Source organism: Lentzea sp. NBRC 102530 (assembly GCF_030269365.1).
Classification (GTDB): domain Bacteria; phylum Actinomycetota; class Actinomycetes; order Mycobacteriales; family Pseudonocardiaceae; genus Lentzea.
The window spans coordinates 170413-282624 of record NZ_BSTF01000010.1 but is presented as its reverse complement, the minus strand read 5'-3'; the positions used below and the strand labels follow the sequence as shown (position 1 = coordinate 282624).

The window sequence follows — 112212 nt, the reverse complement described above, 5'->3', positions numbered from 1 at the left end:
CGGCGGTGCTGGGTGCGGGCGTGTCGACCATCACGGAGGCTGTGAGGTTGACCGTGGAAGACGTCACCATGAGCGGACCGGACTTGCGGATCAGCGCGGTTCCGCAACCTTAGGAGGAGCGGTGTTCACCGGGATCGTCGAGGAACTCGGCCACGTCGAGGCGATTGAGGACCTGCCCGACGCGGCACGGATCCGCATCACCGGGCCGATCGTGACCAGCGACGCGAAGCACGGCGACTCCATCGCGGTGAGCGGCGTGTGCCTCACCGTCGTGGAGGTCGAGGACGGCGCCTTCACCGCGGACGTGATGCGCGAGACCCTCACCCGCAGCAGCCTCGCCAAGGTCGCCGCGGGCGACCGGGTCAACCTGGAGCGCGCAGCCGCGGTCGGCCAGCGCCTCGGCGGGCACATCGTGCAGGGGCACGTGGACGGGACGGGCACGATTCTCGCGCGCGAGAAGGCGGAGCACTGGGAGATCGTCCACATCGGACTCCCGCCGGGCCTCGCCCGCTACGTCGTCGAAAAGGGCTCGATCACGGTCGACGGGGTCTCGCTGACGGTCGTGACCGTCTCCGAGGACCAGTTCACCGTGAGCCTCATCCCGACGACGCTCGAACTCACCACGCTCGGGCACCGGCTGCCCGGCGACCTGGTGAACCTGGAAGTCGACGTGCTGGCGAAGTACGTCGAACGACTGGCCGTCCCGCACCTGCGGGCCATCGCGGGCGAGGAGGCCCAGTGAGCAACGACTTCACTGAGATCGAGCGGGCGATCAGGGACATCGCCGCCGGCAGGCCCGTCGTCGTCGTCGACGACGAGGACCGTGAGAACGAGGGCGACCTGATCTTCGCTGCGGAGAAGGCGACGCCGGAGCTGCTCGCGTTCATGGTCAGGTACACGTCCGGGTACATCTGCGTGCCGCTGACCGAGGACGACTGCGACCGCCTCGACCTGCCGCCGATGTTCCACACGAACCAGGACGCGCGCGGCACCGCGTACACCGTCACGGTCGACGCGCGCGAGGGCGTCAGCACGGGCATCTCGGCCGCCGACCGCGCCCGCACCATCCGGTTGCTCGCCGATCCGACGTCGAAGGCGACCGACTTCAACCGGCCCGGCCACGTCGTGCCGTTGCGTGCCAAGGCGGGGGGTGTGCTGCGCCGTCCCGGTCACACCGAGGCGGCCGTCGACCTGTCGCGCCTCGCCGGTCTCTCACCCGCCGGTGTCCTCTGCGAGATCGTGTCGCAGAAGGACGAGGGCGACATGGCCCGCCGCGAGGAGCTGGAGGTCTTCGCCGCGGACCACGACCTCGCGCTGATCACGATCGCGGACCTCATCGCGTACCGCCGCCGGGTCGAGACCCAGGTCGTGCGCGCCGCCGAGGCCCGCATCCCGACCGCGCACGGCGTGTTCACCGCGTTCGGCTACGACAGCCTGCTCGACGGCATCGAGCACGTCGCGATGGTCTACGGCGAGATCGGTGACGGCGAGGACGTGCTGGTGCGCGTGCACTCCGAGTGCCTCACCGGCGACGTGCTCGGCTCGTTGCGCTGCGACTGCGGCCCGCAGCTCGACGCGGCGCTGGAAGCCGTTGCGGCACAAGGCCGTGGCGTCGTGCTGTACATGCGCGGCCACGAGGGTCGTGGCATCGGCCTGATGCACAAGCTGCAGGCGTACCAGTTGCAGGACCAGGGCGCCGACACCGTGGACGCGAACCTCCAGCAGGGTCTGCCCGCCGACGCGCGCGACTACGGCACGGGCGCGCAGATCCTCGTGGAGCTCGGCATCAAGTCCATGCGGCTGCTGACGAACAACCCGGCCAAGCGCGTCGGACTGGAGGCCGGATACGGTCTTCGCGTGCTCGACAGGGTGCCGCTGCCGATCTCCCCGAACCCGGAGAACCTGCGGTACCTGCGCACCAAGCGCGACCGGATGGGTCACGAACTGAGCCAGCTGGAACAGTACGAGACCGTTGTTTCCGCTACGGAGGACCAGGAATGAGCGGCGAGGGCCGTCCAGAGCAGACGAAGCTCGACGGCAAGGGCCTGAGCGTCGCCATCGCGGCGACGCGCTGGCACACCAAGATCACCGACCAGCTCGTCTCGCGTGCCCTGCAGGCCGCTGAAGACGCCGGCTGCGTCGACACCACGGTCGTGCGCGTCGCGGGCGCGATCGAACTCCCCGTGGTGGTGCAGGAACTCGCGCGCCACCACGACGCGGTGGTCGCGCTGGGCGTGGTCATCCGCGGTGGCACCCCGCACTTCGAGTACGTGTGCGACTCGGTGACCGACGGGCTCACCCGCGTCGCGCTCGACGAGTCGACGCCGGTCGGCAACGGCGTGCTGACGACGAACACCGAGGAGCAGGCGCTGGCCCGCGCCGGGCTGCCGGACTCGGTGGAGGACAAGGGATACGAGGCGACCGTCGCCGCGATCGACACCGCACTGGTGTTGCGCGGCCTGCGTCAGCCGTGGACCGAGCAGGGATTCGAATGATGACGGCGATCGTGTTGCGCCCCAAGAAGATCCGCCGCGTCGCGTGGGCGTGCGCGATCGGCCTCGTCGCCGTGTTCACGGTGGTGGGCATCCTGCTCGGCGACACCCCGACCGGCGTGATCTTCCGTACCTCCGACCAGGTCGCGATGATCGTGCTCGGTTTCCTGCTGGCGGGCGGTGTGCTGCTGCTGACGCGTCCGCGCGTCACGGCCGATGAGTCGGGTGTGGACGTGCGCAACGTCGTGACGTCCCACCACTACGACTGGAACGACGTGCTGTCGGTCAGTTTCCCGGACGGCGCCGCGTGGGCCCGGTTGGAACTGCCCGACGACGAATACGTCTCCATCATGGCCGTGCAGGCGACGGACCGCGAGTACGCGGTGTCGTCCGTGCGCGCGTTGCGGGAACTGCACAAGGCTGCGCGGATCTAGACCCACTGACCGAGGATCGCGCCCGCGAGCGTGAGTCCGACGATGTGGTAGCCCGCTCCGATGGCCGCGAACGTCATCGGGGCGGGCTTCGTCATGTCGTAGCTGCCCGTCACCATCCTGACGGGCACCGCGACGCCGATGCCGACGACGAGGCCGAGCAGGATGCCTTCCATGATGGTGTCGGTGCTGGAGGCGTGCCCGATCATCGCGGTGGCGAGGGTGATGACGAAGCACGTGAACAGCGGGACGGCGACGGCGGCCGCGCTCCGCTTCTCCGGAGGGCTCAGGTCCTGGCCGGACGCGCGCTGGTAGGCCCTGCCGAAGGCGTACTCCGCGTACCAGACCACGCCCAGCCCGAAGTAGGCGATCGTGGCCACGACCACGGCTGACCAGTTCAGGTCGCCGAGCACGCTCAAGTTCATGGAATCTCCCGCGATGATCAGGGTGTCTTGGCATCGCGGGGCGAACGTGGACCGTTACGAACGCATAGACGGCGAAAGGGCCGCCCACCTATCGGTGAGCGGCCCTTTCACACTGACATCTAGCTGCGGACCATCTTGCGCAGCACGTACTGCATGATGCCGCCGTTGCGGTAGTAGTCGGCCTCACCGGGGGTGTCGATGCGGACGACCGCGTCGAACTCCACCTTCGAGCCGTCCGCCTTCGTGGCGACGACGTGCACGGTCGACGGCGTGGTGCCGTTGTTGAGCTCCGTGACGCCGCTGAAGTCGAACGTCTCGGTGCCGTCGAGGCCCAGCGACGACGCGTTGTCGCCCGCCGGGAACTGCAGCGGGAGAACGCCCATGCCGATCAGGTTCGAGCGGTGGATGCGCTCGTAGGACTCGGCGATGACGGCGCGGACGCCGAGCAGCGAGGTGCCCTTGGCCGCCCAGTCGCGCGACGAACCGGAGCCGTACTCCTTGCCCGCCAGCACGACCAGGGGAACGCCGGCCTCCGCGTACGACACCGAGGCGTCGTAGATGGTGGTCTGCGGGGCGCCCTCGGCCAGGAAGTCGCGGGTGAAGCCGCCCTGGACGTCGTCGAGCAGCAGGTTGCGCAGGCGGATGTTCGCGAACGTGCCGCGGATCATCACCTCGTGGTTGCCGCGACGGGAGCCGTAGGAGTTGAAGTCCTTGCGCTCCACGCCGTGCTCGGTCAGGTACTTGCCCGCGGGCGAGTCGGCCTTGATCGAACCGGCGGGGGAGATGTGGTCCGTGGTGACCGAGTCGCCCAGCAGCGCGAGCACGCGAGCGCCCGAGATGTCGGTGACCGGCTTCGGCTCCATCTCCATGCCCTCGAAGTACGGGGGCTTGCGCACGTAGGTGGACTCGGTGTCCCACTCGAACGTGTTGCCGGTCGGCGTGGGCAGCGACTGCCAGCGCTCGTCACCGGAGAACACGTTCGTGTAGCCCTTGGTGAAGCCCTCCGCGGAGATCGAGGTCGAGATGACCTCGGCGATCTCGGCCGGCGACGGCCAGATCTCGGAGAGGTACACCGGCTTGCCGTCGGTGTCGGTGCCGAGCGGCTCGGTGGTGATGTCCTTGTCCATCGAACCGGCCAGCGCGTACGCCACGACGAGCGGCGGCGACGCGAGGTAGTTCATCTTGATGTCCGGGTTGATCCGGCCCTCGAAGTTGCGGTTGCCGGACAGCACCGAGACGACCGCGAGGTCGCCTTCCTGCACGCCCGCCGAGATCTCCTCCTGCAACGGGCCCGAGTTGCCGATGCAGGTGGTGCAGCCGTAGCCGACCAGGTGGAAGCCGAGCTTCTCCAGGTACGGCATGAGGCCGGCGCGCTCGTAGTAGTCCATGACGACCTTCGAGCCCGGCGCCAGGGTCGTCTTGACCCACGGCTTGCGCTCGAGGCCGCGCTCGACGGCCTTCTTCGCGAGCAGGGCCGCGCCGAGCATCACGGACGGGTTCGAGGTGTTGGTGCACGACGTGATCGCGGCGATCGCGACGGCGCCGTGGTCCAGCTCGAACTCGTTGCCGTCGACGGTGACCTTGACGGGGTTCGAGACGCGGCCGGTGGAGCCCTCGGCTGCGGTCTGGAACACCTTCGGGGCGCCGGAACCGTTCTCGCCCTCGTGCACGGCGACCGGGTCGCTGGCGGGGAACGTCTCGTCGACGGCCTCGTCCACGCCGGACAGCGCGGGGGAGTCGGCGTGCGCGACGTAGGCGCCCAGGGCCTGGCGGAACGCCTCCTTGGCGGAGGTCAGCTCGATGCGGTCCTGCGGGCGCTTCGGGCCGGCGATGGACGGGACGACCGTCGCCAGGTCGAGCTCCAGCGTCTCGGAGAACACCGGCTCGTTGGACGGGTCGTGCCAGAGGCCCTGCTCCTTGGCGTAGGCCTCGACGAGCGCGATCTGCTCCTCGGAACGGCCGGTCAGGCGCAGGTAGTCGATGGTCTCGCCGTCGATCGGGAAGATGCCGACCGTGGAGCCGAACTCCGGCGACATGTTGCCGATGGTGGCGCGGTTCGCGAGCGGCACGGCGCCGACGCCCTCGCCGTAGAACTCGACGAACTTGCCGACGACGCCCTGCTTGCGCAGCATCTCGGTGATCGTGAGCACGAGGTCGGTCGCGGTGGCGCCGGGGGGCAGCTCACCGGAGAGCTTGAAGCCGACGACGCGCGGGATCAGCATGGAGACCGGCTGGCCGAGCATCGCGGCCTCGGCCTCGATGCCGCCGACGCCCCAGCCCAGCACGCCGATGCCGTTGACCATCGTGGTGTGCGAGTCGGTGCCGACCAGGGTGTCCGGGTACGCCTGGCCGTTGCGGACCATGACGACGCGGGCGAGGTGCTCGATGTTGACCTGGTGCACGATGCCGGTGCCGGGCGGGACGACCTTGAACTCGTCGAACGCGGTCTGGCCCCAGCGCAGGAACTGGTAGCGCTCGCGGTTGCGCTCGTACTCCAGGTCGACGTTCAGCTCGAACGCGTCCGGGCGGCCGAAGATGTCGGCGATGACCGAGTGGTCGATCACGAGCTCGGCGGGCGCGAGCGGGTTGACCTTCTCGGCGTCGCCGCCGAGCTGGGTGACGGCCTCGCGCATGGTGGCGAGGTCGACGACGCAGGGGACACCGGTGAAGTCCTGCATCACGACGCGGGCCGGCGTGAACTGGATCTCGGTGTTCGGCTCGGCGGCCGGGTCCCAGTTGGCGAGAGCGCGCACGTGGTCGGCGGTGATGTTCGCGCCGTCCTCGGTCCGCAGCAGGTTCTCCAGCAGGATCTTCAGGCTGAACGGAAGACGCTCGGCGCCCTCCACGGCGCTCAGCCGGAACACCTCGTACGAGGCGTCGCCGACGTTGAGCGTGCCGCGGGCGCCGAAGCTGTCCTTGCTAGCTGGTGCAGTCACGTGCAACTCCATAACTGGTGACAGCGCGGTGGTCAGTTCGGGATGGGTCAGAGTCTTCCTCAAGCGGTCGACGGCTGCCCCTCGACCCCAAACAGTACGCTTGTCCTGTAAGCCTGTTCAACTCAGGTTGCCCTAAGTCACTTGCCTGTGGTGACCCTGTAGTGACTGGGCGAGCGCCCCGTGCGCAGGCGGTACAGGTAGTCGAGCGGGGTCAGGCCGGTGGTCTTCCGGAACCGCGCGAAGAACGCGGAGCGCGACATCGCCGCCGGCGCGGACGTGGATCACCGGAGGCAGCACCTCGAGCAGGCGGGCGGTCTCGGGTTCGCTGGTGAAACCCGCGCCGAGCAACGTCGTGCCGTCGCCTTCGCCGACCCGCGCCTCGTCACGCGGGGTGCCGTGCTCGTCCTCGTGGTAGGGCGCGGCGAACACCGACGACGTGTCCGGATCGCTCGCGATCCGGTACGGCCGTCGCCCGACGATGACGTAGCAGTCGCCCTGCTCCGCCCAGAAGCCCCGGCCGGCCGCGGTGATGTGCGCACGACCCCGGACGACCACCTCGCCCCGCAGGTCCAGGCGACCGGCGAAGTGCAGCGCCCACCGCCCGCCGGCGTGCAGCGGCGTCGCGACGGCCCAGTTCACGCTCAGCTCCGCCAGGCCCTGTTCGAGCACGGACTCTCCCGACACGACTGCGGACTTCTGACGACGGTGGCCGTTGATCTTGCCTGGCCGGCGTAGCGCCAACCGGACGGGGGAGAGATCGATGGATTGCGGGAACCTGCTGCTCGTGCACGGTGTCTGGCACGGGTCGTGGTGCTGGGACCTGCTCGTGCCCGAGCTGGTGGCACGGGGCTGGACGCCGTCGGTGGTCGACCTGCCGAGCGCGTCGGGATCGCCCGGCGCGGGGGTGCGCGAGGACGCCGAGGTGGTGCGGGAGGCGATCGCCGCGCTGAGCGGACCGGTCACGGTGCTCGCGCACTCGTACGCCGGGGTGCCGATCGGCGGGGCGGGGCAGGCCGCGGGGTTGCGGCCGCAGAGCGCGAGGCCGTTCGAGGAACCGGTGACGGCGGCGGCCTGGCAGACCGTGCCCACCACGTCGATCGTGTGCGCGGAGGACGTGATCTTCCCGCCGCTGTTCGCGCAACGGCTCCGTGCGCGGGTGCGGTGGAACTGCCCGGTTCGCACTCGTCGTTCCTGTCGCGGCCCGCCGAGCCGGCGGACCTGATCACAGCAGGATGACCGCGAACGCGACCAGCACCAGCACCTTCACGCCTTCGAGTGCGATGTAGACGAGGTGCGTGCTGCTCTTCGGCGGTGTCCCGCCCGCGATGATCACCGCGGCTCTGGCTTCCAGGCGCGGGCGGATGACCGCGACCTGGACCGCGAGAGTCACGGCCAGCGCGACGAGCATGATCGTCGCCGTTCGTGGGCGCGGGGCCAGGGCGAACGTGACCGCCGTGGCCGCCGCCAGCACGATCTCGGACGCGTTCAGGGCGCGGAACACCAGCCTGCCGATGCCGAGACCCAGCGGCAGGGTGATGCCGGGCGCGCGGAACTTCAGCGGCGCCTCGATCGAGATGGCCACGACCATGCCCAGCCAGATGCACGCCAAAGCGAGCGGAAGGTGCGTCATGGGTGGTTATCTTGGCGTGGTGCACCTCGATCAGGTTTCCAAGCGGTACGGGCGCGGGCCCTGGGTGCTGCGCGACCTCACCCTGGAGGTGTCCGGGCTGACGGTCCTGACCGGGGCCAACGGCACCGGGAAGTCGACGTTGCTCAAGATCGCCGCCGGGGTGCTGACGCCGACCTCGGGCCGGGTCACGCGGCCCGCCTCGATCGGCTACGTGCCCGAGCGCTTTCCCTCTGACGTCAAGATGTCCGCTTCGTCGTATCTGGCGCACATGGGACGGGTGCGGCGCGCTGCCGCGTCGGACGTGTTGGAACGCCTGGGGTTCGTCGGTTCGCTGACGGCGCCGATGGCCGAGCTGTCCAAGGGCAACGCGCAGAAAGTGGCTCTGGCACAGGCTTTCCTGGCGACGGACGTGCTGGTGCTGGACGAGCCGTGGACCGGACTCGACCCGGTGGCCGCGGCGGAGCTGGTGTCCCTGCTGGAGGGACGGACCGCGCTCGTGTCCGACCACGAAGGCCACCTCGCGTCGGCGACGCGCGTGGACCTCGCCGGTGGGCACGTGACGATCGACCTGAGCCGCGTGTCGGCTCTGGACGTGCTGGAGGCGTTGGAAGGCGTGCGGTCGGTGCAGACCGTCGGGGCGTCGGTGCGGGTGGTCGTGGCGCCGGACCGCAGTGATCAGGTGCTGGCGGAGGCGCTGCGGCTCGGGTGCTCGGTGCGGAGCGTGCGGTGATCGCCCTCGTCCGGTACCTCGCGGCGGACGTCTTTCGCGGGCAACGGTATCTGGCGCCGCTGCTGGTGTTCCTCGGCGTGATGGGGATGTTGTTCTCGTCGGACGCCGGGCAGCCGCTGGAGGCGTACTCGGGGTCGTCGGCGTTGCTGTACCCGATCGCGGCGTGGATGGCCGTGGTGGTGGCGACGTCCGAGGACGTGGTGCGGCGGGAGATCACGGTCGTGTCCGCCGGGGGCTGGCCGCGGGTGCTGGCAGCTGCGGCGCTGGTGGCGGTGCTGATCTGCCTGGTGCTGGCGTTGCTCGCGGCGGTGTGGCCGGTGCTGACGAACCCGCACCCGTACACGGCGGGCGAATTCTTTGTCGGACTCGCCGCGCATACTGGAGTGGCGTTGCTGGGCGTCGGTGTGGGCCTGCTGTTCGCCCGCCCCGTTCTCGACTCCATCGGGCGCACCGTGCTGGCGGTGTTCTCGGTGGTGGTGCTGACCTATCCGCTCGGGCGGGCCACCCCACTCGGCTGGGTGCTGGACGCGCTGGGCCACAACCGCGTGTCGCCGTCCTTGCTGGGGACGGCGGCGGTCGGCGTGGCGCTCGTGGCGGCCGCGGTGGTGGTCGGGGCACGGCGGGCCTGATGAGGGTCAACGTGCTCGGGCCGCTCCAGGTGGTGTCCGCCGAAGGCGCCGCTGTGGAGGTGCGCGGCAAACGGTTGCGCTGGTTGCTGATCCGGCTCGCGATGGAGCCCGGCTCCGTCGTGCCGGTCGACCGGCTGATCACCGACCTGTGGCCGGACGAGCCGCCGGTCGACGGCCCGGCCGCGGTGCAGTCGCTCGTGTCGCGGCTGCGCCGGTCGGTGGGTGCCGCCGCGGTGTCGTCGCACGCCTCCGGCTACCGGCTGGAGGTGCCGACGGACGTCGAGGAGTTCTCGCGGACGCGCGACCCCGCGCTGTGGCGGGGCGCGGCGTTCGAGGAGGCCCCGTTCGCGGTGGACGAGGCCGTGCGCCTCGCTCTGCTGCGCGCCGACCTGGCGGGTCTGGAGGCGCTGGCGGCCGCGCACCCGTTGCGCGAGGACGTCCAGGCCAGGCTGATGCTGGCGCTGAACGCCGCCGGACGGCGGTCGGACGCGCTGGCGGTGTTCGCGCGCGTCCGCACGGCCCTCGCGGACGAGCTGGGCGTGGACCCCGGTGAGGCGCTGACGGCCGCCCACCTGGCGGTGCTGCGCGAGCGTGCGTCGCGCGGCAACCTGCCGGCCCAGGTCGGGTCGTTCGTGGGCCGCGAGGAGGACCTGGCCGCGCTGGCGGACCTGTTGCGCGCCAACAGGTTGGTGACGCTCACGGGGTTCGGCGGTGTGGGCAAGACCCGTCTCGCGCTCACGCACGCCGCCACGACGGCGGAGGCGTGGTTCGTCGAGCTGGACTCGGCGGCCGAGCCTCTGGCGGCGCTGGACGCCGCCCTCGGTCCGAACCCGTTGGCGGCGCCGGTGTTCACGCGCCTCGGGTCGTCGCTCGTGGTGCTGGACAACTGCGAGCACGTCGTCGACGCGGCCGCGGCCCTGTGCGTGCGGCTGCTGGCCGAGGCGCCGGGCGTGCGCGTGCTGGCGACGTCCCGGGAGCCGCTCGGCATCCCGGGCGAGGTCGTGCACCCGGTCGCGCCGCTGGACCTCGACCACGCCGTACGGCTGTTCTCGGCGCGTGTCGGGGTGGCGTTCGACGCTGAGGTCGTGCGCCGGGTTTGTGCTGCCCTGGACGGGATTCCGCTTGCGGTGGAGCTGGCGGCGGCGCGGGCGCGCTCGTTGTCGGCGGCACAACTCGAGTCGCGGGTGGACAGCCGGCTGCGGTTGCTCGATCGCGGCGCGCGGACGGGGCCGGCGCGGCACCGGACGTTGAGAGCGGTGATCGACTGGAGCTGGGAGCTGCTGGACGACGCCGAGCGGGCGTTGCTGGCGCGGCTCGCGGTGTTCGTGGGCGGGGCGACCGCCCAGGCGGTGCACGACGTGTGCGGGGCAGGCTCGCGCAGGGGTACCCCCGAATCGGGAACCCCTGCGTTTCAACGTACTCAGGGGGCCCGACAAGATCAGGACCTCTGGGACACCGAGGACCTGCTGGCGGCGCTCGTCGAGAAGTCGCTGGTGGTGCGCAACGGGGATCGGTACCGGCTGCTGGAGACGGTGCGCGAGTACGCACTGGAGCAGGGGCGAGCCGATCCCGCCGCGCACGCGGCGTACTACGTGGAGCTGGCCGAGCGGAACGAGCCGTTGCTGCGCGGGCGGGAGCAGTTGCAGGCGTTGGCGTTCTTCGACGTGGAGCGGGCCAACCTCGACGCCGCGCTCGCGTGGGCGATCGGGCACGACACCGGGCACGCGGGGCGGATGATGGCCGCGCGCGTGTGGCATTGGCTGGTGATGACCAAGCGGTTCGAGGAGATCCGGCGGTGGGCGCCGGCGTTGCCGGGGGATCCGCTGTCGGAGGCGTTGGCCCTGCTCGGGACGCCCGGGGTGGTCGCCGCCGCCGAGCGGTTGTGGGAGGAGGCCGAGCCCACGGCGTTGTGCGCGCTGGTGCTGACCAGCGGTCAGGTGTGGGGTGCGCCGGCGCTGGGGGAGCGGCTCACGTCGCTCGCCGATCGGCTGGAGCGGTCGGCGGACGAGTGGATGCGCGCGTTCGCGGCGTTGGTGCGCGGGGTGGTGGCCGGGGAGTTCAGCGAGGGGGCGGCGCCCCTGGCCGAGGCCGCGTACCGGGAGGCCCTGGTGCGGTTCCGGGCCGTGGGAGACCGGTGGGCCGTGGTATTCGGGTTGTCCTGCCTGGTGATGGTGCTGGTCAACCGGGGTGCGTTCGCGGAAGGGCTGGCGGCGGCGTCGGAGGCGAAGGACGTCGTGGCCGAGCTCGGGGAACCGGAGAGCGTGCTGGTCCCGATGCCGGTGCTGGTGCAGATGGCCCGGCTGAAGCTCAGGGTGGGGGACCTCGCGGGCGCCGGTCGGGATCTCGCGTCGGCCGCGGCTTCGGTGACGGTGCTGGATCGTGCGCGCATCGACCAGGCGTACGGCGAGGCGGCGTTCTTCCGGGGTGACTACGAGGACGCCGTCGCGTTGTACCGCAAGGCTTTGGACGTGACGACGGACTCGCAGGCCAACCAGTTCCGGGCGGCCGTCCACGCCGGACTCGGACTCGCGCTCACCCGCCTCGGGAACCTGCACGAGGCGGGCGCGCACCACCGGCAGGCGCTCGACACCGCCGGGCTGAGCTCGGACGGTCCGGCGCGGGCCGGCGTGCTGGAGTCGTACGCGGACTGGCTGCTCGCCCAGGGCGATCCCGTCAGCGCGGGCAACGCCCTGGACGACGCGGAACGGCTACGCGGCGCTCCCAGCAGCGACCCGGCGGTGGTGCAGTTGCGTGACCGGGTTCGCGCCGAAGTAGGCGTCGATCGCTGACCTGCCGACGGCGGCGACGTAGCCGTCGGGGCGGACGAGGACCGGACCGTCGGGCAGGTCGAGCGTCACGAAGTCCGGGCCGCGCAGCAGGTCGAAGACACGACCCTCGGGAGTGACGCCGTCGGGCATGCGGTCACCCGGCTGCAGGCCGGGGCCGTCGGTGGTGCGGTAGGACAGGGACAGTTGCAGGGTCTCGTCGCCCCGGCGCTGGAACGGGTCGCCGGACATGGCGATCGCGGTCGTCATGCCCAGCAGCCACTCGGCGACGGGCTTGCGTTCGGACTCGTAGGTGTCGAGCAGGGTTTCCATGCCGAGCTTCCAGCCGAGGTTGTAGGCGTCCTGGATGCCCGTGTTCATGCCCTGCGCGCCGGCGGGGGAGTGCACGTGCGCGGAGTCGCCCGCGAGGAAGACCCGGCCGACGCGGAACCGGTCGACCATGCGGATGTTGGTGCGGAACAACGACATCCACGTCACGTCGCGCAGCACCAGGTCGTCGCGGCCGGTGCGTTCGCGGATGATCTCCCGGTAGAGCTCCGCCGACGGGTCGCCGTCACCGGTCGCCTGGAACTGGAAGAGGTCGGTGCCGGGCAACGGGCAGAGTGCGAGCCACTGGTCGGCGCGGCCGCCCCACTGGTGCCAGTGGTCGCGGTCGAGGCCGGAGACGCGGACGTCGCCGACGAGCATCCGCATGTCCTCGTGGGTCTCACCGATGAACGAGACGCCGAGTTCCTTGCGCACGAACGACTTCCCGCCGTCGCAGCCGACGAGGTAGCGGGCGCGCACGGTCTCGCCGCCGACCACCGCCGTCACGCCGTGTTCGTCCTGGCTGAACGACGTCAGCGGCGTGCCGTACTCGACGGCCCGGGGGAGCGCCTCGCGGAGGATCTGCTCGACCCGGAACTGGGGGATCAGCATCGTGGCGGCGTACGGCCGGTCGGCGGTGGGTTCGCGGCCCTCGTGCACGTCCCACTCGCGCACGACCTCGGTGCCGCGGTAGGCGCGCATCTTCATGTGGAACCGGCCAGAGGCCAGCACCTGCTCGATCACGCCCAGGTCGTGGAAGACCTCCATGCTGCGCGGCTGGAGGCCCTTGCCGCGGGAGCCGGCGAACGGCGCGGGGGCGGCGTCGACGATGCGGAACGGGACACCGCGGCGGGAGAGGTCGAGGGCGAGGGTCAGGCCGGTCGCGCCGGCACCGATGATCAGAACCTGTGTGTCCATGGCGGCAACACTCCGCCCAGGAACTGCCAGGGCCCTGTCACCGCGCTGTTGCGGGTGACAGGGCCCTGGCCGGAGCGGTGGAACTCACTTCTTCATGAGCTCGATCAGCGCGTCGACGTCCTTCGGCTCGAAGCCGCGGAACAGCGTGAGCGCCAGCTCGTAGTAGGAGCGGACCGGGCTGACGTACCACTTGCCGTCGACCTCGGTGGTCACGACGCCGACACCGGTCTTCATGATCGACCCGGCCACCCGGCCGATGACCTCGACGGCCTCGGCGGGGATCTTCGCGCCGCCCTGCTGCTGGAGCAGCTGGGTGATCTCGTCCGCGCACAGCTTCTGCGAACCCTGGCCGGGCACGTCGGCGGCGTAGCAGTCACCCTCGCGGGTGATCGTCACGGTCTCGCCCTCGGCGGTGATCGACAGCTTCTTGATCGTCACCTGCTTGCCGCCGGTGACGTCCTTGACGTCGGTCTCCAGCGCGTTCAGCTTGGCGCCGGTCGGCTTCTGCGGGCCCGCCTCGTCGAGCAGCAGCGGGCCGAGGTCCTGCAGCACACCGGCCTCGTCCGGCGGCAGCAGCGCGATGACCTTGGTCAGGTCGGCGTCGAGCGCGGCGTTGACCATCTGCTTCGCGGCCTCCTCGGCGGAGTTCGCGCCCGCGGCGGCGATGCCCTGCGACGGCCACTTCAGCTTCTCCTCCTCCAGGACCGCGTTGGCGATCGTGTAGAAGGCGCTCGGGTACCACTTGTCGTCGACCTTGATCGACGCGATGCCGATCGGGGCGCCGCGCTTGCTGACCTCGGCGGTGATGTCGAGGGTCTCGGACTTGGTCGACGTGAGGTTCAGGTCGTCGCCCAGCGCGTCCACGAGCTTGTCCGTGAGCGGGATCTTCGAGGCGTCCGAGGTGATCGTGATCTTGCCCTCGACCAGCTTGTTGATGGTGAGGTGGTCGTTGATCTTCTCGGCCTTGGCCTCGTCGAACTTGATGCCCTCGCTCTTGAACTCGATGCCGGTGAGCTTGTTCGGGTCGGCCTCCTGCTTGAGGATCTCGAGCCGCTTCATCTCCTTCGTCATCGACTCCATGTAGTCCTTGGACAACGCGGCCTCGGCCGGTGCCAGGGAGGCCATGATGCCGACGACGTCACCGCTGCCGAGCTGCTCGATGAGGTTCTTCGCCGCGACGGCCGGGGTGTCCTGACCGGCGTTCGAACCGGGGTCGGCCTTCTTCAGCGCGAAGAACGTGACACCGCCGCCGATCAGCAGCAACACGGCGACGACGGCCGTGACGACCAGGCCGGTGCGCTTCTTCTTCGGCGGCTCGCCGCCCATCGGCGCGTAGCCGTACGGCTGCTGCTCGAAGCCCTGCTGCGGGAAACCCTGCTGGGGGAAGCCCTGGGGCCCGGTCTGCGGGAAACCCTGCTGCGGCTGACCCTGCTGCGGGAACCCCTGAGGCCCGGTCTGCGGGTAGCCGCCCTGCTGCGGGTATCCGCCGGGCTGCTGCTGCGGGTAGCCGCCCTGCTGGGGCTGCTGCGGCTGCTGGCCGTACGGGTTGTTCTGCGGCTGCCACTGGCCACCGCCACCACCTGGGTAGCTCACGGGTTCCCTCCTGAGGTTCTCACTGCGCTGCGCCTGGTCGAGGTGAGCACCGTGATCGCCCCCACGATCGTCAGTACGGCACCGGCAAGGGTCGTGACTGGTCCGGCGATGCTGATTCCGACCAACGAACCCTTGCTATCCCCTTGGACTGTGGCCAGTAGGGCCACGGTTCCCCCGATCGTGCCAAAGAGAAGTGCGACGCACGCGGCGAATCGTGGAAAACGGACCACGTAGAGACCAATCGCAACCACGGCCAGCGGCGTTAGCCCCACCCAGATCGACGTGACGACCGTCCCCGCCACCCCGTCCAACCCGGCCAGATCACGCAGTGAGAGCACTTCGTAACTGTCCCTCGTGGTCGATCCGGATTTGAGCCAGGGGAGGAAGGTCCCCGCGATGGTCGTGACCAAGCCCACTGCCGCGATGGCGGCTCCCACAGCGCTGCGCACGCGACTAGTGTGAACCGATGGGGTCCCAGGCGTGCGCAGCGGCACGGGCGCTGGTCGCGTCCGCCCACCGGATCACGGTGCTGACCGGCGCCGGAGTCTCCACCGATTCGGGCATTCCGGACTTCCGTGGCCCCGACGGGCTCTGGACGCGTGACGCCGACGCGGGGCTCGGCGCGTCGATCGACTCCTACGTCTCCGACCCCGCGGTGCGCAGGCTCTCCTGGCGGGCGAAGCTCGACAGTCCCGTGTGGACGGCCAAGCCGAACGCCGCGCACAAGGCGTTGGTGGAACTGGAACGGTCCGGGCGGTTGCGCACCGTCATCACCCAGAACATCGACGGCCTGCACCAGAAAGCGGGCTCCGACCCGCACCGCGTGCTGGAGCTGCACGGCACGTTGCACGCCACCGTGTGCCTCAGTTGCGGCGCCACGGGCCCGATGCGCGACGCGGTGAAGCGCGTCGCGGAGGGCGAGGAGGACCCGGACTGCCTGCGGTGCCGGGGCATCCTCAAGTCCGCCACGGTGTCGTTCGGGCAGCACCTCGACGGCGAGGTGCTGCGCCGCGCCCGGCTCGCCGTCCTGGATTGCGACGTGCTGCTGGTGGCGGGAACATCGCTGTCGGTGCAACCCGCCGCGGGACTCGTGCCGCTGGCGGCGAAGGCGGGCGCGCAGGTCCTCATCTGCAACGCCGAGCCGACGCCGTACGACGACGTGGCGGCCGTCGTGCTGCACGAACCCGTCGGCGAGGTGCTCCCCGATCTCAGTTCGGTTCCTCCATCCGGGGGAGGACGATTCTCGTCCTGGGGAGATCCGAGCACCTGGTCGTAGTGTCGGTCCATGCGCGTACCGCTGATCACCACGGACTTCCTGGACCGGGCGTCGTTCGCGTTCGCGGCGACCACGGCGACGATCGACGAACCGGACCAGCCCGCGAAACCGGTCGAGACGACGACGTACGCGGAGATGGCGAACCGTGTGCGCGCGTGGCAGGCGGGCTTCGACGCGCTGGGCATCGGCGAGGGTGAACGGGTCGCCGTCGTCAGCCACAACTCCGCGCGGATGCTCGAACTGCTGCACGCCCTGCCCGGCAGCGGGCGCATCTGCGTGCCGGTGAACTTCCGGCTGCGCCCCGACGAGGTGAAGTACATCGTCGAGCACAGCGGCGCGTCGGCGTTGTTCGTCGACCCCGAACTCGAACTCGATGACGTCGTGGCGCGCCATCGGTTCACGCTCGGCGAGGAGTCGGAGTCGCTGCTTCGGTTCGATGTGGAGCCACGGCCGTGGAGCGCGCCCTCGGAGGACGCGACGGCGACCATCAACTACACGTCGGGCACGACCGCGCGGCCCAAGGGCGTGCAGCTGACGCACCGCAACATCTGGCTCAACGCCGTCACGTTCGCCATGCACACACGGGCGTGGGAAGGCGACGTGTACATGCACGTGCTGCCGATGTTCCACTGCAACGGCTGGGGAATGCCGTTCGGTCTCGCGGGCCTCGGCGTGCCGCAGGTGGTGCTGCGCAAGGTCGACGGCAACGAGATCCTGCGCCGTGTGCGCGACCACGGCGTCACGCTCATGTGCGGCGCACCGGCCGTGTGGAACGCCGTGCTCGATGCCGCGCAAACGTGGGACGGCGAGATCCCCGGCCGTGACACCGTGCGGATCGTGTGCGCCGGCGCGCCGCCGCCCTCCCGCACGATCCAGCGCGTCACCGAGGAGCTCGGCTGGGAGTTCCTCCAGATCTACGGCCTGACGGAGACGGCTCCGCTGCTCACCTTCAACCGGGCCCAGCCCGGCCCGCGGGGGGAGGAGAAGGCGAAGCTCCAGTCGCGGGCGGGAGCGCCGGCGCTGGGCGCGCAGCTGCGGATCTCGGACAACGGCGAGGTGATGGCGCGCTCGAACGTCGTCATGGAGGGCTACTGGGACAACCCGGAGTCCACCGCGGACGCCATCGAGGACGGCTGGTTCCACACCGGCGACGGCGGTTACTTCGACGACCAGGGCTACCTGACGATCTCCGACCGCAAGAAGGACGTGATCATCACCGGCGGCGAGAACGTCTCGTCCATCGAGGTCGAGGACTGCCTGTTCTCGCACCCGGCCGTCGCCGAGGTCGCGGTCATCGGCGTGCCCCACGAGAAGTGGGGTGAAACGATCAAAGCGCTCGTCGTGCTCTCCGGCGAGGCCACCGAGGCCGAGCTGATCCAGCACTGCAAGGAGCGGCTGGCGGGCTACAAGGCGCCGACCTCGATCGAGTTCCGCGACTCCATCCCGCGCACCGCCACCGGGAAGATCCAGAAGTTCAAGCTCCGCGAGCCCTACTGGACGGGCCGCGATCGCGGCGTGAACTGACAAAGGTGAACTAGTCCATACCGGCGACACGCCGGACTTCGATCGTCCCAAAAGGACCACCGACCGTGTTCCACTGTGACACGTGTGGTTGACGGTGCGTTAGTTCCTGATGCGCCGGATGCGTCTGATTGGTCTAATGCGGTCGGAGGTGATGCTCAGTGTTGACACGACTCTCCGCCGCCGTGGTGGTGTTGATGACGGCCGTCCTCACGGGGACGGCAGCGGCCGTGCCGCCGCCTCCGCCGAACCCCAGTGACGCGGAGATCTCGGCGTCCCGGGCCGAGGCGGACGCCAAGGCTTCGCGCGTCGGGGAGCTGACCGGACGCCTCACGCAGGCCGAGTCACGCCTGCAGGAGCTGTTCGACGACCTGTCGTACAAGCGCGAGCTCGCGAACAAGGCCCGCGTCGACCTGGAGACCGCGATCTCCGAGGCTGAGGCCGCCCGCAAGGACGCCGCCGCCGCCCGTGTGCAGGCCGACGCCGCGTCCGCCGCCGTCGAGGAGAGCCGCAAGCAGCTCGACGAGTTCGCCGCCGCCTCCTACGCGCAGGGCACGACGGTCGGCTCGTTCTCCGCCTACATCGGCGCCAAGTCGCCGGAGGACCTGCTCGCCCGCGCCCAGATGCTGGAGGCGGTGTCGGCGTCGAGCCTGAACCGCCTCGACCAGGTCACCCGCGACCAGGGCACGGCCGCGAACCTCGATTCCGCTGCCCGCGCCGCGCTGAAGAACGCCGAGGTCAAGCAGGCCGCCGCCGACGAGGCCAAGAAGGTCGCCGACCAGGCCCAGCAGGCGGCGGTCGACGCGCACTCCGCGCAGTCCGCCGCGACCCAGGAACTCCAGTCGAACAAGGACGCCGTCGAACGCGAACTGGCCGCCGCCCGCGGCGAGGTGAGCGGGCTCGAAGCCCAGCGCCGCCAGTACGACCAGTGGTCGGAGGCGAAGCGGCTGGAGGACGAGGAGAACGCCCGCCGTGCCGCGGCCGCCGCTGCCGCCGCCGCGCCGAGGCCGCAGGCACCCGCGCCCCGGCCGATCGCGTCGGCACCGGCGCCGTCGGGCAACCGCGTGCAGACGGTGATCAACCGCGCGTTGGCCCAGCGCGGCGTCATCTACGCGTGGGGCGGTGGCAACTACTACGGCCCGACGTACGGCGTGCGCGACGGCGGCGTCGCCGACTCCTACGGCGACTACCGCAAGATCGGCTTCGACTGCTCGGGCCTGATGATGTACGCCTTCGCGGGCGTCGGCGTGTACCTGCCGCACTACAGCGGCTACCAGTACAACTCGGGCCGCAAGGTGCCGCTGTCGCAGATGGCTCCCGGCGACATGATCTTCTGGGGCCCCGGCGGCGGCACGCACGTGGCGCTCTACCTGGGTGGCGGGATGATGGTCGAAGCGCCGCACTCCGGTGCCGTGGTGCGGATCTCGCCCGTGCGGTACGGCGGCATCATGCCGTACGTGACCCGCCTGCTGTGAGCTGAGTGGATGGTCGTCGTGCGGACCGCGGACGACGACCTCCTCCAGCGGGGGCGAACGTGGTTGCGGACTGTTCGGCGGTCATGAGATCCGCAACTCGCGCCTCCAGACCTGACCGGTCACGTCGTGGCCGAAGCTGTGCTGCGAGGTTTCCTCCGCGAGTGCGAACCCGTGCGCCTCGTAGATCTTGCGGGCCGAGTCGAGGCCGCTGACCGTCCACAGCACCATGCGTTCGTAGCCGGCGTCGCGCGCGAACTCGACGCACTTGCTGACGAGCTTGTTGCCCGCTCCGTGCCCACGCGCGTCGGGGTGCACGAGCAGCACGCGCAGCTTTGCGGTCGTGTCGTCTTCACGGACGCAGAACACGCATCCGACGCGTTGACCGTCCAGGTCCGCGATCCACGCGCCCTCTCTCGTGGGGTCGTGGTCCGTCGCGTAGTCGCCGACGATCTTGGCGACCAAGGCCTCGAACGTGGTGTCCCAGCCGAGCTCGGACGCGTAGAGCTCACCGTGGGCCTGGACGACCCAGCCCAGGTCACCTGGCTGGTCGAGCGGGCGGATCTGCATGGACGTCCTCCACTGACACGAGTGTTTCAGTAATGCGAGAATAGCCCCATGCCGTCCGCCCGCGAGACCGAACTCCTCGAAGCCGCCTACCGCTACGTGCTCACCCACGGCCTGGCCGACGTGTCGCTGCGTCCGCTCGCGGCGGCCATCGGGTCGAGCACGCGCGTGCTGCTCTACCTGTTCGAGAGCAAGGACGGCCTGGTCAGGGCGTTGCTGGCGCGGGCACGCGCGGACGAACTGGCGTTGCTCGACGGCATCGGCACCGGGCCGGGCGTGGTCGAACGGCTGTGGGAGTGGCTGTCGGCGCCCACACACCGGCCGTTGCTCACGCTCTGGCTGGAGGCCTACGCGCGCTCTCTCGTGGAGCCGGACGGGCCGTGGGCGGGCTTCGCGCGCGCGACCGTCGAGGATTGGCTGGAGGTGCTACGGGCGGCGCAGCCCGAGGACGTGCGCGACACCGCAGAAGGACTCGCGGCGCGCACGCGGGAACTCGCGTTGTTGCGCGGCGCGTTGCTCGACCTGCTGGCGACGGGCGAGGCCGAGCGGGTGCTCAGCGCAGTTCGAGGATGACGTTGTCCTCGGACTCGTCGCCGCCCGGTCCGTGGTCCCTGATGATCTCGACGATGTCGTCGAACAGGGTGGGGCCCTCCCCGCGGCGGGCGGCCTCGATCCTCGCCTCGACGCTCGCCCGGTTGGTGGGGTGACAGGTCTTGAGGATCCCTTCGAGGCGCTTGGCCGTCGCGCGGTGCCCGAGCGCGGTGCGGGATTTCTCCGCGTTGACCCAGCGGAAGACCCAGCCGAGTTCGGGCGTGCCGAAGCCGCCGCGGAGGATGTCGTTGAACGCGTCCAGGTTGCCGGTCCACTCGTAGTGGCAGAGCAGCTTGGTGAACTCGCGCGCGAACCCGTCGAAGTCGGAGAAGAGGGCCCCGTCGACGACCAGCACGGGCAGGTCGCCCAGCTCGGCCGTGAAACCGAGGGCGATGAGCATCTCCTCGCTCGCGGTGTCGCCTTCGTCGACCGTGGCGTGCACAGGGGCGTCCAGCGCGCGCAACGAGGCCGCGACCACGGCCGTGACAGCCGGTCCCGGGGCCGTGGAGGCGTAGGTGATCCAGAACTTGCCCATGTACCCGACGACGAGGCTCACGGCCACGATGCCGCCGGCCTCCACGACGAAGCTCGTCTGAGGCGTGCCGAACAGCCGCCACCAGCCGATCTCCGACTCGCCGCCGGCACCCAGCAGCCGGGCGATCGCCTCGTGGTCGTCGTCCTGGACCAGGCGCACGTCGGCGGACGGCACCCCGGGAACCGGTCCCGGCCTGCGGCGGTGGATCGTCGTGTTCACCCGACTAGTTTGACGGGGTGAAGGTAGTGATTTTCGGTGCGTCCGGAATGGTCGGTCAGGGCGCGTTGCGGGAGAGCCTGCTCGATCCCGGCGTCGCCTCCGTCGTGACCGTGGGACGGTCGCCCTCCACCGCGAGCGACCCCAAGCTGCGGCACGTCGTGCACGCCGACTTCGGTGACCTGTCGCCGATCGCCGCGGACCTCGCCGACGCCGACGCGTGCTTCTACTGCGTGGGCCTGTCTTCGGCCGGTCTCACCGAGGCCCAGTACACGCCCGTGACGCACGACTACGCGGTGGAGGCCGCACGGGTCGTGGGCGGCACCTATGTGTACGTGTCCAGTGAAGGGGCCGGTGCCGACAGCAAGACGATGTGGGCACGGGTGAAGGGGCGCACGGAGAACGAGTTGCTGGCGCTCGACCGGCCCGTGTTCGTGGTGCGGCCCGGGTTCATCCAGCCGCTGCACGGGATCACCTCGCGCACACGCATCTACCGGTACGTCTACACGTGGTCGTCGTGGTTGTTCCCGGTGCTGCGCAAGGTCGCGCCGAAGTACGTGACGACGACGGAGCTGCTCGGCCGGGCGATGCTGGCGCTCGCCAAGGGCGCGCACGCGGAGCGGGTCCTGCGCAGCGACGAGATCAACCGGGTGGCGGGAGCGGGTTCCGCCACGACCGGCTGACGGGGTGCTCAGGCCCTGAAGGCGTCCTCGGTCTTCACCACGCCCGCGGTGCGGCCCGGCGCGGTGTGGTTCTCCCAGTAGAGGTTCGTGTGCGCGATGACCTTGTCCGGGGTGGGCGCTCCCCACTCCGACTGGTCCTCGGTCGTGTGCGCGTCGCTCACGAGCAGGGCGTCGTAGCCGCGCACGATCGCGCCGTGCAGGGTCGAGCGGATGCACTCGTCGGTCTGCGCGCCGGACACGACGAGGCTGCCGACCCCCTTGCCCGCCAGCACTTCCTCGAGGTCGGTCGCCTCGAACGAGTCGGCGTACGTCTTGTGCACCACCGGTTCGCCGTCGGCGGGCTTCAGCTCGGGCACGAACTGCCAGCCGTCGGACTCCTTCGGCATGTGCTCGGGGCTGCTGTGCTGCACCCACACGACGTCGACGCCGGCCGCCCGCGCCTTGTCGACGAGCGCCGCGACGTTCGCCACGACCTCGTCGCGGTTGTGAGCGTGGTTCACCACGCCGTTCTGCACGTCGATCACGAGCAACGCGGTGTTGGGTCGGTTCGCCAGTGTCGTCACGCGGCCCAGCTTAGGCCCGTCAGCGCGACCGCAGGCGGCGCAGCATGCGGGCGTCCTCGAATCCGACGGTGCGGGCGGCGGTCTCGACCGTGGCACCTTGACCGATCAGGTGTTCGGCGCGTTCGAGGCGCAACGCCTGCTGGTACTTCAACGGCGTCATGCCTGTCGCACGGCTGAACAAGCGCGTCACGGTCCGTTCGCTGCATCCCACGTGGACGGCGAGTTCCGCGAGCGACAAGCGGTCTGTGAGCCGTGTTTCGATCACGTCCTGAATGCGGTGCACCGTCTCGTTGACGTGCGAACGGTGGCGCAGCAGCACACTGGCCTGTTGGTCGTCGCCGTTCCTGCGCGCGTAGATGACCATCGTGCGTGCGATCGCGGCGGCCACGGCCGGTCCGTGGCGCACGGCGACGAGGTGCAACGCGAGGTCGATGCCGCTCGCGATGCCCGCGGACGTCACGACCCTGTTGTCCTCCACGTACAAGACGTCACGCACGACGTGGGCGGACGGGTAGCGCCGTGTGAGTTCATCTTGCAACTCGTGGTGTGTGGTGCAACGGCGGCCGTCGAGCAAACCCGTGCGTCCCAACACATCTGCGCCCGCACACACACTCGCGACCGTGCCGCCGTTGTCGTGGTGCGCGCGCAACCACGCCAACGCGCGTTCGCTCAGATGTCCGGTTCCGGCGATGCGCGGTGAACGCCACCCCGGCACGAACACGAGGTCGTCCACCTCAAGAGAGGGCAGCTCCACGGACACACCGAGCGGCACGCCCTGATGACTCGGCACGGTATCCGAATCGCCCACATAGGACAGCGCGTACCCGCAGTCGAGGTCGGCAGCGCTGGAGAACACCTGCGCCGGCCCCGCGAGGTCGAGCAGGTGCACTCCCGGTACGAGCACGAAAACGACTTTGGTCACGATCCGGTCAGCGTAGCGACATCCGAGATCCGCGCGAACCGACCGGCCAGCACGTACTCGGTCCGCTCGATGATCTCCTCGACGCCGAGCACCTTCCCGGTCCGCCAGTGCGGCAACGGCATGGTCGCCGTCGCGTCCGTCACGAACGTCATGTCGAACCCCAGGTCGGAGCCGACCCGCGTGGTCGTCTCGCAGCACTGCTCGGTGCGGATGCCGCTGACCAGCAGCTCCCGCACGCCGCGCCGGGTGAGCGTCTGCTGGAGGTTCGTCGTGGTGAACGCGTTGTGCGCGGTCTTGGTCAGCAGGGGCTCGTCGTCGAGTGGCTTGAGGCCGTCGATCAGCCGCACGTGCCCGAGCGCGGGGTCGAACACGTCGCCGGTGCCGGGCTCGGAGTGCAGCACCCACACCACCAGGTCGCCGGCGTCGCGCGCCAGATCGACCAGCTGGTTCACCTTGCCCACGACGTCCGGGTTCGACACCTCGGCCCAGCTGGTCCGCTGCCGGAACGACTCCTGCACGTCGATGACGATCAATGCTCGCTTCATGTCCCCGAGCCTCGCCAACGAGAACCGGTCGGAACAGGCACGGCCCGGCCGAAGGGCGGACGGATCCGGTCATCGTGGCAAGATCGCGGACATGCGCATCCTGGCGGGCGATCCGGCGAACGCGGACCTGGGCGTCGAGGTCACCCTGAGCGAGGGCCTGCTGCGCGGACCCGCCGTGCCGTTCCTGCGGCTCACCAGGTCCCGCAAGATCCTCGTGGGGGAGGCGCGGACGGACGGCGCGAACGTCGAGATCGTGGTCCGGGCGGCGTGGAGCGACGACCACGGCTGGGGCCAGAGCACCTGGACCGCCCAGGACCTCGACGGCACGCTCGCCGAACCGGCCCACCGCGTCGAGGAACGCGAACGCGCGCTCACCATCGCCAAGGCGCTCGCCGAGGGGTCCCGCAACACCGTCGCGGAGCTGCGCGGCCTGCGCTACGAGATGGAACGCCAGGTCGCCGACCTGCTGGCACAACGCGGGAACACCGCGCTGCGCCTGGTCATGGCCCAGCTGGTGGAGCTGTCGATGGCGGTGAGCCGCGCCCGCGACCTCGCCCAGGAGGCGATTCGCGAGGGCCGCTTCACCACCGTCACGATGCGGCACTGCGAGGCCATGAACACCGAACTGGGCGACGAGGTCACCCGCCTCCAAGCGTTGCTCAGCAGCGTCTCGACGTTCGCCGTCGCGCAGGAAGGCGAGGCGCAGCAACGGTTCAACACGCTCGCCGCCGCCGCTGCCGCCGGACTCGGCCTGCCCGCGCTGATCCTGTCGCTCTACGGCGCGGACGACCACCTGCCGTTCACGGCCGACAAGGCGTGGCGGGCGCTGACCCCGATCGCGGGCGCGCTCACGATCGCCGCCGCGATCATCCTGACCCGCATGCCCGGCCGCACCACCGCGAAGCACGTCCTGGCGGCGCTCGGACTCATCACCGGGCTCGTCGGCGTGCTGCTGGTCGCCGGGTTCCTCGCACCCTAGAGGGGCCTGCGCCCGGCGAACCCCAGGTCGGTCCGGTGGTACCAGGACAGTTCGCGGTCGCCTTCGAGCCAGCACAGCAGCACCGGCACGCCGTCGCGTTCGGAGGGGAAGTCCACCAGCAACGGCGCGAGGCCCTTCAGCTCGGCGCCGGTGTGCTGCACGGTCTCCATCAGCTCGTCGAGGCGGGCCTGCGCGGCCTTGAACTCCGGTATCCCGCCCAGCGACGAGCCGCCGGCGGCGAGTTCGGCGGCGTCGGCGCGCAGCCGCACGATCTCGTCCAGCACGGGCAGCAGCCGCGCGAGTTCGGTCTTGGCCTCGGCGAGCGTGAACAGTGACACGACACCAAGGCTGGCACAGTGCACGGAATGACGTGGCGACTGGGTGACCTGACAGTGCGGCGGATCGGCTTCGGCGCGATGCGGCTGCCGCAGCACGGCACCGCCTTCGACCCGAGCGCTCAGCCCCGTGACCGGGACCAGGCGATCCGGGTGCTCCGCGCGGCCGTCGACCTCGGCGTGAACCACGTCGACACGGCCGCCTTCTACTTCTCCGCCACCAGGTCCGCGAACGAACTGATCAACAGCGCGCTCGCGCCGTACCCGGACGACCTGGTGATCGTCACCAAGATCGGGCCCGGCCGCACGCCGCAGGGGGAGTGGCTGCCGCTCGCGACACCGGAGCAGCTGCGCGGCCAGGTCGAGGAGAACCTGCGTCAACTCGGCCGGGACCACCTCGACGTGGTCAACCTGCGGATCAGCGGCCTCGACGACGTCAGCGCGCACTTCGAGGCGTTGGCGGCGATCCAGCGCGCCGGGCTGGTCCGGCACCTCGGGCTGTCCAACGTCAAACCGCACCACCTCGACCAGGCGCAACGGATCGCCGAGGTCGTGTGCGTGCAGAACTCCTTCGGCCTCGGCCACCACCCCGAGCAGGACGACTTCCTCGGCGTCTGCGGCGAGCGCGGGGTCGCGTTCGTGCCGTTCTTCGCGCTGGCCGGGGCGAACCAGGAGGCCGGGACGTCCGCCGAGGACGACGAGGTCACCGAGATCGCCCGCGCCCGCGACGTCTCGCCCGCCCAGGTCCGGCTGGCGTGGACGCTCGCGCGCGGACCGCACGTGCTCGTCATCCCCGGCACGGGAGACCCGGACCACCTGCGGCAGAACGTCGAGGCGGGCGATCTCCTGCTCAGCCCGGAGGAACTCACCCGCCTCGACTTCGCGCACCTCAGCGGCGGCTGATCCGGCTGAACAGCCAGGTCGCCCAGCCGAACGCCACCACCAGCAGGCCACCGGACCAGCCGAGCGCGAGCCAGCCCGAGGTCGCCTCCTGGCCGGTCAGCAACGCCCGCACGGTCTCGATGACCGGCGTGATCGGTTGGTGCTCGCTCACCGCGCGCAACCAGGACGGCATCGTGGCGACCGGCACGAACGCGCTGCTCAGGTACGGGATGAACAGCATGAAGAACCCGAGCAGGCTGGCCGACTCGACGGTCCGCGCGACCACGCCGAACCCGGCCGCGAGCCACGACAACGCCAGCACGTAGAGCGCCAGCAGCCCCATCGCGAGGATCCACGACCCGAACGACGCCGCCGGCCGGAACCCCATCAGCAACGCCACCAGCACCACCGCGAACGTCGCGAGCCCGTTGCGCGCGACCGACGCGACCACGTGCCCGGTCAGCACGGAGAACCCGCTGATCGGCATCGAGCGGAACCGGTCGACGACGCCCTTCTTCACGTCGTCGGTGACGGACATCGCCGTGGAGGTGGCGCCGTACCCCGTGCACAGCACCAGGATGCCGGGCACCACGTAGTCCACATAGGACTGCGTCGAGCTGATCGCGCCGCCGAAGACGTACACGAACAACGCCATCATGAGCACCGGCAGCACGATCGCCATGATCACGAGGTCGAGGTTGCGGCGGCTCAGCCTGATGCTGCGGCCGATCATGGTCAGCGAGGCGGTCATGCCGCCACCGCCGTCAACGACGTGAACACGTCGTCCAGCGTCGGGCGGTGGGTGGCCACGCGCAGCACCTCGACCCGCGCCCCCAGCAGGTCGTCCAGCACCCGGTGCAGGTGTGCGGCGCTGCCGTCGGACGGCACGCTCAGCGTCGGTCCGTCCGCCACGCCGCCGACGACGTTCCGGGCACGTGAAGCGTCCGCGGGGGAGCGGAACGTGAGGTCGAGGCGGGTGCCGCCGACCGAGTTCTTCAACGCGTCCGCGGTGCCGTCCGCGACGACGCCCCCGTTGTGCAGCACCACGATCCGGTCGGCGAGGCGGTCGGCCTCCTCCAGGTACTGGGTGGTGAGGAAGATCGTCACCCCGTCGCGCACCAGGTCGGTGATCGCGTCCCACACCGTCGTGCGGCTGACCGGGTCGAGGCCGGTGGTCGGCTCGTCCAGGAACAGCAGCCGCGGCCGTGCCACCAGGCTCATCGCGAGGTCCAGGCGCCGCCGCATGCCGCCCGAGTAGGTGCGCACCCGCCGGTCCGCCGCGTCCAGCAGGTCGAACCGCTCCAGCAACTCGGCGGCCCGCGCGCGTGACGCCGGCCTGGGGAAACCGCGCAGCCGGGCGATCATGACCAGGTTCTCGCGGCCGGTCTGCTCCTCGTCCACCGCGGCGTACTGCCCGGTCAGGCTGATCGCGCCGCGCACGTCGGCCCCGGCGCGCACCACGTCGAACCCGCACACCCTGGCCGTGCCGCCGTCCGGCCTGGTCAGCGTGCTCAGGATGCGGATCGTGGTGGTCTTGCCGGCGCCGTTCGGGCCGAGCAGTGCGAGCACCGACCCCTCGGTGACCTCCAGGTCCAGGCCTCTCAGCACGGTCGTCGGCCCGTAGCTCTTCGTCAGACCCTCTGTCTCGACGATCATCGAACCCCCTTTTATGCGTAGCTCATACGCAAAACCCAAATTAGCGTATGGCATACGCATCTGTTTGACTAGGGGGCATGAAGAGGGGGCGCAAGCCGACGATCGACGCCGCCGACATCACGCGCGCCGCGATCGCGATCGCGGACGCCGAAGGGCTTGCCGCCGTGTCGATGGCGCGCGTCGCCCAGGAGATGGGCAACGCGACGATGGCGCTCTACCGGCACGTCAAGAACAAGGACGAGCTGCTCACCTTGATGGCCGACGCCGCGTTCGACGAGCCGCCGTCGCTGCCGGACGGTGACTGGCGCGCCCAGCTCGGGGTGTGGGCGAAGGCGTTGCTGAGCGGCGTCCGCCGGCGCCCGTGGTTCCTGCAGCTCCCGCTGAACGGCCCGCCGAGCGGCCCGCGCAGCCTCGCCTGGTTCGACCGCGCGCTGGGGGCGCTCGACGACACGCCGCTGGAGGCGGGCGAGAAGGTCGGCGTGGTGATGGGCCTGATGACCTTCGTGCACGGCGAGGCGTGGCTGACCGTCGGCCTGACGCGGGGCTACGAGCAGGACCCCGACCGGTTCAGCGCCCAGTACGGGCAGCGGCTGCGCGAGATCGTCGACCCGCGCCGGATGCCCGCGCTCGCGAAGATCGTCGCGGCCGGGGTGTTCGACGCGGACGACCTCCTCGACGCGGACGACATGGCCGCGGAGTTCGACTTCGGCCTGCACCTGTTCCTGGAAGGCGTCGCCGCGCACATCGGAGGCAGGGCGTGACGTACGCGGTGATCGTCCTCACCGGCGGCAAGGGTGAACGCCTCGGCGGCGTCGACAAGGCTGCACTGTCCTTTCGGGACGGCACCCTGCTCGAGCACGTGCTGTCCGTTGTGGACGACGCCGCGCAGAAGGTCGTTGTGGGGCCGGAGAAGGACCTTCCCGGCGTGCTCTGGGCGCGCGAGGACCCACCCGGTGGCGGTCCGCTCGCCGGACTGGCCGCCGGGCTCGCGCGGGTCACCGAGGAGTGGGTCGCCGTGCTCGCGGTGGATCAACCCGGGCTCACGAAGGACACCATCGCGCGCCTGCGGGCCCCGGGGCGCAACGCCGTGCTCAGGGACGACCGCGTGCAGTGGCTGATCGGCTTCTGGAACGCCGCTGAGCTGCGTGAAGCCCTCCCTGAAGAGCCGGCGGACCTGCCGTTGCGCCGCACCTTGCTGAAGCTCGAACCCGTCGAAGTGTCCGCTTTGCTCGGTGAGGCCCGGGACGTCGACACACCGGACGACCTGGACACCCTTCACAGCGGTTGAACAGGCGAAGAGTAAGACTGTCAACGATCGGTAAACCCTGTTCCGCATGGAGGCCCGCACGTGACCGAGCCCGCCGCCGAGGCAACGCCGAACGCACCGGCGCCCGTCACCCCGGCTCGTGACGCCCAGCTGCTCGAACGCACCGTGTTCGAGGTGAAGCGGGTGATCGTCGGCCAGGACCGGCTCGTCGAGCGGATGCTCGTGGGTCTGCTGGCCAAGGGCCATCTGCTGCTCGAAGGTGTGCCGGGTGTCGCGAAGACGCTCGCCGTCGAGACGTTCGCCCGCGTGGTCGGCGGATCGTTCTCCCGCGTGCAGTTCACGCCCGACCTGGTGCCCGCCGACATCCTCGGCACCCGCATCTACCGCCAGTCCAGTGAGGCGTTCGACGTCGAACTCGGCCCCGTCGTCGCGAACTTCGTGCTCGCCGACGAGATCAACCGCGCGCCCGCCAAGGTGCAGTCGGCGATGCTCGAGGTCATGGCCGAGCGGCACGTGTCCATCGGCGGCAGGACGTTCCCGATGCCGAACCCCTTCCTGGTGCTCGCGACCCAGAACCCGATCGAGAACGAGGGCGTGTACCCGCTGCCCGAGGCGCAGCGCGACAGGTTCCTGTTCAAGATCCAGGTCGAGTACCCGACGGCCGAGGAAGAGCGCGAGATCGTCTACCGCATGGGCGTCGAGGCGCCCACGCCGAACCAGGTCCTCTCACCCGAGGAACTGGTGCGCCTGCAGGGCGTCGCGTCGCGCGTCTTCGTCCACCACGCGCTCGTCGACTACGTGGTGCGCCTGGTGATCGCGACCCGCGCGCCCGCCGAGCACGGCCTCACCGACGTCGCCGGCTGGGTCGCCTACGGTGCCTCGCCGCGTGCGTCGCTCGGCATCATCGCCGCCGCGCGTGGCCTCGCGCTCGTGCGCGGTCGTGACTACGTGCTGCCGCAGGACGTCGTGGACGTCGTCCCGGACGTGCTGCGCCACCGCCTCGTGCTGTCCTACGACGCGCTGGCCGACGGCGTGCCGATCGACCACATCATCACGCGAGTGCTCCAGATCGTGCCGCTGCCGCAGGTGTCGGCCCGTCCGCAGCAGCCGGTGCCGGCTGGTAGGCCGTGAGCCGGGACAAGGCGGAGGAGCGCCCGTCCTGGGCGCCGCCCGTGTTGCGCGGGGTCCGGATGGAGGCCGCGCTGCGCATGCTGGAGCTCGACGTCCGGCGCAGGCTCGACGGCCTGTTGCAGGGCAACCACCTCGGCCTCGTGCCGGGGCCGGGCACCGAGCCGGGCGAGGCGCGCACCTACCAGCCCGGTGACGACGTGCGCCGGATGGACTGGGCGGTCACGGCGCGCACGACGATCCCGCACATCCGCGAGACGGTCGCCGACCGCGAGCTGGAGACGTGGGTCGCGATCGACCTGTCGCCGTCGCTCGACTTCGGCACCGCCGCGTGCGAGAAGCGCGACCTGGCGATCGCCGCGACGGCCGCGGTCGCGCACCTGACCCGCGGCGGTGGCAACCGGATCGGCGCCGCGATCTCGACGGGCGCGGAGAACGTCCGCGTCCCGGCACGCGGCGGGCTGGCGCACGCGCGCGGCATGATCCGCAAGATCGCCGAGATCGACCGCGCGCCCGAGGGCACCCGCGGCGACCTGGCGGCGTTGCTGGAACAGCTGCGCAGGCCTCCGCGCCGGCGCGGCCTGATCGTGGTGATCTCCGACTTCCTCGGCGGCATGGAGTGGCAGCGGCCTCTCCGGGCGTTGTCCGCGCGGCACGACATCGTGGCCATCGAGGTCGTCGACCCGCGTGACGTCGACCTGCCCGAGGTCGGCACCGTCGTGCTGTCGGACCCGGAGACCGGGCGGCAGCGCGAGGTGACCGCGTCCGCCTTGCTGCGCAAGGAGTTCAACGCCGCGGCCGCGGAACACCGGGCCGAGGTGGCGGCGGGCCTGCGCCGCGCGGGAGCCGGGCACCTGGTGCTGCGGACCGACTCGGACTGGATCGCCGACACGGTTCGTTTCGTGGTGGCGCGCAAGCGCCGCTGGTCCGGGGGTGTCGCATGAGCTTCTCGAACTTCGTCGCCCCGTGGTGGTTCCTGCTGCTGGTCGCCGTCGCGGTGCTGGGCGCCGCGTACGTGTTCGTGCAGCGGTTGCGGCGCAAGAGGGTGCTGCGGTTCACGAACCTGGAGCTGCTGGAGAGGGTCGCGCCCAAGCGGGAACGCTGGTCGCGGCACGTCCCGGCGGCGTTCCTGCTGGCGGCGCTCGCGTTGCTGACGGTCGCGCTGGCCGGTCCGACGTCCGAGCAACGCGTGCCGCGCAACAGGGCGACCGTCATGCTGGTCGTCGACGTGTCGCTGTCGATGAAGGCCACCGACGTGAAGCCGTCGCGGCTGGAGGCCGCGCAGGTGGCCGCCAAGTCGTTCGCCGAAGGTCTCACGCCGGGCATCAACCTGGGCCTGATCTCGTTCGCCGGCTCCGCCACGGTGCTCGTCGCGCCGACGACCGACCGGGCCGCCGTCTCGCAGTCGATCGACGGGCTCAAGCTCGCCCAGTCGACCGCGACCGGTGACGCGCTGGTGGCCGCGATGGCGTCCATCGACTCGTTCGGCAAGGTCGTCGGCGGCGCCGAAGGACCTCCGCCCGCCCGCATCGTGCTGATGACGGACGGCAAGGAGACCGTCGGCACCCGCAAGGCGTTCGACGCGGCCGAGGACGCGAAGAAGGCCGGGACCCCGATCTCCACGATCTCGTTCGGCACTGAGGACGGCGTGGTCGACATCGAGGGCAGGCAGCAGTCCGTGCCCGTCGACGACGACTCGATGAAGGAGATCGCGAAGATCTCCGGCGGCGAGTTCTTCAAGGCCGCCTCCGCCGAGGAACTCCGCCGGGTCTACGACACCCTGGGCGAGCAGATCGGGTACGAGAAGAAGCAGGCGGACGCCTCGAAACCGTGGCTGCTGCTGGGCACGATGACGGCGATGTTCGCCGCCGCAGCTGCCCTGCTCTTCGGTCAGCGCCTGCCGTAGATCAGCTCCACGACTCCGTTGTCGAACGCCCTGGTGCTCTTGAGCGCCAGGGCGTTCGGCTTCTGGAAGAACGGCGTGCCCGCGCCGAGCGCGACGGGGTTGAGGTAGAGCCGGACCTCGTCGACCAGGTCGTGCTCGAAGAACGTCTGGAGCAGCTCGTTGCCGCCGACCACGACGTCGGTGGTGATCGCGCGGATCTCGTCCGGGTCGACCTCGGTGCGGGTCTCGGTGTTCCAGTCGGAGAACGTCCTCGTGCGCGAGTAGACGATCTTGCGGGCGGTGCGCCAGATCGGGCCGAAGTCGCGCATCGCCTGCGGCCACTCGGGGTGGTCCTCGGCGTGCGGCCAGGCGGCGAGCATCAGCTCGTGGTTGCGGCGGCCGTCGACGAAAGTGCCGAACTTCGCCAGCTCGGCGTTGATGTGGCTGTGCAGCTCGTCGCTCATGTGGTGCCAGTCGATGTCGTGGCCGGGGCCCTCGAAGAACCCGTCCAGCGAGACCGACGCCATCGTGCTGATCATCCGTGGAGCCTCCGGTATTCCGTCGCCGCGCCGGGGTGCAGGGGGACCTTGCCGGTGTCTATCAGACTGCGCACGTCGAGGTACTGCGTGCCGAGTGCCTGCTCCGGCACGAGTTCCGCCGCCTTGCCCACGAGCAGCCGGACGACGGCGCCCGCGTACTCGGCGCTCAGGTCGGGCCGGCACACCAGCAGGTTCGGCGTGCCGATCGTGGGGACGTCGACGGGGGAGCCGTAGACGCCCATGCGGACGTCCACGCGTTCGTAGACCTTGCCGTGCTCGTGGCGCAGTTTCGGCAGGAAGCCGTCGAGGGGGAGGAGCCTGATGCCGCTTGCCTTGTCGAGTTCCGGGGTGGGAACGCCGCCGGACCACAGCAGGGCGGCGATCTCGCCGGACATCAGGGCGTCGATGGCGTTGCGCAGCGGGTAGTGCTGCTCTTGCACGCCCAGCGCGAGCCTGCTGCCCTGCAAAGCGGCGCCGGAGCCGTCGGCGCCGAGCGACACCGGTTTGCCCACGAGGTCGGCCGCCGAGTTGTACGGCGAGTTCCGCAGGACCACGAGCTGCAGGTAGTTCTCGTAAACGCGACCCAGGGCGACGAGGCCCGGTTCCATGTGGGCGCTGTCGCTCAGGGAGAGACCGAGTTCGGCGGTGCCCTCGCGGAGGTGCCTGAGGTTGTCGGCGCTGCCGCCGGTCTGGACGGGGGTGATGGTGAGCGGGCTCGGGGCGAGGCGGGAGATCAGGGTGGCGAAGTCGTTGTAGAAACCGCCGGGTTCGCCGCCCGCGATGCGGATGGTGCCGTCCGGCTCGCTCGTCCCGCACGCGGTGAGGGCCAGGGTGCCGAGGAGGAAGGTGCGGCGGCTGAGCGCGGTGTTGCCCGGCCGCGTGCCGGGCGAGGGGTGGCGGGGCCTCACAGCAGCGGCTCCTTCGGCAGTGCGACCGTGGCGACCAAGCCGTTGTCGCTGTGCAGCGTCAGCTTCCCGTCGTGCGCCGTCACGATCCGCTCGGCGATCGCCAGGCCGAGGCCCGTGCCGCGCCGTGAGTCGTCGCCGCGCCAGAACCGTTCGGTGGCGTGCTTGATGTCCTTCTTGGACAGGCCGGGCCCGTTGTCCCGCACGGTCAGCGTCGCGCGGTCGCAGATCACCGCGACCTCGGTGGCGCCGTACCTGATGGCGTTGTCCAGCAACACGTCCAGCACCTGGGCGAGGTCCGACACCGCGCACCGGACGAGCCCGTGGCTCCGGTCGTCGACGGTGATCGTGACGCCCTCGGCCTGCGCCGCCGCCCGCCACGCGTCGACCCGGTCGTGCGCCACGACCTGGAGGTCGGCGAGTTCGGGTTCGACGCCGCCCGCGGCCCGTTCGGTGGCGGTGCTCTCGGCCGAGGCGAGCGCGAGAAGCCCGTCCAGCAACCGTTCCAGCCGTTCGACCTCGGTGAGCAACGAGGAGTTGGACGGCAGCATGTCGACCCGGATCCGCAGTGCCGCCATGGGGTTGCGCAGCTGGTGCGAGGCGTCGGCGATGAGGCGTCGTTGCTGGTCGGCGGCTTCGGCGACGGCGTCGGACATGCGGTTGAACGACTCCGACAACGCCCTGAGCTCAGCCGGTCCGGCGGTGTCGGCGACGTGGGTGCGCCGTTGCCCCGCCGCGACCGCCCGCACACCCCTGTCGAGTTCTTTCAACGGCCTCAGCAACCAGCGCGACACCACGAGCGCGAGCAGCACGCACGCGCACGCCGCCAGCAACGCCCCGGCCAGCACGAGCGCCCAGCGCCGTGCCACGTCCAGCGCCGCCACCTCCGTCGAGGCCCTGAGCACCACCGCGCCCGCGACCTTCGTGCCGATGCCGACCGGCCGCGCGAACAGCACGTCGCCACCGCTCCACGGCAGCACCGTCGGCACGGTCTTCGCGGGCTGGTTGCGCAACGCCGCGTCGATCTGCGCCGACACGTCCTCCGCCGTCATGCCCGACTCGACGACCGGCGTGCCGGACGCGTCGACGACCACGATCTCCTCGCCGTAGACCTCGGCGTACCGCTCGGCCTCGGACACCACGACGTCGACCGGCAGGGTGGCGAAGCGGTCGAGGTCGGCGGTGCGGCTGATCACGAACTGCTGGGTGCGTTCGTTCGCGGTGCTCATCAGCAACGGGAACGCGAACGCCGTCACGGCCGAGAGCGAGAACAGCAGCAGCACCAAGAGAAGCCGTTGCCGCATCTATTCACCGAGCCGGTAGCCGAAACCGCGGATCGTGTGCAGCAACCCGGGCCGGTCGAGCTTGGCCCGCAACTGCGTGAGGTGCACGTCGAGCGTGCGCGACACCGCGACGAACGCGTTGCCCCACACCTCGTCCATCAACTGCTGCCGGCTCACCGCCGTGCCGGGCCTGCGCGCGAGCACCGCCAGCACGTCGAACTCCTTGGTGGTCAACGAGATCTCGCGCCCGCCGACCACGACCTGACGGCTCTGCAGGTCGATCTCCACATCGGACACCCGCACCACGTCGTCGGGTTCCTGCGAGCGCGCCGCACTTCTGCGGGCGACCGCGTCGATGCGTGCCAGCAGTTCCGCGAGCCTGACCGGCTTCACCAGGTAGTCGTCCGCGCCGAGCCGCAGCCCCCGGACCACCGTGCGTTCGTCACCGCGCGCGGTCAGCACGAGCACCGGCACCGGGTCGATCTTGCGGAGCTTGCGCAGCACCTCCAGGCCGTCCTGGTCGGGCAGGCCGAGGTCGAGCAGCACCACGTCCGCGTCGCGGTGGGCGATCAGGGCGTCGGCTCCGCGGCGCACGCGGGCAGGCCGGTGGCCGTTCGCCCGCAGCGCTTCCACCAGGGCGTCGGCGACACCGTCGTCGTCTTCGACCAACAGCACCCGCATTCCAGCAGTATCGGTCATAACGACTGTTGCCCGCGCGTACCGACGCGCTTAAGTGACTGTAAAGAAGCCTTACCCCAGGTTGTGGGTGGTCACGGACCGTCGCGATGGTGTCGGTCATGACAGTCGTTCAGGAGAAGAGCAGCGAACGCCGAGTGGTGGCGAACGTGCTGCGCGGGTCGGTCGGCAACTTGATCGAGTGGTACGACTGGTACGCCTACACGGCGTTCAGCATCTACTTCGCGGCCGCGTTCTTCCCCAAGGGCGACCAGACCGCGCAGCTGCTCAACACCGCCGCCGTGTTCGCCGTCGGTTTCCTCATGCGCCCGCTGGGGGGCTGGCTGCTCGGCCGGTACGCCGACCGGCACGGGCGACGCGCGGCCTTGACGTTGTCGGTCACGCTGATGGCCGCCGGGTCGTTGATCATCGCGTTGACGCCGTCGTACGCGACGATCGGCGTGGCGGCGCCGGTGCTGCTGGTGCTCGCACGGCTGTTGCAGGGTTTGTCCGTCGGTGGTGAATATGCGACCTCCGCGACCTATCTGTCCGAAGTGGCCTCTCCTGCCCGGCGCGGGTTCTACTCGAGCTTCCAGTACGTGACGCTGACCGCCGGGCAGTTGGTGGCGCTGGGCGTGCAGATCGTGTTGCAGCAGTTCCTGTCCAAGGCCGAGATGACGGAGTGGGGCTGGCGGATCGCGTTCGTCATCGGCGCGACCGGGGCGATCGTCGTGATGTGGCTGCGGCGCGGGATGGACGAGTCGGCGAACTTCGAGAAGCAGAAGGGCAGTGGCGAGCAGAACGGCACGATCCGGGCGTTGCTCAAGCACCCCAAGGAATGCCTGACGGTCGTGGGCCTGACCTTGGGCGGCACGGTCGCGTTCTACACCTTCACGACCTACCTGCAGAAGTTCATGGTGAACACGAGCGGGATCGACGCCGCGACGGTCAGCTGGATCAACTTCGCCGCGCTGCTGGTGTTCGTGGTGCTGCAACCGCTTGCGGGCGCGTTGTCGGACCGGATCGGGCGTCGTCCTCTGCTGCTGGGCTTCGGGGTGCTGGGCACGCTCGCGACCGTGCCGTTGTTGTCGACGCTGGCGACGACGTCCGCGGTGATCCCCGCGTTCCTGCTCATGCTCGGCGGCCTCGTGATCGTGACCGGGTACACCTCGATCAACGCGATCGTGAAGGCCGAACTGTTCCCCACGAACATCCGCGCGCTGGGTGTCGGGCTGCCGTACGCGCTGACGGTGGCCATCTTCGGTGGCACCGCGGAGTACGTGGCGTTGTGGTTCAAACAGGCCGGCATGGAGTCGGTCTTCTACTACTACGTCGCGGGTTGTGTGCTGATCTCCTTGCTGGTCTACGGGTTCATGCGGGAGACGTCGAAGGACTCAGTCCTCGACCGCGATTAGGGCCGCGAGCGCGCTGGCGAGGTGCACCGGCCTGCGTTCGGTGGTGTGCCGGATCTGCGTGCGGCAGCTGAAGCCGTCCGCGATCACCAGCGCGTCCTCGTTGGCGCGCAACGCCGGCAGCAGGTCCTGCTCGGCGCACGCGATGGAGACGTCGTAGTGGCCCCGCTCGAAGCCGAAGTTCCCGGCGAGGCCACAACACCCCTCCACGACCGTGGGCCTGATGCCCGCCTTGGTCATCGCCTCGCGGTCGCGGTCGAAGCCGAGCTCGGCGTACTGGTGGCAGTGGGTCTGCACGACGGCCTCGCGCGCGCCTTGCAGCCGTGGCAGCTTCGGGGCGACGTGCTCGGCGAACGTCCTGGTGGCCTTGGCAAGCGTGTGCACCGCCGGGTCGTCCGAGAGCTTCGGGGCTTCGGCGCGCAGGAACGCCGTGCAGCTCGGTTCCAGGCCGATCACCGGGACGCCCTGGCTCGTCCACGGCAGCAACGCCCGCGCGGTGCGTTCGACCACCCGCCGGGCTTTGCCGAGCTGGCCGGTGGAGTGCCAGGTCAGTCCACAGCAGACGTTCATCGACGGCACCTCGACGCGGTTTCCCAGGTGCGCCAGGACGGTCGCGGCGTCGAGGCCGACGCCCGGTTCGAAGTGGTTCGTGAACGTGTCGGGGAACAGCAGCACCGGATCGCCGTCGCCGACGGGGTGCAGCTGGCGGACCAGGCGGGTGGTCTGGCGCGGCAGTTCGCGTTCCGGGGTGATGCCCGCGAACCGGCCGAACCTCGTGGTGATCCTGTTGACCAGCCCGTACTTCAGCCACGTGGGCAGCCAGCCCATCGTGTAGTGCGAGAGCGGCCTGATCCGCCTCTTGTGGTGCTCGTGCAGGAACTCGGCCTTGTAGCTCGCCATGTCGACGTCGACCGGGCAGTCGCGCTTGCAGCCCTTGCACCCCAGGCACAGGTCCAGCGCCTCGGCGACCTCCTTCGAGCGCCAGCCGTCCTTGATCACGTCACCGTTGAGCATCTCGAACAGCAGGTGCGCGCGGCCTCGTGTGGAGTGCTTCTCTTCCTTGGTGACGCGATAACTCGGGCACATCACGCCGCCCCTGGTGTTCAGGCACTTGCCGACGCCGACGCACCGGCGCGTGTCACTCGCGAACTCCGCCCGGGTCGGGATCCTCGGCGGCGCCACGAGGACCCGCAGGTCGTCGTCCAGCTTCAGCGGCTCGACGATCCGGCCGGGGTTGAGCAGGTTGCGCGGGTCGAAGGCGCGTTTGAACTCGCCGAACGCCCTGATCGCCTCCTGCGGGTACATGCGGCTGAGCAGCTCGGACCGCGCCTGGCCGTCGCCGTGCTCGCCGGACAGGCTGCCGCCGTGGCTCACGACGAGGTCGGCGGCGTCCTGGAGGAACTCGCGGTAGCCGTGCGCGAGGTCGAAGTCGATGCGGACGTGGATGCAGCCCTCGCCGTAGTGGCCGTAGGTGATGCCGCGCCGTCCGTAGCGGGTCAGGAGCTGGTCGAACTCGCGCAGGTACGTGCCGAGGCGTTCCGGTGGCACGGCCGAGTCCTCCCAGCCCGACCAGGCCTCGCTGCCGTCGGCCATCCGGGTCGCGAGGCCCGCGCCGTCCTCGCGGATCCGCCACAGCGCCCGCTGGTGCGCCGGGTCGTGGATGATCATCGAGTTCCTGGTGAGCTTGGCGATCCGTTCGGGGTGGTCCTCGACCTCGACGAACAGCCAGCTGCGGCCTTCCGGCAGGTCGGGGCGGGTCTTGACGCTGTGGACGAGTGACTCGTTCAGGCCCTCGATCGCGAGGGCGTCCTCGATCTGGGTGACCTGGTCGGCGGCCTCGTAGGTGTCCGCGAAGCCGAGCACGACGAGGATCCGGCGTTCCGGCCGCCGCACGAGCTTGAGCTCGGCGCCCAGCAGCACCACGCACGTGCCCTCGGTGCCGACGAGTTGTTGCGTGAGCGTCGGGGCGTCCAGCGCGTACCCGCTGACCCGGCGGCTGAGCTGCGGAAACCACTTGGCGTCGTGGGCCGGGAGCTGGAGCGGCGGCGGGTTCTTCGTGTCGAACGTGCGGCCGTCGGTGGTGAGGACGTGCAGGTTCTCGACGTTCTCGCTGGTCTTGCCCCACTTCACCGAGTGAGCGCCGCACGCGTTGTTGCCGATCATCCCGCCGATCGTGCACCGCGAGTGCGTGGACGGGTCGGGCCCGAACAGGTACTCGCCCGCTTGGGCGTTGATCTTGTCGAGCACCGCTCCCGGCTGGACGTGCGCGCGGTCGCCGGAGATCTCGAACGCGTTCAGGTACCGGCTGAAGTCGATCACCAGGCCGGTGCCGGTCGCGTTGCCCGCGATGGACGTTCCCGCGCCCCGGCTCGTGATCGGCACCGAGTGCTCCGCCGCGAGCCCCACAGCCGTGATCACCGCGTCCGTCGTGCGTGGACGGACGACGACGCGCGGCACGTGGCGGTAGTTGGAGGCGTCCGCCGAGTACAGGGCCCGGCTCGCCGGGTCGTCCAGGACGTCGCCGTCCACCTGGCGCCGGAGTTGATCGAGGAAGGCCCGCATCACCCGATCATGCCCCGCCCGGTGTGACATGTCCCCGCCGATGCCGGTCTACCTGCCGGTAGCCGATAACCTCACCCGGTCAACCAGCAGCGATTCTCAGGAGAGCTAGTGAGTCGGTCCGTTCTGGTCACCGGAGGCAACCGCGGCATCGGCCTCGCCATCGCGCAGGCGTTCGCGGCGCAGGGCGACAAGGTCGCGGTGACGCACCGCGGGTCCGGCGCTCCCGAAGGTCTGCTCGGCGTGAAGTGCGACGTGACGAACTCTCAGGAGATCGACGCCGCGTTCACCGAGGTCGAAGCCGCGCACGGTCCCGTCGAGGTGCTCGTGTGCAACGCGGGCATGACGCAGGACACGCTGCTGCTGCGCATGAGCGAGGAGCAGTTCACGTCCGTCGTGGACGCGAACCTCACCGGTGCGTTCCGCTTCGCCCAGCGCGCCTCCCGCGGCATGCTGCGCAAGAAGTTCGGCCGCATCGTCTTCATCTCGTCCGTCGTCGGCCTCACCGGCGGCCCCGGCCAGGTGAACTACGCGGCGTCCAAGTCCGGCATGATCGGCATGGCGCGCTCGATCGCGCTGGAGCTGGGTTCGCGCAACATCACCGCGAACGTCATCACCCCCGGCTTCATCACCACCGACATGACGGCCGAGCTGCCCGAGGCCGTGCGCGACGCCGCGCTGAAGCAGATCCCCGCCGCTCGTTACGGCGCGGCCGAGGAGATCGCGCGCGCCGTCACGTTCCTCGCGGCGAACGAGGCGGGCTACATCAACGGCGCCGTGCTGCCGGTCGACGGCGGCCTCGGCATGGGCCACTGACGGTTTTTCTTCCAGAACTGCGAAAGGGTTGGATCAAGTGACCGGACTGCTCGAAGGCAAGCGACTGCTGATCACCGGTGTCATCACCGACGCGTCGATCGCCTTCCACGTCGCACGCGTCGCCCAGGAGCAGGGCGCCGAGGTCGTGCTGACCGGGTTCGGCCGGATGAGCCTCGTGCAGCGCATCGCCCAGCGCCTGCCCAAGCCCGCGCCCGTCGTCGAGCTCGACGTGCAGAACCAGGAGCACCTCGACACCCTCGCCGACCGCGTGCGCGAGCACGTCGACGGCCTCGACGGCGTCGTGCACGCCATCGGCTTCGCCCCGCAGAGCTGCCTCGGCGCGCCGTTCATGGACGCGCCGTGGGAGGACGTCTCGGTCGCGATGCACGTCTCCGCGTACTCGTACAAGGCGCTCGTGCAGGCCACCCGCCCGTTGCTGACGCGCGGCTCGTCCGTCGTGGGCCTCGACTTCGACGCCCGCCAGGCGTGGCCCGCCTACAACTGGATGGGCGCGGCGAAGGCGGCGTTCGAGTCGATCAACCGCTACATGGCACGCGACCTCGGCCCGGACGGCATCCGCGTGAACCTCATCTCCGCCGGCCCGGTCCGCACCATGGCCGCGAAGTCCATCCCGGGCTTCGTCGAGCTGGAGAAGATGTGGGGCGAGAAGGCGCCGCTCGGCTGGGACGTCGACGACGCCGAGCCCGTCGCGAAGTCCGTGTGCGGCCTGCTGTCCGACTTCTTCCCCGCCACCACGGGCTCGATGGTGTTCGTCGACGGCGGCGTGCACTTCCTCGGTCTCTGACGTCACACGCGTTCGTCATGTGAGGGGATCGGGCGTCTGATTGGATGGAGCGGTGAGTTTCGATGCGCTGCTCTGGCTGTCGTTCGGCGGCCCAGAAGGTCCAGAAGACGTCCGTCCCTTCCTGGAGAACGTGGTGCGCGGACGCGGCGTACCGCCGGAGCGGCTGGACGAGGTCGAGGCCCACTACCAGCACTTCGGCGGCGTCTCGCCGATCAACCGCCTGAACCTCGAAGCCATCGAGGCCGTCCGCGCCACCGGGTTCGACCTGCCGATCTACTTCGGCAACCGCAACTGGCACCCCATGGTCGAGGACGTCGTCGCCCAGATGAAGGCCGACGGCATCCGCCGCGCCCTCGTGTTCCCGACCAGCGCCTACGGCGGCTACTCCGCCTGCCGCCAGTACGACGAGGACATCGCCCGCGCGCTGCAGGCCGTCCCGGACGGCCCGGAACTGGTGAAGCTGCGCCACTTCTTCGACCACCCGCTCTTCATCTCCTCCTTCGCCGATGCGATCCGTTCGGCCGCATCTGCTGTGAACGGCGCCTATCGGCTCGTGTTCACCGCGCACTCGGTGCCGGTGTCCGCCGACAAGGCAGCCGGCCCGCCCGCCGAAGGCGGCTACCGCTACTCGCGCCAGATCGTCGAAGCCTCCCGCCTGGTGGCCGCGGAACTGGGCATCACCGAGTACGACGTGGTGTGGCAGTCCCGTTCCGGGCCGCCGCAGATCCCGTGGCTCGAGCCGGACATCGTCGACCACATCGACGCCTTGCACGCCAAGGGGGTCACCGGGGTCGTGGTGTGCCCGATCGGCTTCGTGTCCGACCACCTCGAGGTGGTGTGGGACCTCGACACCGAGGCACGTGACCGGGCGTTGGAGCTCGGCATGGAGTTCGCCCGCGCCGCCACGCCCAACGCGGATCCGCGGTTCGCCGAGCTCGTCACCGAACTGGTCGCGGAGCACACTTCCGGTGCGCCGGTGCGGAAGCTGTCGTCGTTCGTGGCGGCGGGGTGCACGGTGAACGGAGCGCCTTGCGCGCCGTTGTGCTGCGAGCCGGCCAAGAGGCCGGCCCGCACCTCCTGACCGTCAGGCTCCCTCGGACGCGGGCATGATGCGCACCCTGCCCTCGTCCGCGACCAGCAGCGCCAACGCACAGGTGGCGGTCGCCGTCAGTGCCGTCACGTGGTCGGCGCAGTCGGTCCACGCCGACGTCGTCCTGTCCTCGAGGTAGTACGCCGTGATCGAGGGCAACCGCGGTGAGATCGAGCGCATGTCGTAGGCGTGTTCCTCGTTGATGAGCAGACGGGCCCGCGAGCAGGCACCGAGCGGGTCGAGCAGTTCGTAGCTCGGCCGGATGCCGCGGAGGTCGAGGTCCAGCACGCCGGACGCCGGTTTCTCCTTGCGGAGGAACCGGCACTCCTCGTCGGAGATGCCGTCCTTCAGCTCGTCCTTCGTCATCACCGGCTCCTGCGCGTGGTTGACGCTGAGGAGCGCGCCCGCGTACTTCTCGGCGATGTTCGGCAGTTCGTGGTCCCGCAGGCCGATCACGTCCCAGTTCCCCGCCACGTGCGACTGGGTTCCGTCGAGGAGGATCGCCGCGCCCTTGGCGGTGGGGCCTCCGGTGTGCCCGGCGAGGCTCGCGACCAGCTCCCGGTAGTCCTCCGTCGCCTCGTACGGCGTGTTGGTGTGGACGAAATCCACGACCAGCGGCTTCTCGTGCACTTCCTGTGCGGCGGCGATTCCTTCCAGGACCTCCTCCCACCGCTGCCCGCCGCCGTGGAGATCACCGACGACGACCAGGTGGTCGTGGCGGGTGTCGTCGTCCGCCGGCTGGTCGAGGGCGATCTTGCCGAGCAGGTCGCCACCAGTCAGCAGTCGCCAGTCCTTCCTGTCGACGTGCGCGAAGCAACCGCTGGTGTGGTTGAGGCTCACCCGCGCCATGTGATCGTCCACTTCGGACCACGGGGTGGCGGGGCAGTCGTCGGGTCTGGCCGCCCACGTCACCGCGGTGACGGTCGTCAGCGTCACCGCGACGGCCGCCACGAGTGCGGCCTTGCGCGGCGCCTGCCGCACGGGCGCAGTCCGGCCAGCTGTCATCACCAGACGTTCCTGGAGCCGGACGTGCCAGAACTGGTAGCCGTTGCCTGCGACGCGCAGCAGTCCGCTTTCCCTGGCGGCGGCCAGGAACCGCATCAACCGCCACGGCAACCGGCCCGCCAGTGCGAGCGCGGCCCGTGCCACGAGGAAACGCGTCCACGCGCGAGTGACGAGCACCGCCGCCGCGAACAGCAGCAGGACCAGCACGCTGTAGACGACCAGCGCTGGCCGGTCCTGCTCGCCCACGGGCCACGGGACGTGCGTCTGCAACGCCGGCAGGTCAAGGTGCTCGATCACCAGGCGATCGCGCGCCTCGAACCGCGTGGCGAGATGACCACCGATCGCGGCGGCCCACGTGCAGGTGACGACGGTGAGCATCCCGACGAGGACGCCCGTCACCGCCGCCGAGGAGAGTGCCGACCTCCGGTCCTGGGCCAGCAGCTCCTCGGGACCCGCACCGCGGACGCGTTCGGTCCTCGCCGCGAGCACCTCGTGCAACCCAACGCCCAGCGCGGTGATCAGGGACAGCGCGAGCAGTGCGCTGGTGTTCGCCGCCACCTCGCTCGTTCCCATCCCGTCGATGCTCAGCAGCACCATCGGGACGCCGGGAACCAGCACCAGCGCGGCACCGGTGAGCGTGCCCCTGCCGAAACCGCGCACGCCCGGGACCGCGGCGACCGCGGCGGGAGCCCGGCTGCCCGCCGTGAGCCACACCGTTGTGATCACGATCGTGAAGACGGCCGCGACAGGTGTGGCACCGACCATGGCGCTCGCCGGGAGGAACACGGCCGCGAGCACGAACGCGACGGCACCCGCCAGCACGCCGACCACGGGCGCGATCCACGGCGACAGGGTGCGTTCCGCGAGCTGCCACCAGCGGAAGTCGCGGTCGCCGTGGCGGTGCAGCAGACCGGCGAGGTGCGTGAGCCAACGGCGGTGCTTCTCGTCCGGGTAGAGCGCGGTGACCATGAGGTCGACGAGGTGGTCCTCGACGGCGTGCCGGTTCCCGAACCTGGTGGTGTCGAGGAGTTCGTCCGGTGAGCGCGTCTGGTAGGCCGCGGTGAAGACCGAGAGCATCAGCGGTGTGCTCAGGGCGGCGGCGACGGGACTGTCCGGCCGGGTCTTCACGTGGTTCGCGACGGACGGCCACTTCTGGAGGTGGCGGACGGCGTTGGCGGTGCTCACCGGGGTGATGCGGACGACGGGGACGGGCAGCAGGACAGGGGCGCCACCGGCGATCAGGTCCTCGTACTCCGTGATGCGGCAGGTCAGCACCAACGGGCGTTCGTCCCCGAGGACGTCGTTGAGGCGGTTCATCGCGCGGCGGCGGGCATGGTCGGGGAGCTCGTCGAGACCGTCGAGCACGGGCACGAGGAGCTGGTTGATCAGGAGCGAGCGCACGGCCTTGCTGCGGCCGTTGTAGTAGGTGGTGGCCAACGTGCGGACGAGCCAGTCGTCGAGGCTGTCGGCGACCGGGTCCCACGAGGACAGCGAGAGGAACACCGGAACCGGGTCACCGTCGGCGCGGCGGCGCAGCAGGCCCACGGTCAGCAGGATGCCGAGGAACGTCTTGCCGGCACCGGGTTCGCCGATCACCACCAGGCGGCGGGACGGGATCTTGCTGAAGTCGTCGGCCAGACCGCCGGCCGCGGCGCTGAGGCTGCTCTTGAGGCAGCCACTGGAACGCACGCGCGTCTGGCCCGCGCCGACGCCGGTCCAGCCGAGCGGGATCAGGGTGCGCGAGCCGAACCGCTCGCGCCGGTGCTCGACCTCCGGTGCCCACTGCTCCAGGAGGCCGGCGGCCAGGGTGTCGGCCTCCTCGCCCGCCGGTCTGGGGCGTTGCTCGCGGGAGAGGTAGACGACGATGCCGGTGAACGCCGTGCCGATCGCCACCAGGGCGGCCGCGATGCTGCTGTAGGCGTCACTGTCGTCGAGCGGGACCTGGGTGAGTACGAACAGGATGACGGCGACCACGGCGAAGCCCGCCGTGATCACCCAGGTGCGTGGTGCCACGGCGGCAGCTTTTCAGCGGCGGCGGGTCAGCCGAAGATGTTTGGCTGCGGATGACCCGACCGTGTGAACCTGCTCAGTGCCTGCCGGCGCCGCTGTCGGCCAGGACGCGGACTGCCTCGTCGACCGCTGCGCAGCGGGCTCGGCGCACGGCCAGGGAGACCGGGCGGAGGGCCTCGGTGCGGGCCGTCATGGCGGACGCCGAGAGGGCGCCTCCTGGGGCGTCGGAGCTCGCCACCTTCACGATGGCGTCGACCTCGGCGGCTCGTTGGAGGACGCGCAGGGCCCTGGGGGGCATGGCGTCCGGCCAGGGGATTTTCGAGTTCTCGGTGGCCAGGTCGGCGATCTCCTGGCGCACGTTCGGGCGGTGCTTGGCCACGTCGAGGCTGGCCAGGGCCGCCGTCGCCTCGCGGAGGGCGGTGCCCAGGCCGTGCTCGGCCTCGCCGATCGGGATGTGCTCCAGGCCGTTGGACGACGGCAGGTCGAAGACGGTCCAGCGCATCACGCCGTCGGCCACGATCTTCGGGACCAGGCCGATGTGCACCGACGGGACGACCAGGGCCTCGCCGGAGCGCAGGGCGCACGTCGAGAGGGGGCCCTTGCCGCCCAGGCCTCGTACGTCGCCCGGGACCGGTAGGACCAGCCTGGCCGAAGTGGCGCCCGCGCGCCGCAGGGCGGCCAGCAGCAGGGCGGGGCCCACGGGGGCCTCGTCGGGACCGGGGAGGTCGAGCGCCGTGGCGGTGCCGTCGTCGTCGGCCACCACCTCGTGCTGCTCGGCCCACAGGTGCAGGGCGTCGAGGACGTCGTCGGAGGCGGCCAGACCGTGCAGCCATCCCGACGCCCACACGACCAGCGTGGCGCTCGCACAGGACACGCGACGAGATTACGTGGCCCCGGCCGGTCCGCCCCACCCGGTGTGCCCGATCCGAGACACCTACTTGGCTGGACCGATGTGGTTCTCGAGGAGCGTCCGGAACGACGTGACGTCCTCATCGGACGCGAAGGCCCGGTGCGGCACGGAAAGCGACGCCGCGCCGTCGTCCAGCGTCTCCAGCACGAAGCCCTGCCGGGTCTCGGTCCAGCCGGGGAGTTCCTGCCAGACGATCTCCTCGCGCACGGCGTTGCCCACCGCCATCCGGAACGACTGGTCGTCGGCGCTGCCCACGACGGTCCGGCTGATCATCTCGTCGGAGGTGAACCGCCACCACACCGCGACCGGCTCCATGAAGCCGATGACCAGCGCGCAGCCGAGGCCGAAGAGACCCACGACGAGCGCGTCCTCGAACCCGAAGAGCAGCACCAGGGAGAACACGCCGAGCACGAGGGCGAACCACGGCGCCCATCTGAACAACGGCACCATCGTGCGCAGGCTGGCTCGCCAGTCCGCGGGTGAAGGGGCCCATCTGAAATCAACGCTGTCACTCATGTCGCCCCGCATTCTGGCGCACGCGCCAGGCCCGTGCCTGGAGTTGCTCCACATCGACGGGGTCGGATTCGGTGCGTAGCGTCGTCTGCGTGACCCAGAACCTGGCCCGCACGGCGGGCGAACTGCGCGCCGCCGGGCACCTGCCGCGCGGCGTCAAGACCGAGATCAGGGAGAACCTCCTCGCGGCCCTGCGCGAAGGACGCAACCCGTGGCCCGGCATCGTCGGTTTCGACCGCACGGTGCTGCCGCAGCTCGAACGCGCGCTCCTGGCCGGCCACGACGTCGTCCTGCTCGGCGAACGAGGACAGGGCAAGACGCGGCTCCTGCGCAGCCTGGTGGCGTTGCTCGACGAGTGGACGCCCGTCATCGAAGGCTCCGAGCTGGGCGAACACCCGCTCGACCCGATCACGCCCGAGTCGAAGCGCCGTGCCCTCGAGCTCGGTGACGCCCTGCCGGTGGTGTGGCGGCACCGCGACGAGCGCTACGCCGAGAAGCTCGCGACGCCCGACACGTCCGTCGGTGACCTCGTCGGCGACGTCGACCCCGTCAAGGTCGCCGAAGGCCGTTCGCTCGGCGACCCCGAGACCATCCACTACGGCATGCTCCCGCGGGCCCACCGCGGCATCATCGCCATCAACGAGCTCCCCGACCTGGCCGAACGCATCCAGGTGTCGTTGCTCAACGTGATGGAGGAGCGCGACATCCAGGTCCGCGGCTACACGCTGCGGCTGCCGCTCGACGTGCTGCTCGTGGCCACCGCGAACCCCGAGGACTACACGAACCGCGGCCGCATCATCACGCCGCTCAAGGACCGCTTCGGCGCCGAGGTGCGCACGCACTACCCGTTGGAGATCGACGCCGAGGTCGACCTGGTCCGCCAGGAAGCCGACCTCGTCGCCGAGGTGGGCGACCACCTGCTGGAGATCATCGCCCGGTTCGTGCGGCACCTGCGCGAGTCGTCGTCGATCGACCAGCGCTCCGGCGTCTCCGCCCGGTTCGCCGTCGCGGCGGCGGAAACCGTCGCGGCCTCGGCGCTGCGCCGGTCCGCGCTGATCGGCGAGACGCCGGCCATCGCCCGCCCGGTCGACCTCGAGTCGGTGCCGGACGTGCTGCGCGGCAAGCTCGAGTTCGAGGCGGGCGAGGAGGGCCGCGAGGACGAGGTCCTCGTCCACCTGCTGCGCCGCTCGATCGCCGACACCGCCCGCGCCCGCCTGGCAGGCCTCAACCTGCGCGCGCTGGCCGAGGTCGTCTCCGACGGCCACCCGGTCGCGACCGGCGACCGCGTGCACGCCGGCGACCTGCTCGCGGCGTTGCCGGAGCTGCCGATCCTGCACGAGGTCGCGGCCCGCATGGGCGCGGGCCCCAAGGACCCGGTCGGCCGCATCGCCTCCGCCGTCGAACTCGCCCTGGAGTCGCTCTACCTGACCCGCCACCTGTCGAAGGACAACTCCTCCGACGACGACCGATCGGTGTACGGATGAGATACCGCTACGGACGCTGGGGCGGCGGCGCCGATCCGCTGGCGCCCCCGGTGGACCTCCGTGCGGCCGTGGACGAACTCGGCCGCGAGATCATGGAAGGCGCCTCGCCGCAGTCCGCCCTGCGCGAACTCCTGCGGCGCGGCGTCGACGGCACCCGCGGCCTCGACGACCTCACCTCACGCCTGTGGCAGCGCCGTGCGTCCATCCAGCGCCGGCACCGGCTCGACGGCACGCTCACCGAGGTCCGGCGGCTGCTGGACCAGGCCGTCGAAGCCGAACGCCGCACGCTGTTCCCCGACCCGTCCGACGACGCCCGCTTCCGCGAGGCGCAGCTGGACGCGCTGCCACCGGGCACGGCCGCGGCCGTGCAGGAGCTCTCCTCCTACGACTGGCGCTCCTCCGAGGCGCGCGAGGCGTACGACAAGATCCGCGAACTGCTCGGCCGCGAACTCCTGGACCAGCGCTTCCAGGGGATGAAGGACGCGCTGTCCAACGTGGACGCCAAGGACGTGGAGCGCATCCAGCGCATGCTCCGCGACCTCAACTCGTTGCTGGAGGCGCACGCCTCGGGCTCCCCGGACACGCCGCGCATGTTCGACGAGTTCATGCGCAAGCACGGCGAGTTCTTCCCGGAGAAGCCGCGCAACGTCGACGAGCTCATCGACGCCCTGGCGGCCCGTTCGGCCGCGGCCCAGCGCATGATGAACTCGATGACCGACGCCCAGCGCGCCGAGCTGTCCGCGTTGTCGCAGCAGGCCTTCGGCGGCATCGGCTCTCAACTGTCCACTCTGGACTCCCTTCTGCAGCAGCTCCGTCCTGGCGAGGACTGGACGTCCTCCGCCCGCTTCCGCGGCCAGGACCCGCTGGGTCTGGGCGAGGGTGCCCAGGCCATGGCGGACCTCGCCGAACTGGACGCCCTGGCCGAACAGCTCTCGCAGTCCTACCCGGGCGCGCGCCTGGAGGACATCGACCTGGAGGCGCTCGAACGCCAGCTCGGCGAGTCGGCGTCGGTCGACGCGCGCCGCCTGTCCGATCTGGAGAAGGCGCTCAAGTCGCAGAACATCGTGGAACGGGCCCCCGACGGCTCGCTGCGCCTGACGCCCAAGGCGTTGCGGCGCCTGGGCGAAACCGCGCTGCGCGGCGTCGTGGACCAGCTCCGCTCGTCGCAGGGGTCACGCGAGACCACCTCGGCCGGCGCGGCGGGCGAGCTGATCGGCTCGACCCGGCCGTGGCAGTTCGGCGACACCGAACCCTGGGACGTGCCGCGGTCGCTGCGCAACTCCGTGCTGCGCTCCGGGTCCATGTCCCTGGACGTGGTCGATCTGGAAGTAGCCGAGACCGAACACCGGTCCCGTGCGGCAGTGGCGTTGTGTGTGGACACCTCCTGGTCGATGGTGCAGGACGGCCGTTGGGTACCGATGAAGCGCACGGCCTTGGCGCTGCATCACCTCGTGCGCACGAGGTTCCGCACCGACGCCCTGCAACTCGTCACGTTCGGGCGCTACGCCGAGTCCGTGGACATCGGGCAGCTGACGGCGCTGGAAGGCGTGTGGGAGCAGGGCACGAACCTGCACCACGCGCTGCTCCTGGCCGGCCGGCACGTCCGCCGGCACCCCGACGCGCAGCCCGTCGTCCTCGTGGTGACGGACGGCGAACCGACCGCGCACCTCGAACCCGACGGTGACGCCGAGTTCAACTACCCGCCGCTGCCGAGGACGTTGAGCAAGACGCTGAACGAGGTCGACTCGCTCGCGCGCCTCGGGGCGACGATCTCGGTGTTCAAGCTGGGCGACGACCCGCGACTGGCCGCGTTCGTCGACATCGTGGCTCGGCGGGGTGGTGGCCGGGTGGTGGCGGCGGACGAGGAAGGTCTCGGGGCTGCCGTGGTCAGCGACTACCTGAAGTCCCGGCGTCGGCGGAGGTGAAGCGCTTCCTGCCGGCTGTTGTGCCGTCGGCCGCGCCTGGTAGGACGGTTGGTGGCACTTTGGTGCGCGCGAGTCGGGCTGCCGGGTCGGGACGGAGGAGTTGGCATCGCGGTGGTCGGTGACTTCCCGAGATCGCGGCGGCGGTGAAGCGCTTTCTGCTGGCCGTGGTGTTGAGCGGTGTGCCGTCGACCGTGCACGCGGTGCTGACGGGCGACGACCTGGCGCGCGCCACTCGGGCTGCCGGGTCGTTGGTCGGCGGTGGGGCTCGTGCGGGCATCGTGGTGCACCTCGCTGTGTCGGCGTTCTGGGTGGTGGTGCTGAGGCGGCTCCGCGTGCGGGGAACCGTGGGTGGGGTGGTGGCCGGGCTGGCCATCGCCCTGCTCGATCTGGAGGTCGTCGGGCGGCACAACGCTCAGATCCGGGCGTTGCCACGGGTTGCGCAGTGGCTCGACCACGTGGCGTTCGGTGTCCTCGTGGTGGCGAGGACGCCTGGGTCAGTTCAGGAACAGGGCCGCCAGGCGCGGTAAGCGTGCGGCCAGTTCGGCGCTGTCGTCGAAGTCGAAGTCCCAGTCCGGGTCCAGCTCCGGGTAGCGGATGCGGAAGGCGTCCTGGGGCAACTGCATGCCCGTCGCCTTGATGTGGGCGTCCCAGGCGATGGAGAGGGCAGCCTCGCACTCGAACTCCATGCCCGACTCCGCTGCCGCGATCACGTCGGGCAGGCCGGCCAGCGAGTCCGGGGACGCGCGGACCGCGTCGTAGGTTTCTTTGCCCTGGGTGAGGAGCCAGCCGCGGAAATAGTCGAAGCCGTCGTCGGAGCAGCCGCCGTTGATCAGGTAGGCCGCCGCCCACAATGGATTGGTGTAGGAGCTGACCAGGACGTCCCACAGGACCTGTTGAGTGGCAACGATCTCCGCCGGCGAGCGGGTGGAAAGCCGGGCCGCTGCCTCGGCGGCGACGGCCTCGCCGTCGGACGGGTCGGGGACGGTGGACCGGGCGTCGGCGATGAGGGTCCAGAGGGCGGTTTCGTTCACAGGTCGAGCTTGGCAGAGGGGTCTGACAATTTTTGAAGACTGACGAACCGGCGCTGACGTTCTAGGTTGGAAGCATGATCAGGACTTTGTTTCGCTCGCTCGAGGCCGTGCACGGAATGATCTACTTCGTCCCCGAGGCGGAGACGCGGTACGCCGGTGTCGGACTCGACCGGCCCGGTGGGTACTTCGCGTCGCGGGCGGCGGCGCTCGGGGCGGTCGGGGCCGAGGTCGTGATCGCCACGTTCTACAACTTCAACCCGGCGATCGTGCGGGCGCGCATCCCTCAGGCCTGGGAGAAGGTGTCGCCGCAGCGGATGCTCGAGCTGCGCTGGGAAGCCGCGGACGAGGCGCTCGCCAAGGTGCTGCCGGACGACCTCAAGGAGATCAACGAGCTCGCGCGGCGGGCGGCCGAGCGGGCCACCGAGATGCTGCACGGGCGTCCGTTGTTCGCCGCGCACGCCGCCCTGGAGTGGCCGGAGGAGCCGCGGCTGCAACTGTTCCACGCCCAGACGTTGCTGCGCGAGTTCCGCGGTGACGGGCACCTCGCGGCGTTGCTGCGGCACAACATCACCGGCATCGAGGCGCTGGTGCTGCACGTGGCGACCGGCGACTACCCGGCCGACGTGCTGCGCAAGACCCGCGCGTGGTCGCAGGAGCAGTGGGACGCGACGGTCCAGGACCTGCAGAACCGCGGCCTCGTCGGCGAGGACCAGCTCCTCACCGAGCAGGGGCGTGAGCTCCGCCAGGGCATCGAGGACGACACGGACCGCATGGCCGCGCCCGCCTACGACGTGCTGTCCGAGGAGGAGAAGCAGCGGTTCGTCGAACTGGCCGCACCGCTCAGCAAGGCCGTGCTGGAGGCCGGCATGGTGCCCGGACGGCGCTAGTCGGTGTCCCGGTCCGTCGACGCGAGCGCCTTCTCGGTGACCTCGTCCTTGCCCGCCCTGTGCTTGCCGGGATGGGTCAACGAGAAGTGCGCCTCGTCGCGCATCCGCTCCACCATGTGCGGGTAGTGCAGCTCGAACGCCGGCCGCTCGGACCGGATGCGCGGCAGCTCCTTGAAGTTGTGCCTCGGCGGCGGTGACGTCGTCGCCCACTCCAGCGAGTTGCCGAAGCCCCACGGGTCGTCCTGCGGTGCCGGGTCGCCGTAGCGGTACGAGCGGAAGACGTTCCACACGAACGGGAGCAAGGACAGGCCCAGCACGAACGAGCTGATGGTCGAGATCATGTTCAACGTCGTGAAGCCGTCCGACGGCAGGTAGTCGGCGTACCGGCGTGGCATGCCCTCGTTGCCCAGCCAGTGCTGCACCAGGAACGTGCCGTGGAACCCGAGGAACGTCGTCCAGAAGTGCAGCTTGCCCAGCGGCTCGTTGAGCATCCGCCCGGTCATCTTCGGGAACCAGAAGTAGATGCCCGCGTACGTGGCGAACACGATCGTGCCGAACAGCACGTAGTGGAAGTGCGCCACCACGAAGTACGTGTCGGACACGTGGAAGTCGACGGCCGGCGACGCCAGCAGGATGCCCGTCAGGCCACCGAAGAGGAACGTCACCAGGAAGCCGATGGAGAACAGCATCGGCGACTCGAACGTCACCTGCCCCTTCCACATCGTGCCGATCCAGTTGAAGAACTTGATGCCCGTCGGCACGGCGATGAGGAACGTCATCAGCGCGAAGAACGGCAGCAGCACCGCACCCGTCGCGTACATGTGGTGCGCCCACACGGCCACGGACAGCATCGCGATGGCCAAGGTGGCGAACACCAGGCCCTTGTAGCCGAACAACGGCTTGCGGCTGAACACGGGGAAGATCTCCGTCACGATCCCGAAGAACGGCAACGCGACGATGTACACCTCGGGATGGCCGAAGAACCAGAACAGGTGCTGCCACAGGATCACGCCGCCGTTGGCCGGGTCGAACACGTGCGCCCCGAGGTGCCGGTCGGCGGCGAGCCCCATCAGCGCGGCGGTGAGGATCGGGAACGCCAGCAGGATCAGGACCGACGTCACGAGGATGTTCCAGGTGAAGATCGGCATCCGGAACATCGTCATGCCCGGTGCCCGCAGGCAGATCACCGTCGTGGTCATGTTGACCGCGCCGAGGATGGTGCCGAGACCGGACACCGCCAGACCCATGATCCACAGGTCGGCGCCCACGCCCGGCGAGTGCACCGCGGACGACAGCGGCGTGTAGGCGAACCAGCCGAAGTCCGCCGCGCCGCCCGGCGTGACGAACCCGGCGACCACGATGATGCCACCGAACAGGTACAGCCAGTACGAGAAGGCGTTCAGGCGCGGGAACGCGACGTCCGGCGAGCCGATCTGCAACGGCAGGATGAAGTTCGCGAACCCGAACAGGATCGGCGTCGCGTACAGCAGCAGCATGATCGTGCCGTGCATGGTGAACAGCTGGTTGTACTGCTCGTTCGACAGGAACTGCAGCCCCGGCCGCGCCAGTTCGCCGCGCATCAGCAGCGCCATCACGCCGCCGATCATGAAGAACGCGAACGACGTGGTCAGGTACATGATCCCGATCTGCTTGGGATCCGTGGTCTTGAACAGCTGGAGGAAGTACGAGCCCTTCGGCCGTGCGCGCGCCGCCCCCGGATGGGGCACTACGGGCGTTGGCTTGATCGTGGTCATCGCGCCTCCTCCGTGCCAGACGTGAATCGTCCTCCGGGTCAGACTCAGGGGCAATCCACGACGAGCGCCGCGGCGGTCACCGGGACCACCGGAGCACCCACCGCGATACCGCTGACCTGCACGTAGTAAGCGCCGGGGGCCAATTCGTCAAATTTGACCGACATCTTCTCGGAGATCGCCGGGGCGCGCGATTCGACCTGTTTGCCGTTCTCGTCGAGCAACGCCACCTTCACCGCCCGCGGGGTCGTGTGCTTCAGCTCGACCGTGACCTCGAGGCCCTCCCCGACGAGTGCCAGATCGGGCACGCTGACCTGCGGTTCCGTGTTGATCACAGTGCGCGGGACGATGGCCTTCGAGGTCAGGAACGATTCCACGGCGTCGAGCACAGCGGCGTTGTCCTGCAACGACGTGTGCTGCTCCGTCACACGGTGGAGCGTGTTCGACGACAACGCCAAACCACGCCGTGCGGCTCCCACGGCGGGCACGGTCGCATCGCCGTAAAGATCGTCGCCTTCATATGTCCGATAACAGGTGACTTTGCCGTCGGCAATTCGAGCCGTGGTCGCCGTCGGCTGTTTACCGCCGATGATCGCGTACGTCTGATCGGCGAACGAGTCGGTCAACGCGCCGTGGAACGCCATCGCGTCCGTGACCATCTTCGTGTCGAGCTCGGGCAACGACACCTCCGTGGTCTTGAGCAGGCCGTTCGGCGACTCGATGCACGCGTACTCGGGCAGCAGCTGGTGCAGCGACGGCATCGACCGCGCGAACTCCGTGAGGTCGACCGCCAACGGCCCGAGCCCCTTGCGCACGCCGTTGACCAGCTGGTCCAGCGCGGCGGCCGCACCGCGGTACGGCGTGCCCATCGTGATCAGCTTCGCCGTCCGCTCGGCCATCCCGCACTGCTCGATGCACCACCGTGCGACCAGCCCACCCATCGAGTGGCACACGAAGCTGACTTTGGCGTTCGGGCCGATGCGGTCCAACGCCTCGTCGACGCGCCGAGCGAGCAACGCGCCGTTGTAGCGGTTCGACAGGCGCCAGTCGTAGGCGAACAGCAGCAGGTTGCCCTTCTCGACCGTGTAGCCGAGTGAGTTCATCCGGCGCGTGACGCGGTCATAGCCCTTCAACGGCGTCCAGATGCCCGGGATGACGTGCAGGTCCGCCATCAGCCCCACCGGTTCGACGCCGTCGCCGGGGTGCTCGTCGCCGATGCCGTCCGGCAGCTTCAGCTGCTTCAGGCTGCGGCCGAGCGTGAGCACCGCGCGCAACGCGGCCTTGCCGGACACCTCCCAGACCATGCCGTCGGAGTTGCGCAGGGTGCTGCCGAGAATGCCGGGCAGGACGACGACGAGATCGCTCATCTAGGACTCCTCGGCGAGCTTGCGGATGAGGGAGAGCAGCGCGAGGTTCGCGGGCACGAGGTAGGTCAGCTCGCGGATCCACGTCAGGCGCTGGCTCGGGGCGGGCAACGCCAGGCGCTCGTCACCGGCACGAGCGCGCGCGACCGCTTTGTACAGCGCTGCCAACGCGTGTGGTTCCAACGCCGTGACGGCCTGTGTCAGCGCCTGAGGGGAGGCGTGTGCTGCGAGGGAGCGCAGGATGTCCGTAACGCGTGTGGGGTCCTCCACGGCGTCCAGCACGAGATCGAGCACGTCGCCGTCCTCGTCGGCCAGCAGCAGCATCGCGTGCACGGGCCTGTTGTCGCGGACGTTCTTCAGCACTTCCTTGTCCAGCAACTCCTCCCGGCGCGTCGCGAGCAGCTCGCGGCGGCGGGCGGGGCCGGCGTCGACGAACTCGTCCGCGAGGCTGGCGAGCAGCCACGGCCGGTAGGCGAGCGCGACTCCCTGCTGTTGCGCGGTCGTCCGGCGGGACTGGATGACCTGCGCTTCGATCAGGCTCGTGCCGTACAGCGCCTCCGTGACGGCGACATCCGCTTCGGTCGACAACAACTCGGGGTGTGCGAGCAGAATCGCCCGTTCCTCGACATAGGACCGTGCGAACACCCATGACCGTGCGGTCTTGAGGAGCGTGCGATCGACCGTCAACCAGTCCGGGGTGCTGTCCCACGGCCACGGCCCGGAGTCGTAGTGGCGGCGCGCGATGTCATGGACGTCGTGGGTCGCCTGCCGTGACTGGCCGACGTGGGTGAGGGCCTGGCACAGCCACTTCGCCGCGGCCGGGTCACCGGCTCTGGTCGCGGCCGCCCGCAACATCAGCAACGTGGCGAGGTATGGGCCGTTGAACCGGGCGGTGACCTTCTCCCAGGCCTCGTCGACGATCTCCGGTTGCCCGAGACCCGCGCAGACGGTGTCGAGCGTGAACAACGCGGCCGCGAGCGTCGACAGCCGGTCGGTGTTCTCGGGCAGGAGGCAGACCTCGATGGTCCGCAGACCCGTCGCGAGGGCTTCCCTCGGCTTGTCCGCGTCCCGCTGGCGGCGCATCAGGTTGTGCAGCGCCTGGCCGTGCACGGGAAGTCCCTCGGCGAGGTCTGCTGCTTGACGCGCGGTGTTCAGTGCCGCGTCGGTGCGGTCGACCATGCTGTACGCGACGCTCAGGCTCAGCGCGGCGTCCGCGAGCTGGGGGCGGAACGCGGCGTGCCGGCCGAGCGTGCCGCTGATCTCCGCGGCCTGCCGGGTCGTGGCGTCGGCCTCGGACAGCCTGCCGAGCGCCAGGTGGTCGCGGCTCAGTTCGACGAGCGCGCTGACCAGGTCCGCGAGGAACACCGGGTTCGTCTGGGCGAGCTCGTAGTACAGCTCCACGGCCTGCTTCGAGCGTTGCATGGCCTCGTAGCGCAGGCCCGAGTCACTGCACCTGGCCGCGAGGCACGTCATCGCGCGCGCGTGCGGCGCACCGGTGTCCACGGCCGCAACGGCGTCACGTGCCGTGGACAACGCTTCTCGCCTACGGCCCAGCATCGCGTAGACCTCGCTCAGGTCCACCAACGCGCCGCTGAGGTGTGCCGCGTACGTCGGGTTCTCGCCACCGTGCGCCGTCGTCTTCGCGATGCGTTGTGCCAACCGTTTGTGCGTGAGGCTTTCCGCCGTCGTCGGTGTCGACGCCACCAGCTCGCGGTACCGCACGGCTGCCTCTTCGGCTGGTGCCACGGCCTGCTGCAGCCTGCCCGCCTCCCGGAACCTCCTGCCGAGCTTGTTCAGCACGAAAGCCAGGTCCGCCAGGTACATCCGCACCGTCGGGACGAGCGCGCGGAAGTGTTCGGCGGCTTCCTCCAGCGGTGCGATGGCCTCCTCGCCGCGGCCCCAGTGCATCAGCTCGTTCGCCGCCGTCGTGGTCGCCAGTGCGATGTCCGGCAACAACATCCGGTTCATCCGCGCCAGCGCCCGCAGCCCGTCCAACGCCCGCGTGCCGGCGTGCCCGCAGTGCCGCCACGCGTACTTCCACAGGTAGCCCGGCACGTTCGGCGGCACGCCCGCCTCCATGCGCTGCCGGTACAGCCCGATCAACGCGCACGCGACCTGGTCCGCGCCCGGTGCGAACACCACCTCCCGGCTCGGTGCGAACTGCGGCCTCAGGTGGTCCGCGAACGTCTGGTGCGTGAGCTTGAAAACCGCCGTGCCTTCCTCACCGTCCTGCACGACGTGACGGCCCAGTTCGGTCAGCACGGCAGTGATGTCGTCACGGCTGAACTCCTTGCCGGACAACGCCTGCGCCACGGCCATCCACTCGGCCTCGGGGAACCCCGCGCCGTAGCTCCACGTCAGTGCCGTGAGCAACGCACGCGCCGATGGCACCTTCGCCAGCTCACGGTCGAACGCCGCGTCCAGCGACAGCTTCAGGTCGGCACCACCGTCGGCCAGCACCTGGTCGGTGATCATCCACGCGGTCAGGAACGGCAGCTTCGCCAACTCGTCCACGGTGGACCGCGGCGCGCCCGGCCCCAGCCGTGCCACGACGTACTCGCGCACGTCCGTCTCGTTGTCGGCCTGGTCGAGGTCGAGCACCTCGGCCGGCGCCAGTTCGGTGAGCAGGGGAGCACCACCCGCGACCCGGTGCGCCTGCCGCGTCGACACGATCACGACGGCGTAGCCCGCGAGCTTGGTGAGCAACGAGGTGGCGATCGAGAACGACTCGCCGCGCGCCTCGTCCAGACCATCCACCACCAGCACGGGTGGCGCGGTCAACGCGCTGACGACGCCGACCAGCTCGGCGGCACCCCGGCGCGGCCCGTCGGGTGCGGCGATCAGTCCGGCCGCGACGAGCTGGCGGCTGAGCAGGTCGGCCACGCGGTCGGCGTCCATGGCGCGGGCGTGCACGGCCGCGTCGACCGAGTCGGGCCCCGGATCGGCGTGCCGGAACGACGGCCCCGCGCTCAGCAGCAGGTCGCGTTCGGCGGGGTTGGAGAGGCTGACCACCCGTCCGACCAGGGCGGACTTGCCCGTGCCCGGCGACCCCGTCACCACCCGCAGCCCGGGCACCCCGGACCTCACCCAGTTCACGACCTGGTCGACCTGCGCGGTCCGGCCCGCGAACCACGACCTGTTGTCCTGCGAGTCACCGCCGCGCGCCGCGAGCAGCAGGTGCTTCACGACCGTGTTCGCGGCATAGAGCGGATTGGGCAACATCGGCTGTGCGGACCCGTACTGCATGAAGCGAGGCCGTTGGATGTCGCTGTCCCACGCGTTCAGCAACGCCGTGCCGACCGCACCACCATCCACCAACGCAATGCGGTCGCTCCACCGCCGTGCGTCCTCCACGGCCGTGGGACCGGCACGCAGCAGCTTGCGGAGTTTCCCGCCGAACAGCCCGTCCCGTGCCGTTTCGATGCCCGAGCACGACACCAGGACGCCCGCCCAGTGCACCTGACCCTGCAAGAGGTTGTCCTGGACGGACGCGATCGACCCCATGACCTGGTCCAGCTGGGCGCCGGCGTAGCAGGCGTCGATGACGACGAGGACCTGGTGAGCTCCCGATCGCGCACACCACGCCGCGAACTCGGACAGCCCGATGCCGTCGCCGTCGCCGCTGTTGTCCTTCGCGAGCAGCATGAGGCTCTTGTCCTCCGGGATCGCGTGCCCGCTCCACAGAGCGACCAGAGCGCCGCCGTCCTGCGATCCTTTGAGGCCCTTCATGAACGTGCGGACCTCGAACTCGGCCGGGTCCGCCAGGGGCTCGCCGTCGTAGCCCTTGAGGAGGGCGTGCAGTTCCCGCACGTCGCTGACGGCGTGCTGCAGCGGCTGCAGCGCCTCGTAGGAGCTGACGCCGATGCCGACGAACCTGCCTCTGACCCTCTCCTGCATGCCTCACTACCCCCTGTCCACACGTCGCCCGCCGGAGTGCGGCGTTACGGCGGGTAACTCACATGGAGGAACGCGGGGGAGAGGTGCCGTCCGCCCGCGCCGGCACGGGCGGGGCGGGCGGACAGCGCCTCGGTCACGCCTGGTCCGGATCCTTGACCGGCTCGAGCCGCGGTGCGGGCAGGTCCGGGGCCGGGCCGGGTGGCGCCGCCGGTGGCTCCGGGTGCCGGGGGAGTTCGAGGTTCGTGTTCTTCTCCAGGAACCTCAGCAGCTCCACCGGGAACGGCAGCACCAGCGTCGAGTTCTTCTCCGCCGCCACCTCCACGATGGTCTGCAGGAGCCGCAGCTGCAGCGCGCCCGGCGTCTCCTCCATCGTGCCCGCGGCCTCGGAGAGCTTCTTGGACGCCTGGAGCTCGCCGTCGGCGGTGATGATGCGCGCGCGGCGTTCACGTTCCGCTTCGGCCTGGCGGGACATCGAGCGCTTCATGCTCTCCGGCAAGGCGACGTCCTTGATCTCCACCCGGTCGATGTCGATGCCCCACGCCAGCGCCGGGGTGTCGATCATCAGTTCCAGGCCGTGGTTCAGGTTCTCGCGGTTGGACAGCAGGTCGTCGAGCTCGCTCTTGCCGATGATCGAACGCAGCGACGTCTGCGCCACCTGGAGCATGGCGAAGCGGTAGTCCTCCACGTTGATGACGGCCTTCGTCGGGTCCTGCACCTTGAAGTACACGACGGCGTCCACGCGCACCGTCACGTTGTCCCGGGTGATGCCGTCCTGCGCGGGGACGGGCAGGGTCACGATCTGCATGTTGACCTTGCGGAGCTGGTCCACCCCGGGCACCAGCATGGTGAGGCCCGGCCCCCGGACGGCTTCCTGCAGCTTGCCGAACCGGAAGACCAGGCCCTGCTCGAACTGCTTGATCACGCGTGCGCTCATGGCGAGGCCGAGGGCGCCGAACGCCGCCAGTCCACCGAGGATTTCCACGATCATGAGACCCGCCCTTCGACCGGCGAATGCCCTGATCTCCGACGGTACGCCTGGGGTCCGACAATTTTCAGCAGCGCAGGACGGGCACCGCCCAGTCGGCGTGGTCGTGGGCGTTGCCGTCGCCTCCGTCCGTCACCCGGAACGTCAGCACGGTTGCTCCGGTCGTGTCCACGGTGATCGGGACGGCTGCGCTCTGTCCGGTCAGAACGGCGCTCCGGTAGGCCGATCGGTCGTCTTTCAACACTTCGAAGCGAACGCTGCCGGAGCCGCCTGTTTCGTCGTCGACGCCGATCGTGGCGGTCAGGCTGGAGCACCTGCCGCCGGTGTAGACCTGGAACTCCGAGTCGGCGTGGACGCCGACGCCGCGGTCGAACGCCGTGCCGCGGATGCTCAGCGACCTGCCGTCGCCGCCGGCCTGTTCGCCGTTGCTGCGGTCGCGTTCGAGCGGGCCCCAGCCGTTGCGCTCGTCCAGGAACTCCAGCGCGGACACGGCGGTGTCGCCGGACGGCGGGCGCGGGGTGGCGGTGAAGTCCGCGGTGAGGCTCGTGGTCCCCTTGCCGCTGCTGATCTCCGCGAAGACCGGGCGGGTGCCGGTCTGGCCGCCCTCGCGGGTGATCGTCACCTTCGCCGAGCCGCTCGACAGGTCCACGGTGCCGGGGGTGACGGACCAGCCGTCCGGCGCGGTCAGCCGCGCGGTGGTGGTGCCGGGGCAGGGCTTCGTCACGACCAGTTCGGCCTCGACCTGCTCGCCCGGTTCCAGGACGGTGTCGGCGGCGTCGAGCTGTGCCGTGGGGGCGCAGTCGACGTGGTGGCCCAGTCGTCCCGTCGCCGCCTCCACGGGCGTGAGCGGGCGCAGCAGCACGGAGTACGCGTACTCGTTGCCCGCCTCCACCTGGTACTGCGGCAGCGGCTCGTGGAACGTCTCACTGACGCCGGTCACCCGGTGCGCCACGTGCAGGCTGGTCCAGCCGTCGTTCTTCCTGAGCGCGAACGGGTGCGCGGCGCGGTCGAGGTCGTCGTAGCGGGAGACGCGGACGTCCAGGTCGCCCGCGACGAGCAGGCCCGCGCGGCCGTCGGACAGCGTCGCCCAGCGCGTGTCGGCGTGGTTGCCGAAGTCCTGCGGCTTGTAGTAGTCGTTGAACTCCTTGTCCACGGTGGACTGGTAGACGCCGATCGGGTTGCCTGACTTGCGGTCGTCGTAGTTCTCGCCGGGGCCGCGGCCGTACCAGGTGAACCTGCCGAAGCTGTCGGGCACCTTCAGCGTGAACCCGATGCCCGGCAGGTAGCTGAGGTCGCGCATGCGGTCGCGCGCCGCCACCCGGTGCCCGACGTGGATCTCACCGGAGCCGGTGACGCGGTAGGTGAAGGTCTGCCCGAACGACGCGTCCGCCACGGCCTGAGCCGTCGACCTCACCGAAATCAGAGTGTCGGACCCCTGTGAGACAGTGATGTCGGCTGGTGATGTCTTGAGGCGGTCGAGGCCGTTGCGGTACCAGGACGAGTCCTCGCTCATGAACTCGTTCGAGAGCGGCGCGCGCCACGCGTCGAGCTCAGGGCCCGTGCGCAGGAGTTCGGTGCCGCGCACGCGCATCGACGTGAGAGTGCCGGACGTCTTGCTGACGACGTACCGGAAGTCCTTGCCGGACACCACGATCTCGGACCCGGTCTGGGTGGTGGTGAGCTTTCCGGGCGTTCCAGGGGCGTGCAGGCCCGCGATCTGCGAGCCACCCAGCGGGAACTGCGCGATGCCGACATCGGTGCCGCGCCGGTCCGTCGCGCGCACGGTCAGCCAGCGGTCGGTGTCCGCGTGGAAGTCGGGCAGCGTCACGGTGCCCGGCCGCAGCGGGCCGCGGTGCTGGGCGACGGTGCGGCCGTTGTCCTGCACCTGCCAGCGCAGTTCGAGGTCGTCGGTGCCGGTGAACCGGCGTTCACTGACGATCGTGAGGTCGTTGCCGGAGAAGGAGAAGCGTATGGGTGAATGAACGGCCATCAGTTCGGTGGTCTCGGGCTGGGGCCTGCGGTCGGCCCAGACGACGCCGTCGACACCGCCGGTGCCGGCGCCGTACGACTGGTGGCGTCCCTTGTCCTCGAGCGTCTCGAAGTCGAGGGCCAGCACGGCCTCGCGCTTCGGGTCGGCCGCGAGTTCGGCGTCGGTGAGGGCGCGGTGGTAGACGCGGACCTGGTCCACGCTGCCGTGCGCCATCCGCGTGCCCACGTTCTCCTGCATGGTCTCGGCGTTGCGGCCGATGTTGACCGGCCAGTGCGACCAGTCGATCGTGCCGGTGAACTCCGTGGTGGCGACCTCGCGGCCGTCGATCAGCAGCCGCAGCCTCGTGCCGTCGAACGTGCCGGTGACGCGGTGCCAGTTGCCGTAGAAGTCCGCCGGGACGGTCGCACGGACCGTGCGCCAGGTACCGCTGTGCACGAAGAACTCCAGCGTCGTGGCGTTGGACATCTTCAGCGCGTATTGGTGGTCACCCTTGGAGATGACGGTGAAGTCGCCGGTCCAGGTGTCGGGCTTCACCTGGGCGTCGAGGGTCAGCCCGGTGCTGACCTCGTCGAGTTCGCGGTCGCGGTAGACCTCGACGAAGTCGTCGAGTCCGCTGAGCCGCAACGCTTTGCCGTGCGGTCCGTCCACGTGGGACGGTTTTCCGGAGAGGTAGGTGAGAATGCCGTTGGCGTCGTCGGGGGTGGTGTAGAGCGGGAGCGCGATGTTCTGCTCGGCCCAGTCCCAGATGAACCCGCCCTGCACCTGCGGGTAGGCGCGCACGACGTCCCAGAACTCCTTGAAGTTGCCGAGGCTGTTGCCCATCGCGTGGGCGTACTCGCCCATGATGATCGGCTTGGTGGTCGTCTTGGCCTTGGCTTCGAGGCTCGCGGGCGACGGGTAGCGCGGTCCGGCCACGTCCGCGAACGGCGCGTCGCCGTCGGGCACGTTCGGCTGGTGGTAGAGCGGCCGGCTGTCGTTCTTCCGCGCGTACTCGGCCATCGTGTGGTGCGCCTTGCCCAGGCCCGCCTCGTTGCCGGTGTCCCACATGACCACGCTCGGGTGGTTCTTGTCGCGCTGCATCATCGCGACGAACCGGTCCTGGAACGCGTCCTGCCACTCGGGGCGCTCGGCGAGGCAGTTGTCCGGGCAGCCGTCGTGGTGGTGGGTCTCGACATCCACCTCGTCGGCGATCATCAACCCGTTGCGGTCCGCCAGCTCGTAGAAGTACGGGTCGCTCGGGTAGTGCGACGTGCGCACGGCGTTGATGTTGAAGCGTTTCATGAGCTCGACGTCTTTTTGCTGGTCAGCACGTGTGACGTAGCGGCTGCCGTGCACGCTGGTCTCGGCCCGGTTGGTGCCGCGGAACAGCACCCGCTGGCCGTTGATCTTGAGCTGCCGGTCGATGATCTCGATCTCGCGGAACCCGACGGGCTGCGTGCCGGTCTGCACGACGCGGCCGTCCTTCAACAGCTCGATCTTGAGCTCGTAGACGTTCGGGGTCTCGTCGGTCCACTTCAGCGGGTTCGCGACCTTGCCGCCGACGACCGGCACCTCGCGGCCCCGCGGGTCGAAGAGCCTGGTCCGGACGGTGTGACCGGCGGCAGGGCCGCCGATCCTGACGTCCGCGCTGAGCGTCGCGTCGCGGTACTCGGCGTCGAGATCGGTCCTGATGGTGACGTCGGCGAGGTAGGTCTGGGGCGTCGAGTAGAGCCACACCTCGCGGAAGATGCCGGAGAACCGCCACTGGTCGTAGTCCTCCAGGTGGGAGCCGGAGCCCCAGCGGTGGACCTGCAGCCTGAGCGTGTTGCGGCCGGCCTTGAGCCTGGAGGTGATGTCGAACTCGGCGGGCGTGTAGCCGCCCTGGTCGTAACCGACGTACTCGCCGTTGACCCAGACGAAGTACCCGCTGGTCACGCCCTCGAAGCGGACCAGCGTGCGGTCCCAGTCGGACGGCAGCACGAACGTCTTCTCGTAGACCCCGGTCGGGTTGACGTCGTGGGGCACCGACGGAGGGTTGTCCGGGTACAGCTCGGTGGGGATGTTGCGGAACATCGGGTGGTCGAGGAAGTCCGTCTGCCACGTGTGGGGGACCTGCACCGTGCGCCAGCCGTCGGGTGTGTCGCGGACGTCCTGCGGCCGGTCGAACATCCGCAGCCGCCAGTCCCCGTTCAGGCTCAGCCGCCGCTCGGGCCTCAGGTCCGGGTGCGGAGGCTCCTGGTGCTCCCCGGTCATCCGGGGATTCTCCAGGTACGCCAACGCATCCAGCGGCTCGGCCGATGCGGTTGCAGGGGACAGTGAGAGCGCTACCACCGTGGCTACGACGACACGAAGCATGCCTTCGGAAGCTAGGGGCGACGCGACCGGACCGTCAACGGATGTCCTGTCTTTCTGTCCGAACGAATCGATCGTGGTCGTCCCAACAGCCGGAAATCGCACTCCGTACGGCGGCACGCGTTAGTGTCGGATGCATGCAGACCTGGTCATCCATTCCTGTGCCGCGGGTTCCGGGGGACCCCCGCCCGCTGCGGCTGTTCGACACGGCTACGGGCGAAGTGCGCCCCACGGCTCCAGGAGACACCGCCAGGTTGTACGTCTGCGGCATCACGCCGTACGACGCGACGCACCTCGGCCACGCCGCCACCTACCTCGCGTTCGACCTAGTGCACCGCGTGTGGCTCGACAACGGGCACAACGTGCATTACGTCCAGAACGTCACCGACGTCGACGACCCGCTGCTCGAGCGGGCCGAGCGCGACAAGGACGACTGGGTCGTGCTCGCCATGCGCGAGACCGCCCTGTTCCGCGAGGACATGGAGGCCCTGCGGGTGCTGCCGCCGCAGGACTACGTGGGCATCGTCGAGGCCATCCCGGAGATCGTCGAGGTCGTCGCGAAGCTCGTCGCCGACGGTCACGCCTACCGCGCGGACGACGCCGAGTACCCGGACATCTACTACTCGCACGACGCCACGGGCCGTTTCGGCTACGAGTCGAACTACTCCTCCGAGCAGATGCTGAAGCTCTTCGCCGAACGCGGCGGCGACCCCGACCGCCCCGGCAAGCGCCACCCGCTCGACGCCCTGCTGTGGCGGATGAAGCGCGAGGGCGAGCCCGCGTGGCCGTCCGAACTGGGCGAGGGCCGCCCCGGCTGGCACATCGAGTGCAGCGCCATCGCCCACAACCGTCTCGGCATGGGCTTCGACGTGCAGGGCGGTGGCTCTGACCTGATCTTCCCGCACCACGAGTACTCGGCCGCCCACGCCGAGGCGCAGACCGGCGAGCACCCGTTCGCCCGCCACTACGTGCACGCGGGCATGATCGGCCTCGACGGCGAGAAGATGTCGAAGTCGCGCGGCAACCTGGTGTTCGTGTCGAAGCTGCGCGCCGAGAAGGTTGACCCGAACGCCGTCCGCCTCGCCCTGCTCGCGGGCCACTACCGCGCCGACCGCCCGTGGACCCAGGCCCTGCTCGACGAGGCACTGGCCCGCGTGGACAGGTGGCGCCGCGCCACCGCGCTCGACAGCGGACCGTCCGCAGTGGACACCGTCACGAGGCTGCGCGACCACCTCGGCAACGACCTCGACACCCCGAAGGCGCTGGCCGCCATCGACGCGTGGGCGGACGAGGCGTTGACGCACGGCGGGTCGGACAAGCACGGACCGTCGCAGGTCCGTACCGCCGTGGACGCCCTTCTGGGCGTGGAGCTCTAAACAGGTTGCACGGGAGCCGTCTGCGTGACGGCTCCCGGCGCCTGCTCCGGGACGTGCACCTCGGGGTCCACCGCCGCCACCAGCTGGTGCTGGATGTGAGCGAGGATGTGGAAGTGCAGCGCGGTCGCCTTGCGCAGCTGCAGGTGCACCGCGCGGATCTGGCCGAACACCACGATCCAGTCCTCGGCCTCGGCAGTGGTCAGCACGAGTGACTCGGCGTTGATCCACTGGTCCCACACCCGGTCGACGAGGGCGCGGTCCGCGAGCAGCTCCCGGTTCCTGCGCCGCACCAGCGCCGACCGCCACCGCGACCCGGCGACGTCCGGGAACATCCTGCGCAGGAACGGCCGGCGCGTCATGGCCGGTCGCGGGAAGCGCAGCCCGTACACGATCGCGTTGCGGCGGTAGAGGTTCTCCAGCAGGCGGAACGCCGGTTCCCAGGCCCGCGCGAACTCCTCGGGGACCATCACCCGGACGCCCCCGTCGACCCGCTCGGCGGTGAAGATCGGCTCGTCGCCGGTCATCACACCGCGCAGCACCGTCGCCCGCACACCTGCCCGCACGAACCGCAGGGCGACGGACTCCGCCGCGTCCCGGTCGTAGGCGCCGACCACCGCGCGTCCGCTGTGGTGGATCAGGTTCGTCAGGTCGTAGGCGGTGTTCGCGTCGAGTTCGCAGACCTTGCGGATCAGGTGCCACACGACGGCGAACGGCGTGTGGTCGTCGTTGTGCACGACGACGTTCCATCTCTCCCCAGGATTCACGAACGAGAGTATGCGTTACGGCCGCAATGGACCGGTGTCGGACGGATTGCGGTTCGAGCACCGGCGCGCGTACTTCGCCGGGTGGAGGAACCGCCCCCGAGGCGGAAGCACCGGGGGCGGTTCGTTCAGCGGTGGAGCGCTCAGACGTCGAGCGTCCAGTTGTTCAGCGTGCCGGTGTCGAGGAACGCCGCGTCACGCACGCGCAGCGTCCAGGTGCCGTTCGCCGCCTCCGAGGAGAGGTTGCGGGTGTAGGTCTCGTTGATGTTGTCGGCCGAACCACCGGTCCGGTTGTGCAGGTTGTAGACCGTGCCGTCGGGCGCGACCAGGTCGACCACGAGGTCGCCCTTGTAGGTGTGGGTGATCGCGACCTTGATCGACGCCGTGGCCGACGCGTTGCCCGCGCAGCCGGAGACGACGATCGTGCTGGTCACGGTGGACTGGTCGGGGATGGCGACCGGGGTCGAGTTGGTGCGGGCGTCACAGCTGCCGCCGACCGCGTTGACGACCCAGGAGAACGTGGCCGTGCCGGTCTTGTTCGCCGAGTCGGTCACGGTCGCGGTCACCGAGGACGTGCCCGCCGTGGTCGGGGTGCCGGAGATGGCGCCGGAGGCGTTCGCCGACAGGCCGGCCGGCAGGCCGCTCACGGACCAGGTGTACGGCGCGGTGCCGCCCGAGGCCGAGAGCTGCAACGACGCCGGGGTGCCGACCGTGGAGGTCTGCGTGCCGGGGTTCGTCACCGAGGGGTTGCCCGGCTGCGGGTCGCCGCCGAACAGGGTGTAGAGCAGCTTGTTCGGCGTGTTGGCGCCGACGTTGGTGATCTTGTTCGGCGTGGAGGCGGCGTTGATGCCGTTCCACACGGCGGCGGGGGAGTCGGTCGGGTGCGTGGCGAGCCACAGGGCCGCCGCGCCCGCGACGTGCGGGGTGGCCATCGACGTGCCGGAGATGTTGTTCGTGGCGGTGTCGTTGGTGTTCCACGCCGACACGATGTTCGAGCCCGGAGCGTAGATGTCCGTGCAGGAACCGTAGTTGGAGAACGACGAACGCGCGTCGGTGTTCGTCGAGGAGTTGACCGTGATGGCCTCGGTGACGCGTGCAGGCGAGGTGCTGCAGGCGTCGGTGTTCGAGTTGCCCGACGCGATCGCGTAGGTCACGCCCGAGGCGATGGAACGGCGCACGGCCGCGTCCAGGGTGGCGTCCGCGCCACCACCGAGCGACATGTTGGCGACGGCGGGCTTGACCGCGTTCGCCGTCACCCAGTCGATGCCGCCGACGACACCGGCGGTCGTGCCGGAGCCGGAGCAGTTCAGCACCTTGACGGCGACGATCTTGGCCGCCTTGGCGAGGCCGTACTGCGAGCCCGCGATGGTGCCGGCGACGTGCGTGCCGTGACCGTTGCAGTCGCTGTTGTTGCCGTCACCGGAGGTGTTGGTGCCCCACGAGGCGCGGCCGCCGAACGTGCTGTGCGTGGTGCGCACACCGGTGTCGATGACGTACGCGGTGACGTTGGACGCCGTGGTGTCGTACTGGTAGCTGTTGCTCAGCGGCAGGTCGCGCTGGTCGACGCGGTCCTGGCCCCAGGACGGCGGGTTCTGCTGGACGTCGAGCGCGTGCACCTCGGCGTCCTGCTGGACGAACGCGACGTTCGGGTCCGCGGCGAGACGGGCGGCCTGCTTGGCCGTCATCTTCACCGAGAAGCCGTTCAGCGCGTGCTGCCAGACCTGACCGACCTGGCCGCCGTACTTCGACGCGAGGCCCGGAGCGGCGGCCCTCGACGCCGTGCCGGACTTCAGCGAGACGATGTAGCTGTCCTTCACGACGTCGGCGCGGTCGGCGCCGAGAATCGTCCCCACGTTTTCTTGAGCGGAAGCGGCTGGAACCACAGCGGCGGCCAGACACAAGGCGGCAGCGGCTGTCAGTCCCGCACCCAAGACTCTTCGCATGGCAGGGTTTCTCCCTCGTGCAGGGAACAGGGTGACCAGCACGCTAGCCCTAAACCGCAGGTCAGAGGGATACGCCGTCGAGTGCGAACTGTTGACAGATTTGACATTTCGTGGCAGGGCGAATGGTTGCTCTGCGTCACGGAAATAGGCTGAGAGAAGGCATTTGCATTCCCTATATCAACTCGGACGCCGCGAGGTCCACCCCTCGATCGACCCTACCGTCCGGTAGACATGCCGAAGTAGCGTCCCCCAGACGGAGGAACGAACTGAACGGGCAGTTCGCCGCCTGGGGACGCCATGCATCCGGTGTCGTACAGGCTGTGTTGCAGCACAGCTGATCTCCCTATCGCGGTTGCCCGGTCGGGCGTTACACCGGCCCTGCACAAACCGAAGATCAAGGAGAAATGCCTATGAAGCGCATGGCTGTCGCAGCTGTGGCCGTGTTGGCAGGCGCTCTCGCGACCACGGCATCCCCTGCCGCCGTCGCCGCCGAGGGACCCTCTGCCGACCTGCTCGCCGCGATGCAGCGCGACCTGGGACTGGACGCCACGCAGGCGGCGGAGAGGCTGCGCCAGGAGAGCGCGGCCGTTGCCCTGCAGCGGGTGGCCGAGGGGTTCGCCGGTGAGAGCTTCGGCGGCGCGTGGTTCGACGCGGCCACCGGCAAGCTCGTCGTGGGCGTGACCGACGCGGCCAAGACGGACCGTCTGCGCAGGCTCGGAGCGGAGCCCCGCACGGTCGCGCACAAGGCCAGCGACCTCGACGCGGCCAAGCAGAAGCTCGACGCGACGCCGGCTCCGGTCGAGGTCACCGGGTGGTACGTCGACACGAAGGCCAACGCCGTCACCATCACCGTGCAGCGCGGGCAGTCCGACGCCGCGAAGCCGCTGGTGGAGAAGGCGGGCACGGTCGCGAAGGTCGTCGAGACCGACGAGGCCCCGCGGTTGTTCAAGGACACCCGCGGTGGCGACGCGTACTACATCAACAACGCCGGACGCTGCTCCGTCGGCTTCGCGGTCGAGGGCGGCTTCGTCTCGGCCGGCCACTGCGGGTCGCCCGGCGACACGGTGACCGGCGTCGACAAGACCGCGATGGGTGAGTTCGACAAGTCGTCCTTCCCGGGCAACGACTACTCGTTCGTGAGGACGAACTCGTCGTGGACCTCCACGCCGAAGGTCAACCACTACGGCGGCGAGGACGTCGTGGTCTCGGGTCACACCGAGTCCGCGGTGGGCGCGTCGATCTGCCGTTCCGGCTCGACCACGGGCTGGCACTGCGGCGAGGTCCAGGCGAAGAGCCAGACCGTGAACTACCAGGAGGGCTCGGTCAGCGGCCTCACGCGCACGAACGTGTGCGCGGAGCCCGGTGACTCGGGTGGCTCGTGGGTCAGCGGCACGCAGGCGCAGGGCGTCACCTCGGGTGGCTCCGGCGACTGCACCAGCGGCGGCACGACCTACTACCAGCCGGTCAACGAGATCCTGGAGGCCTACGGCCTGACCCTCACCACCGGCTGATCACCTGGCCTGGTATGCCGTGACCAGCACTGACACGGTGATCTGAGTGCCCGGCACGTGCGCTTCACGGCGCGCGTGCCGGGCACTCGGCGTCATCGCGAGCAGGTCCGCGGCGTCCTGCTCGTCCAGTGCCATCGAGTACGTGACGTGCTCGGTGACGACCGGCGCGAAGTACCTGTCCAGCGCCAGGCGCAGACGTTCCTCCTTGGACGGGTCGACGTCGGCCGCCGTCGGCAGCCCGGCCAGGTGCCGCCACGTCGGCCGCGCCACGACCAACCGGCCGTCTGCGCGCAGCACGCGGCGGAACTCGGCGGGGTTGCGCGGCGCGAACACGTCCAGCACCACGTCCGCCACCCCGTCACCCAGCGGCAACGGCCGGAACACGTCCCACGCCGCCGCCGCTGCTCGGGCATGGGCTCGTGCGGCCGAACGCAACGCACGCACGGACGTGTCGAGCCCGAGCCCACGGGCTTGCGGCAGGTGGTCGAGCACTCCGGCGAGGTAGTAGCCGGTGCCACACCCGGCGTCCAGCACGGTCGTGGGCCGCGAGGCGGACGCCAGCGCGGCGACGGCCTCGCGGACGGGGGAGTAGTGGCCGCCGGTCAGGAACCGGTCGCGGGCACTGACCATGCCCGGATCGTCACCGCTGGTGGCGCGGGTGTCCGCCAGGAGGCTGACGTAGCCGGGGCGCCCGAGGGTGAAGGTGTGGCCAGACGGGCACCGCACCGCGCCGTCACCGGGCCACAACCGCTCCCGGCAGGCGGGGCAGCGCAGCAGGTCAAGAGACTGTTCGAGGGCATGCGGAAAAGGCATGAGCACTTCCTGGGCTGGTGTGAGACGGGCATGCGAAGGAGGGCGACACCGGTGGCGGTGTCGCCCTCAAGCCCTCAAATCACACGAAACAGCAGTGCGGAACGCTCAGGAACGCCATTGGCGCAGACCGTACCGACTAGCCCTGGCGCTCTTCCAGCCACTTTTCGCGGTGCACCCGCCAGCGGTCGAGCATCGTGCCGAGTTCGGCGTGCGCGAACCGGAAGAACTCGCGGGTCTCGTCCAGCCGCAGCCCCGCGTCGGTGGCGGGGCCGAGCGCATGGACGCCCTCGGTGAGGATCTCGTCGATCATCCCCAGCATCTGGTCCTTGCGGAACGTCGCCTCGAACCAGACGTTGTCGCGCATCCGGTAGACGTCGCGGCGCGATCCGGGCTCGCGTTCGCGGCTGACGATCTGGACGGTGGTCAGGTAGCGCACCGCGCCCGACACCGCCGCCGGGGAGATCTGCAGCAGGTCGGCGATCTCGGCCGCGGTGAGCCGTCCCGAATCCGTCGTCAGCAGCGCCGCGAGGATGCGAGCCGGCATGCGGGGCACGCCGGTGTCCGCCAGAATCCCGCCGAACCGTTCGACGAACTGGCTCACCGCCTGCGTGTCACGCTCCGTAGTACTCGTCACGGCGGCATCATCCCCTTTCGTCAGCCGATCGGGCAAAATTTACGTGCTTCACGAAGTTGTGAAAGAAGTGTAGCTTACGCGGCATGACATCCGCGATATCCGTGTCGGGCCTGGTGAAGACCTTCGGCCCGACGCGTGCACTGGACGATCTCCACCTGGACGTCCAGACCGGTGAGGTGCACGGCTTCCTCGGCCCGAACGGTGCCGGCAAGTCGACGACGATCCGGATCCTCCTCGGCCTGCTGCGTGCCGACTCCGGCACCGCGCGGCTGCTCGGCGGCGACCCGTGGAAGGACACCGCGGCCCTGCACCGTCGGCTCGCCTACGTGCCCGGCGACGTCAACCTCTGGCCCAACCTGACCGGTGGCGAGGTCATCGACCTGCTCGGACGGCTCCGCGGCGGCCTGAACAAGGCCCGCCGCGAGGAGCTCCTGGAGCGGTTCGAACTGGACCCGCGCAAGAAGGGCCGCACCTACTCCAAGGGCAACCGGCAGAAGGTCGCGCTGGTCGCCGCCCTGTCGAGCGACGTCGAACTGCTCATCCTCGACGAGCCGACCTCGGGCCTCGACCCGTTGATGGAGGCCGTCTTCCAGGACTGCATCAACGACGAACGCGAGCGCGGCCGCACCGTGCTGCTCTCCAGCCACATCCTCGCCGAGGTCGAGGCCCTGTGCGATCGGGTGAGCATCATCCGGGGCGGCCACATCGTCGAGACCGGCACCCTCGCCGACCTGCGGCACCTCACCCGCACGTCGATCTCCGCCGAGCTCGCCGGCCCGCCCGGCGGCCTCGCGGACCTCAGGGGCGTGCACGACCTCGTCGCCGAGGGCAACCGGGTCAGGTTCGAGGTCGACTCGGACGAGCTCGACCCCGTGCTCAAGCAGCTCGTGTCGACCGGCGTGCGCACGCTGACCTCGCAGCCGCCGACCCTCGAAGAGCTGTTCCTGCGCCACTACGAGGACGCGAGATGATCGGCACGGCCTTGATCGGATCCGGCCACCTCGTCCGGCTGGCGCTGCGCAGGGACCGGATCCTGCTGCCGATCTGGGTGCTCTTCCTGGTCGGCGTCACCTACTCGACGACGACCGCGCTCGAGGAGCTGTACGGCACGCAGCAGTCACGGGACCTGCTGGGCATCACCGCGAACGCCAACTCGGCGTTCCTCGCCATGCTCGGCCCGTTGCACGACTGGTCGTCGCTCGGCGGTCTGGTCGTGTGGCGCTGGGGTGTCTTCTCCGGCCTGTTCATCGCGATCATGGCCATGCTGGTCGTCACCCGGCACACGCGCGCAGAAGAAGAAGCCGGCCGTACCGAACTCATCAGCGCCACGGTCGTCGGACGGCACGCGTCACTCACCGCCGCCGTGATCGTCGCGGGCGGCACGAGCCTGCTCATCGGCGTGCTCCAGGCGCTGGCGCTGATCGGCAAGGACCTGGACCCGGCGGGCGCGTTCGCGTTCGGCCTGTCCACGGCCAGCGTGGGCCTCGTGTTCACCGGCGTCAGCGCGTTCACCGCGCAGCTCTCGGAGAACTCCCGCGTGTCCAACGCGATCGCGGGCGGCTTCCTCGGCGTGACCTACATGTTCCGGGCCGCGGGCGACGCGGCGGGGGAGTCCGGGCCGCAGTGGCTCACCTGGCTCTCGCCGATCGGCTGGACCGAGCACGTCAGGTCGTTCGCGGACAACAGGTTCTGGGTGCTGCTGCTTCCGCTCGTGGCGTTCGGTGTGCTCGTGGGCGTGTCCGCGTACATCGTGACGCGACGGGACGTGGGCCTCGGTCTGCTGGCCGCACGTCTCGGACCGCCGACCGGAACCATCGGCACGCCGTTCGGGCTCGCCTGGCGGTTGCAGAAGGGTTCGCTCATCGGCTGGTCCCTCGCGTTGTTCGCGGTCGGCGTGATCTACGGCAGCGTCGCGCAGGCGGTCGGGCAGATGGTGCAGGACAACCCGACGCTCGGCCAGATCGTCAGCAAGATCGGCGGCGCCGACGCGATGGTGGACGCGTTCTTCGCGACGGTGACGCAGTTGCTCGGCCTGATCACGTCGATCTACCTGGTGCAGGCGATCCTGCGGCTGCGCTCGGAGGAGACGTCGTTCCGCGCGGAGCCGATCCTCGCCACGCCCGTGTCGCGCTGGGGCTGGGTCGCGTCGCACGCGGTGTTCGCCCTGGCCGGCGGTGCGCTCGTGCTGGCGGCGTCCGGGCTCGGGCTCGGCCTGGTCTACGGCGTCCAGATCGACGACGTGGGCACCGTCCTGCCGAAACTGCTCGGCGCGGCACTGGTGCAGCTGCCGGCGGCCTGGGTGATCGCGGGCGTGGCGTTGGTCCTTTTCGGACTGTTCCCCCAGCTCACGGCCGTGAGCTGGGCGGCAGTGTCGGTGGCGCTGGTGCTCACGTTGCTCGGCCCGGCGTTGCAGCTCGACCAGTGGATGATCGACGTCTCGCCGTTCACGCACGTCCCGAAGTACCCGGACATCACCTTCGGTCCGCTCGCCTGGCTCACGCTGGTCGCGGTGGTGCTCCTGGCGGCGGGGGTCGCCGGGTTCCGCCGGCGCGACGTGACCACGTGATGATCGCGGGGATCGTGATCAGCAGACCGGCGGGGACCAGGAACCCCAGCAACGGGTGGGACTGGTAGAGCGGGACGAACGCCAGCGGGGCCGCGGCCGCGCCCATGAAGCGCAGCGACTGCACGACACTGACGCTGCCGCCCCTGTTGGCGTTCTCGCTCTGCAACACCAACGCGTTGATGCTCACCAACACACCCTGACCAGCAGCACCGGTCAACGCCCAGCACAACACCACCACGGCGGCCAACGGCGCCGTGCCGACCGCCGCGACCATCGCCGCGCCGAGCGTGGCGCCGAGGATCGCGGTGGTGCCGGCGCCGAACCGGTCGATCGCCTTGCCGACGTAGCGCGCGGTCAGGAACCCGACGATGCCGAACCCGGTCAGCAGCACGCCGCGCTGGCCCGCGCTCAGCCCGAAGACGTCGTCCAGCCGGAACGCCACGAGGAACGACAACCCGCCGAGACAGCCCCAGCCGATGAACCCGACCAGCGCGGGCCACAGCGTGCTCGGCACGAACGCGCTGCGCAGGCTGGCGTCGCGTTCGGGTTCGGCGTCGGTCTGCGGCACGCCCAGCACCGCGAGCCCGACGGCGACGACGGCGATCACCGCGAACGCCAGCCGCCAGTCGATCTCGGCGGTCAGCCCGCCGACCAGCGGCGCGGACGTCTGCCCGGCCGCCTGCATCGACCCGAACAGGCCGAGGGCGCGCCCGAGCTTCTCCTTCGGCGTCGAGGCGGCGATCACCGCGAGCAGCACCGGCGTCGTGAACGAGTTCGCCGCGCCCTGCAACGCCCGTGAGGCCAGCAGCACCTCGAACGTCCACGAGCAGGCGGCGAGCGCGGACGTGACGGCGTAGGCGACGTACGCGATCCGGACGGTCCGTTGTGGACCCCAGCGCTGCGCCAGCGTCCCGGAAGCCAGCATCAGCACCGCGAACGGCACCAGGTAGTACGTGAGCGTCGCCGCGGCCGAGCCCGGTGACCGGCCGAAGCTGGCCCCGATCTCCGGCAGGATCGACGTGGTGACGGCGCCGCCGAACGGCCCGATCACCGCGCCCGCGTACAACCCGGCGCGTGCCAACCGTCCCACAGACACCTCCGCCGCCCACCCTATTGCGGTGAGCGGCGGAGAGCGCCGAAAAGTGGTTGTTGTCGCTAAGTTTTAGCGGCGTGGCGCGGAACGTTGCCGTGAATTCACCGCCGACGTTCCGCGTCACGCCGCTAACCGCCGAGCTTCGCGGTGAAACCCTGCGTCTGCTCCCGCACCCCGGCGAGGTTGCCCTGGAACGACTCCCGGACGTCGCTCACGGTCGTGTGCGGGCCGTTCTCCCCGAGGGAGTCGACGGAGGAGAGGGGAGCAGCACTGGCGGGAGACACGGCCAACAGCACGCCGCCGCCCGCAGCGAGACCGACAGCGATCTTGCGCACGAGGGACACGGTGGTTCCTGTCTGAGAGGTGGATCTTGTACCCATTCCTCGGCATGTGGAAACCCGTACTCGATCACTCGGAAGCGTGAAAAAGCCGTCCCGGCCCAAATGACCGGGACGGCTCCTGACCTGCGTGAAGCGAGCTCAGCGGCGGAGTTCACCCGGATCGTGGACGGTGCTGCCCTGCGCGGTGTGCACCACGACCTTCCACGTGCCGACCTCGCCCCCCTCGGGCCCTGGCCACCACGCGGTCCACCACTCCGAACCGGTTCCCGCCGTGATCACCCGACCGTCGGCCAGCTGGATCTCGACCTTCGTGACGTCGGGGCCCTTGCGTCCGACGATCCGCGAGTACTGGTCGTCGCCGCTGCCGCTCGAACTCGACGTCTCGTACGTCACCCCGGCCCCGCTGAGCGGTTCGACCTGTCCGTTCGTGAGCAACTGGTAGTTGAAGACCTCCTCGCCGATCGCCATGCACTCGGCGAGGCCGGCGTCCTTCTTCAGGATCAGGATCGTCGCGATCCCGCGCTGTTCGGCGAGCACGACGTCCGTCGCCGCCGGCGCGCTCGCGCCCCACTCCGACGCACACGCGCGGGCCTGCGGGAGCACCAGGTCGGAGGCGGGCTGTCCCGGCGTGGGGGTCCACTGGGCGAACGCCTCGTCGGTGGCGCCGGGAACGAGGGCGATCCCCGCCAGCACGCTCGCGGCGGCCGCCGTCGCGGCGAGTCCGATGATCGTCCGGCGCGACCGGGACGAGCGCTCGGAGGCGTGCGTGCCGCCGATGACGCGCTCGACGTGGGCGGTGGACCGGACCCACTCCAACTGGCTCGGCTCGCGGTCGCGCGCGGGGTCCAGGTCCTTCAGATCGGTCATCATGCGCGCACTCCTGCGGGTGCTCGTCCGGGTGTGGGGTTCAGGGCCTGCTCCAGTCGCTGCCGCGCGCGTTTGAGCCGCATCGCGAAGGTCGTCCGGCGGCACCGGAGCACGGTGGCGGCCTGGTCGGCGGTGAGGCCGTCGAACGCGACCAGCGCCAGCACCTCGCGGTCGGCGGCGCTCAGCGTCCGCCAGGCGCGGGCCAGGTCGAGGCGTGCCGCGACCTCGGCCGACCCGTCCGGCACCAGCTCGTCGAACGACGACGCGATCCGCACGTCCAGCGCGCGTCTGCGGCGCAGGCCGCGGGTCTGGTTCGCCATGGTCTTGCGCGCCACCGCGAACAGCCACGGCCGGGCGTCGTCCGGCACGTCGGCGAGCCGCCGCCACGCGGTCAGGTAGACGGAGGAGACGACGTCCTCGGCCTCGGCGGGAGGCACTCGCCGTTCCACGAACCGCAGCAGGTCCGGGTAGGTGCGGCGGTGCAGGTCCCGGAAGCGGTCCTCCCTGCTGCCAGGTGGGGATTCCCTCATGTCGTCCTTTCGGTGGTGACCCTTCACCCCCTACCTGTCCGGCAGGTCCGCGGTCGTCACACCCGAAAACGAAGAAGGCCCCCGGAGCGGGGGCCTTCTCTGCTGCTTACTGGCGGGGACCGGTCGACGGCCAGCCGGGGCCGCGGCCACGGCGGCGCAGGTAGCGCTCGAACTCCGCGGCGATGTCGTCGCCGGACGCCTCGGTGATCTGCATGGCCGCGTCACCGCGCTCTTCCAGCGCCCGGACGTAGTTGCGGACGTCCTCGTCCTCGTCGGCCATCTCGGAGACCGTGCGCTCCCACTCCTCGGCCTGCTCGGGCAGCGCGCCGAGCGGCACCTCGATGTCGAGGACCTCCTCGACCCGGTGCAGCAGGGCCAGCGTGGCCTTGGGGGAGGGCGGCTGCGAGACGTAGTGCGGCACGGCCGCCCAGAACGAGATCGCCGGGATGCCGGCCTGCACGCACGCGTCCTGGAACACGCCGACGATGCCGGTGGGGCCCTCGTACTTCGAGTGCTCCAGGCCGAACTTCTCGGCCGCGTCCGCGTCGTAGGCGGTGCCGGTGACCGGGACCGGGCGGGTGTGCGGCGTGTCCATGAGCAACGCGCCCAGCGTCACCACGGTCGTCACCCCGAGCGCGTCGATGTGGCCCAGCAGTTCCGCGGCGAACTTGCGCCACCGCATGTTCGGCTCGATGCCGTGCACGAGGATGACGTCCACGTCGGAACCGGGCGGGCGGCACACCGACAGCCGCGTCGTCGGCCAGTCGACCCGGCGCGTGACGCCGTCCACCAGGCGCACGGACGGGCGCGTCACCTGGAAGTCGTAGTAGTCGTCCGGGTCGATCTCGGCGAGCGGGGTGGCGTCCCAGGTGAGTTGGAGGTGCTCGATCGCGGTGCTGGCGGCGTCACCTGCGTCGTTCCAGCCTTCGAACGCACAGACCATGATCGGAGCCGTGAGCGGGATGCGCGGGTTCGAGGGGGTCGGGGATTCCTGGGACGGATCGTTCACGGCGCCAGACTACGGGTTCGGCGAGTCAACTCATCGGAGGCTTGGCCCACGGGTGATCGTGAAGCGTCGCGGTTGCTGAAAGCCCTGGTCAAGCGGGGTTGTCGGCGCTAATGGTGCGATGCCGTCGAAACCGGCACTCCGGTCCGAAGGGCGTGCGTGGTGGCCCGACCTGCGGCGAACTGCCCGGCGAGAACGCGTATCGTGACTGGCTGGAAGTCCGTGGACTTGGGGGTCCAGCTCATCGAAGCGCTGGCCGAGCACTCACCGGCGCCTTCGTGGCGCACCACCCGGAGGCGAAGTACTTCGATGTCTGACCTGCACGCAGTCCTGTGGGACATGGACGGGACGCTGCTGGACTCCGAGAAGCTGTGGGACATCCCGCTCTACGAGTACGCGGAGAAGCTCGGCGGCGTGTTGTCCCTGGAGACCCGCGAGCGCATGGTCGGCACCAACGTGCCCACCACGATGCGGCTGCTGTTCGCCGACGTCGGCATCGAGCCGACCGACGCGGACCTGACCGACGGTGCCGCGTGGATCTCCCGCCGCACCGAGGAGGTCTTCCGCGCCGGGCTGCCGTGGCGTCCGGGCGCGCAGGAGGCGTTGAAGGCCGTCCGCGCCTCGGGCGTGCCGATGGCGTTGGTGACGTCGACCGAACGCGCGCTGACCGAGGTCGCGCTGGACACGATCGGCCGCGACCTGTTCGACGTGACGGTGTGCGGTGACGAGGTGGACGGGCTGAACAAGCCGCTGCCCGAGCCGTACCTGAAGGCGGCGCGGCTGCTGGGCGTGGACGCCGCGCGGTGCGTGGCGATCGAGGACTCGCCGACCGGGGTGGCGGCGGCGGTCGCGGCCGGGTGCACGGTGCTGGTGGTGCCCTGTGACGTCGAGGTGGAGGCGGGGGAGCGGCGGGTGTTCCGCGACTCGCTCGTCGGCGTGGACGTCGAGGTCCTGCGGGCCCTCTAAGGCGTGGTCGCGGGCGTCGGCGAACCGGAGTCCGCACTGCTCTCCTGATCGGGGGCGTCGTAGGTCAGCTTCACCTTGAGAGTGGCATCGGCATGACCGCTCACCACGACCACATTGCCCTTGATCGAGTAGCCGAGCCCGAACTCGACCTCGAGTTTGTCCGGCCGCACTGACCGCGCAGCGATTTTGCCTGCTGTCTCAGCGGTGGCGATGGCCGCGCCCACGATCACCTCGCGTGCGATGGCGAAGGCGTCCAGCACTCGCTTGCCGGCCTCGTCCAGCGCCGAGGTGTCCTCACTCCACGGCCCTGCCAGCGTCTCCACCTCCACCTCGACGTCGCCGATCCACATCGGTACGAGTTTGCCCGCCATCACGCCCTCCTTCGTCGTTGTCTGATCGTTCCGACGTGGATTCGTTGTTACCGAAGCGGAATTCCATCTCGTGGAGAAATCAATCCACTTAGGACGGGAGTAACGCGACGCCCCGTTGACCGCGATGGGCAGGCAGATCCGTCACGGGAGGACAGATGCCTGGTGATGAACGGATTCCGCCGTATCTCGGCCGGATCCTGACCGACTCCGAGGCTCCGGTGGGTACCTGCTTCCAGGTTGCCCCCGGCGTCCTGGTGACCGCGCAGCACGTGTTGCGCGGATTGCGGGCGGGTGGGGTCGGTTCGTTCGTCGGCGTGGACGCGCTCGCGGGTGACCAACCCGTGCTGCCGGCCGAGGTGGTCGCCATTGACGAGCAACGCGACCTCGCTGTGCTCCACAGGCAGGCGCCGTTGGCCGGCACGGTCGAAGCCGTCTCGCCGACGGACGTGGTGACACCCGGCACCAAGATCGTTGTGACCGGGGTGGCGAGGATCGACGATCCCGAACACAGCTACAAGTTCGTCGCCACGACGGGAGAGTGGCGAGGCGCGGTCACCAGGAACGACGTTCCGCAGGGCTACTTCACGTCGGACTCGGTGGCGCCGGGCATGAGCGGGGCTCCGGTGCGCCGAGCTGCCGACGACGTGGTGATCGGTGTGGTCTCCGCCCGCTACAACAGTGACAACTGGTTGAAGCACTCCGTGTGGACGGCACGCGTGGAGGACTTCCTCCCCCTCGTTCCCGGCGATCGCCGGCTGAAGACCGCCGGTCAACCCAAGGCTCGGGTGAGCCGGCGGGCAGCCGCCTTGCTGACGATCGCCGCACTGCTGCTGACCGTCTCGGCGACCGCGGGCGTCGTGCAGATCAGCCGGCAGCCGGTCAGCACCGCTACTCCGGCTCCGCCCGCCGCCACGACCACGACCCCTGTCGCCGTCCACAAGGGTGTCCAGCCGATGCCCACGGACGCACCCGTGGTCACCGTGATGGGAACCGAGCGGGTGCAGCGGCGCAGTGGAGGCGCGTCGGCGTTCACGGTGCCGACCAAGATCGAGATGACGGACGCCCAGGTTGCGACGTTCGCCGAAGTCTTGGACAACACCAAGGAACAGGTCTCCTGGTACGACCGCAACGGCGGTGTGCCGATCGGGTTCGGTCTGACCAAGGTGACGTTGATGGGCAGGGACAGCGTTCCCGTGCGCATCACCGACATCGAGGTGATCAAGGAGTGCGCGTCGCCGATCGCGGGCACGTACTTCAGCGGCTTCACCCAGGGCAGCCCGTCCGGAGTGGTGCAGCTCGGGTTCGACCTCGACGAACCGAGCCCCACGGTCCAGGAGATGGTGCTGCTGGACAAGACCATCCCCGATCTCATCGGCGAGAGCTACTTCGCCGAAAAGTCGATCGAGCTGCGTCCAGGTGAGCAACAGGACCTGGTGCTCGCCGCTCTCACGAAGACGCGGCACTGCAAGTTCAGCCTGAGACTGATCATCGCGGCGGCGACTGGTTCGTACTCGCTCGACATCGACGACAACGGCAAGCCGTTCGAGGTCAGTGGGATGGCCACACCGACCGCGCAGGAAGTGCCGCTCTCCGGTTACCAGGCCGCGTACGTGCGCAGCTACAACAACTGGTCACGCGTCGATCCCCGCACGTACCGCTCCTAGCGAGGCCGCGATGACAGTGAAGAAGCTCTTGGCGGTGCTCACGGGGCTGTGCCTCGTCGCCGCGGTCATGACGGTGTTCGTCCTGAGACCATGGGACCAACAGGCGTTCGATCCAGTGCTGCCACCGGTCAGTTCCGAGGCCACGGAGTCATCCCCTTCACCGGCCACAGTTCCGCCTGGTTCAGGCCGAGCCGACTTCCTCTACTTCACTCAAACACACCTCGTCCTCATGCGCGGTGAGCAGGTCGTCACCCGTCTGCGACGGTTCTTCGGACGGGACGCTCAACGGAACAAGGTCGTGTGGACGAACAGCGGGGACCACGTGGTGTTGTTCTCCGACGCTGACCTCCGTCCTGACCGGAAGGAGCAGATCGAGCTCATCGCCATCGACGTGAGCACCGGGGAAGAACGCCGTTACCCGTGCCGCAGATGCACGGACGTCACTGCCGTGGGGGCGGACAGCGTGCTGGTGAACATCGGTTCCGAGGATTCGGCTGTGGACGGTTTCCACACGATCGATCTGAAGTCCGCAGCCAGGCAGGAGGACCTGAAGTTCCCGCCCGCGCTCGGCTCGGCCAATCCGCGAAAGTTCCTCGCCAGCACCCGCAGCCACGTGATCACCGGGCAGGCCTCCAGCAGGGGCGGCTCTGACGTGGTGCTGGTGGAATTCGGTGCGGTGGCGGGAAAGAAGCTCGACCTGACCAATGGCTCGCCCTCGCTTGTCGTCCCCTACGAGAACGGCAGCGGTGAACGATATGCACTTGTGTTCGGCGGAAGCAGCGCATGCGGTGAGCGATCTTCGGTGCAGCTGATGGACGCCTATGGCACTGCGAAGAACACAGACACGTCCGCAATGATGCCGCCCGGCACCGGGAGTGGGTTTCAGATCGAGGATCTGTGGTGGACCGCGAGGGGCGAACTGAGGGCGACCGCCTCGTCGTGGACCTGTACCGATCTCACCGCGAACAACCAGGGCAAGCAGGTTCTGCGCAGCGCGGGGGACATGTGGGCGCTGGAGAATGGCAAGTGGGTCAAGCGCGACACAGGCCCCGTGACGAGAGTGCGTGAGCTGAGCGACGGCGCCACCGCGGTGCTGACCGTGCCGAGCTGCATAGGACGTGCCAGCTCGGAAGCGAACTGCTCGTACGGCACACTTGCGGTGCTGCGGAACGGTCAGCGCACCGTCGTCGACGAGAAAGCACTGTTTCTTTCCGCGCCTCCTGTCAGCGTGCCTTCACCACGACCGACGGCCAGTTCGATCGCGGTCGCCGCTCCTCCCGCCGCCTTCACCGGCACGTGGTCGCAGCATGCGGGTGGTCTCACCATCGACCCCAGCGGCCTGGTGACGATGAGTTACCAGTCGACCGCGACCGTGATGCCGACCTTCCCGGAACTCACGATGCGCATCACCGGGGTGACTGGTGCACAGGCCACGGCGACGGTGCTCACCAGCACCGACACGGCCCTGCCTCAGGGTGCTGTAGTGACGTTCGAACAGAAATCTCCCGGCTTGGTCATGACCGGTCCGGGAAATCTCGTCCTGCGTTGGTGCGATGCCGACAACCGGGCCAAGGGCAAGTGCGGGGCCTGATGAGCTAGTGGATCCAGCAGTCGCGGGGCAGCAGGGTGGGTGTCGTCGGCGCCCACTCCGGCACCGGCGGCAACGCCCGTCCCGACGGCGTGTCCACCGGGCGCGTCGACGAGAGGTTACGCCACGTCCGGCGTTCGGCCCCGAGGTCGCTCGACAACGGGTAGACCATCCCCACGCCCTGCCGCAGCCGCACTTCTTCGGCCAGCTCCACGGCCCGTGGCGTGCACACGACCCATTCCTGCACCGGCCCCCACAGCCACAACGCGGGCCCGTCGACCAGTTCCGTGCGGATCTCGGTGCGTCCATCGGCCGCACACCACCGCACGGGCCGATGCGTGCCGCGCACCGTGCCCGCGCGCACGATGTGCCACACGGCCAGGGGTTCGCTCAACGACGACGTGGGCGCGACGTCGTTCACGACGCCCGGTGACACCGCGTCGAAGCCGAGGAACGTCCGCCGCACCGACACCGAGAACCGCACGCCGTTCGCCAGCGTCTCGGCCACCACCGGCAACGACTCCGGGTACGGGACGCGGCTGGGCACCACGGGGTCGCCCGCGGGCCAGCCCGGCGACAACGGGCCGGCCGGGGCCGGGGCGGTCGACTCCCACCTGCCGATGTCGGGCGCGGTCGGCGCACCGGTCAGCACGCCGGGGACGTAGCCCTGAGGGCCGGCCACGCGCAGCCGCGGGTTGATGTTCCACACCACCGACGAGGCGACGCCGCCGTAGCGGGCGACGCGGTGGCGGCGGCGTTCGATCTCGGCGGCCAGGCCACGCGGGTCGGGGGTCGGGATGATGACGTCGTAGGCCGCGCGCAGCCACACGGCGGGGCCGGCGGGCAGGTCGAACCGCAGCGGGTGGCTGGAGGAGTGCTCGGGCGTCCGGTACTTCACGTTCTTGAGCAGCACGCCCGGTTCGACCTTCAGCACGCCCGCCAGCGGTACGCCGATGACGTCCGTGGCGATGCGGGCGCCGCCGACCAGGCGGGTGAACAGCACGCGGTCCTGCTCCACGACCACGGCGGCCTCGCCGGACAGCGGGACGACGATCGGCGCGTCGTTCATCGGCGCAACTCCGGTGGCAGCAAGGGGATCAGTGCGTTCAGGAACTCGGCGGCGGCGCCCTCGTGGCCGACGCCCTCGCGGTGCACGGTGATGCGGCCGCCGCCGAGTTCGAGGCCGCCGGTCGACTCGCACGGCGCGGCGGTCAGCGCGGGCGTGAGCAGGCGGACGAACGCGAACTCGTCGCAGAACACCAGGAACGAGTCGTCGAAGGCGGGCACGCCCACCGCGATCGCGCCCTTGTTCTCGTCGTGCGTGATGCGCCGCCAGTCCTCGGTGGCCCGTGCCCGCACCCGCAACGGCGGGCACGGGCCGAGTGCGGTGCCGACCGAGACGAACGCCTCCTCGCGCGCCTTCTGGTCGCCACCGGCGGAGTCCAGGCCGACGACGCGGACCTCGGTGCGCGTCGTGAACGTGCGCCCGCCGACGGACGTCACGGCCTCGGTGGGAGTGAAGCGCTTGGGCCGCCACCACATCAGAAGTCGAGCTCCCGGTCGGTTCGCGCCGCGTCCTGGTCGGTGCCGCGCCGGTCGTAGGTGATCGTCCTGACCGCGCCGTCGACGAAGCCCGCCGCCTTGTTCGCGATCTTGACCGGGTCGGTGTACTTCATGCCGTCCGGACCGCTCTGGTCGAGCCCCACGACCTTCTCCGCGTTGCCCGACAACGACTTGGTGAACGCCTCGCTGAGCGTGCCCGGCTTCTTGGCGGCGCCGTAACCGGCGGCGCGGGCGTCGGCGGCGCGGTTCGCCTGCTCGAAGAAGTCGAGCTTCTGACGCATCTGTTCCAGCAACTCCGCGCTGTCAGGCATGCGCCGAACGTACCAACGGCGCCTGGGCGGGGTGGCCGCACGCGCGGCCACCCCACACCATCAGGCGACAGTGCTCTCCCGGGAGGCCTTCGCCGGGGCCTTGGCCCTGCGCGCGGCCGGGTCGATCAGCAGGCCGAACACCACGCCGATGCCGACGTAGAGCGTGGCCAGCTGGGCGAGCGAGCTGAGGCGGAACTGCCACAGGACGTTCACCGGCATGTCCGCGGGAACCGTGTCCGGCGGGGCCGGGAACGCGAGCAGCACCACGGCGGCGGCCGCGACGACCGCGAGCAGCACCGCCGTCGTGCGCACCGGCTGCGACTGCGCGTGCAGCTGCGCGGCGAGCCAGCTCGCACCCCACACGATCAGCAGACCGGCCACGACCACGCCGAGGTAGAGCGCCGTGCGGTGGTTCACCGTCGCCGGATCGCCCACGGCGGGCGGGTTGGCCGGGTACTTGATCCACGGCAGCAGCGCCACGGCACCGAAGACCGCGGCCCCGAAGGCGAAGCTGCGGCTGAACGGCGTGCGGTCGGTGAACCAGCGCTTCGACAGCGCGTAGGCCGTGGCGAACACCAGGCCGACCGCGATGCCGACGATCACCACGCCGAGCATGCCGCCCACGACCTGGGCGCCGCGGCTGACGAGCTCTTCCTCGCCGCCGTGGGAGTGGCCGGCTTCCTCACCGGCGGGTGCGCGAGCTTCCTCGACCGCGAGCGCGGCCCGGATCGGGATCTCGGTCACCAGGAGCTGCACGAGCGCGGACGCGACACCGGCGATGGCGCCGGCCGCGACTCCGCGCAGTGCGATGGACTTGTACGTCGTCGTCATCTGCGTGGATCTAGTGGCAGGGGACGCCGAGCGCGTGACGGCCGTCGTGGAAGAACTCGTGCAGCAACTCGGAACCCGCGCCGAGCGCGAGGCCGTTCTCCTGCAGGACCAGGTACGTGACGATCAGGCCGAGCAGTGAGACGGCGAAGGCCCATTTGGGCACGCGGACGGCGGACAGGCTTGCTGCGGGGCTCGTCATGACGGGCTCCTCCATACCTCGTGGAAGGTCAACTCTCCTAGCGGCGCCGCAGCCGGTCTCCTGACTCCCGGATCAACGCTGCCCCCGCGTCTTCCCAGTCCCGGCGGGGACCAGTGACGTGCTCGGCGGGGATCGCTTCCCGGTCACAGTGGCGAGGACCGCGCCGGATTCTCACCGGCTTCCCGTCACTGCGGCGCGTGCACCGTAAGTTGAGTCGGCTGTTAAGCACAACCGGCCATAAGAGTTGTTGCGTTCCTCACTTCGCGAGTGGACAGTCACCACACTTCCCACCTGCGGCAACGCGGTAGTACAGACAACACGACCGGCGCCGGAACCCGAGCTCGCCGGGAAAAGCCAGAAATTCTCCCGCCTGTTCGAACGGCGGTGTGCTCATGAGCTGTTCGCCGCGTTCTTCCGCTTCCTCCGCTGTGAGCATCTGTGCGCGCACGACCATTTTCAGCGCGCCCGCGACGTTCGACATCGCGTTGCCCCACAGCAACCCGCTCGCCACCGGCGTGACGGCCTGGACCGCCTCGACCACGGGGGCGAGCGCCTCGGCGGCGGGCGGGCCGAGCCGGGGCTGGTCGATGCGCACGCTCAGGCCGTTGGCGGGGTGGTGGTGCCACCACAGGTTCTCCGGCCGGACGTCGATCGGGATGTTCGCGGCCGTGAGCGGGCTGAGCAGCCGGGCCGTGTAGCTGAGGAAGAACAGGCTGGCGGCCACGCGCGGTTCGTCGGCCCGGTAGCGGATCGCGATGGCGTCGAGGGTGGTCTTGAGCGCCGGGCCTTCGAGCAACGCCGTTCCGGGCAGCCACGACTCGTCCGGACGGCCTACGTCGAGGGCGAAGAACGGGTTGATCCCGCGCACCCGGCGCAGGGCTTCGAGGACCTCGGCGAACTCAGACACGGAAGTTCACGCTACCGGGTGTCCATGCAGGACAGATCACGTCCACGGCCTGGGACAGATGCGACCGCGGTGTGGACGGGGGGTCGGGGGATGGGAGGATGTCATGCCGTGAAGACCTTCGATTCCCTGTTCGCTGAGCTGACCGAACGAGCCGCCACCAAGCCGGAGGGATCCGGCACCGTCGCCGCGCTCGAGGCCGGGGTCCATGCGCAGGGCAAGAAGGTCCTGGAGGAGGCGGGCGAGGTCTGGATCGCCGCCGAGTACGAGTCCGACGAGAAGCTCTCCGAAGAGATCTCGCAGCTGCTCTACCGCCTCCAGGTGCTCATGCTGGGCCGTGGGCTCACCCTCGAAGACGTCTACAAGTACCTCTGACTGAAAAGACTTCCACATGCTGCGCGTAGCAGTCCCGAACAAGGGCGCGCTCGCCGAACGCGCCTCCGCCATGCTCACCGAGGCCGGCTACCGGCAGCGGCACGAGCCGCGTGACCTGACCGTGCTCGACAACAACAACGACGTCGAGTTCTTCTTCCTGCGCCCCAAGGACATCGCGATCTACGTGGCGTCCGGCGACCTCGACCTCGGCATCACCGGCCGCGACCTGGCCGCCGACTCGGGCGCCGACGACAACGGCTCCTCCGTCGAGGAGCTGCTGGCACTGGGCTTCGGCTCGTCGACCTTCCGCTACGCGGGCCCCCGCGGCACCGACTGGAAGGTCGAGGACCTCGAGGGCAAGCGCCTCGCCACGGCGTACCCGAAGCTCGTGGGCCGCGACCTCGCCGCCCGCGGCATCACCGCCAAGGTGATCCGCCTCGACGGCGCGGTGGAGATCTCGATCCAGCTCGGCGTCGCCGACCTGATCGCCGACGTGGTGGGCTCCGGCCGCACCCTGCGCCAGCACGACCTGGTGCCGTTCGGCGACCCGATCTGCGAGTCCGAGGCCGTGCTGATCCACCGCAACGGCTCCGAGCTCACCGCGGCGAAGAAGCAGCTCACCGCCCGCCTCCAGGGCGTCGTGTTCGCGCAGCAGTACCTGATGCTCGACTACGACTGCCCGCGGTCGATCCTGGACGAGGCGATCGCCCTGACCCCGGGCCTCGAGTCGCCGACCGTGGCGCCGCTGGCCAACCCGGACTGGGCGGCCGTGCGGGCGATGGTGTCCCGCAAGGAAGCGAACAACGTGATGGACAAGCTCGCGGCCATCGGTGCCAAGGCCGTGCTGGCCTCGGACATCAGGTTCTGCCGCCTGTGATCACGGAGCACGCGCTGCTCGACGTCCTGCCCGGCTCCGAGCAGGACTTCGAGTGGGCGTTCGGCGAGGCGCGGGAGCTGATCTCCGCCTCGCCGGGCTTCCGCGGCCTCGAACTGCTGCGTTGCCTGGAGACGCCGTCGCGCTACCTGCTGCTCGTGCGGTGGGATTCCGTGGAGGACCACGTCGTCGGGTTCCGGCAGGGGCCTTCTTATGAGCGGTGGTCTGCCCTGCTGCACCGCTTCTACTCTCCGTTCCCGGTCGTGTCGCACTACGAGAGCGCGCTGAGCACCTCGTCGTCCGTGGTCTGATCGAAGCGGACGTACCAGCGGCTCACGGCCTGGAAGTGCTTCGGCGTGAGGATCGCGACGATCGGCGTCCGGAACGTCTTCAGCGCGTCCCGCGCGGCCACCGGCACCGCGAGGGTGACGCTCTTCGGGGTGTGTCGCGCGATGTGGTGGAGCGCCGCTCTGGCGGTGACGCCGGTGGCCAGGCCGTCGTCGACGAGGATGACGTCGCGGTTCGCCATGGTCAGCGGCCGGTCGCCGCGGTAGAGGGCGGTGCGGCGCCGTGCCTCCTGCCGTTCCGCGTCGGCCTGGTGGCCCAGCTGTTCCTCGGTCAGGTCGAGGGCTCTGAGGACCCTCGGGTCGTAGATCGGCTCGCTGTCGGCGGTGACGGCGCCGACGCCGTACTCCGGGTGGCCCGGTGCACCGATCTTGCGCGCCACGACGACGTCGAGCTCGGCGTTCAGGCGGGTCGCGATCTCCTTGGCGACCGGGACGCCGCCTCGTGGGAGGCCCAGGACCAGCGGGTCGTGCCAGGGCTGTCCGGCGAGGCGCGCGGCGAGGGCGCGGCCCGCTTCCTGCCGGTTCGCGAACCTCTTCATCGTCGTCCTGACGCTACGCCTTCCCTCGTTCAGTCGAACAGGCCCATGACGTCCGCGGTCATCGAGATGGACGGCACGCCGTTGCGGCACTGTGGACGGTGGTGGTGCCACGACTCCCGGTGCGTCCTGCGAGGTACCGGCACGCCTGGATCCGTTGACGTGGAATCGTTTTGACCCGGTCGAGTGAATTCGGGCCGGTGGTTGCGCCGATCTTCCGCCAGGTGGCCCTCTGGGGCATGACTGGACGAAACAGAGGCACGGCCGGCCGCGGCGAGGCGGCGGTGCTGGTCAACGGACTGCTGGCGGGTGTGGGCTCGTTGTACGTCCTGACGAGCTCGGTGCCGGTGACGGCCGGCGCCGCCGTGCTGGCGGCCGGACTGGCCGCGCTCTCGATCCTCGGCCGGTCGGACGGGTCGTGACGGGATGACACTGGCACGCGATCTCGTGGGTGACCCGGCACCCGACGATCCACGGAGACCCATGGCGGACTCGCCCGACGCGGAGTACCTGCGTTTCCACCGCGCCGAGCACGCCGCCGTGGTCGCTTTCCTGCGCTACCTCGGGTTCGCTCACCACATCGCGGACGAGTCGGCGTCCGAAGCGCTGGTGGAGCTCTACTGGTCCTGGGCCGAGGTGCGCACGAACCGCCGGATGTGGGTGCGCACGACCGCTCGGCGCATCGCGGGGAAGAAGATCTCGCGGACCTCGACGCTGAAGCGCTTGCTGGAGCGCGGGTTGCGGCCGGTGGAAGGCCGGATCGACCCCGTCATCGAGGAACTGCTGGAGCGCAACAGCGATCTCGTCCAGGCGATCAACAGCCTGCCCCGGCACCAGCGCGAGGTGATCGCGTTGCGGCTGGACGACTTCAGCACCGCGGAGATCGCGGTGGAGCTGAACATCGCGGAACGCACCGTGCAGGACCGCGCGAAGAAGGCGGGCGACGCGATCAGTTCGATGCTCGCCACTGGGGAGGAGACACGATGAACGACGACCTCGACGAGAAGCTCAAGGCACGGCACGCGGTGCACGTCGCCGACCTCGAGCTGGTGCTGGCACCGGCTCGGCTGCCGGCCGTGCCGGTGGGCCCACCCGCTCCGCGCGGGCGCGTGTCGTCACTGGCACGACTCGGGGTCGCGGTGGCGGCGGTGGCGGTGATCGGGGGGACGTCCGTGACACCGATGGCGATGAACTCCCTGCCGGTCATGTCCGCGCCCGAACTGGAGCTCGTGCGCCCGAGCGAGGTGCCGCCGTCCTCCGCGGTTCTGGATCGCACCACCAGGCACTCCGAACTGGCCGAGACGCGGCCCAGCGCGCCGATGACGGGATCGCCCGGCGCCGAGATGGTGGGGCGCGAGCTCGTCGTCGTCTGGTTCCGGCCGGACTCCGAGGAGGTGGAGGACGCCGACCTGGCGGTGCTGCGGGAGTTCATGAAGCACCTCGAGGACGACGACCGGGTTGTCGTCCTCGGGCACACGGCGCGGCTCGGCGCTGAGGACAGCGCGGTAAGGCTGAGCCAACTGCGTGCCGACAGCGTGCGGACGGTGTTGGTGAACGCCGGGTTGTCGCCGGCACGCGTCACCGCCGTCGGTGTCGGGTACGCGCAGGCCGCGGCGGCGTTCGACCCGCGTGATCGCCGGGTGACCGTGGAGCGGCTGACCTAGCGCTCGCGGACGAACAACGCCTGTGCTGTCGTGCCCACCGGACCGTGGACGTCGTGCACGACGCTGGTCGCCAGGCCCACGCCGTCCGGGCCGATGGTGGTGCGCGCGTCCATGCCCACCCACTCGCCGGTGGGGCGGCGGTGCAGGTGGACCGTCAGGTCCGTGTTGATGGCGTACCACTTGCGAATGTCCACACGGGACGAGACGCCGCTGGCCGAGTCGACGACGGAGAACAGGCGCTCTTCCGGGGTGGGCTCGGAGCCCTCGACGACGGCGACGCGCGGGCGGGCCCACACCCTGGCGTCACCCGGCGTGAAGATGCCACCGGACACGGACAGCCACTCGACGGCCGCGAGGTAGCCGCCGCCCCAGTGCTCGGGGATCTCCATCGGCACGGCGGTGGAAGGCGCTGCCAGCTCAGGTGCTTCGCCGCCCGCGACGGCGGTGGTGTCCGCGTCGACGATGCGCCACGCGCGGGCCGTGAGCACTGCACGGCCTTCGAACGAAAGGGAAGCTGCGAGGAGTTCCACGGAACGGCCGGGGCGTTCGACCGAAGTGGACACCGTCAGGTCCGCCACCGGGACCGGACCGAGCACCTCGAACGTGACGCGCGCCAAGGACGACGCCGGGTTGCCGAGGCCCAGCAGGGCGCGCACCAGCAACGCCGAGGGCGGGCCCAGGTGCTGGCTGTCCGGGCCCCACGGGCCGACGGTGTGTTCGGTGGAGCGGAACCTGTCGTCGCCCAGCGGCAGGTAGAAGGCGGCCATCAGTCGCGGTCCTGGAGGGGCTCGGTGTCGTCGGGCTCCGGCCAGCCAGGGTAGGGCGGCGGGGTGCCGTCGAACGCCGGGCAGAACGCCTTGTGGTCGCAGTAGTCGCACAGGCGGCTCGGGTTGGGGCGGAAGTCACCGGTCGGCGCGGCGCGCATGATCGCCTGCCAGATGGCGTCCAGGGTGCGTTCGAAGCGGGCGAGTTCGGACTCGTCCGGCTGGTAGGCCAGCGCCTGGCGGTCGGCCAGGTACATCAGCCTCAGCTGGCGCGGGACGACGCCGCGCAGCTTCCACAGCACGAGGGCGTAGAACTTCATCTGGAACAACGCCTTCGCCTCGCCGATCTCGCGCGGCGCGGCGCCGGTCTTGTAGTCCACGACCCGGATTTCACCCGTCGGGGCGACGTCCACCCGGTCGATGTAGCCGCGCAGCAGCACACCGGACGGCAGTTCGGACTCGACCAGGAGTTCGCGCGACTCCGGCTCCAGGCGCCGCGGGTCCTCCAGGCCGAAGTAGCCGTCGAGCAGCTTCGTGGCGGACGCGAGCCACTCCGCCTCCTCCTCGCTGCCCTCCGACTCGAAGAGCGTCGCGAACTCCGGGCGCTCGCCCTTCACCCGGTCCCAGGCGGGGGAGATCATCGCGCGGGCCCGGTCCGGGACGCGTTCGGCGGCGGGCAGCGCGAACAGGTCCTCCAGCACCGCGTGCACCACCGTGCCGCGCACCTGCGCCTTCGTCGGCCGCTCCGGCAACCGGTCGACCGCGCGGAACCGGTAGAGCAGCGGGCACTGCTTGAAGTCCCCTGCCCGGGACGGCGACAGCGCGGGCCTGCGCAACGTGGTGCTCATGCTTCGCACGATAGGACAGGGGTCTGACAATTCCGGGAGCGGCCACCGAACCGCGAGATCACACCACCCGCTCTACAGTGCTCCCGTGGCCGCGCGGATCAGTGAACGAGAGGGCGGCCTGCTGCTGTTCCGGGTGGCGGGCATCCCGGTGGTGCTCGCGCCGTCGTGGTGGATCGGTTCGGCGATCGTGGTGGCGTTCTACGCGCCGTTGGTCGACGACCTCGCACCGGGCACGCCGCCGGCCACGGGCCTTCTGGTAGCGGCGCTGTTCGCCGTCTTCCTCGGACTTTCCGTGCTCGCCCACGAACTCGGCCACTGCGTCGCGGCGATCAGGCTCGGCCTCCCGGTCAGGAGACTCAGGCTCTACCTGCTCGGCGGGCTGTCCGAGATCATGCGCACCCCCGGCAAACCCAGTCACGAAGGTGTGGTCGCGGGCGCCGGGCCGGTGGTGTCCATCGCGCTCGCCGTGGTGTTCGGCCTCGGCGGGTTCGCGATGACGTCCGGCGGCGTGCTGTGGCTGCTGGTCGTGCAGGTCGCCGGGGCGAACCTCGTGGTGGCGATCTTCAACCTGCTGCCGGGACTGCCGCTGGACGGCGGCAGGATCGTGCGCGCGGGCGTGTGGGCCGCGACCGGGCAACGGGCGACGGGCACGCGAGTCGCTGTGGTCGGTGGTTTCGCCGTGGCCGTCGCGTTGGTGGTGTGGGCGCTCTACGGCGTCATGGAAGGCGCTGAGGACCGTTGGCTGCGGTTCGGTGTGTGCGTGCTCACGGCGTGGGTTGTTGTTGCCGGTGCGCGCAGCGAACTCGCCAGCGAACGCCGCAGGACGTGGCCCGAGGGCGTCACGCTCAACGATCTGATCCTGCCCGTCCTGCAACTGCCGGCGGAAAGTCCCGTGGCGGACGCGCTCAGCACGTCGGCGGGACGCGGTGTGGTGCTGGTGCGGGCCGACGGCGTCGCGGCCGGCCTGCTCGACACCGAACTGGCGCGCAAACTCGCCGCGGCCAGCCCGTTCGCCCCCGCCGAACAGGCCGCGGAGCCGATCCGGCCGGAGACCGTGCTGCTCGCCGACGAACCCGGCGAGGAGATCGTCGAACGCGTGCAGGGCACGGCCGCGTGGCAGTTCCTCGTCGTCGACCTGGAGGGCCGTCCCGCCGGTGTGCTGCGCAGGGAGGACCTGCGTGCGGCCATTGAGAAGGGCGTTTGACACCATTGCGCGGTGATTAGCGCAAGTGGACCGTTCCGACCGGGCGACCGGGTTCAGCTGACCGACCCCAAGGGGCGGCACTACACCGTCGTCCTCGAGCCCGGCAAGGAGTACCACACCCATCGCGGCGCCATCCCGCACGACCTGCTGATCGGGCAGCCCGAGGGCTCGGTCGTCGCGTCGGTGGGCGGCACGAACTTCCTGGCACTGCGCCCGCTGCTGCCGGACTACGTGCTGTCGATGCCGCGGGGCGCGCAGGTCATCTACCCCAAGGACGCCGCGCAGATCTGCATGTACGGCGACATCTTCCCGGGCGCCCGCGTGCTGGAGGCGGGTGCCGGGTCCGGCGCGCTGTCGTGCTCGCTGCTGCGCGCGGTGGGGGAGAAGGGCAGCGTCCAGTCCTACGAGGTGCGTGACGACCACGCGGTCCACGCCATCCGCAACGTGGAGACGTTCTTCGGCGAACGGCCGGGCAACTGGTCGATCACCGTCGACGACGTGAAGAACCACGAGGGCGAGGTCGACCGGGTCATCCTCGACATGCTCTCGCCGTGGGAGGTCCTGCCCACGATCGCGAAGAACCTCATCCCCGGTGGCGTTCTCGTCGTGTACGTCGCCACCACCACGCAGCTGTCGGTGGTCACGGAGGCGCTGCGGGAGATGACGTGCTGGACCGAGCCGCACGCGTGGGAAACGCTCGTCCGGCCGTGGCACGTCGTGGGTCTCGCCGTGCGCCCGGAGCACCGGATGATCGCGCACACCGCGTTCCTGCTCACCACGCGCAAGCTCGCCGACGGCGTGACGGCACCGAAGCCGCAGCGCCGTCCCAGCAAGGGCTGAGAAACGCTGAAGGGGGCCCTCTGGTCGTAGAGGGCCCCCTTCAGCGCGTGGTCACTTGGACGGTGCGCCGGCGCTCTGCACGCCGCAGACCTTCCAGTCGCCACCCTCCTGCGTGAGCTTGTAGATGATGAACGACTTCACCGTGCCGGTGCCGCCCTGCGGGTCCGGGATGCCCGTGTAGTCCGCCTTGAACGTGCCGGTCGTCCCGGTCGTCGTCACCTCACCGGCCGTGATCTTCAGCTGGGGCGCGGGCTTCGGCGACTTGTTCGCCTTCTCGGCGTCCGCCGCCATCTTGTCGCAGATGTACGGCTTCATCGCGGCCAGGTCGAACTTGCCCTCGCGGCCCTGCTTCTGGTTCTCCGCCGCGAAGTCGGCGACCATCTCCTCGAGCTTCGCGTCCCCGCTGCCGGACTTGCTCGGCGACGACGGCTTGGTGGTCTCCTGCGGAGGTTCCGCCGTGTTCTCGCCGCTGTCCGCCGCCGCCGTGGTCGACGGCTTCGAGTCGTCACCGGACAGCAGCACGGCCGCCGTGACACCGCCGCCGACGAGCACCAGCACGCCGACGACGACACCGATGACCAGGCCGGTGTTGCTCTTCTTCGGGGGAGGACCGCCGAAGCCGCCGGGCTGGCTGTAGCCCTGGGGCTGCCCGTACTGGCCAGGCCGGCCGTACGGGTCCTGCTGGGGCTGGCCGTACGGACCCGGCTGCTGCTGCGGGAAGCCACCGCTCGGCGGCCCCTGCTGCCCGGGCCGGCCGTACGGGCCCTGAGGCTGCTGCTGCCCGTACCCCGGCGGCGGCTGCTGGCCGTACCCCGGCTGGGGCGGCTGCTGGCCGTGGCCGGGCTGCTGCGGGCCCTGGCCGTAGGGACCCGGCTGCTGCGGCGGGTAGGTCATCGGAAATCCCCCGAAACTGAAGTGCTGAACCCGATCACTTGGTCGGGATCGTCGGAACCTGGAAGTCGGGCAGCTTGATGTCCTTGGCGAGCGTGCAGAACTTCCAGTCGCCCGACTCCTTCTTGAACTTCACCGTGGTGTCGAAGCTCTTGGACTCGGTGCCGATCGTCACGGTCGTCGACACGCCGACGTCCGCGGTGTCGCCGCTGACCTTGACGTCCTTGACGTTGACCTTCGGCGACGGCATCTTCTTGAGCTCCTCGGCCAGCTTGCGCTGGTCCGGCGTGAGCTTCTTCTCCGCCTCCTCGGCCTCCTTGAGGGCCGCGTCGCAGGCCATCGACTTGACCTTGCTCTCGTTCTTCGAGGCGCTCGCGGCGTAGTACTCCTCGGCGACCTTCTTCACGTCCGCCGCGTCGTCACCGCCGCCCGAGTCGCTCGAGCCGGAGTCGGAGGACGAGCTGCTGGAGCTGGAGGAGCTGTTGCCGGAGAGCATCACCGCCGCCGTGACACCGCCGCCGACGAGCACCAGCACGCCGATGATGACGCCGACGATCAGGCCGGTGTTGCTCTTCTTGGGCGGCGGGCCGCCGAAGCCGCCGGGCTGGCCGTAGCCCTGGGGCGGGCCGTACGGGCCCGGTTGCTGACCGTAAGGACCTGGCTGACCCTGCTGCGGGAAGCCACCGCTCTGCGGGTTCTGCTGGCCGAACGGGTCCTGCTGCGGCTGGCCGTACGGGCCGGGCTGCTGGCCGTAACCGGGCGGCGGCTGCTGGCCGTAGCCCGGCTGGGGCTGCTGGCCGTACCCGGGCTGGGGCTGCTGGCCGTGACCCGGCTGCTGCGGCGGCTGCTGCCCGTACGGCCCACCGGGCGGCGGCTGCTGCCCGTAGGGCCCGGGCTGCTGCGGCGGGTAGGTCATCGAAACTCCCCCGATGCGGATGAGGTGATCTTTCGCTGGACATTGTGGTGCTTCGCCCGACAACTCGCGGGCGAATGGTGCCTATCGACACGCACGAGTGGTTATGCACACGGCCGCGAGTTGCGATCCGGCCGCGCGAAGGTCGCGTCTGATAACGATTGTGGCAACTCCACCGGTAATCGAGCGCGATGCTCTGCGCTGTCGGGGTGGTGCGCCGGTCGCGTCGGTGGAACCACCCGGATGGCCGCACGCCCTCCGGACGCTCCGGAGGCCCGCCCGCGCGGGTCCTCCGCCGGTCGCGAACGGGGTGGGTTGCGGTGCGTGACCGCCGAACGGGTCGATCGCTGGTCCACCTGGTGGGAACATGGCGGATCGCCGCCCGTCGCCGGGCCGCGAGCCGTACCAGGTGTGTCCAGGGGCGTCCGAGGGTGGTCGCGGACAGTGGAGACCGGGCGCCCGCCCTGGTGCTCCCATGACCCTCTCCTCGGGCTTCTCGCAGGTCGTCTGGCGTGTCGCGGGGCGAAACGCCGGTCGTGGCTTCTGGGACGCACCGTAGCCGGTGGGCGGTCGCGCCGGACACCGAGATGGACCAGTCGACCTCTCTTGGAGGCCTTGCCGTTGCGTCACACGAGCGAAGATGATGTTGTGAGTACCCCATTTTGTCGGTGATCGCCGGTACCGTAATCGGTACGAACACGGGAGGAGGGTGCCGACATGCAGCACGGTCATCCCGGCAGCCAACCCGATGAGGGTGGCGAGCTGAACCATGGCAACAATTCTGCTGAGCTGACTGCGCAGATCAGGTTCCTCGAGGACGAGATCGCGTCGTTGCGTCGCAAGCTGACCGAGTCGCCGCGCCACACGCGGTTGCTCGAGCAGCGCTTGGCTGAGGCGACAGAGCGCGTCAGCCAGCTGACCGAGCGAAACACGAAGCTCATAGACACCCTCCGCGAAGCACGAAGCCAGCTGCTCGCGCTGCGTGAGGAAGTCGACCGGCTGGCGCAACCGCCCAGCGGGTACGGCGTCTTCATGGCGCGGTACGACGACGGAACCGTGGACGTCTTCACCTCTGGTCGCAGGATGCGCGTGGCCGTGTCCCCCGCGGTCGAACCGGAGAAGATCGCCTACGGCCAGTCCGTGCGCCTCAACGAGGCGCTGACGGTCGTCGAGGCCGGCGGGTTCGAGCGGTCCGGCGAGGTCTGCGCACTGCGGGAGGTGCTCACCGACGACGACGGTGCGGACACCATCGCGCGTGCGCTGGTCGTCGGGCACGCCGACGAGGAGAGGGTGGTCTGGCTCGCCCAGCCGCTGCTCGACTCGCCGCTCAAGCCCGGCGACTCGCTGCTGGTCGACTCGAAGGCGGGTTTCGCCTACGAACGGGTCCCCAAGGCCGAGGTCGAGGACCTCGTGCTCGAGGAGGTCCCGGACATCGACTACAACGACATCGGTGGCCTCTCCCGGCAGATCGAGCAGATCCGCGACGCCGTGGAGCTGCCGTTCCTGCACGCCGACCTCTTCCGCGAGTACGAGCTGCGCCCGCCCAAGGGCGTCCTGCTCTACGGCCCTCCCGGCTGCGGCAAGACGCTCATCGCCAAGGCGGTGGCGAACTCGCTGGCCAAGAAGGTGCGGGAGATCCGCGGCGAGACCGACAAGCAGGCGAAGTCGTACTTCCTCAACATCAAGGGCCCCGAGCTCCTCAACAAGTTCGTCGGTGAGACCGAGCGGCACATCCGCCTGATCTTCCAGCGGGCTCGTGAGAAGGCGTCCGACGGCACCCCGGTGATCGTGTTCTTCGACGAGATGGACTCGATCTTCCGCACCCGTGGTTCGGGTGTGTCGTCCGACGTCGAGACGACGATCGTGCCCCAGCTCCTCGCCGAGATCGACGGCGTCGAGGGCCTGGAGAACGTCATCGTCATCGGCGCCTCCAACCGCGAGGACATGATCGACCCGGCGATCCTGAGGCCCGGCCGTCTCGACGTGAAGATCAAGATCGAGCGACCGGACGCCGAGGGCGCGAAGGACATCTTCAACAAGTACCTGACGCCCAACCTCCCGTTGCACGCCGACGACCTCGCCGAGTTCGGCGGGGACCCGAAGGCCTGCATCGAGGGCATGGTGCAGCACACCGTGGAGCGCATGTACGAGGAGTCCGAGGACAACCGGTTCCTGGAGGTCACCTACGCCAACGGTGACAAGGAGGTCCTGTACTTCCGGGACTTCAACTCCGGCGCCATGATCCAGAACATCGTCGACAGGGCCAAGAAGGCGGCGATCAAGTCGCTGCTCGACACCAAGCAGCCCGGGCTCTCCGTCCGGCACCTGCAGGCGGCCATCCTCGACGAGTTCGCCGAGAACGAGGACCTGCCGAACACGACGAACCCGGACGACTGGGCTCGCATCTCGGGCAAGAAGGGCGAGCGGATCGTCTACATCCGCACGCTCGTCACCGGGAAGAACCAGGACACCGGTCGCGCGATCGACACGGCCACGAACACCGGCACGTATCTGTAAGACCGCAGTCCGGCACCGCCCCGGCCGCACCTCGCGGCCGGGGCGGTGCCGCGTTCCCGCCTACCCGCGCGGTGACCGCCTGCCTGGACTTCCTGGCAGGGGGAGACATGAGACGCACCGGGTACGTGCTGGCAGCACTGGGGTCGTCACCGCGCTGACCTGGGCCCGCGACGAGGCGGACCCGCTCGCGGTCGAGCACGTCGCCGTGCGCGTGGGGCTGGTCCAGGACGGCGGGAGCGTCGAGGTCGGGCGGGTCGCGGCGAAGATCGCCGCCCTCGAGTTCGCGTTGCCGAGCGGCAAGGTCGTCCAGGCCGAGATGTACGGCGAGGTCTTCGTCTGCCGCGTTCCGGAGAAGATCTCCGCGGTGCGGGTCCGGGCCTACGACGTGGACGGTCGCCTCCTGCGCGACACCACGATCTAGCGGACCAGGCCCGACTCGTAGGCCGCGATCACCAGTTGCGCCCGGTCGCGGGCGTGCAGCTTCGCCAGCAGGTTCCCGATGTGCGTCTTCACCGTGCCGGTGCTGACGTGCAGCTCGGCCATGATCTCCGCGTTGGACCGCCCGCGCGCGATCAGCAGCAGGACCTCCTTCTCCCGCTCGGTGATCCGCTCCAGGCCGCGCACCGCGGGTGCCGCCGGTTGCCGGACGAACTCCCGGATCAGCCGCCGGGTCACCGTCGGCGACAGCAGCGACTCGCCGGACGCCACCACCCGGATCGCCGCCAGCAGCTCGGCGGGAGGCGTGTCCTTCAGCAGGAACCCGGACGCGCCGGCCCGCAACGCCCCGAAGACGTACTCGTCGAGGTCGAACGTCGTCAGCACGAGCACGCGCGGGCCGTCCAGCTGCCGCGTGGCCTCGATGCCGTCCATCTCGGGCATGCGGATGTCCATCAGGACCACGTCGGGCTCCAGCTCCGCCGCCAGCGCGACCGCCTCGGCGCCGGTGCCGGCCTCGCCCACGACGGTCAGGTCCGGTTCGTGGTCCACCAGCATCCTGAAGCTGGCCCGCAGCAACGCCTGGTCGTCCGCGATCAGCACGGTCGTCATCGGACCGGCAGCTCCGCGACGACCCGGAAACCGCCGCCGTCGCCGGGTCCGGCGTCGAACGTGCCGCCGTACACCGCCACGCGTTCGCGCATGCCGATCAACCCGTGTCCCACGCCGAGCTCCTTCACCCCGGGGCCGTCGTCCTCGACCTCCACGCGGACGGCTTCCGCCGTCACCTCCACCAGAACCGTGCAGGCGGCGGGGGCCGCGTGCTTCACCACGTTGGTCAGCGCCTCCTGCACGATCCGGTACACCGACAGCCCGATCCCCTCCGGCACAACGGCCTCCCCGCGCACGTCCACCGTCACGCGCACCCCGGCGAGCGACGCGCGGCCGGCCAGCTCCGCCAGTCCGTCGAGTCCGGGGGAGGGGGCGAGCGAGGCGTCGGACCGCAGCACGCCGAGAAGACCACGCATCTCCGTGAGGGCCGCACGGCTCGTTTCCGAGATGACCTGCAACGCCTCGTAGGCGTGCTCGGGTGAGCGCACGTGTGCGGCGTTGCCCGCCTGCACGGCGATGAGGGAGAGGTTGTGCGCCACCACGTCGTGCAGTTCGCGGGCGATGCGCAGGCGTTCGTCGGCGAGCGCCTGCTCGGCGGCCCGGGCGGTCTCGCGTTCGAGCATCGAGCGCCGCAGGCGGGTCGTGTAGCCGATCGCCCACACCGAACCCAGCGCGGCGACGGCGACGAGCACGCTCTCCACCTCGCCGCCGGAGAGCCCCGCGGTCACGACGACGCTGACGACCAGGGCCCCCAGCGACCACGTGCGATCGCGGTCGACCGCCACCGTGTACAGCGCGAAGCAGACGGCTCCCACCGGTGCGCCGAGCGCCACGACCGGCAGCACCCTGGTCATCACCACGAGCGCCATCGCGGCGAGGGTCACGGCCAGCGCGAGCGAGGGCCACCACCGCCGGACCGCGACGGGCACCGCGACCAGCCCGGCCAGCGGCACCGCGACGAACGGCGACGCGTGCTGGGAAGGCTCCAGCATCGCGTACGCGACGAGGACCCAGATCACCAGCGCGGCGGTGGCGTCGACCAGGTAGAGGTGCAGTCTCGCGAACACGGAACGCACCGTATCGACCCCGGTGCCGCGCCACCTCGGACCACGGTCCGATTCCGGGGATCGGAGCCCAGGCCGATCCGTTTCCGGCAGCGACAGCACACTCTCTTCCGCATGATCGAGGTGCGGAACCTGACGAAGAGGTACGGGGACACCAAGGCGGTCGACGACCTGTCGTTCACCGTCCACCCCGGACTGGTGACGGGCTTCCTCGGCCCGAACGGTGCCGGGAAGTCCACGACGATGCGCATGGTCCTCGGCCTGGACCGGCCCACGAGCGGGGAGGCGTTGATCAACGGCCGCCGCTACGCGACGCTCGACCACCCGCTGCGGCACGTCGGCGCGTTGCTCGACCCGGCGGCGGTGCACCACGGGCGCAGGGCGCTCGACCACCTGCTCTGGATCGCCGCGTCCAACGGCATCGGCGAGAAGCGCGCCGTCGAGCTGGTGGAGCAGGTCGGTCTGGGAGGCGTGCGGCACAAGCGGATCCGGGCGTTGTCGCTCGGTATGAAGCAACGGCTCGGCGTCGCGGCCGCGTTGCTCGGCGACCCCGGGGTGCTGATGTTCGACGAACCGGTGAACGGTCTCGACCCCGAGGGCGTCCGGTGGATCCGCGACCTCCTGCGCGGACTCGCCGGCGAAGGCCGGACGGTCTTCGTCTCCAGCCACCTGATGAGCGAGATGGCGCTGACCGCCGACCACGTCGTGATCGTCGCAAGAGGACAGCTGGTCAAGGAGACACCGATGGAGGCGTTGACCCGCAACGGTTCCCTGGAGGACGCCTACCTCGGCCTCACCTCCGGGAGGGGACTGTGAAGAACGCGCTCGCCGCCGAGTGGCTGAAGCTGCGGACCGTCCGGGCGCCCCAGGCCCTCGCCGCGACCATCGGCCTGATGGTGGTCGCCGGAGCGTTGCTGTCGTGGCTGATGGTCCGGGACTACGACACGTCCCCGGCCGCCGAACAGGCGAAGTTCGCCTCCGCCGACGCCACCGTGGTGATCACGCCGGTGATCCAGTTCCTGGTCGCCGCGCTCGGCGCCCTGGTCGCCACCTCGGACCCGCGGCTCACCGCGCTGACCGCCGTGCCGGTCCGGTCGCGTTTGCTGGCGGCGAAGACTGTGCTCGTCGCGGCCGCGGCGGTGGTGCTCGGCACGGTCGCGCTGGCCGCGAGCGTCGGCGCGAGCTGGGTGGTCATGGGGGACCGGCCGCCGCCGATCGCGCCGTGGGACGGCCTGGGCGACGTGCTGCCGTGGCAGGGCGCCGCGCTGCTGTCGATCTTGGTAACCGGTCTGGCCGGCCTCGGGATCGGGCTGGCGGTGCGGTCCACGGCCGTCACGATCGTGGTGGTCGGCGTGCTGCTGTGGGGACTGCCCGCCATCACCCCGATGCTGCCGGACCCGTGGAACGTCGACGCGTCCGCGGTGATGGTGCCCTACCTGGTGTGGGAGGTGTCGGGGGTGGTCGAGGACGCCCCGCTGAGCCCGTTGGCCGCCGTCGCATGTTTGGCGATCTACGCACTGGTGACCCTCAGTACCGGAACTGTGACCCTTCTGCGACGAGACGCTTGACTCCCTCTTTAGGCAGCCTTATGGTCATCTATACCTTTAATCGGTAAGGAAACTTACCTAACTATCTCCGCCGCCGCAGTCCGAGAGGAGACGCTGAATGTCCTGGCAGAAGTCTGTGGTGGCGCTCGCCGCGGCAGTGGTGCTCCCGTTGACCGGTGCGATGGCGGGCAGTTCCGTCGCCGCCGCTCCCGAGGGCGAGAACCTCGCCGCTGCCGCGCTGCCGCCGGGTTCGCCCGCGGCGGTCAACGGGCAGCTCAAGGTGTGCGGCGTCAAGCTGTGCAACCAGAACGGCAAGCAGATCCAGCTGCGCGGCATGAGCACGCACGGCATCCAGTGGTACTCCCAGTGCGTGAAGACCGCGTCCCTGGACGCGCTCGCCAACGACTGGAAGGCGGACGTCCTCCGCATCTCGATGTACATCCAGGAAGGTGGCTACGAGAGCAACCCTCGCAAGTTCACCGACATGGTGCACGGCTACATCGAGGAGGCCACCAAGCGCGGCCTGTACGCGCTGGTCGACTGGCACCAGCTGTCGCCGGGCGACCCGAACCACAACACCGCGCGCGCCAAGACGTTCTTCAACGAGATCGCGCAGCGGCACAAGGACAAGACGAACATCATCTACGACATCGCGAACGAGCCGAACGGCGTCACGTGGTCGCGGGTGAAGTCCTACGCGGAGGCCGTCATCCCGACGATCCGCGCCCAGGACCCGGACAGCCTCGTGCTCGTCGGCACGCACGGCTGGTCGACGTTCGGCCTGTCCGACGGCAAGGACATCAACGAGGTCAGCCGGAACAAGGTCAACGCCTCGAACCTGATGTACACGTTCCACTTCTACGCGAAGGACCACCGCGACTCGTACCTCAACGCGTTGCGCACGGTCTCGAGCCAGGTGCCGGTCTTCGTCACCGAGTTCGGCTCGCAGGAGGCGTCGGGTGATGGTCCCAACGACTTCACCATGGCGAACAAGTTCATCACGTTCATGAAGGAAGCCAAGATCTCGTGGACGAACTGGAACTTCTCCGACGACCACCGCACGGGTGCGGTGTTCAAGAGCGGCACGTGCTCCGGCAGCAGCTTCACCGGTGAGGGCCCGCTGAAGGACGCCGGCAAGTGGGTGCGCAACCACATCCGCACGGCCGACGACTTCTGAGCACTCTGATCGACCGACCCCGGCGGGTCACGTGAACGGCGGTCCTGCGGGGCCGCCGTTTACCGTTGTCGGCATGGCACAACTCGCGCTCGGTCTCGCGTCCCTCGGTCGTCCCGCGTACATCAACCTCGGACGTGAGGGCGCGCTACCGGCCGTGCGCGACGTGGAGTCCATGCGCGCGCAGTGCCACCGAGTGCTCGACACGGCCTATGCGGCGGGTGTCCGGTGGGTCGACGCCGCCCGGTCGTACGGGCTGTCGGAGGACTTCCTGTCGTCCTGGCTGCCCGGCCACGACGACGTGACGATCTCCAGCAAGTGGGGCTACGCCTACACCGCGGACTGGCGGCCGGACGCCGAGGTGCACGAGGTCAAGGAGCACTCGCTCGCCCGGTTCACCCAGCAGTGGCGGGAAACCCGCGCGTTGCTGTCCCGCGTCGACCTCTACCAGGTGCACTCGCTGACGGTCGACAGCCCGTTGTTCGCCGACCGCGTGTTGCAGGACGCGATGGTCGCGATCGGGGTGCCGCTGGGGTTCTCGACGTCCGGGCCGCGTCAGGCCGACACCATCCGCAAAGCCCTGGACCTGGGGATCTTCCAGTCGGTCCAGTCCACTTGGAACGTGCTGGAGACCTCGGCCGGGGACGCACTCCGGGAAGCGCACGACGCCGGCCTGCGGGTGATCGTCAAGGAGGGCGTCGCCAACGGACGGCTCGTCGTGACACCGCCGCAAGCGGTTGCGGCACAGGCGGAAGCGCTCGGCGTCGGGCCGGACGCGGTGGCGCTGGCGGCGATCGCGCGACAGCCGTTCGTGGACGTCGTGCTGTCCGGTGCGGCGAGCCCGGAGCAGCTGCTGTCCAACTTGGACGCGTTGCGCGTCGAGGTCGACCTGCCCGATCTGGCCGAGCCCGCCGAGCAGTACTGGAAAACCCGTTCCGAGCTCAGCTGGAACTAGTTACGGTGACGCGGTGAGCGACGCACCCCTCCCGGCCTTCGAACCCCCTTACTACGCCGCGATCTTCACGACCGTGCGCACCCGGGACCAGACCGGTTACGCCGAGACGAACGCGCGCATGGAGGAGCTCGTGCGCGACATCCCCGGCTACCTCGGGATGGACCACGCGCAGAACCCCGGCGGGCTCGGCATCACCGTCGGGTACTTCCGCGACGCCGAGGCCCTCGAGCGGTGGCGCACCGACGCCGAGCACCAGGTGGCGCAGAAGCGCGGCCGTGCCACCTGGTACGAGAGCTACACGCTGCACGTGGCGAAGGTGGAGCGCAGTCACGGGTTCACGCGGTCGTAGTGCGCCGCAACCACTCCTGGCCGATGACCCGGCCGTCCGGCACGAGCGCCCAGTCCGGGTCCTCGATCTTCACGCGCAGCTCGGCCAGGTCCATCCAGTCGCCCCAGGCGACCTCTTCGGGCTGGTGCACGAACGGTCCGTCGGTGCGCGTCTCGTAGATCCACGCGTGGTAGCGCGTGAGCCCGTCCACGTAGGTGGTCTGGAACAGGAACGTGAGCGGCGACTCGACGCCGAGTTCCTCGCGCAGTTCCCGTTGCGCGGCCACCGCCGGGCTCTCGCCCGCGTCGATCACGCCGCCCGCGGTGCAGTCGTAGAGGCCGGGGAAGGCGTCCTTGGTGTCGGTGCGCTTGTGCACGTAGACGCGCTCGCCGTCGAGGGACCTCACGACGATCGTGGCGCAGCCGTGCCAGAGGTTCTCGGCGCGCATCCGCTCGCGCGTCACCTCGCCGACGGCGTTCGCGTCCTCGTCGTAGAGGGTGATCATCCCGGTGTCCTCCTGTGGTCGTACGCGAGCTTGCTACCCCAGTCCGACGCCCGCTGATCGCCATTCTTCCTACCTTCGGGGACGTCAGACGTCACCGAGGAGGATTCGTGTCCACTTCCCTGCGGCTCGGCGTCGCCGAGTTCCGCGCCCGGCCGGGCCGCGCGCTGCTGCCCGGCGTCGCGCTCGTCGTCGGCGTGGCCTGCCTGCTGGCCGCCCTGGTGCTGAGCGACGCGCTCACCAGGTCGGTCGACGAGGGCGCGCCCCTCACACCCTCTTCGGTCGGGCACGTGGTGGACGTGCGCAACGTCCAGGGCGGCAGCCCGGCGAAGCTCGACGACGCCCTGCTGACCACACTCTCCTCGGTCGGCCGCGCGGTGCCCGTGCAGGTCGCGCAGGCGGACCTGCTGGACGGCGACGGACGCGCGGGGGAGCACCGGGCCGAGGTCAACGTCCAGCAGCCGGACCTGGTGCGCTGGCCGCTCGCCGAGGGCAGGCAGCCGGCCGCCGACGACGAGGTCGCCGTCGACAAGATCACCGCGTTCGAGCGCGACCTCCAGCCCGGCGACGAGATCCAGCTCGCCTCCGCCGACGGCAAGCCGTTCGACGTGACGGTCAGCGGGGTGCTCAAGCGCGGCGGGCTCGACTCGCGGCCGGTGCTGGTGGCCGGTCCCGACCTGGCGCGCAAGCTCGACCCGCAGCCCTTCACCAAGGAGGTGTGGGTGCTCGGCGGGTCGCGCGAGGCCGTCACGAGCGCGGCCGGTGCGGCGTACTGGGTCTCGGACCCGCGGCCGGACGCCGACAAGATCGGCAACGACCTGACGTTCATCCTGCTGCCGTTCAGCGTGCTGGCCCTGGCGACGGCGGTGTTCGTCGCGGCGGCCACGTTCCGGGCGGTCTACGCGCAACGGCAGCGGCAGACGGCGTTGCTGCGGTGCATCGGTGCCCAGCGCGGTCCGCTGGTGCGGCGCAGCCTGTTCGAGGCGTTCGTGACGGGCGCGGCGGCCGGCGTCGGCGGGGCGTTGCTCGGCGGGCCGATGGCGTGGCTGCTCGCGCGGACGTTCGACGCGACCGGGATCTCGGCGCTGTTCGGGGCCGTGGAACTCAGCCCGGAGCTGCTGCCGTCGCTCGGGTACGTGATCCTCGGAGTCGTCGTCGCCGCGGTGCTGAGCGTGATGGCCGCTGTCCGGCCCGCGATCAACGCTGCGCGCGTGTCGCCCCTTGCTGCCCTTCGGGACGCGGACAACGAGGTACCGCCACGGTCCGTGCGTCGTCTTCGGCTCGTGTTCGGCATTCTCTTCACCGCTGGTGCCGGACTGCTCGCGATGGCCGCGATCGCCGCCAAGGGGACGTCGGCTGCCCCGCTGGCTGTGACGTTCTCCGCGATCGCCGCGGTGACCGGGCTCTTCTGGATCCTCGGGCCCGTCACGGTGCCGTTCATCGCGCGGCTGTTCGGCAAGATCGGTGGCACTCAATGGAAGCTCGCCGGCGCCGAGGTGCGCCGGATGCCCGCCAGGTCGGCGTCGGTCGCGCTGCCGTTGCTGCTGGCCAGCTCGATGGTGACGTTCTTCCTGGTGCTGCTCGGCGGCGCGCAGGAGATGACGTACTCCTACGCCAACGAGCAGCGGCCCGACGCGACCGTCGTGGACGCGGGGCAGCGGCCGTTGCCGGAGATCCCCGCACAGCCAGGGGTCGAGGCCTCGGTGGTGCTGCACAAGATCGACGAGGGCGTGTCGGGTGCGGACCCCGCGCAGTTCAACGCGTGGCTGAAGGCGCAGGACGCCTCCGGTGCCGGACAGCTGACCGAGGGCGCCGCGCTCGCGCCCGACTGGTTCGACCGGCCGTTCATCGAGGCGGACGGCAAGCGGTACGAGGTCGTGGGCACGATCCCCGGCCGCCTCACCGGGTACACCTCCATCGTCGGCGGCGTCACGTCCGGACCCGCGGAGAAGGTGCTGGTCGCGTTGAAGCCCGGGGTCGACCCGGCCGAGTTCCGGGCGGGGATGCAGGCCGCCCTGCCCGCCAACCCGACCGTGATCGTCGAGACGGACGCGGACGAGCGCGCCGAGGCCGAGCGGTACATGCACCTCGGCACCGTGCTGATGATGGTGCTGCTGGGACTGTCCGTGGCGGTCGCCGTGACCGGTATCGGAACGGCCTTGACGATCTCGGTTCAGGAGCGCCGCAAGGAGCTCGCACTGCGCCGCGCCTTGGGCGTCACTCAAGGCGGACTGCAGGGCGGAGTCATCGCTGAAGCGATCATGTTGGCTCTCGTCGGGGTGATCGGAGGCGGTGTGCTCGGGTTCGCCTACGCCCAGATCGCGATTCTTTCGGTCGGCATCGACATGACCCTGCCAGGTCTGAAAGTCCTGTTGCCGCTGGTCATCGGCGCGCTGGCGGTCGTAGCACTCGCGGTGATCGCCGCTTTCGGGCCTTCTCGCGGCGCATCGAGGATTCGGCCTGCAGCAGGATTGGCGTCCGGGTGAATAGGGTGTGGGGAGCTTCAACGCGAGGCTCCCCACACGCTTTTGCCGGGGTCAGGTCATAAGGTGTTGCGCATGCGGCGGATCATGGGAACCGAGGTCGAGTACGGCATCGCGGTGCCGGGCGACGCGACCGCGAACCCGGTGCTCACTTCGACACAGGTGGTGCTCGCGTACGCGGCGGCGGCGGACATACCGCGCGCCAGGCGGGCGCGCTGGGACTACGAGGTGGAGTCGCCGTTGCGCGACGCGCGCGGGTTCGACCTGGGTTCGCCCGGTGGGCACCCGGCCGACTCCGACGTCGAGGACCTGGGCGCGGCGAACGTCATCCTCACCAACGGCGCGCGGCTCTACGTCGACCACGCGCACCCCGAGTACTCGGCTCCCGAGGTCACCAACGCGCGTGACGCGGTGATCTGGGACAAGGCGGGGGAGCGGGTGATGGAGGAGGCCGCGATCAAGGCCGCGTCCGTGCCCGGCCAGCCCCGCCTGCAGCTGTACAAGAACAACGTCGACGGCAAGGGCGCGTCGTACGGCACGCACGAGAACTACCTGATGCAGCGGTCGACGCCGTTCACGGCCGTGATCGCCGGTCTGACGCCGTTCTTCGTGTCGCGCCAGGTCGTGACCGGGTCGGGGCGCGTGGGCATCGGGCAGTCCGGTGAAGAGGCCGGCTACCAGCTCTCGCAGCGCTCGGACTACATCGAGGTCGAGGTCGGCCTCGAGACGACGCTCAAGCGCGGCATCATCAACACGCGCGACGAGCCGCACGCGGACGCGGACAAGTACCGCCGCCTGCACGTCATCATCGGTGACGCGAACCTGGCCGAGTACTCCACGTTCCTCAAGGTCGGCACCACCTCGCTGGTGCTCGACATGATCGAGGCCGGGCAGCGGTTCGACGACCTGCGCATGGTCGACCCGGTGCGCGCGGTGCACCAGATCAGCCACGACCCGACGCTGAAGACCAAGGTCGAGATGACCGGCGGGCGCAAGTTCACCGGCCTCGACGTGCAGTTCGCCTACCACGAGCGCGCGACCGCGTTCGTCGAGAAGGAGGGCGTCGGCGACCGCGACGTCCTGCGGATCTGGGGCGAGGTGCTCGACGCCCTGGCCCGCGACCCGTCCGAGTGCGCGGACCGGCTCGACTGGGTCGCGAAGCTGCGGCTGCTCGAGGGCTACCGGCAGCGCGACGGCCTGGAGTGGGGCGCGGCCCGGCTCAACCTGGTCGACCTGCAGTACTCCGACGTGCGCCTCGACAAGGGCCTCTACAACCGCCTCGTCGCGCGCGGCTCGATGAAGCGGCTCGTGAGCGAGGAAGAGGTCCGCGCGGCCATCACCACGCCGCCCGAGGACACGCGTGCGTACTTCCGCGGCCGCTGCCTGGAGCGTTACCCGACCTCCGTGGCGGCCGCCTCGTGGGACTCCGTGATCTTTGATCTCGGTCGAGAATCCCTCGTGCGAATTCCGACGCTCGAGCCCCTCCGTGGGACGAAAGCGCACGTCGGAGCGTTGTTGGAGGCATCCGACACCGCCGAGCAGCTGGTGGACGCGCTGACCCGCGGGTGATCGTCTACCCGAGTGGCTCAGGGTTTTTGTCGGTGCCGCTGGGTAGTGTTCTTGTCAGGCGAGTCAGTGGGAGGCCGAGATGTCCCAGGAACAGAAGCAGCGCCAGGGCGGTGGCGACGGCGACGACGGCGCGGACGACGCCGCCGGAGCCGGTCAGGAACGTCGCGAGAAGCTCGGCGAGGACGTGGACGCGATCCTCGACGAGATCGACGACGTGCTGGAGGAGAACGCGGAGGACTTCGTCCGCGCATACGTGCAGAAGGGCGGTCAGTAGGCCTTCGGGGGCCTGCGGACCACCTCGGGGACGGGAGAACAACCAACACATGGACAACAGCTCGACCGGGCGTTACCCGGCCGCGGCGCTGCCCTCGGCGTACCTCACGCCGGGCTCGTCGTCGTTCACGGACTTCCTGCGGGCCCAGGCACCCGACATGCTGCCCAGCGGCCGGAAGCTCCCGGAGGGGACCGTCCAGGCCCCTCACGGGACGACGATCGTCGCGGCCACCTACAAGGGTGGTGTCGTGATCGCCGGCGACCGGCGCGCGACCATGGGCAACGTGATCGCCCAGCGCGACATGAAGAAGGTCTTCGTGACCGACGACCACTCGGCCGTCGGCATCGCGGGCACCGCGGGCATCGCGATCGAGATCGTGCGCCTGTACACGGTGGAGCTGCGCCACTACGAGAAGATCGAGGGCGTGCCCCTGTCGCTCGACGGCAAGGCGAACCGCCTGTCGGCCATGATCAGGGGCAACCTCGACGCCGCCATGGCGGGCCTCGCCGTGGTTCCCCTCTTCGCGGGCTACGACACCTCGGCCACTGATCCGGACCGCGCGGGCCGCATCGTGTCCTACGACGTCACCGGCGGCCGTTACGAGGAGTCGCAGGGCTACCAGGCAGTCGGCTCCGGCTCGCTGTTCGCGAAGTCGGCGTTGAAGAAGCTTTACAACCCGGACGCCGACGTGGACGCGGCGATCCGCTCGGTGGTCGAGGCTTTGTACGACGCGGCCGACGACGACTCGGCCACGGGCGGCCCGGACCCGGTCCGCCGCCTCTACCCGATCGTGGTCACCATCAACGGCGCCGACGGTGCCGTGGAGGTGCCGGAACCCCAGGTCCAGACGGTCGCCGACGCGGTCGTCGAAGGCCGCAGGTCCCGCCCAGCAGGCTGAGTCCCCCACAGGTTCGACGTCAGGAGCACCACCCATGACGATGCCGCTGTACGCATCGGCAGAGCAGGTGATGCGCGACCGCTCCGAGTACGCCCGCAAGGGCATCGCCAGGGGTCGCAGCGTCATCGTGCTGAAGTACGCGGACGGCATTCTGTTCGTCGCGGAAAACCCCTCCAGCACCCTGCACAAGGTCTCGGAGATCTACGACCGCATCGGCTTCGCCGCCGTCGGCCGCTACAGCGAGTTCGAGAACCTGCGCCAGGCGGGCATCCGGTTCGCCGACGTGCGCGGGTACCAGAACGACCCGCGGGACGTGACCTCGCGGTCGCTGGCCAACGTCTACGCGACCACCCTGGGCACCTACTTCACCGAGCAGATCAAGCCGTTCGAGGTGGAGATCTGCGTGGCCGAGGTCGGGGATTCGTCCGACACGGACACGTTGTACCGGTTGACGTACGACGGGTCCATTGTGGACGAGCCCCAGTACATCGTGATGGGTGGCACGGTCGATGCCGCCAACACGGCGTTGAAGGACGCCTTCGCGGACGGGCTTTCGTTGGCCGAGGCTGTTCCGGTGGCGGTGCGGGCGTTGTCCGCCGGGTCTCCGTCCACTGGGAACGGGTCGGCCGAACTGCTGCCTGCCGCCAAGTTGGAGGTGGCGGTGTTGGAGCGGGCTCGGCCGCGGCGGGCGTTCCGGCGGATCGCCGGGGCGGCTTTGGACGCTTTGATGCCTGCTGCGGAGAAGGACGGCAAGGCGGTTGAGGACGTCGAGCTGCCGCCGGACTCGTCTGACTCGTCCAAGTAAGCGGTCGTGAGGCTCTTGGCCCCTGGGGTTGTCCTGGGGGCCTTTTGCTTTGGTCGCCTTGTGTGGTGGTTGGGTTGGGGTGCAAAGACTTCGGACGGGACGGGTCATTTCATCGCCGCTGCGCGACGATGGAGATCGGGGCTTGACTTCGGGGCCCTTGCGAGGCGCTGGTCGGACCGGAAAGGCCGGGCTGAAAAGCGCCCGGCCGAGCCACAAGTGGTAGCACCTCGCACCCAAAGTCAAGCCCCGATCTCGAAGCGTGCGTGGTCGCGTTGGGGTGCGTACATCACCACACCGGCTCGAAGGTTCAGCCAAGATTGACGGCTCGCCTGCGGCATTGCGTGGGGCGGGCGTGCGGTCAGCCAAGAGCTAAGGACGCCTCGCCTGCGGCGTTGCCGTTGGGTCTTGGCGGGCTCGGCTGCGCCGTCGCGATGCTTGCGCTCGTTCGGTCTCGCCTGCGGCTTCGTTCTCCCCAAGCCATTGGCTGCTCAGCTCTCGGCTACCTCGCTCTTGGCCTACGCTCGCCGTGCCTCGCTGCCGTCGTGCACTCTTCTCAGCCTGCACTCTTCTCGCCGTGCCGGACTGTCAGACCCTCTCGGTACGTTGGGTCGCGGGGGAGCCAAACCCGAGGGGACCCCTGCGTCAGCCTGCCGCGCAGGCGATCAGCAAGGCCGCCAGTTCCTTCGGCTTGCTCAGCGAGGCGCAGTGGCCCGCGGCCAGTTCCACCGGCGTGATGCCCGGCAGGCGGTCTGCCACCACCTTGCGCATGAACGTCGGCGTGAAGAAGCGGTCCTCGGTGCACAGCACGAAGTGCGTTGGTACCTGCGGTAGTGCGTCCAGCGGCCACGGCGTGCCCATGGCGGCCTCGGACATGCCGCGTTCTCTGTTCTGGGCCTCTGCCGCCAGGTCTGGTGGGACGTCGTGGAAGAACTGGTCCTCCAGGCCCGAGTCCTCGTAGCCCGTGTTGGTCCACCAGTCGCCTGGGGTTTCGCCTGCGGCGGGGAGCATCGCCGTTACGTAGATCAGTGGGGCGTTGAGGCGGGCTGCGGCGATCGGGGCCACCAGGCCGCCGAAGGAGTGGCCCACGACTACTACGTCCTCTGTGGACGGTAGGGCTTCGACGAGGGCTGTCGCCCAGTCGCTGAGGGTGGTGTCGTCGTCCTCGATCGGGAGGTCCGGGGCTACCGCGGTGTGGCCCTGGGCCTGGAGTTCGTTCGCTACCAGGTGCCAGGACCAGCCCACGTCGCCGCCTCCGTGCGCTATGGCGAAGGTGGTCATGCGGCCGAGCTTATGCGCGGCGTTCGGTCGGCAGGCGGGATCTGGTGAAGGGCCGCGCCCAGCATGGCCGCGGCCGGGACCAGCAGGACCGAGATTCCCAGGGGGCCAGGGGATCGTCAACGGGGTGAGGTCTGGTTCGGGCCAGATGTTCGGGTAGCCCTGGTTGAGGGCCGCCGGCGGGGCGAGGGCTGAGGCTTGCGGGACGACGAACGCAGGCTGGTCGCGTCGACGAGGACCTCGCCGCCGGCCGGGCTGTCGAGGCCGTCCGCGAGGTTCAGCGACGTCTGCTTGCCGGAGCCCGACGGGCCCATGATCGCCACCGGTTCGCCGGGGACGAAGGTCAGCGAGATGCCGTTCAGGGCGTTGACCCGTGTCTTGCCGGTGCCGTGGACGCGCTGCACGTCGCGGAGTTCGAGCGCGCTCATCTCGGCACCTCGACGTCCGTCGGGACGGGCGCGGGGGTGCGGCGCAGGAGGCTCGCCTCGCAGTGGTCGAGCCAGCGGAGCTCGGCCTCGGCCTGGAAGATCATCGCGTCCAGCACGAGCAGCCACGGCAGGTCGGACGGCTGGGTCTTGAGCCGCGTGTACTCCTGCAGCGTGCGCATGGTGGCG

General features: G+C 70.0%; 111 protein-coding genes, 1 pseudogene and 1 riboswitch (2 of these 113 cut by a window edge). Of the genes and pseudogenes, 56 read left to right on the top strand and 56 right to left on the bottom strand.

The features are described from left to right. The 5 genes in view from ribD to QSK25_RS26850 are tightly spaced (at most 8 nt apart) and all read left to right on the top strand, a layout consistent with a single transcriptional unit that may run on beyond the window. Nucleotides 1-113: the final stretch of a bifunctional diaminohydroxyphosphoribosylaminopyrimidine deaminase/5-amino-6-(5-phosphoribosylamino)uracil reductase RibD gene (gene ribD, locus QSK25_RS26870; protein ID WP_285642410.1), read on the top strand. 871 nt of this gene lie to the left of the window's left edge; only the last 113 of its 984 coding nucleotides appear in the window; its start codon lies beyond the left edge, outside the window; its stop codon occupies nt 111-113. Between the two features lie 8 nt (nt 114-121). Next, nucleotides 122-742 carry a riboflavin synthase gene (locus tag QSK25_RS26865; RefSeq protein WP_285642274.1) on the top strand — a complete coding sequence of 207 codons (621 nt, stop codon included), beginning with the start codon at nt 122-124 and terminating at the stop codon, nt 740-742. After that, nucleotides 739-2001, top strand: coding sequence for a bifunctional 3,4-dihydroxy-2-butanone-4-phosphate synthase/GTP cyclohydrolase II (locus QSK25_RS26860; RefSeq protein WP_285642273.1), 1263 nt, complete (start codon nt 739-741; stop codon nt 1999-2001). Before QSK25_RS26865 ends, QSK25_RS26860 begins: the two co-directional genes overlap by 4 nt. Further along, nucleotides 1998-2495 (top strand): 6,7-dimethyl-8-ribityllumazine synthase, encoded by a 498-nt coding sequence (gene ribH / locus QSK25_RS26855; protein ID WP_285642271.1) that lies wholly within the window; start codon nt 1998-2000, stop codon nt 2493-2495. Before QSK25_RS26860 ends, ribH begins: the two co-directional genes overlap by 4 nt. After that, complete coding sequence (locus tag QSK25_RS26850; RefSeq protein WP_285642269.1) at nt 2495-2926, top strand: PH domain-containing protein; 432 nt, start codon at nt 2495-2497, stop codon at nt 2924-2926. The genes ribH and QSK25_RS26850 overlap by 1 nt, the downstream gene beginning before the upstream one ends. Here QSK25_RS26850 and QSK25_RS26845 read toward each other — a convergent pair. The 3 genes from QSK25_RS26845 to QSK25_RS26835 form a co-directional block, all read right to left on the bottom strand. Then, nucleotides 2923-3348, bottom strand: coding sequence for a DUF1761 domain-containing protein (locus QSK25_RS26845; RefSeq protein ID WP_285642264.1), 426 nt, complete (start codon nt 3346-3348; stop codon nt 2923-2925). The genes QSK25_RS26850 and QSK25_RS26845 overlap by 4 nt on opposite strands. Before the next feature lie 119 nt (nt 3349-3467). Continuing rightward, nucleotides 3468-6284, bottom strand: a complete 2817-nt coding sequence (locus QSK25_RS26840) for an aconitate hydratase (RefSeq protein WP_285642263.1) — start codon at nt 6282-6284, stop codon at nt 3468-3470. A gap of 132 nt (nt 6285-6416) precedes the next feature. Next, nucleotides 6417-6953: a cupin domain-containing protein gene (locus QSK25_RS26835; protein WP_285642260.1), complete on the bottom strand. Its 537-nt coding sequence runs from the start codon at nt 6951-6953 to the stop codon at nt 6417-6419. Between the two features lie 91 nt (nt 6954-7044). Here QSK25_RS26835 and QSK25_RS26830 point away from each other — a divergent pair, with 91 nt between their 5' ends. Beyond that, entirely contained in the window at nt 7045-7506 is a 462-nt protein-coding gene (locus QSK25_RS26830; protein WP_285642258.1) for an alpha/beta fold hydrolase, read from the top strand. Here the strand turns inward: QSK25_RS26830 and QSK25_RS26825 are convergent, their stop codons facing one another. Continuing rightward, nucleotides 7507-7914: a hypothetical protein gene (locus QSK25_RS26825; RefSeq protein ID WP_285642256.1), complete on the bottom strand. Its 408-nt coding sequence runs from the start codon at nt 7912-7914 to the stop codon at nt 7507-7509. Here QSK25_RS26825 and QSK25_RS26820 point away from each other — a divergent pair. From QSK25_RS26820 to QSK25_RS26810, 3 genes are read left to right on the top strand one after another with little or no spacing between them, the layout of a single operon-like run. After that, nucleotides 7913-8644 (top strand): ATP-binding cassette domain-containing protein, encoded by a 732-nt coding sequence (locus QSK25_RS26820; RefSeq protein ID WP_285642255.1) that lies wholly within the window; start codon nt 7913-7915, stop codon nt 8642-8644. The two genes, QSK25_RS26825 and QSK25_RS26820, sit on opposite strands and share 2 nt — an antisense overlap. Beyond that, nucleotides 8641-9273 (top strand): hypothetical protein, encoded by a 633-nt coding sequence (locus tag QSK25_RS26815; protein ID WP_285642254.1) that lies wholly within the window; start codon nt 8641-8643, stop codon nt 9271-9273. The genes QSK25_RS26820 and QSK25_RS26815 overlap by 4 nt, the downstream gene beginning before the upstream one ends. After that, entirely contained in the window at nt 9273-12062 is a 2790-nt protein-coding gene (locus QSK25_RS26810; RefSeq protein WP_285642253.1) for an AfsR/SARP family transcriptional regulator, read from the top strand. Before QSK25_RS26815 ends, QSK25_RS26810 begins: the two co-directional genes overlap by 1 nt. Here QSK25_RS26810 and QSK25_RS26805 read toward each other — a convergent pair. From QSK25_RS26805 to QSK25_RS26795, 3 genes are all read right to left on the bottom strand, one after another. After that, entirely contained in the window at nt 11982-13283 is a 1302-nt protein-coding gene (locus QSK25_RS26805) for an FAD-dependent monooxygenase (RefSeq protein ID WP_285642251.1), read from the bottom strand. The two genes, QSK25_RS26810 and QSK25_RS26805, sit on opposite strands and share 81 nt — an antisense overlap. An 84-nt stretch (nt 13284-13367) precedes the next feature. Further along, a complete protein-coding gene (locus QSK25_RS26800) occupies nt 13368-14876 on the bottom strand; it encodes a flagellar basal body protein FliL (protein ID WP_285642249.1) in 1509 nt (502 codons plus the stop codon). Further along, entirely contained in the window at nt 14873-15325 is a 453-nt protein-coding gene (locus tag QSK25_RS26795; RefSeq protein ID WP_285642247.1) for a hypothetical protein, read from the bottom strand. The genes QSK25_RS26800 and QSK25_RS26795 overlap by 4 nt, the downstream gene beginning before the upstream one ends. A 17-nt stretch (nt 15326-15342) precedes the next feature. Here QSK25_RS26795 and QSK25_RS26790 point away from each other — a divergent pair, with 17 nt between their 5' ends. From QSK25_RS26790 to QSK25_RS26780, 3 genes are all read left to right on the top strand, one after another. Beyond that, entirely contained in the window at nt 15343-16152 is an 810-nt protein-coding gene (locus QSK25_RS26790) for an SIR2 family NAD-dependent protein deacylase (protein ID WP_285642245.1), read from the top strand. A gap of 9 nt (nt 16153-16161) precedes the next feature. Beyond that, on the top strand, nt 16162-17676 hold the full coding sequence (locus QSK25_RS26785; RefSeq protein ID WP_285642243.1) for a class I adenylate-forming enzyme family protein: 1515 nt from the start codon (nt 16162-16164) through the stop codon (nt 17674-17676). Nucleotides 17677-17834: 158 nt separating this feature from the next. Beyond that, nucleotides 17835-19148, top strand: a complete 1314-nt coding sequence (locus tag QSK25_RS26780; RefSeq protein ID WP_352236379.1) for an NlpC/P60 family protein — start codon at nt 17835-17837, stop codon at nt 19146-19148. 81 nt (nt 19149-19229) lie between these two features. Here the strand turns inward: QSK25_RS26780 and QSK25_RS26775 are convergent, their stop codons facing one another. Further along, a complete protein-coding gene (locus tag QSK25_RS26775) occupies nt 19230-19715 on the bottom strand; it encodes a GNAT family N-acetyltransferase (RefSeq protein ID WP_285642242.1) in 486 nt (161 codons plus the stop codon). A 48-nt stretch (nt 19716-19763) separates the two neighbouring features. Here QSK25_RS26775 and QSK25_RS26770 point away from each other — a divergent pair, with 48 nt between their 5' ends. Next, on the top strand, nt 19764-20285 hold the full coding sequence (locus QSK25_RS26770; protein WP_285642241.1) for a TetR/AcrR family transcriptional regulator: 522 nt from the start codon (nt 19764-19766) through the stop codon (nt 20283-20285). Here QSK25_RS26770 and QSK25_RS26765 read toward each other — a convergent pair. After that, a complete protein-coding gene (locus QSK25_RS26765; protein WP_285642239.1) occupies nt 20266-21057 on the bottom strand; it encodes a barstar family protein in 792 nt (263 codons plus the stop codon). The two genes, QSK25_RS26770 and QSK25_RS26765, sit on opposite strands and share 20 nt — an antisense overlap. A gap of 17 nt (nt 21058-21074) precedes the next feature. Between QSK25_RS26765 and QSK25_RS26760 the strand changes: the two genes are divergently transcribed. After that, nucleotides 21075-21737, top strand: coding sequence for a Rossmann-fold NAD(P)-binding domain-containing protein (locus QSK25_RS26760; RefSeq protein WP_285642237.1), 663 nt, complete (start codon nt 21075-21077; stop codon nt 21735-21737). Nucleotides 21738-21745: 8 nt separating this feature from the next. On the opposite strand, the gene QSK25_RS26755 is transcribed toward QSK25_RS26760, so the two are convergent. Genes QSK25_RS26755 through QSK25_RS26745 form a run of 3 tightly spaced genes read right to left on the bottom strand, consistent with a single transcriptional unit; the run spans nt 21746 to nt 23767 of the window. Next, complete coding sequence (locus QSK25_RS26755) at nt 21746-22300, bottom strand: cysteine hydrolase family protein (RefSeq protein WP_285642235.1); 555 nt, start codon at nt 22298-22300, stop codon at nt 21746-21748. Nucleotides 22301-22319: 19 nt separating this feature from the next. Beyond that, entirely contained in the window at nt 22320-23222 is a 903-nt protein-coding gene (locus QSK25_RS26750; RefSeq protein ID WP_285642232.1) for a GlxA family transcriptional regulator, read from the bottom strand. Next, nucleotides 23219-23767 (bottom strand): cysteine hydrolase family protein, encoded by a 549-nt coding sequence (locus tag QSK25_RS26745; RefSeq protein ID WP_285642230.1) that lies wholly within the window; start codon nt 23765-23767, stop codon nt 23219-23221. Before QSK25_RS26745 ends, QSK25_RS26750 begins: the two co-directional genes overlap by 4 nt. A gap of 91 nt (nt 23768-23858) precedes the next feature. Between QSK25_RS26745 and QSK25_RS26740 the strand changes: the two genes are divergently transcribed. Then, a complete protein-coding gene (locus QSK25_RS26740) occupies nt 23859-24746 on the top strand; it encodes a hypothetical protein (RefSeq protein ID WP_285642228.1) in 888 nt (295 codons plus the stop codon). Here QSK25_RS26740 and QSK25_RS26735 read toward each other — a convergent pair. Further along, complete coding sequence (locus tag QSK25_RS26735; protein WP_285642226.1) at nt 24743-25084, bottom strand: DUF2203 domain-containing protein; 342 nt, start codon at nt 25082-25084, stop codon at nt 24743-24745. The genes QSK25_RS26740 and QSK25_RS26735 overlap by 4 nt on opposite strands. A 27-nt stretch (nt 25085-25111) precedes the next feature. On the opposite strand from QSK25_RS26735, the gene QSK25_RS26730 reads away from it, so the two are divergent. Continuing rightward, nucleotides 25112-25984, top strand: a complete 873-nt coding sequence (locus tag QSK25_RS26730) for an oxidoreductase (RefSeq protein WP_285642224.1) — start codon at nt 25112-25114, stop codon at nt 25982-25984. Here QSK25_RS26730 and QSK25_RS26725 read toward each other — a convergent pair. Both QSK25_RS26725 and QSK25_RS26720 read right to left on the bottom strand, forming a co-directional pair. Beyond that, nucleotides 25971-26714, bottom strand: a complete 744-nt coding sequence (locus QSK25_RS26725) for an ABC transporter permease (protein ID WP_285642223.1) — start codon at nt 26712-26714, stop codon at nt 25971-25973. The two genes, QSK25_RS26730 and QSK25_RS26725, sit on opposite strands and share 14 nt — an antisense overlap. Beyond that, nucleotides 26711-27619 carry an ATP-binding cassette domain-containing protein gene (locus tag QSK25_RS26720; RefSeq protein WP_285642221.1) on the bottom strand — a complete coding sequence of 303 codons (909 nt, stop codon included), beginning with the start codon at nt 27617-27619 and terminating at the stop codon, nt 26711-26713. The genes QSK25_RS26725 and QSK25_RS26720 overlap by 4 nt, the downstream gene beginning before the upstream one ends. 77 nt (nt 27620-27696) lie before the next feature. Between QSK25_RS26720 and QSK25_RS26715 the strand changes: the two genes are divergently transcribed. From QSK25_RS26715 to QSK25_RS26695, 5 genes are read left to right on the top strand one after another with little or no spacing between them, the layout of a single operon-like run. After that, on the top strand, nt 27697-28380 hold the full coding sequence (locus tag QSK25_RS26715; protein ID WP_285642220.1) for a TetR/AcrR family transcriptional regulator: 684 nt from the start codon (nt 27697-27699) through the stop codon (nt 28378-28380). Further along, nucleotides 28377-28907 carry a molybdenum cofactor guanylyltransferase gene (mobA, locus tag QSK25_RS26710; RefSeq protein WP_285642219.1) on the top strand — a complete coding sequence of 177 codons (531 nt, stop codon included), beginning with the start codon at nt 28377-28379 and terminating at the stop codon, nt 28905-28907. Before QSK25_RS26715 ends, mobA begins: the two co-directional genes overlap by 4 nt. A gap of 60 nt (nt 28908-28967) precedes the next feature. Beyond that, nucleotides 28968-30017: an AAA family ATPase gene (locus QSK25_RS26705; RefSeq protein ID WP_285642217.1), complete on the top strand. Its 1050-nt coding sequence runs from the start codon at nt 28968-28970 to the stop codon at nt 30015-30017. Between the two features lie 59 nt (nt 30018-30076). Beyond that, nucleotides 30077-30958, top strand: a complete 882-nt coding sequence (locus QSK25_RS26700; RefSeq protein ID WP_285642408.1) for a DUF58 domain-containing protein — start codon at nt 30077-30079, stop codon at nt 30956-30958. After that, the gene (locus tag QSK25_RS26695; protein ID WP_285642216.1) at nt 30955-31920 is read left to right on the top strand and encodes a VWA domain-containing protein; all 966 of its coding nucleotides are present in this window, start codon (nt 30955-30957) and stop codon (nt 31918-31920) included. The genes QSK25_RS26700 and QSK25_RS26695 overlap by 4 nt, the downstream gene beginning before the upstream one ends. On the opposite strand, the gene QSK25_RS26690 is transcribed toward QSK25_RS26695, so the two are convergent. Genes QSK25_RS26690 through QSK25_RS26675 form a run of 4 tightly spaced genes read right to left on the bottom strand, consistent with a single transcriptional unit; the run spans nt 31905 to nt 35307 of the window. After that, entirely contained in the window at nt 31905-32438 is a 534-nt protein-coding gene (locus tag QSK25_RS26690) for a dihydrofolate reductase family protein (RefSeq protein WP_285642215.1), read from the bottom strand. The genes QSK25_RS26695 and QSK25_RS26690 overlap by 16 nt on opposite strands. After that, a complete protein-coding gene (locus QSK25_RS26685; RefSeq protein ID WP_285642214.1) occupies nt 32435-33346 on the bottom strand; it encodes a TAXI family TRAP transporter solute-binding subunit in 912 nt (303 codons plus the stop codon). The genes QSK25_RS26690 and QSK25_RS26685 overlap by 4 nt, the downstream gene beginning before the upstream one ends. Beyond that, the gene (locus QSK25_RS26680) at nt 33343-34647 is read right to left on the bottom strand and encodes a sensor histidine kinase (RefSeq protein ID WP_285642213.1); all 1305 of its coding nucleotides are present in this window, start codon (nt 34645-34647) and stop codon (nt 33343-33345) included. The genes QSK25_RS26685 and QSK25_RS26680 overlap by 4 nt, the downstream gene beginning before the upstream one ends. Continuing rightward, nucleotides 34648-35307 carry a response regulator transcription factor gene (locus tag QSK25_RS26675; RefSeq protein WP_167980068.1) on the bottom strand — a complete coding sequence of 220 codons (660 nt, stop codon included), beginning with the start codon at nt 35305-35307 and terminating at the stop codon, nt 34648-34650. 116 nt (nt 35308-35423) lie between these two features. Between QSK25_RS26675 and QSK25_RS26670 the strand changes: the two genes are divergently transcribed. After that, complete coding sequence (locus tag QSK25_RS26670) at nt 35424-36716, top strand: MFS transporter (protein ID WP_285642210.1); 1293 nt, start codon at nt 35424-35426, stop codon at nt 36714-36716. Here QSK25_RS26670 and QSK25_RS26665 read toward each other — a convergent pair. Further along, the gene (locus QSK25_RS26665; protein ID WP_285642209.1) at nt 36696-39275 is read right to left on the bottom strand and encodes an FAD-binding and (Fe-S)-binding domain-containing protein; all 2580 of its coding nucleotides are present in this window, start codon (nt 39273-39275) and stop codon (nt 36696-36698) included. The genes QSK25_RS26670 and QSK25_RS26665 overlap by 21 nt on opposite strands. A gap of 108 nt (nt 39276-39383) precedes the next feature. On the opposite strand from QSK25_RS26665, the gene fabG reads away from it, so the two are divergent. From fabG to QSK25_RS26650, 3 genes are read left to right on the top strand one after another with little or no spacing between them, the layout of a single operon-like run. Then, entirely contained in the window at nt 39384-40088 is a 705-nt protein-coding gene (gene fabG / locus QSK25_RS26660) for a beta-ketoacyl-ACP reductase (protein ID WP_285642206.1), read from the top strand. A gap of 37 nt (nt 40089-40125) precedes the next feature. Then, the gene (gene fabI, locus QSK25_RS26655) at nt 40126-40893 is read left to right on the top strand and encodes an enoyl-ACP reductase FabI (protein WP_285642205.1); all 768 of its coding nucleotides are present in this window, start codon (nt 40126-40128) and stop codon (nt 40891-40893) included. Nucleotides 40894-40945: 52 nt separating this feature from the next. Then, a complete protein-coding gene (locus QSK25_RS26650; RefSeq protein WP_285642204.1) occupies nt 40946-41974 on the top strand; it encodes a ferrochelatase in 1029 nt (342 codons plus the stop codon). A gap of 3 nt (nt 41975-41977) precedes the next feature. Here the strand turns inward: QSK25_RS26650 and QSK25_RS26645 are convergent, their stop codons facing one another. From QSK25_RS26645 to QSK25_RS26635, 3 genes are all read right to left on the bottom strand, one after another. Further along, complete coding sequence (locus QSK25_RS26645; RefSeq protein ID WP_285642203.1) at nt 41978-45001, bottom strand: NACHT domain-containing protein; 3024 nt, start codon at nt 44999-45001, stop codon at nt 41978-41980. Nucleotides 45002-45074: 73 nt separating this feature from the next. Further along, nucleotides 45075-45872 (bottom strand): Rv1486c family protein, encoded by a 798-nt coding sequence (locus tag QSK25_RS26640; RefSeq protein ID WP_285642201.1) that lies wholly within the window; start codon nt 45870-45872, stop codon nt 45075-45077. Nucleotides 45873-45932: 60 nt separating this feature from the next. Next, nucleotides 45933-46358: a YcxB family protein gene (locus QSK25_RS26635; protein WP_285642198.1), complete on the bottom strand. Its 426-nt coding sequence runs from the start codon at nt 46356-46358 to the stop codon at nt 45933-45935. A gap of 155 nt (nt 46359-46513) precedes the next feature. On the opposite strand from QSK25_RS26635, the gene QSK25_RS26630 reads away from it, so the two are divergent. From QSK25_RS26630 to QSK25_RS26620, 3 genes are all read left to right on the top strand, one after another. Continuing rightward, nucleotides 46514-47905 (top strand): sigma 54-interacting transcriptional regulator, encoded by a 1392-nt coding sequence (locus QSK25_RS26630; RefSeq protein ID WP_285642196.1) that lies wholly within the window; start codon nt 46514-46516, stop codon nt 47903-47905. Continuing rightward, nucleotides 47902-49830, top strand: coding sequence for a vWA domain-containing protein (locus QSK25_RS26625; protein WP_285642194.1), 1929 nt, complete (start codon nt 47902-47904; stop codon nt 49828-49830). The genes QSK25_RS26630 and QSK25_RS26625 overlap by 4 nt, the downstream gene beginning before the upstream one ends. A gap of 143 nt (nt 49831-49973) precedes the next feature. Beyond that, nucleotides 49974-50357, top strand: a complete 384-nt coding sequence (locus tag QSK25_RS26620; RefSeq protein WP_285642193.1) for a hypothetical protein — start codon at nt 49974-49976, stop codon at nt 50355-50357. On the opposite strand, the gene QSK25_RS26615 is transcribed toward QSK25_RS26620, so the two are convergent. Next, on the bottom strand, nt 50325-50861 hold the full coding sequence (locus tag QSK25_RS26615; RefSeq protein ID WP_285642192.1) for a DUF4240 domain-containing protein: 537 nt from the start codon (nt 50859-50861) through the stop codon (nt 50325-50327). The two genes, QSK25_RS26620 and QSK25_RS26615, sit on opposite strands and share 33 nt — an antisense overlap. 74 nt (nt 50862-50935) lie before the next feature. Between QSK25_RS26615 and QSK25_RS26610 the strand changes: the two genes are divergently transcribed. Then, complete coding sequence (locus QSK25_RS26610) at nt 50936-51748, top strand: SCO6745 family protein (protein ID WP_285642190.1); 813 nt, start codon at nt 50936-50938, stop codon at nt 51746-51748. On the opposite strand, the gene ctaD is transcribed toward QSK25_RS26610, so the two are convergent. The 5 genes from ctaD to QSK25_RS26585 all read right to left on the bottom strand — a co-directional run bounded on the left by ctaD (nt 51745) and on the right by QSK25_RS26585 (nt 63967). Continuing rightward, nucleotides 51745-53502 carry an aa3-type cytochrome oxidase subunit I gene (gene ctaD / locus QSK25_RS26605; RefSeq protein WP_285642189.1) on the bottom strand — a complete coding sequence of 586 codons (1758 nt, stop codon included), beginning with the start codon at nt 53500-53502 and terminating at the stop codon, nt 51745-51747. The genes QSK25_RS26610 and ctaD overlap by 4 nt on opposite strands. Nucleotides 53503-53546: 44 nt before the next feature. Then, the gene (locus tag QSK25_RS26600; protein WP_285642187.1) at nt 53547-54866 is read right to left on the bottom strand and encodes an esterase/lipase family protein; all 1320 of its coding nucleotides are present in this window, start codon (nt 54864-54866) and stop codon (nt 53547-53549) included. Continuing rightward, on the bottom strand, nt 54867-58760 hold the full coding sequence (locus QSK25_RS26595) for an AAA family ATPase (RefSeq protein ID WP_285642186.1): 3894 nt from the start codon (nt 58758-58760) through the stop codon (nt 54867-54869). Between the two features lie 133 nt (nt 58761-58893). Further along, on the bottom strand, nt 58894-59748 hold the full coding sequence (locus QSK25_RS26590) for a slipin family protein (protein ID WP_285642185.1): 855 nt from the start codon (nt 59746-59748) through the stop codon (nt 58894-58896). 64 nt (nt 59749-59812) lie between these two features. After that, a complete protein-coding gene (locus QSK25_RS26585) occupies nt 59813-63967 on the bottom strand; it encodes a glycoside hydrolase family 2 TIM barrel-domain containing protein (RefSeq protein WP_285642183.1) in 4155 nt (1384 codons plus the stop codon). A 236-nt stretch (nt 63968-64203) separates the two neighbouring features. Here QSK25_RS26585 and mshC point away from each other — a divergent pair, with 236 nt between their 5' ends. After that, nucleotides 64204-65442, top strand: coding sequence for a cysteine--1-D-myo-inosityl 2-amino-2-deoxy-alpha-D-glucopyranoside ligase (gene mshC, locus QSK25_RS26580; protein ID WP_285642182.1), 1239 nt, complete (start codon nt 64204-64206; stop codon nt 65440-65442). On the opposite strand, the gene QSK25_RS26575 is transcribed toward mshC, so the two are convergent. Together QSK25_RS26575 and QSK25_RS26570 are read right to left on the bottom strand one after the other, a co-directional pair. Then, nucleotides 65439-66206 carry an ATP-dependent Clp protease adaptor ClpS gene (locus tag QSK25_RS26575; protein ID WP_285642181.1) on the bottom strand — a complete coding sequence of 256 codons (768 nt, stop codon included), beginning with the start codon at nt 66204-66206 and terminating at the stop codon, nt 65439-65441. The two genes, mshC and QSK25_RS26575, sit on opposite strands and share 4 nt — an antisense overlap. A gap of 140 nt (nt 66207-66346) precedes the next feature. Further along, on the bottom strand, nt 66347-68056 hold the full coding sequence (locus tag QSK25_RS26570) for a S8 family peptidase (RefSeq protein WP_352236371.1): 1710 nt from the start codon (nt 68054-68056) through the stop codon (nt 66347-66349). A gap of 500 nt (nt 68057-68556) precedes the next feature. On the opposite strand from QSK25_RS26570, the gene QSK25_RS26565 reads away from it, so the two are divergent. Then, on the top strand, nt 68557-69657 hold the full coding sequence (locus QSK25_RS26565; RefSeq protein WP_285642177.1) for a S1 family peptidase: 1101 nt from the start codon (nt 68557-68559) through the stop codon (nt 69655-69657). On the opposite strand, the gene QSK25_RS26560 is transcribed toward QSK25_RS26565, so the two are convergent. Together QSK25_RS26560 and QSK25_RS26555 are read right to left on the bottom strand one after the other, a co-directional pair. Next, nucleotides 69658-70470 carry a methyltransferase domain-containing protein gene (locus QSK25_RS26560; RefSeq protein ID WP_285642176.1) on the bottom strand — a complete coding sequence of 271 codons (813 nt, stop codon included), beginning with the start codon at nt 70468-70470 and terminating at the stop codon, nt 69658-69660. A gap of 136 nt (nt 70471-70606) precedes the next feature. Next, complete coding sequence (locus QSK25_RS26555) at nt 70607-71104, bottom strand: GbsR/MarR family transcriptional regulator (protein WP_285642174.1); 498 nt, start codon at nt 71102-71104, stop codon at nt 70607-70609. Between the two features lie 83 nt (nt 71105-71187). Here QSK25_RS26555 and QSK25_RS26550 point away from each other — a divergent pair, with 83 nt between their 5' ends. Together QSK25_RS26550 and QSK25_RS26545 are read left to right on the top strand one after the other, a co-directional pair. Continuing rightward, nucleotides 71188-72075 (top strand): ABC transporter ATP-binding protein, encoded by an 888-nt coding sequence (locus QSK25_RS26550; RefSeq protein ID WP_285642172.1) that lies wholly within the window; start codon nt 71188-71190, stop codon nt 72073-72075. Further along, complete coding sequence (locus tag QSK25_RS26545) at nt 72072-73670, top strand: ABC transporter permease (RefSeq protein ID WP_285642171.1); 1599 nt, start codon at nt 72072-72074, stop codon at nt 73668-73670. Before QSK25_RS26550 ends, QSK25_RS26545 begins: the two co-directional genes overlap by 4 nt. Here the strand turns inward: QSK25_RS26545 and QSK25_RS26540 are convergent. The 5 genes from QSK25_RS26540 to QSK25_RS26520 all read right to left on the bottom strand — a co-directional run bounded on the left by QSK25_RS26540 (nt 73600) and on the right by QSK25_RS26520 (nt 77510). Then, entirely contained in the window at nt 73600-74760 is a 1161-nt protein-coding gene (locus QSK25_RS26540) for an MFS transporter (RefSeq protein WP_285642169.1), read from the bottom strand. The genes QSK25_RS26545 and QSK25_RS26540 overlap by 71 nt on opposite strands. Nucleotides 74761-74891: 131 nt before the next feature. Next, on the bottom strand, nt 74892-75098 hold the full coding sequence (locus tag QSK25_RS26535) for a hypothetical protein (RefSeq protein WP_285642168.1): 207 nt from the start codon (nt 75096-75098) through the stop codon (nt 74892-74894). 144 nt (nt 75099-75242) lie between these two features. After that, nucleotides 75243-75974 (bottom strand): hypothetical protein, encoded by a 732-nt coding sequence (locus tag QSK25_RS26530; protein WP_285642166.1) that lies wholly within the window; start codon nt 75972-75974, stop codon nt 75243-75245. Beyond that, a complete protein-coding gene (locus tag QSK25_RS26525; RefSeq protein ID WP_285642164.1) occupies nt 75971-76501 on the bottom strand; it encodes an RNA polymerase sigma factor in 531 nt (176 codons plus the stop codon). The genes QSK25_RS26530 and QSK25_RS26525 overlap by 4 nt, the downstream gene beginning before the upstream one ends. Nucleotides 76502-76607: 106 nt before the next feature. Then, complete coding sequence (locus QSK25_RS26520) at nt 76608-77510, bottom strand: PAC2 family protein (protein ID WP_285642163.1); 903 nt, start codon at nt 77508-77510, stop codon at nt 76608-76610. A 306-nt stretch (nt 77511-77816) separates the two neighbouring features. On the opposite strand from QSK25_RS26520, the gene QSK25_RS26515 reads away from it, so the two are divergent. Beyond that, nucleotides 77817-78473, top strand: a complete 657-nt coding sequence (locus QSK25_RS26515) for an HAD family hydrolase (RefSeq protein WP_285642161.1) — start codon at nt 77817-77819, stop codon at nt 78471-78473. On the opposite strand, the gene QSK25_RS26510 is transcribed toward QSK25_RS26515, so the two are convergent. Then, nucleotides 78470-78844 (bottom strand): CU044_2847 family protein, encoded by a 375-nt coding sequence (locus QSK25_RS26510; RefSeq protein ID WP_285642159.1) that lies wholly within the window; start codon nt 78842-78844, stop codon nt 78470-78472. The two genes, QSK25_RS26515 and QSK25_RS26510, sit on opposite strands and share 4 nt — an antisense overlap. Nucleotides 78845-78999: 155 nt before the next feature. Here QSK25_RS26510 and QSK25_RS26505 point away from each other — a divergent pair, with 155 nt between their 5' ends. Continuing rightward, nucleotides 79000-80508, top strand: a complete 1509-nt coding sequence (locus QSK25_RS26505) for a S1 family peptidase (protein WP_285642157.1) — start codon at nt 79000-79002, stop codon at nt 80506-80508. A 10-nt stretch (nt 80509-80518) separates the two neighbouring features. Beyond that, on the top strand, nt 80519-82099 hold the full coding sequence (locus tag QSK25_RS26500) for a hypothetical protein (protein WP_285642155.1): 1581 nt from the start codon (nt 80519-80521) through the stop codon (nt 82097-82099). Nucleotides 82100-82103: 4 nt separating this feature from the next. Here the strand turns inward: QSK25_RS26500 and QSK25_RS26495 are convergent, their stop codons facing one another. From QSK25_RS26495 to QSK25_RS26470, 6 genes are all read right to left on the bottom strand, one after another. Then, complete coding sequence (locus QSK25_RS26495; protein ID WP_285642153.1) at nt 82104-83165, bottom strand: hypothetical protein; 1062 nt, start codon at nt 83163-83165, stop codon at nt 82104-82106. Beyond that, nucleotides 83162-83638: a hypothetical protein gene (locus QSK25_RS26490; protein ID WP_285642152.1), complete on the bottom strand. Its 477-nt coding sequence runs from the start codon at nt 83636-83638 to the stop codon at nt 83162-83164. Before QSK25_RS26490 ends, QSK25_RS26495 begins: the two co-directional genes overlap by 4 nt. Beyond that, complete coding sequence (locus QSK25_RS26485; protein WP_285642150.1) at nt 83638-83970, bottom strand: hypothetical protein; 333 nt, start codon at nt 83968-83970, stop codon at nt 83638-83640. Before QSK25_RS26485 ends, QSK25_RS26490 begins: the two co-directional genes overlap by 1 nt. Nucleotides 83971-84030: 60 nt before the next feature. After that, nucleotides 84031-84801 carry a CbtA family protein gene (locus QSK25_RS26480; RefSeq protein WP_285642149.1) on the bottom strand — a complete coding sequence of 257 codons (771 nt, stop codon included), beginning with the start codon at nt 84799-84801 and terminating at the stop codon, nt 84031-84033. Nucleotides 84802-84811: 10 nt separating this feature from the next. Further along, nucleotides 84812-85000 (bottom strand): CbtB domain-containing protein, encoded by a 189-nt coding sequence (locus tag QSK25_RS26475; protein ID WP_177229632.1) that lies wholly within the window; start codon nt 84998-85000, stop codon nt 84812-84814. Nucleotides 85001-85033: 33 nt separating this feature from the next. Beyond that, a riboswitch (cobalamin riboswitch) is annotated at nt 85034-85208 on the bottom strand. 48 nt (nt 85209-85256) lie between these two features. Next, complete coding sequence (locus QSK25_RS26470) at nt 85257-85907, bottom strand: (2Fe-2S)-binding protein (RefSeq protein WP_285642145.1); 651 nt, start codon at nt 85905-85907, stop codon at nt 85257-85259. 108 nt (nt 85908-86015) lie between these two features. Between QSK25_RS26470 and QSK25_RS26465 the strand changes: the two genes are divergently transcribed. From QSK25_RS26465 to QSK25_RS26455, 3 genes are read left to right on the top strand one after another with little or no spacing between them, the layout of a single operon-like run. Continuing rightward, nucleotides 86016-86279 carry a phosphoribosyl-ATP diphosphatase gene (locus tag QSK25_RS26465; protein WP_089912086.1) on the top strand — a complete coding sequence of 88 codons (264 nt, stop codon included), beginning with the start codon at nt 86016-86018 and terminating at the stop codon, nt 86277-86279. Between the two features lie 16 nt (nt 86280-86295). After that, nucleotides 86296-87156, top strand: coding sequence for an ATP phosphoribosyltransferase (gene hisG, locus QSK25_RS26460; RefSeq protein WP_285642144.1), 861 nt, complete (start codon nt 86296-86298; stop codon nt 87154-87156). Continuing rightward, entirely contained in the window at nt 87153-87464 is a 312-nt protein-coding gene (locus QSK25_RS26455; protein ID WP_285642143.1) for an antibiotic biosynthesis monooxygenase family protein, read from the top strand. Before hisG ends, QSK25_RS26455 begins: the two co-directional genes overlap by 4 nt. Here the strand turns inward: QSK25_RS26455 and QSK25_RS26450 are convergent. Next, a complete protein-coding gene (locus QSK25_RS26450; protein ID WP_285642142.1) occupies nt 87425-88039 on the bottom strand; it encodes a phosphoribosyltransferase in 615 nt (204 codons plus the stop codon). The two genes, QSK25_RS26455 and QSK25_RS26450, sit on opposite strands and share 40 nt — an antisense overlap. Nucleotides 88040-88275: 236 nt before the next feature. Here QSK25_RS26450 and QSK25_RS26445 point away from each other — a divergent pair, with 236 nt between their 5' ends. From QSK25_RS26445 to QSK25_RS26435, 3 genes are all read left to right on the top strand, one after another. Next, nucleotides 88276-88458 (top strand): hypothetical protein, encoded by a 183-nt coding sequence (locus tag QSK25_RS26445; protein ID WP_285642141.1) that lies wholly within the window; start codon nt 88276-88278, stop codon nt 88456-88458. 61 nt (nt 88459-88519) lie between these two features. Then, on the top strand, nt 88520-89023 hold the full coding sequence (locus tag QSK25_RS26440; RefSeq protein ID WP_285642139.1) for an RNA polymerase sigma factor: 504 nt from the start codon (nt 88520-88522) through the stop codon (nt 89021-89023). Beyond that, entirely contained in the window at nt 89020-89700 is a 681-nt protein-coding gene (locus QSK25_RS26435; protein WP_285642138.1) for an OmpA family protein, read from the top strand. Before QSK25_RS26440 ends, QSK25_RS26435 begins: the two co-directional genes overlap by 4 nt. Here QSK25_RS26435 and QSK25_RS26430 read toward each other — a convergent pair. Both QSK25_RS26430 and QSK25_RS26425 read right to left on the bottom strand, forming a co-directional pair. Next, nucleotides 89697-90470, bottom strand: a complete 774-nt coding sequence (locus QSK25_RS26430) for a thioesterase family protein (protein WP_285642407.1) — start codon at nt 90468-90470, stop codon at nt 89697-89699. The two genes, QSK25_RS26435 and QSK25_RS26430, sit on opposite strands and share 4 nt — an antisense overlap. Then, nucleotides 90467-91312: a RecB family exonuclease gene (locus QSK25_RS26425; RefSeq protein WP_285642137.1), complete on the bottom strand. Its 846-nt coding sequence runs from the start codon at nt 91310-91312 to the stop codon at nt 90467-90469. Before QSK25_RS26425 ends, QSK25_RS26430 begins: the two co-directional genes overlap by 4 nt. 85 nt (nt 91313-91397) lie before the next feature. Between QSK25_RS26425 and QSK25_RS26420 the strand changes: the two genes are divergently transcribed. Both QSK25_RS26420 and QSK25_RS26415 read left to right on the top strand, forming a co-directional pair. Further along, complete coding sequence (locus tag QSK25_RS26420; protein ID WP_285642136.1) at nt 91398-92516, top strand: site-2 protease family protein; 1119 nt, start codon at nt 91398-91400, stop codon at nt 92514-92516. Between the two features lie 15 nt (nt 92517-92531). After that, nucleotides 92532-93356, top strand: coding sequence for a tRNA (adenine-N1)-methyltransferase (locus QSK25_RS26415; protein WP_285642406.1), 825 nt, complete (start codon nt 92532-92534; stop codon nt 93354-93356). Nucleotides 93357-93407: 51 nt separating this feature from the next. On the opposite strand, the gene QSK25_RS26410 is transcribed toward QSK25_RS26415, so the two are convergent. Together QSK25_RS26410 and QSK25_RS26405 are read right to left on the bottom strand one after the other, a co-directional pair. Next, nucleotides 93408-94250, bottom strand: coding sequence for a hypothetical protein (locus tag QSK25_RS26410; protein WP_285642135.1), 843 nt, complete (start codon nt 94248-94250; stop codon nt 93408-93410). Nucleotides 94251-94284: 34 nt separating this feature from the next. After that, the gene (locus tag QSK25_RS26405; RefSeq protein ID WP_285642134.1) at nt 94285-95163 is read right to left on the bottom strand and encodes an Rv0361 family membrane protein; all 879 of its coding nucleotides are present in this window, start codon (nt 95161-95163) and stop codon (nt 94285-94287) included. A gap of 714 nt (nt 95164-95877) precedes the next feature. Here QSK25_RS26405 and arc point away from each other — a divergent pair. Continuing rightward, nucleotides 95878-97677 (top strand): proteasome ATPase, encoded by a 1800-nt coding sequence (gene arc / locus QSK25_RS26400; RefSeq protein WP_285642133.1) that lies wholly within the window; start codon nt 95878-95880, stop codon nt 97675-97677. Nucleotides 97678-97882: 205 nt separating this feature from the next. After that, entirely contained in the window at nt 97883-98098 is a 216-nt protein-coding gene (locus tag QSK25_RS26395; RefSeq protein ID WP_285642132.1) for a hypothetical protein, read from the top strand. Here QSK25_RS26395 and QSK25_RS26390 read toward each other — a convergent pair. Together QSK25_RS26390 and QSK25_RS26385 are read right to left on the bottom strand one after the other, a co-directional pair. Next, nucleotides 98095-98724: a response regulator gene (locus QSK25_RS26390; RefSeq protein WP_285642130.1), complete on the bottom strand. Its 630-nt coding sequence runs from the start codon at nt 98722-98724 to the stop codon at nt 98095-98097. The two genes, QSK25_RS26395 and QSK25_RS26390, sit on opposite strands and share 4 nt — an antisense overlap. Beyond that, on the bottom strand, nt 98721-99791 hold the full coding sequence (locus QSK25_RS26385) for a sensor histidine kinase (RefSeq protein ID WP_285642129.1): 1071 nt from the start codon (nt 99789-99791) through the stop codon (nt 98721-98723). Before QSK25_RS26385 ends, QSK25_RS26390 begins: the two co-directional genes overlap by 4 nt. A gap of 111 nt (nt 99792-99902) precedes the next feature. Here QSK25_RS26385 and QSK25_RS26380 point away from each other — a divergent pair. The 5 genes and pseudogenes from QSK25_RS26380 to QSK25_RS26360 all read left to right on the top strand — a co-directional run. Further along, nucleotides 99903-100544, top strand: a pseudogene (locus tag QSK25_RS26380) (ABC transporter ATP-binding protein); the annotation flags it as partial. Nucleotides 100545-100600: 56 nt separating this feature from the next. Then, a complete protein-coding gene (locus tag QSK25_RS26375; RefSeq protein WP_285642128.1) occupies nt 100601-101356 on the top strand; it encodes an ABC transporter permease in 756 nt (251 codons plus the stop codon). A 97-nt stretch (nt 101357-101453) separates the two neighbouring features. Next, the gene (locus tag QSK25_RS26370) at nt 101454-102512 is read left to right on the top strand and encodes a glycoside hydrolase family 5 protein (protein WP_285642126.1); all 1059 of its coding nucleotides are present in this window, start codon (nt 101454-101456) and stop codon (nt 102510-102512) included. Nucleotides 102513-102585: 73 nt separating this feature from the next. Beyond that, complete coding sequence (locus QSK25_RS26365) at nt 102586-103464, top strand: aldo/keto reductase (RefSeq protein WP_285642124.1); 879 nt, start codon at nt 102586-102588, stop codon at nt 103462-103464. A gap of 13 nt (nt 103465-103477) precedes the next feature. After that, on the top strand, nt 103478-103813 hold the full coding sequence (locus QSK25_RS26360) for an antibiotic biosynthesis monooxygenase family protein (protein ID WP_285642118.1): 336 nt from the start codon (nt 103478-103480) through the stop codon (nt 103811-103813). Here QSK25_RS26360 and QSK25_RS26355 read toward each other — a convergent pair. Beyond that, nucleotides 103800-104297, bottom strand: coding sequence for an NUDIX hydrolase (locus tag QSK25_RS26355; RefSeq protein WP_285642116.1), 498 nt, complete (start codon nt 104295-104297; stop codon nt 103800-103802). The two genes, QSK25_RS26360 and QSK25_RS26355, sit on opposite strands and share 14 nt — an antisense overlap. 107 nt (nt 104298-104404) lie before the next feature. On the opposite strand from QSK25_RS26355, the gene QSK25_RS26350 reads away from it, so the two are divergent. The 5 genes from QSK25_RS26350 to prcA all read left to right on the top strand — a co-directional run bounded on the left by QSK25_RS26350 (nt 104405) and on the right by prcA (nt 110323). Continuing rightward, complete coding sequence (locus QSK25_RS26350; RefSeq protein ID WP_285642114.1) at nt 104405-106780, top strand: FtsX-like permease family protein; 2376 nt, start codon at nt 104405-104407, stop codon at nt 106778-106780. A gap of 72 nt (nt 106781-106852) precedes the next feature. Further along, nucleotides 106853-108346: a depupylase/deamidase Dop gene (gene dop, locus QSK25_RS26345; RefSeq protein WP_285642113.1), complete on the top strand. Its 1494-nt coding sequence runs from the start codon at nt 106853-106855 to the stop codon at nt 108344-108346. 79 nt (nt 108347-108425) lie between these two features. Then, on the top strand, nt 108426-108620 hold the full coding sequence (locus tag QSK25_RS26340; RefSeq protein WP_030471529.1) for a ubiquitin-like protein Pup: 195 nt from the start codon (nt 108426-108428) through the stop codon (nt 108618-108620). Nucleotides 108621-108669: 49 nt separating this feature from the next. Next, nucleotides 108670-109518, top strand: a complete 849-nt coding sequence (gene prcB, locus QSK25_RS26335) for a proteasome subunit beta (protein ID WP_285642111.1) — start codon at nt 108670-108672, stop codon at nt 109516-109518. A gap of 34 nt (nt 109519-109552) precedes the next feature. Beyond that, complete coding sequence (prcA, locus tag QSK25_RS26330) at nt 109553-110323, top strand: proteasome subunit alpha (RefSeq protein WP_285642109.1); 771 nt, start codon at nt 109553-109555, stop codon at nt 110321-110323. A gap of 642 nt (nt 110324-110965) precedes the next feature. Here the strand turns inward: prcA and QSK25_RS26325 are convergent. From QSK25_RS26325 to QSK25_RS26315, 3 genes are all read right to left on the bottom strand, one after another. Further along, on the bottom strand, nt 110966-111601 hold the full coding sequence (locus QSK25_RS26325) for an alpha/beta fold hydrolase (RefSeq protein ID WP_285642108.1): 636 nt from the start codon (nt 111599-111601) through the stop codon (nt 110966-110968). A gap of 116 nt (nt 111602-111717) precedes the next feature. Continuing rightward, nucleotides 111718-112026, bottom strand: a complete 309-nt coding sequence (locus QSK25_RS26320; protein WP_285642107.1) for an ATP-binding cassette domain-containing protein — start codon at nt 112024-112026, stop codon at nt 111718-111720. Further along, nucleotides 112023-112212, bottom strand: partial view of a PadR family transcriptional regulator gene (locus QSK25_RS26315; protein WP_285642106.1) — the 3' portion only. It continues 350 nt past the right edge of the window; only the last 190 of its 540 coding nucleotides appear in the window; its start codon lies beyond the right edge, outside the window; its stop codon occupies nt 112023-112025. Before QSK25_RS26315 ends, QSK25_RS26320 begins: the two co-directional genes overlap by 4 nt.

Excerpts from the sequence above, each read along its gene's own strand:
- QSK25_RS26340 (WP_030471529.1), top strand. The coding sequence starts at position 108,426 with ATGTCCCAGGAACAGAAGCAGCGCCAGGGCGGTGGCGACGGCGACGAC.
- QSK25_RS26320 (WP_285642107.1), bottom strand. The coding sequence starts at position 112,026 with ATGAGCGCGCTCGAACTCCGCGACGTGCAGCGCGTCCACGGCACCGGC.
- QSK25_RS26370 (WP_285642126.1), top strand. The coding sequence starts at position 101,454 with ATGTCCTGGCAGAAGTCTGTGGTGGCGCTCGCCGCGGCAGTGGTGCTC.
- ribH (WP_285642271.1), top strand. The coding sequence starts at position 1,998 with ATGAGCGGCGAGGGCCGTCCAGAGCAGACGAAGCTCGACGGCAAGGGC.
- QSK25_RS26510 (WP_285642159.1), bottom strand. The coding sequence starts at position 78,844 with ATGGCGGGCAAACTCGTACCGATGTGGATCGGCGACGTCGAGGTGGAG.
- QSK25_RS26515 (WP_285642161.1), top strand. The coding sequence starts at position 77,817 with ATGTCTGACCTGCACGCAGTCCTGTGGGACATGGACGGGACGCTGCTG.
- QSK25_RS26365 (WP_285642124.1), top strand. The coding sequence starts at position 102,586 with ATGGCACAACTCGCGCTCGGTCTCGCGTCCCTCGGTCGTCCCGCGTAC.
- ctaD (WP_285642189.1), bottom strand. The coding sequence starts at position 53,502 with ATGACCACGATCAAGCCAACGCCCGTAGTGCCCCATCCGGGGGCGGCG.
- prcB (WP_285642111.1), top strand. The coding sequence starts at position 108,670 with ATGGACAACAGCTCGACCGGGCGTTACCCGGCCGCGGCGCTGCCCTCG.
- QSK25_RS26665 (WP_285642209.1), bottom strand. The coding sequence starts at position 39,275 with ATGCGGGCCTTCCTCGATCAACTCCGGCGCCAGGTGGACGGCGACGTC.
- QSK25_RS26825 (WP_285642256.1), bottom strand. The coding sequence starts at position 7,914 with ATGACGCACCTTCCGCTCGCTTTGGCGTGCATCTGGCTGGGCATGGTC.
- QSK25_RS26490 (WP_285642152.1), bottom strand. The coding sequence starts at position 83,638 with ATGTGGTGGCGGCCCAAGCGCTTCACTCCCACCGAGGCCGTGACGTCC.
- QSK25_RS26610 (WP_285642190.1), top strand. The coding sequence starts at position 50,936 with ATGATCAGGACTTTGTTTCGCTCGCTCGAGGCCGTGCACGGAATGATC.
- QSK25_RS26745 (WP_285642230.1), bottom strand. The coding sequence starts at position 23,767 with ATGAAGCGAGCATTGATCGTCATCGACGTGCAGGAGTCGTTCCGGCAG.
- QSK25_RS26450 (WP_285642142.1), bottom strand. The coding sequence starts at position 88,039 with ATGAAGAGGTTCGCGAACCGGCAGGAAGCGGGCCGCGCCCTCGCCGCG.
- QSK25_RS26545 (WP_285642171.1), top strand. The coding sequence starts at position 72,072 with ATGATCGGCACGGCCTTGATCGGATCCGGCCACCTCGTCCGGCTGGCG.
- QSK25_RS26325 (WP_285642108.1), bottom strand. The coding sequence starts at position 111,601 with ATGACCACCTTCGCCATAGCGCACGGAGGCGGCGACGTGGGCTGGTCC.
- QSK25_RS26425 (WP_285642137.1), bottom strand. The coding sequence starts at position 91,312 with ATGAGCACCACGTTGCGCAGGCCCGCGCTGTCGCCGTCCCGGGCAGGG.
- QSK25_RS26785 (WP_285642243.1), top strand. The coding sequence starts at position 16,162 with ATGCGCGTACCGCTGATCACCACGGACTTCCTGGACCGGGCGTCGTTC.
- dop (WP_285642113.1), top strand. The coding sequence starts at position 106,853 with ATGCGGCGGATCATGGGAACCGAGGTCGAGTACGGCATCGCGGTGCCG.
- QSK25_RS26530 (WP_285642166.1), bottom strand. The coding sequence starts at position 75,974 with ATGATGACCGATCTGAAGGACCTGGACCCCGCGCGCGACCGCGAGCCG.
- QSK25_RS26635 (WP_285642198.1), bottom strand. The coding sequence starts at position 46,358 with ATGGTGCCGTTGTTCAGATGGGCGCCGTGGTTCGCCCTCGTGCTCGGC.
- QSK25_RS26600 (WP_285642187.1), bottom strand. The coding sequence starts at position 54,866 with ATGAGCGATCTCGTCGTCGTCCTGCCCGGCATTCTCGGCAGCACCCTG.
- QSK25_RS26525 (WP_285642164.1), bottom strand. The coding sequence starts at position 76,501 with ATGAGGGAATCCCCACCTGGCAGCAGGGAGGACCGCTTCCGGGACCTG.
- QSK25_RS26625 (WP_285642194.1), top strand. The coding sequence starts at position 47,902 with ATGAGATACCGCTACGGACGCTGGGGCGGCGGCGCCGATCCGCTGGCG.
- QSK25_RS26440 (WP_285642139.1), top strand. The coding sequence starts at position 88,520 with ATGGCGGACTCGCCCGACGCGGAGTACCTGCGTTTCCACCGCGCCGAG.
- QSK25_RS26695 (WP_285642216.1), top strand. The coding sequence starts at position 30,955 with ATGAGCTTCTCGAACTTCGTCGCCCCGTGGTGGTTCCTGCTGCTGGTC.
- QSK25_RS26770 (WP_285642241.1), top strand. The coding sequence starts at position 19,764 with ATGCCGTCCGCCCGCGAGACCGAACTCCTCGAAGCCGCCTACCGCTAC.
- QSK25_RS26845 (WP_285642264.1), bottom strand. The coding sequence starts at position 3,348 with ATGAACTTGAGCGTGCTCGGCGACCTGAACTGGTCAGCCGTGGTCGTG.
- QSK25_RS26805 (WP_285642251.1), bottom strand. The coding sequence starts at position 13,283 with ATGGACACACAGGTTCTGATCATCGGTGCCGGCGCGACCGGCCTGACC.
- QSK25_RS26435 (WP_285642138.1), top strand. The coding sequence starts at position 89,020 with ATGAACGACGACCTCGACGAGAAGCTCAAGGCACGGCACGCGGTGCAC.
- QSK25_RS26560 (WP_285642176.1), bottom strand. The coding sequence starts at position 70,470 with ATGCCTTTTCCGCATGCCCTCGAACAGTCTCTTGACCTGCTGCGCTGC.
- QSK25_RS26775 (WP_285642242.1), bottom strand. The coding sequence starts at position 19,715 with ATGCAGATCCGCCCGCTCGACCAGCCAGGTGACCTGGGCTGGGTCGTC.
- QSK25_RS26590 (WP_285642185.1), bottom strand. The coding sequence starts at position 59,748 with ATGATCGTGGAAATCCTCGGTGGACTGGCGGCGTTCGGCGCCCTCGGC.
- QSK25_RS26480 (WP_285642149.1), bottom strand. The coding sequence starts at position 84,801 with ATGACGACGACGTACAAGTCCATCGCACTGCGCGGAGTCGCGGCCGGC.
- QSK25_RS26680 (WP_285642213.1), bottom strand. The coding sequence starts at position 34,647 with ATGCGGCAACGGCTTCTCTTGGTGCTGCTGCTGTTCTCGCTCTCGGCC.
- QSK25_RS26810 (WP_285642253.1), top strand. The coding sequence starts at position 9,273 with ATGAGGGTCAACGTGCTCGGGCCGCTCCAGGTGGTGTCCGCCGAAGGC.
- QSK25_RS26495 (WP_285642153.1), bottom strand. The coding sequence starts at position 83,165 with ATGAACGACGCGCCGATCGTCGTCCCGCTGTCCGGCGAGGCCGCCGTG.
- QSK25_RS26670 (WP_285642210.1), top strand. The coding sequence starts at position 35,424 with ATGACAGTCGTTCAGGAGAAGAGCAGCGAACGCCGAGTGGTGGCGAAC.
- QSK25_RS26830 (WP_285642258.1), top strand. The coding sequence starts at position 7,045 with ATGGATTGCGGGAACCTGCTGCTCGTGCACGGTGTCTGGCACGGGTCG.
- QSK25_RS26565 (WP_285642177.1), top strand. The coding sequence starts at position 68,557 with ATGAAGCGCATGGCTGTCGCAGCTGTGGCCGTGTTGGCAGGCGCTCTC.
- prcA (WP_285642109.1), top strand. The coding sequence starts at position 109,553 with ATGACGATGCCGCTGTACGCATCGGCAGAGCAGGTGATGCGCGACCGC.
- QSK25_RS26790 (WP_285642245.1), top strand. The coding sequence starts at position 15,343 with ATGGGGTCCCAGGCGTGCGCAGCGGCACGGGCGCTGGTCGCGTCCGCC.
- QSK25_RS26700 (WP_285642408.1), top strand. The coding sequence starts at position 30,077 with ATGGAGGCCGCGCTGCGCATGCTGGAGCTCGACGTCCGGCGCAGGCTC.
- mshC (WP_285642182.1), top strand. The coding sequence starts at position 64,204 with ATGCAGACCTGGTCATCCATTCCTGTGCCGCGGGTTCCGGGGGACCCC.
- QSK25_RS26475 (WP_177229632.1), bottom strand. The coding sequence starts at position 85,000 with ATGACGAGCCCCGCAGCAAGCCTGTCCGCCGTCCGCGTGCCCAAATGG.
- QSK25_RS26715 (WP_285642220.1), top strand. The coding sequence starts at position 27,697 with ATGAAGAGGGGGCGCAAGCCGACGATCGACGCCGCCGACATCACGCGC.
- QSK25_RS26485 (WP_285642150.1), bottom strand. The coding sequence starts at position 83,970 with ATGCCTGACAGCGCGGAGTTGCTGGAACAGATGCGTCAGAAGCTCGAC.
- QSK25_RS26725 (WP_285642223.1), bottom strand. The coding sequence starts at position 26,714 with ATGACCGCCTCGCTGACCATGATCGGCCGCAGCATCAGGCTGAGCCGC.
- QSK25_RS26410 (WP_285642135.1), bottom strand. The coding sequence starts at position 94,250 with ATGACCTACCCGCCGCAGCAGCCGGGTCCCTACGGCCAGGGCCCGCAG.
- QSK25_RS26585 (WP_285642183.1), bottom strand. The coding sequence starts at position 63,967 with ATGACCGGGGAGCACCAGGAGCCTCCGCACCCGGACCTGAGGCCCGAG.
- QSK25_RS26740 (WP_285642228.1), top strand. The coding sequence starts at position 23,859 with ATGCGCATCCTGGCGGGCGATCCGGCGAACGCGGACCTGGGCGTCGAG.
- QSK25_RS26505 (WP_285642157.1), top strand. The coding sequence starts at position 79,000 with ATGCCTGGTGATGAACGGATTCCGCCGTATCTCGGCCGGATCCTGACC.
- QSK25_RS26675 (WP_167980068.1), bottom strand. The coding sequence starts at position 35,307 with ATGCGGGTGCTGTTGGTCGAAGACGACGACGGTGTCGCCGACGCCCTG.
- QSK25_RS26390 (WP_285642130.1), bottom strand. The coding sequence starts at position 98,724 with ATGACGACCGTGCTGATCGCGGACGACCAGGCGTTGCTGCGGGCCAGC.
- hisG (WP_285642144.1), top strand. The coding sequence starts at position 86,296 with ATGCTGCGCGTAGCAGTCCCGAACAAGGGCGCGCTCGCCGAACGCGCC.
- QSK25_RS26405 (WP_285642134.1), bottom strand. The coding sequence starts at position 95,163 with ATGACCTACCCGCCGCAGCAGCCCGGGCCCTACGGGCAGCAGCCGCCG.
- QSK25_RS26820 (WP_285642255.1), top strand. The coding sequence starts at position 7,913 with ATGGGTGGTTATCTTGGCGTGGTGCACCTCGATCAGGTTTCCAAGCGG.
- QSK25_RS26690 (WP_285642215.1), bottom strand. The coding sequence starts at position 32,438 with ATGATCAGCACGATGGCGTCGGTCTCGCTGGACGGGTTCTTCGAGGGC.
- QSK25_RS26720 (WP_285642221.1), bottom strand. The coding sequence starts at position 27,619 with ATGATCGTCGAGACAGAGGGTCTGACGAAGAGCTACGGGCCGACGACC.
- arc (WP_285642133.1), top strand. The coding sequence starts at position 95,878 with ATGCAGCACGGTCATCCCGGCAGCCAACCCGATGAGGGTGGCGAGCTG.
- QSK25_RS26355 (WP_285642116.1), bottom strand. The coding sequence starts at position 104,297 with ATGATCACCCTCTACGACGAGGACGCGAACGCCGTCGGCGAGGTGACG.
- QSK25_RS26550 (WP_285642172.1), top strand. The coding sequence starts at position 71,188 with ATGACATCCGCGATATCCGTGTCGGGCCTGGTGAAGACCTTCGGCCCG.
- QSK25_RS26595 (WP_285642186.1), bottom strand. The coding sequence starts at position 58,760 with ATGCAGGAGAGGGTCAGAGGCAGGTTCGTCGGCATCGGCGTCAGCTCC.
- QSK25_RS26850 (WP_285642269.1), top strand. The coding sequence starts at position 2,495 with ATGACGGCGATCGTGTTGCGCCCCAAGAAGATCCGCCGCGTCGCGTGG.
- QSK25_RS26445 (WP_285642141.1), top strand. The coding sequence starts at position 88,276 with ATGACTGGACGAAACAGAGGCACGGCCGGCCGCGGCGAGGCGGCGGTG.
- QSK25_RS26500 (WP_285642155.1), top strand. The coding sequence starts at position 80,519 with ATGACAGTGAAGAAGCTCTTGGCGGTGCTCACGGGGCTGTGCCTCGTC.
- QSK25_RS26730 (WP_285642224.1), top strand. The coding sequence starts at position 25,112 with ATGACGTGGCGACTGGGTGACCTGACAGTGCGGCGGATCGGCTTCGGC.